We start from the raw sequence: 115,343 nt of genomic DNA on the forward strand, positions 1-115,343 counted from the left end.
GCACGGCCAGCCTGCGCTCTTCCTGCACTCGCCCGCCTCCTTGTCTCTGCGCGGTCTCCGCACGGTCCTGGCACTCGCTTGGTGGGAGTGCCAAGAGTACCCGGCGGGCTCAGGGCCACATCGTGGAAGGCCCGGTGCGTCGCACCCGGAATCGCAGTAGGTTAGGCTTACCTAAGTCCTCACCCGTCGCAGTGGATGGAGCCAGCGGTGACCACGACCGAGCACCACACCCCCGATGTCGACCCCCGCCTGGTGGCCGCGGACGCGCGCAGCATCCTCGCCTGCCCCGCGACCGTCAGCCTGGTGATCGAGGGCCACGAGCACGCCGTAGGCCCCGACGAGGACCTGGCCCTCACCGACCACCGGGGTACGCCGACCTTCCTCTGCCCCGAGAGCTCCCCCGTCGCCCGCGCCGCCGCCGAGCGCAGCAGCGCGCTGCTCACCGTCACCAGCGGCCTCGGCCCGCGTGGTGGCCCGGAGCGCGGCGACACCCTGACCCTGGCCGGCCGCCTCGAGCGCACCGGCTACGAGCACTGCGACTGCTGCAACGAGGTCCGCCACGTGGTGTCGCTCGACCTCAACTTCGTGCTGCTCGCGAGGCCCGCGACGGCGGCGCCCGGCGTGCCCGAGCGGCAGCACCGCGTGCGGCTCGAGGAGTTCCGCAGCCGGGCCCACCACCTCAACCGCGGCCACCTGCAGCGGTCCGTCGAGCACGCCAACGACTGCCACCAGGAGGAGCTGCGCCAGGCGATCGGCCTCGGGACCGGCACCCGCCAGGGCGACGTCGTCGGCGTGCGGATCGCGCGGCTCACGCCCGCCGACGTCAAGATCCAGTGGGTCGACCACACCGGCGCCCACGAGCAGGTGATCGCGTTCGCCCGCCCGGCGCGCGACCTGACGGAGCTCGGCGACATGCTGCGCCGGGGGCTGCACGCAGGTCTGTGCTGACCCGGGGGCTGAGCCCCCTACGCTGACCGGGTGGCCTTCACCGAGATCGCCGACCGGGTCTGGGTCGCACGCTACGAGTGGTTCGACGTCAACGTGACGCTCGTGGGCGGCGACCGCGGCCTGCTGGTCGTGGACACGCACGCCTCCGACCTGGCCGCCCGCGCGGTCGTCGACGACGTACGCCGCCTGGGTGCGGGCGAGGTCGTCGGGGTCGTCAACACCCACGAGCACTTCGACCACACGTTCGGCAACGGCGCCTTCCGCGCGGCGTACGGCGAGCTCCCGATCCACGCCCACGAGGTGGCCGCCGAGCGCACCGTCCCCGCGGGCGAGCGGATCAAGGGCCTCTACGACGCCGACCCGGACGACCCGCACGGCGACGAGGTCCGGGCGACGGTGATCGTGCCCGCGGACCGCACCTTCTCGTCCGCGGTCTCGCTCGACCTCGGCGACCGCGCCGTCGAGCTGGTCCACCCGGGTCGCGGGCACACCGGCGGCGACCTGGTCCTGCGGGTGCCCGACGTGGACGTGCTGCTCGCCGGCGACCTGGTCGAGGAGTCGATGGCGCGCAACGGCGTGCCCGGCTTCGGCGACGACTGCTACCCGCTCGAGTGGCCGCACTCCCTCGACATCGTGCTGAGCCTCAGCACGTCGGCGACCGTGGTGGTGCCGGGGCACGGCGCCCCCGTGGACCGGGAGTTCGTCGAGGAGCAGCGCAACGCGATCGGCATCGTCGCCCAGACGATCCGGGACCTGGCCGCCCGCGGCGTCCGCGCGGAGGACGCCCTCGAGGCGGTCGGGTGGCCCTACCCGCGCGAGGAGCTCGCGGCCGCCGTACGCCGTGGGTATGCGCAGCTCTCCCGCAGCGAGAAGCGGTTGCCGCTGGCCTGAGCGGGTACGTGCTCCCCATGAGCGACGAGCACCCCACCCAGGCCATCGAGGACGAGGACCTCCCCGAGGACCTCCAGCCCACCGACGACAACCCGCTCGCCAAGCCGTTGACCGACGAGGACGACGCCCCGTCGCCCGAGGAGCTCGACGTGCTCGGCGGCAAGACGGCCGACGAGACGACGACGGACGGCGAAGCCGACTCCGACGACTGACGGCGCGCCCCCACCGGCTTGTCGGTGGTGCCGCCTAGCGTTGCCGAGGTGAGCTCCCACGACCGTTACGGCACCGATGTCCTGGCCACCGACTGGCGCGCCCCCAAGCGCGGCCGGGCCGTCGAGGCTCCTGCCGAGATCGGTGCCGTCGTCGAGGAGGTCACCACCGACTGGGTCGGTGAGATCGTCGCCGTCGACCGCGACCTCCACACGCTGACGCTCGAGGACCGGCGCGGCAAGCGGCGTACGTTCCCCCTCGGTCCGGGCTTCCTGCTCGAGGGCAGGCCCGTCATCCTCGCGGCGCCCGTGCGCGGCTCGGCCCCGGCGAAGCCGACCCGGACGGCCTCCGGCTCGGTCGCCGTCCACGACGCGAAGGCGCGGGTGGCCCGCGCGAGCCGGATCTTCGTCGAGGGCCGGCACGACGCCGAGCTCGTCGAGAAGGTGTGGGGCGACGACCTGCGCATCGAGGGCGTGGTCGTGGAGTTCCTCGGCGGTGTCGACGACCTGGCCGACCACCTGCGCGACTTCAAGCCGGGGCCGGACCGCAAGGTCGGGGTGCTGGTCGACCACCTGGTGCCGGGCTCGAAGGAGAGCCGCATCGCCCAGGGGATCGCGACGTCGCCCGTCGGCAAGCACGTGCTGATCGTCGGCCACCCCTTCATCGACATCTGGGCGGCGGTCAAGCCCGAGCGGCTCGGGATCAGGAAGTGGCCCGACGTGCCGCGCACCATCGAGTGGAAGAAGGGCGTCTGCCAGCAGCTCGGCTGGCCGCACCGCGACCAGGCCGACACCGCCCGCGCCTGGCAGCACATCCTGAGCCGGGTCTCGTCCTACCAGGACCTCGACCCGGCCCTGCTGGGCCGGGTCGAGGAGCTGATCGACTTCGTCGCGGGCTGAGTGTCCAGGCCCCTCCACAGCCGGACGTCGTCGACCAGATCAGGGGCCGGTCAGCGGCCCGAGTCGACGCCGCGGGGCTGCACGCGGTCGGCACCTACGCCGGTGCGGCTGGTGTGGACGGCGGCGGTGGGGTTCGAGACGATCATGGCGGGCTCCTCCGGTGGTGTGCTGACACCTGAACTCTCGCCCAGCTCGGCGGCATCTTCCGTCGGCTTCCTGACACAACGTGCGTCGTCCTGCCGACACGCCCCGCAGGTCGCTGGTTGACTGGCCCCATGGACTGGCCGCTGCTCGCCTCGCTGGACGAGGACGAACGCGGTCGGGTGCTGTCCGCGGCGCGGCGACGTGCCTACGCCCGCGGCGACGTGCTCGTCCGCGAGGGTGAACCGTCCGACAGCCTGCACCTGGTCGCGTCCGGGCGGCTCGCCGTACGGGTCACGACCCGGGACGGCGACAACGCGACGATCAACCTGCTCGGTCCGGGCGACTACTTCGGGGAGCTGTCGCTGCTCGAGGGCCAGCCCTCGGCGCGCTCGGCCACCATCGTGGCGCTCGAACCCGCCCAGACGCTGTCGCTCTCGGCGGCGGAGTTCCGCGACCTGCGCACGCGGCACCGCGCCGCCGACCACCTGCTGCTGACCTTGATGGCACGCCGCGTCGAGGAGCTGTCGGGGCGACTGCTCGAGGCGATGTACGACGGGCTCGACCAGCGTGTGCACCGACGCCTGGGCGAGCTGGCGGAGCTGTACGCCGATGGCCGCGGGCCCACGACGATCCCGCTGACGCAGGAGCACCTCGCCGAGCTGGTGGGGGGCACCCGGCCGAGCGTCAACCAGATCCTGCGCAGGCTCGAGGACCAGGGGGTGGTCGCGCTCGGTCGGGGGAAGGTCACCGTCCTCGACCGGGCCCGGCTCGACGCCGAGGCGGGCTGAGCTCACACAGCGGCGCCCGCGAGGGCGGCGTCGAGCTCGTCTCTCCAACGGGTCGCGCCCAGCCCGTCGAACATCGACCGCGCCTGCGCCGCCAGCTCGGCCGCCTCGTCGGTCCGGCCGGCATGCTGCAGCAGGACGGCGAGGTCGGCCCGGAACTGCGCCAACGTGGGCTCGGAGCTCCACTGGGTCGCCCACTGCATCCCCTCGCGCAGCCGGGCCTCAGCGGTGCCGAGGTCGCCGGCAGCCGCTGCCTGCAGCCCGGAGATGCGGCAGTGGACGGCTCGGACGCCGGCCGGGAGGCTGCCGTCCCCGTGACCGTCGACGATGGCGAGCAGGCCCGCCAGCGCGTCGTGGTCCTGGTCCGCCCAGGCCGCATCGGTCGCCACCTGCCAGATGACGGTGAAGTCGTCGTACAGCTCCGTGACGGCGTACGACGTCTCGGCGGCGCGCAGCGCCCAGGCGCCCGCCGGTGCGTCCGTGGCCAGTGCGTCGAGCGCCCGCAGCACCTCGACGAAGCAGCGGAGGGACAGATCCTCGCCGGCGTACTCGTCGTCCTCCATCTCGGGCTGCAACCGCCATGCGGTCCCCCGCGCCGAGGCGATGCGCGCCCGGACGAGGTCGGCGACCGGCTCGTCGGAGCTGGCGTCCGCCGACTCCAGTGCTCCGCCCCAGTCGCCCACGACCAGCTGGGCCAGGGCGAGGTTGGAGGCGGCGCCGGACAGCGCGGTGAACGACCCGGACTGGCGGCCCATGGCCACGGCCTCGATGCCGAACTCACGCGCCCGGGCCGCGTCGTCGGGCACCCAGGAGACGTTGAGGTTGACCAGCACCCGGGTCAGGGTGGGCAGCAGGTGGTGCCGACGGGCCAGCTCGGCGGCCGCCTCGAAGATCACCCGGCCGAGCCCGCGCGACCCGGTGACCATGTAGTGCAGGGCGAGGGCGACGTACGCGTCGGCCAGGAGTCGCTCGTCGCCCAGCCGCTCCGCCAGCCGCACCTGGTCACCGGCCACATCGCCGAACCCGCTGCTGGTGCGGAGCTTGATCTGCACGATCGCCTGCGCCAGCGCGATCCGCACGCCCACGGCGTCCTCTCGGTCGCGCAGCCGGGCGTAGCGCTCCTGCGCCATCGCCAGTGGCACCTCGATGTCCATCCGGCCGATCGACATCGCGTGCGCGAGCACGCTGACCGCGTCGGCGGCCCGGAGCTCGTCGCCGGCGGCGTCGAAGGCGTCCCGGGCCGACTCGGCCGGTGCGATCGCAGCGCCCGGGTCCTCGGTCTCCCTGAGCGCCCGGGCGAGCTCGAGCTCGAGGGCGGCCCGCTGGAGCGGGTCGGTCGCCCGACCGAGAGCCGCGCCGAGATGGCCGGCCGCCTCCCCCGGCGCGCCGAGCGCCCGTGCCCGCACCGCCGACAGGCGCAGCAGCTCGATCGCGCGCTCGGTCAGCGCCGGGACGTCGGCGTCCTCCGGGACCGCGTCGATGGCCTCGAGATGGTGCTGGGCAGCGATGGCGACCGCTTCGTCGGCGGTGTCGCCCGCCTCGGCGAGCTGCGCCACCACCGCCAGGTGGCCCGCCTTCCGGTCGCGCCGGGACAGGGTGCCGTAGGCCACCTGTCGGACCACGACCTGCACGAACTCGTAGAGACCGACCTCGCTGCTCAACCGTCCGGTCTCCTGCCGCAGCAGCTGGAGCCGCACCAGCGAGGCGAGGACCTGGTCGAGGTCGACGACGTCGGGGCAGAGCGCCGCGACCAGGTCGCGCGAGAACGGCCGGCCGACGATGCTGGCCCGGTCGACGACGCGGCGTTGGTGCGGCGAGAGCTGGTCGAGCCGGGCGGCGACCAGGGCCTGCAGCGATGCCGGCGCGCCCAACCGGTCGAGGTCGAGCGGGCCGTCGCCGGCCAGCACGTACTGCCCGCCCCGAGGGACGACGAGGTCACGGTCGATGAGGGAGCGGACGGTCTCGACCGCGAAGAGCGGGACTCCTTCGGACCGCTCGACCAGGGCGTCGCGGACGTCGTGGTCGAGGCCCGCGACCAGGCCGTCGAGGAGCTGCCCCATCTCCCGGTCACCGAGGGTGTCGACGTGCACGACGGTCGAGCGCCGGTTGGTGGCGAGTCCGGGGTTGGCGTCCAGGAGCTCCGGGCGGGTCAGCAGCATCACGAAGCACGGGAAGGTCGCGACGGCGAGCAGGTGCTCCACGAAGCTGATCAGGCCGTCGTCGGCGTGCTGGGCGTCGTCGATCAGCAGTGCGACGGGCACCCCGTCGCTGACCCGCTCGAGGAAGGTCGACCACGCGGAGAAGAGGTCCTCGCGCTGGAACGACCCGACGGTGCCGATCCCGAGCAGCGCGGCGAGTCGTGGCTCGAGCCAAGCGCGCTCGTCCGCATCGTCGACCAGGAGCGCGAGGCCACCTGCGAGGAGCTGCGACGGGTCGTCGTCGCCGGCACCGTCCGCGACGACCTGGAGACGGGCCCGGATCGCCTCGGCGAGCGCGTAGAACGCCACCCCCTCGCCGTACGACAGGCACCGCCCGGTGTGCCAGCGGACCTCGCCGCTGAGTCCGTCGACGTACTTCTCGAACTCCCACGCCAGCCGTGACTTGCCGACGCCGGCCTCGCCGTCGACGACGAGCAGGGCGGGCCGTTCGGTCTCCTCGACGCGGTGGAAGAGCTCCTTGACGAGCCGGATCTCGCGATCGCGTCCGACCAGCGGCCCCTCGAGTCCGTCGGCACGCTGGGCGCCGCCGACGGCCGCGACGACCGCTCGCACCGCCCACAGCGGCACCGGCTCGGCCTTGCCCTTCATCGCGTGGCTGCCGACGTCGACGTAGGTGATCGCGGACGACGTCAGGAGGCGCGTGGTCTCGTCGACCCACACCTGCCCGGGCGTCGCGGCGGACTGGACCCGCGACGCCGTGTTGACCGCGTCGCCGGCGACCATGCCCTGCTGCTCGGCGCCGACCGTCACCGCGACCTCTCCGGTGACGATGCCGACCCGCATGGCGAGGTCGGGCACGTCGACGTCGGAGCCCATCGCGGCAATCGTGTTGACCAGCTCGAGGCCGGCGCGGACCGCTCGCTCGGCGTCGTCCTCGTGGGCCGTCGGGACACCCCAGACGGCCATCACGGCGTCGCCGATGAACTTCTCGACGGTGCCGCCGTAGCGGGCGACGATCGCGCGGCACTCGTCGAAGTAGCGCGACAGCAGCTCTCGCACCTGCTCCTGGTCACGGGTCTCCGACAGGGCGGTGAAGCCGACGAGGTCGCCGAACAGGACGCTGGTGATCCGCCGCGACGCCACCGGTTGGACGACGCTCGAGGAGGAGGCGGCCTGGTCCGCGCCGCAGGAGCTGCAGAAGCGGGCACCGGGGACCACCTCGGCCCGGCAGCTGCGACAGGACAGGGCCGCGAGGGCGGCACCGCAGGAGAAGCAGAAGCGCGCGCCGTCCGGCTGCCCGCCGCTGCCGCAGCTCGCGCAGGTCGACATCACGCACTCCCGATCGCCGTCGTTGTCCCCGGAGAAGGATGACGCATCCGGGCGCCCGGGCGGGCTCGATCCACGCATCTGCTCCCCCGACGTCAGACGGCGAGACGCCGGGCGACGACGTCCTCGGCGATCCGAGCCGAGTCGTGGACACCGCTCACTGCGGCCAGGAAGTCCGCGCGGCTCAGGGCCAGCACGACCGTGTCGGCCGTCGCGGTCACCGACGCGGTGCGGGGTACGTCGCGCAGCAGGCCGATCTCGCCGAAGTAGTCGCCGGTGCGCTCGGTGCGCAGGACCCGCCCCGCCTGCGTCACCTCGACCATGCCGAGGGCGATGACGTAGAAGCGGTCGGCACCCTCGCCCTCCCGGAGGATGACGTCCCCGGCGGCGTACCGGACCGGCACCAGTCCGTGGGCCAGGGCCTCGACGGTCGGGGCCGCGAGCGGCGCGAAGAGGTCGAGCGAGCGCAGCAGGTCCACGTGCTCGGGCTCGGTCAGCCGCTCGTCGAGGCGACGCACCCGGGCGAGCAGGGCCAGCACCAGGAGGGTCACGGATCCGCCGACCACCGCCATCGCGGGTCGGGCACCGACGAGGTGGATCAGCAGCGGTGCCAGCAGCGAGCCGACCGCCATCGAGGCGATCAGCGAGCTCTCCACCGCCGAGAACACGCGGGAGAGGATGCGCTCGGGCGCGAGCCGCTGCGGGATGGTGTCGAGGCCCAGGTTGACCCACGGGTCGGCCAGCCCGATCACCGAGAGCGCGGCCAGGGCCGTCACCGGTGAGGGGAAGAGCGCCATCGCGATCAGCGGGAGCGACCAGCCCAGCACGCCGTACGCCATGTCCTGGGCGAGCCGCCCTCGTCCGACCCGTGACAGGACGACCAGGCCGCCGACGACCGTGCCGATGCCCATCACCGAGTTGAGGTAGCCCACGCCGGCGGCCCCGCTGTGGAGCTGGTCGACGGCGACGATCACCAGGAACACCGTCAGGGCTCCCCACACCAGGCCCTGGGCGGACGCGAGCGTGGCGACCGCACCGAGGTCGCGGTCGCGCCGGAGCTCGACGAACCCGGCCGTGACGTCGCGGGCGAAGCCGGTGCGCTCGGCCTCGTCCTCCGGCGCGGGCTCGGTCGTGGCGGCGGGCGGGACCCTGACGGCGGCGACCAGCGCGAGGGACCAGACGAACGTGGCGGCGTTGAGCCAGAGCACGAGCTCGACGTCGACGGCTCCCACGAGGAGCGCTCCGAGCGCCGGTCCCGCGAACATCGCGACGGTCTCGAGGTTGGAGGACACGGCGTTCGCCGCGGTCAGCTCCGCGGGCTCGGAGACGAGGCGCGGCATCAAACCCGCCTGGGCGGACCGGAACGACGCCCCGACGCCGACGGCGGTCAACGTCAGCGCGTAGACCACCAGGTCCGGTCCACCGACCCCGATGGTCAGGGCGGCCGCCCCGACGAGCACGGCGCGGGCCGCGTCGTTGGCCATCATGAAGCGCTTCCGGCCGACGCGGTCGGCGAGGGTCGCGCCGACCGGTCCGGCGACGGCACCCACGACGAACCGCAGCGCCAGGTAGACGCCGACCGCCGTCGCGCCGCCGGCGGAGTAGGCCCAGACGATCAGGGCCGTCGAGTACGCCCAGTCCCCCAGGGTCGAGCCGAAGAAGGCGAGCTGGACCCGCCGCAACGCCGGGTTCGCGAGGACGCGGGCGAGGGACTGCGACATGAGACGACCTCCATGGCTCCGGTGCGCACCCGCTGCGGGTGCGCGCTCATCGTGGAGCCGATGGAGGTCGTCGTTCTGTCTGCGTGCTGACAGAAGAACCGATCAGATGGATCAGCTGTTGCGCAACGGCAGGCCGTTGATGTCCTTGCTGTCCGTCGCCAGGATCATGATCCCGTCGATCAGGCCCCAGATGGACCCGATGCCGCACGTCAGCACGGTCACGACGATCTGCCAGACGGCCGTCTTGTTGTCGCCGAGGTAGAACCGGCCGACGCCGAAGCCGCCCAGGAAGATCTGCAGCAGGCCCGCGACCAGCTTGGACTTGTCCGAGAACGGCATGCCGGTCTTGGGGTCCACGCCGTACGGCGCCTGCGCGCTCGCGCCGTACGCCGCGGCCGGGTAGCCGGGCTGCGCGTAGCCGGGCTGGGGCTGCGGGTAGCCGGGCTGCGGCGGCGCATAGCCGGGCTGGGGCGGCGGTGCCTGGCCGTACGGCGGCGGGGTCGGTGCCGGCTGCTCGGCCGGGGGCGGCGGCGGGGGCGGGGTCTCGCCGGACGGCGGGGTGGGCTCGCCGTACGGCGGGGGGACGTGGGGGTCCTCGGGGCCTTGAGTCATGCCGCCACCCTAGGGCGTGGCGGCCTACGGCAGTAGGTCCCGCACCAGGGCGTCGGCGAGCAGTCGACCGCGCTGGGTGGGGATCAGCCGCTCGGCGCGGCGCGTGAGGAGCCCGTCGAAGATGAGGTCGTTGACCGCGGCCCGTCCGGTCGCGTCGAGCACGCTGACGGGAAGCCCGTCGCGCAGCCGCAGCTCGAGCAGGACCCGTTCGACGCGGCGGCTCTCGTCGTCGAGCACCTCCCGGGCGTGCGCGGGCGTGACGCCGCGGGCGATCCGCTCGGCGTACGCCGCAGGGTGCTTGACGTTCCACCACCGCACGCCGCCGACGTGGGAGTGCGCGCCGGGGCCGACGCCCCACCAGTCGCCACCCTTCCAATAGAGCATGTTGTGCCGGCAGCGGCTGGCCGTGTCCTCCGGCCCGCCCCTGGCCCAGTTGGAGACCTCGTACCACTCCAGCCCGGCGGCGGTCAGCCGCTCGTCGACCAGGAGGTACTTGTCGGCGAGGTCGTCGTCGTCCGGCATCGCGACCTCGCCGCGCCGGATCTGGCGGGCCAGGGCGGTGCCGTCCTCGACGATGAGGGAGTACGCCGACACGTGGTCGGGCGCGCAGGCGAGCGCCGCCTCGACGCTGGTCCCCCAGTCGGCGAGCGACTCCCCCGGGGTGCCGTAGATGAGGTCGAGGCTGACCTGCTCGAAGCCGGCCTGGCGCGCCCAGTCGACGACGGCCGGGACCCGCAGCGGGTCGTGGGTGCGGTCCAGGACCTTGAGCACGTGGTCGACGGCCGACTGCATGCCGAAGGACATCCGGTTGAAGCCGGCGCCCCGCAGCTCCTCGAGGTCCCACAGCGCCACGCTGTCGGGGTTGGACTCCGTGGTGATCTCCGCGTCCGGGGCCAGCCCGAACTCCGCGGCGATCGACGCGACGATCGAGCCCAGGTCGCCCGGGCTCAGCAGCGTCGGCGTACCCCCGCCGAAGAAGATCGTGCTCACCGGGAGGTCGACGTCGCCGAGCGCGACCCGGGCCCGGCGTACCTCGGCGATCGCGGCCTCGGCGTACGTCGCCCGGCTGGCGCCGGGTGCGCCACCGGCCGGGCCGAGCTCGTCGGCGGTGTAGGTGTTGAAGTCGCAGTAGCCGCAGCGCACCGTGCAGAAGGGCACGTGCACGTAGAAGCCGAACGGCCGGCTCCCCAGCCCCGCGAGCGCGCTCGCCGGCAGTGCCCCGTCCTCGGGGACCGGATCACCCACGGGCAGCACGGACGGCATGCGGCCATCCTCGCACCCGGGGTTGAGTCGGGAGTTCTGACGGTCGAGTCAGGAGTTCTGACGGACGAGTCGGAAGTTCTGGCAGGCACTGTCGCCGAAACTCCCGAATCGACGATCACAAGTCCCCACTCAACCGGCGAGGGTCCCGCTGTGGGTCGCCGGTGAGCCGTCACTGGAAGTCGCGGGACCGGTGCCGCGCGCGGAGCGCCGCGCCCGCCTCGGGATGCACCTCCTCGATCGGGCCGAGCCGGTCGGCGACCAGGTTGGTGACGCCGTCCTGCCGCTCGAGCATCCCGCGGATCACCATCCCCGCCGAGCCGGTCGCCACCGACCGGTGGCGCCGCCAGACGCCGACCGTGCAGATCACGTTGAGCATCCCGGTCTCGTCCTCGAGGTTGAGGAACGTGACGCCCCCCGCCGTTCCCGGTCGCTGCCGGTGGGTCACCAGGCCCGCCACGTGCACCCGCCGTCCGGCCTCGGCGGTCGCGGTGTCGGCGACCGACTTGATCCCGGCCGCCCGCAGCCGGTCGCGCAGCAGGGCGACCGGATGGATGTCCGGGGTGATCCCGGTCGCCCACAGGTCGGCCATCGTGGTCTCGACGAGGTCCATGTCGGGCAGCATCGGCGCCGCCTCGCTCACCCGGATCCCCTCGAGGTGCTCCTCGCTCTCGGTCCAGCCAGCGTTCCAGAGCGCCTGCCGCCGCGACAGCCCGGTCCCGTCGAAGACCCCCGCCGTCGCCAGCGCCTCGAGCTGCCTGGCGTCGAGCCCGGCCCGCCGCGACAGGTCCACCTGGTCGGCGAACGGCCGCTCCGCCCGGGCCGCCACGATCCGCTCGGCCACCGCCTTGCCGATCCCCCGGACCGAGTCCAGGCCGAGGCGTACGGCGTACCCGGTGTCGCGCCGGTGCTCCGGCGTGGGATCGGGCGTGCCCGGCACCCAGTCGGTGCGTACGCCGTCGTGCCGGCACGCGTCGAGTCCCGTCGGCCGCCCACTGCCCTCGAGGTCGGCCACCGCACCCGAGAGCGACAGGTCGGGACGCAGCACCTCGACGCCGTGGCGGCGGGCGTCGTGCACCAGCGACTGCGGTGAGTAGAACCCCATCGGCTGGTTGCGCAGCAGCGCGGCCAGGAACGCCGCCGGGTAGTGCAGCTTGCACCATGAGCTCGCGTAGACGAGCTTGGCGAAGGAGAGGGAGTGGCTCTCGGCGAAGCCGAAGTTGGCGAAGGACAGGATCTTCAGGTAGATCGCGTCGGCCTCCGCACCGACCAGTCCCTTCCTCGCCATCCCCGAGTAGAGCTTCTCCTTGATCGACTCGATCCGCTCGACCCCGCGCTTGGAGCCCATCGCCCGGCGCAGCAGGTCGGCCTCGTCGCGGGTGCAGTCGCCGAGGGTGCGCGCCATGTCCATCAGCTGCTCCTGGAAGAGGGGTACGCCGAGGGTGCGCGCCAGCACCGGCTCGAGCGACGGGTGGGCGTAGGTGACCTCCTCGCGGCCGGTGGCCCGGCGTACGTAGGGATGCACCGCGCCACCCTGGATCGGGCCGGGACGGATCAGCGCGATCTCGATCGCCAGGTCGTAGAAGGCGCGCGGCTGCAGCCGCGGCAGGGTGCCGATCTGGGCCCGGCTCTCCACCTGGAAGACGCCGATCGAGTCGGCCCGGCAGAGCATGTCGTAGACGGCCGGCTCCTCCTTGGGGATCGTCTCCAGCTCCCAGCGCTCCCCCAGGTGCTCCTCGACGATGCGCATCATGTGGTCGAGCGCGCCGAGCATCCCGAGCCCGAGCAGGTCGAACTTCACCAGCCCCATGAACTCGCACGCGTCCTTGTCCCACTGCAGCACCGTGCGCTTCTCCATCCGCGCCCGCTCGATCGGCACCACCTCGCCGATCGGCCGCTCGGTGAGCACCATCCCGCCGGAGTGGATGCCGAGGTGGCGCGGTGCCCCGAGGAACTGGTTGGCGAGCTCCACCACCGCAGCGGGTACGCCGTGCTCCCCCTCTCCCTGGCCGTCGACAGCGACCTGGGTCCAGCTGGTGATCTGCTTGGACCAGGCGTCCTGCTGCCCCGGGGAGTGACCCAGCGCCTTGGCCGCGTCGCGGACCGCCATCTTGGGCCGGTAGCCGACGACGTTGGCGACCTGCGCGGCGTTGTGCCGGCCGTACTTGTCGTAGACCCACTGGATCACCTCCTCGCGCCGGTCGGAGTCGAAGTCGACGTCGATGTCGGGCTCCTCGTCGCGGTGCTGGGAGATGAACCGCTCGAAGGGCAGCTGGTAGAAGACCGGGTCGATCGCGGTGATGCCGAGGGCGTAGCAGACCGCCGAGCTGGCGGCGGACCCCCGGCCCTGGTAGAGGATCCGCTTGCTGCGGGCGAAGGCGACGATGTCGTGGACGATCACGAAGTAGCCGGCGAAGTCCTTCTCCTCGATCACCCGCAGCTCGTGGTCGACCTTCTCCCGGGCGTCCTCCTCGAGGTCGGTGCCGGCGTAGCGCTGGGCGAAGCCGCGCTCCGTCAGCTCCCGCAGCCAGCTCATCTGGGTGTGCCCCTCCGGCACGGACTTCGGCAGCCGCGGGGTGGCCTTCTGCAGGTCGAAGGCGATCTCGTCGGCGATCGTCACCGTGCGGGCGACCGCCCCGTCATAACGGGCGAAGCGACGCGCCATCTCCTCCCCGGAGCGCAGGCAGGCGGCGCCCGCCGCGGGCAGCCAGCCGTCCATCTCGGCGAGGCTGCGCCGGGCGCGGACCGCCGCCATCGCCCCGGCCAGCCGGTGCCCGTCGGGCCGCGCGTGGTGGACGTTGTTGGTGGCGACGACCGGCATACCGCGCTCGGCGGCGATCGCGGCCAGCAGGTCGTTGTCGTGGCTGTCGGTCGGGTGGCCCCGGTCGGTCAGCTCGACCACGACGTGCTCACGCCCGAAGAGCGCGGTCAGCCGGTCCAGCTCTGCGACGGCGTACGACGGGCCCCGGGTCAGCGCCTGACGGACCGCGCCCTTGCGGCAGCCGGTGAGGACCAGCCAGTGCCCCTCGGACCGCTCCCCCAGCTCGGCGAGGTCGTAGACGGGACGACCCTTCTCGTCACCGCGCAGCTGCGCGTCGGTGATCGCGCCGGCCAGCCGGTGGTAGCCCTCGACGCCACGGGCCAGCACGAGCAGGTGGCTGCCCTCGGGGTCGGCGACGCCGTTCTGCGCGCCGGTGAGCCCGAGGGAGAGCTCGGACCCGTAGATCGTCCGGAGGCCACCGTGGAGCTGAGCAGTCTCGGCGAAGAGAGGCGCGCCGTAGAACCCGTCGTGGTCGGTGATCGCCAGCGCGTGCAGGCCGAGCCGGAGTGCCTCCAGCACCAGCTTGTCGGGGCCGCTCGCGCCGTCGAGGAAGCTGAAGTTGGAGTGGCAGTGCAGCTCAGCGTACGGCGTGACCGGGCCGGTCGGTCGCTCGATCTCGACCTTCTCGCGCTTGCGCTTGCGCTGCGAGATCGGCGCCTCGGGGTCCTGCGGAGTGACGACCCGGCCGGAGAGCCGCTTCTCCAGCTCGCCCCAGGACATGTTCGCGGGGTTGTTCCAGCCCATCAGTCGTACGCAGCTTCGGTCCACCAGGACCCGGGGGCCTCCCAGGTCATCAGCCAGGCCCGCCCGTCGACGCCGACGACCTGGAAGCGGGCGACCCGCCTCGCGCCCGGCTCCCACCAGAGCTCCTCGACCGCCCACGGCCCGGCCCAGGACGCGACGGGGTGCCACCCGCCGCGGGGTTCGGGCCGGAACCGGGCCGGCTCGCCGAGCACCGCGCCACGCGCGTCGACCGCGACCGGTCGTCCGCTGCCGGCGACGACCTCCGCGGGCCAGGGGCTGGAGAAGACCCGGGCGGGCGCCGGCGGCGGGATGCTGCCCGGCCACGGGTGCGCGGCCGGCCGCAGCCCGGTCGGCCGCTCGCCCCACGGCACCAGCGTCTGGCGGTCGGCCGGGGCCCGGCCGCCCTGGAGCACGGGGACGACGACCGCCTCGTGGCCGAGCATGCCCTGGACCCGGGCGATGCCGCGCTGCACGCGTTCGTCGGTGCCACCCCAGAGCCCGTCGGCGTGCACCGCGTCGGGCACGACGGTCACCGGCGTGAACAGCACCCGGTTGATCGGCGCCCGGATGTCGCCACCTCTGAACCCACCCTGCAGCTGCCAGTGCAGCCGGTCGACCAGGTCGGCGGCGGTGAACCACCGCGGGTGCAGCCACTCGCGCGCCGACGAGGGGTCGTCGTACGACGTGCCCTCGCAGAACGCCTCGATCCGCACCTCGGTGCAGACCAGCTGCTGGGCGGCCAGCCCGGCGACCACCCGGTCGGCGGTCTGCCGGACGCTGAAGCTGATCGTCTCGGCGTTGTCGAGCGGGGGCTCGAAGTCGACGTGCCGGGCCAGCTCGGGCGGCGGGGTGCGGGTGGTGAGGGGCGTGGCGCCCGCACCGCCCACCACCCGGTGCACCCACGCGACCTTGCTGCCGAACCGGTCGCGCACGGCGGCGGCCGGCAGGTCGGCGAGGTCGCCGAGGCTGCGCAGGCCGAGGCGCTTGAGCAGGCTGATCGCCTCCCTGCCCTCTACGGAGTCCTCGATCACGTCGACCGGCAGCTCGCGCAGGAACGCCACCGACTCCCCCGGTGCGATGACGTGGCAGTCCTGCGCGCTGGCGCGCCGGGCCGCCTGCTCGGCGGTGAACAGCTCGTCGGCGACCCCCACCCGGGAGTCCCAGACCCCGAGCCCGACCAGGCGCTCGGCGAGCACGGCTGCCGCGGCCGGCTCACCGCCGCGGACCCGCGCAGGGGCGCGCAGCGCGGCCATCCCCGGGCGCAACGGGGCCACCCCGGGGTGCTGCTCCTCGACCGCGGCCAGCACCGTCTCGAACGTCCGGGCGTCCCGCTCGGGCGTCGCCGCGTAGACCTTCAGCTCGGGGCACCGGGACTGCGCGTCCCGACGCCGCATCCCCCGGCGTACGCCGAGGGCGCGGGAGGCGGCGTTGCTCGCCTGCACGAGGTTGGCGTGGAAGACCGCAGCCGGCAGGTGGGTGGGCAGGCCCTCGTCGGCCAGCGCGGCGACCACCGGCCAGTCCGGGCACCAGACGACCATGACGCGCACTAGGCCACCCCCGACTCCACGACGGGTACGGCGGCGGGCTCGACCGGTCGGTAGGTCTGGTCCTCGGCCGGGAGCCAGAGCGCACCGCGCCGCGGCGGCGCCGTACCCCTGCGTGCCTCGACGACCAGCCGCCGGGAGCGGAGGTGGCCGTGGCCCCGGCCGAGACCGGTCCAGGCGGGCTCGGTCGCGGTCAGCCGCACCTCGCAGCGCGGCCACTCGCCCGGCGTGCTCTCCAGGGCGACGAGCGCCGCGCCGCGCTTGCGGAGCCGCGCGGCGAGCTTGTCGGCGGCCGACGGGGTGACCCGGCCCTGGGGGCGGACCAGCACGATGGTCGCGACGTCGACCAGGGCGGCGGCCACCTCGAGCCACTGCTCGCCGGGGTCGGGCACCAGCACGGTCCGGTCGAGGTCGATGCCGAGCGCGACGGCCGCCTCGGCCCCGAAGTCGGAGACGCCCACGGCCGCGCACCAGCCGCCCGCCTGCGACGGACCGGCCAGCAGTGCCATCGCCAGGGTCGCGCTGTCGACGGAGTAGCTGGCTCCCGCCCGCAGCTGCACCAGACCGGCCAGCGCCGGGTGCGTGGCCAGCGGCATCGACGACGGCGGGCCGTCCTGCATCCGCGCCATCCGGGTGCGCAGCTGCTCCACCGTCTGGACGGCTGCTCCGGGGGTATCGACACGAACGACCACACCTCATGATCGAACACATGTTCGAACGAGTCAACGCCGGGGTGGCCAAACGCCGAGTCGGGTCAACTGGCGCCGACTCGGCGATCAGATCAGCTGTAGAACGAGTCGATCAGGTCCTTGTTGTTGTCCTCGACGACGTTGCGCTTGACCTTCATCGAGGGGGTGAGCTCACCGGACTCGATCGTCAGGTCGTGGTCGAGGATCTCCCACTTCTTGATGGTCTCCCAGCGGTTGAGCTTGCCGTTGAGCTCCTCGACGTAGTCGCCGACCATCTTGTGGACCGCGTCGGACTTCACAACCTCGGTGTAGTCCTTGCCGCCCTGGCCGTTCTCGTCCGCCCAGCCCGCCATCGCGTCCGGGTCGAGGGTGATCAGCGCGCTCACGAAGTTGCGCTCGCTGCCGAAGACCAGGAACTGGCTGACGTAGGGACAGATCGCCTTGAACTTCGACTCGATCGCCGGCGGCGCGACGTACTTGCCGCCGGAGGTCTTGAAGAGCTCCTTGATCCGGCCGGTGATGGTGAGGAAGCCGTCGGCGTCGAGGCTGCCCTTGTCGCCGGTGTGCAGCCACCCGTCGGACGTCAGCGTCTTCGCGGTCTCCTCGGGGAGGTTGTGGTAGCCCGCCATGATGTGCGGCCCGCGCAGCATGACCTCGTCGTTCTCGCCGATCTTGACCTCGGCGCCCGGCAGCGCGGGGCCGACGGTGCCCATCTTGTAGTCGTCGGGGTGGTTGACCGTGGCGCCGGCGGCGTTCTCGGTCATGCCGTAGCCCTCGAGGATGAGGATGCCCGCGGCGTGGAACCACGCCGCGATCTCGGCGTTGAGCGCGGCGGAGCCGGAGATGAAGAACCGCACCCGTCCCCCGAAGCGCTCGCGCACCTTGCTGAAGACCAGCTTGTCGAAGAGGTCCTTCTGCAGCGCCAGCAGCAGCGGGACCTTCTTGCCGTCGCGCTTGAGCCCGTCGACCTTGATGCCGACCTGGAAGGCCTTGAGGAAGAGCTTCTCCTTCACCCCGCCCTCGGCGGCCTGCATCGTCACGATCCGGGCGTACGCCTTCTCGAAGATGCGCGGGGCGGCACCCATGAACGTCGGCTTCACGATGCCGAGGTTCTCCACGATCTTGTCGACGCGGCCGTCGATCGCCGTCGCGAAGCCGCAGGCGAGCTGCGCGGACAGCAGCACCTTGCCGAACGAGTGGGCCATCGGCAGCCACAGGAACTGCAGGTCGCTCTCGTCGAGGATGTTCTGGACCTGGATCGCGGTGCCCTCGTAGACCCACGCGCGGTGCAGCAGCCGCACGCCCTTGGGCCGGCCGGTAGTGCCGGAGGTGTAGATCAGCGTCGCGAGCGCGTCGGGCGAGATCGCCTTCGCGGTCTCCTCGACGACGCCGGGGTGCTCGGCGAGGTAGGCGTCGCCCAGCTCGGCCAGGTCGTCGAGGCCGATGACCCAGTCGCCGTCGGTCGCGCCGTCGAAGGTCACCACCTTGACGACGTGCGGCAGCTCGGCCTTGTTGGCGGTGAGCTTGGCGACCTGCTCGTCGTCCTCGGCGAACACGACGCGGCACTCCGCGTCGGAGAGGATGTACGTCGTGTCCTCGGCGTTGGTCGTCGGGTAGACGGTGGTGGTCGCACCGCCGGCGCACATCACGGCGAGGTCGGCGAGGATCCACTCGTAGCGGGTCGCCGCCGCGATGCCGACGCGCTGCTCGGACTCGATCCCGAGCGAGAGCAGGCCGGCGGCGAGGCGCTCGACGGTGTCGCCCGCCTGGCGCCAGGTGACCGACTCCCAGGTCTCACCGCGGGGGAAGCGGTAGGCCTCGTGGTCGGCGGATGCGGCGACGCGGTCGAGGAACTGCACCGCGACGTTCGGGGTCAGGTGATCGACGAAGCTGGCGTCGATCGATGGACTGGGACTGGCCTGGGCGGTCATTCTCACTCCTGCTGGGCGGCCGAGATGAACTAGGTTGACGAGTAACCTAGATCACTCACGCAACTCACGGGTAGCAAGGGTGAAGTTCATCTCGGCCGACCCGCTCCGGCGGCGGCGACGTACTGTTCGGCCCTCGCCCGCGCCTTCGGCAGCAGATCCGGTACGTCGAGCAGCCGCGGCAGCAGCGCCGGCTCCGTGCTGATCGCCCGGTACATCATCGACACGGTCACGCCGTGCCCGGGCTCGTAGATGACCGACAGCTCGTCGCCGGCCCGGATCGCCCCCTCCCCCAGCACCTTCAGGTACGGGCCGGGGCGGCCGACCTGGGCGAACCGCCTGACCCACGCGGCGTTGTCGTAGCCGCTGAGACCCATCCAGTTCTTGAAGTCGTTGCACGGCGTGCGGACGGAGCGCACCTCGAGGAGCGCCTCGCCGACCTGCCAGCGCTCACCGATCTCGGCCTCGTTGACGTCGATCCCCAGCGTGGTGAGGTTCTCGCCGAACTGCCCGTCCGGGATCTCCTGCCCGAGCTCTCCGGCCCACCAGTCCAGGTCCTCGCGGGCGAAGGCGTACACCGCCTGGTCGATCCCACCGTGGTGCCGGCGGTCCGAGACCTGGTCGCCGTCGATGCCGAGCAGCCCCACGTGGACGGCGCCCGTCACGGCGTGCTTCGCGATCGACGTCCGACCGATCTCGGCCCACTCCGCCGCGCGAGGGGTGCCGACGTTGACGGAGACGATCGAGGGCATGCCCCGATTCTCGCTGCCACCGAGACGTGGCGCACGTCAATAGAGCGTTTCAGTCCGCCTCGTCAGGGAAGCCTGACCGTGGGCAGCAACGCCTCTCGGGCATCACATCAAGCACCACCTGGGGGACGACCGCGTGCGCGCAGGACTGATCGACGTACTTCCGTGGCTCAGGAGCATCCGCCCGGCACTCACCCTGATCGACCCGATCGCGGTCGTGATCGCGGGCCTGCTGGTCCACGAGTCGGCCGATCCCCTGGCCCTCGCCGGCGCAGCGCTGGCCGCCGCCCTCGTCTGCCGCGGGTCCGACCTGCACCGCTCGCGCCTCGTGCTCTCCGTGGTCGAGGACCTGCCCCGGCTCGCCCTCGCAGCGGGCGGCGCGGCGCTCATGCTGGCCGCACTGACCTCGGCCGTCGCGATCACCACGATCGCCGTCTTCGGCGCCGCCACCCTGGTGCTGATGGTCCTGCTCCGCTCGAGCGTCTACGCCCTCGCCCACCACCAGCGGCGCAGCGGACGCAGCGCGCACCCGGTGATCATCGTCGGCGCGGGTGCCGTGGGGCAGCGGCTGGCCGGCACGTTCCTGCACCGCGAGGAGCTCGGCCTGCGACCCGTCGGGATCATCGACACCTCGGCCGACCTCACCTCCCGCGACCTGCCGGTCCCGCTGCTCGGCGAGACCGACGCGCTGGAGCAGGCGATGGCCGCCCTCGGCGTCGACGACGTCATCTTCGCCTTCCCCGAGCCGCCCGACGACAAGATGATCGAGCTCGTCCGCCGCTGCGTGCAGGCCGACCACCAGGTCTTCGTGGTCCCGCGCTTCTTCGAGATGATGGGTCTCGACCACCACCGGCGCACCGAGGTCATCGGCGACGTCGCCGTGATGCGCCTGCGTCGCTGGGGCCTGCGGCCGCACTCGATGCTCGCCAAGCGTGCCGTCGACGTCGTCCTGTCCGGCATCGCCCTGCTGCTGCTCTCGCCGGTGCTGCTGGCCTGCGCGGTCGCCGTACGCCTCGAGACCGGACCGGGCGTCATCTTCAAGCAGACCCGGGTCGGACGCGCCGGCCGGCCGTTCACGCTCTTCAAGTTCCGCTCGCTCAAGCCGCTCAACACCGCGGAGAGCGCCACCCAGTGGTCGATCGACCACGACGACCGGCTCGGCCCGGTCGGCCGCCTCCTGCGGCGCACCAGCCTCGACGAGCTGCCCCAGCTGATCAACGTGCTGCGCGGCGACATGAGCCTGGTCGGACCGCGCCCGGAGCGCCCGTTCTTCGTGCGGGAGTTCTCCAAGGCCACCGTGCGGTACGACGAGCGGCACCGCGTCCAGACCGGCCTGACCGGCTGGGCGCAGGTGCACGACCTGCGCGGCGACACCTCGATCGACGCCCGGGTGCGGTTCGACAACTACTACATCGAGAACTGGTCGCTCTGGACCGACCTCAAGATCATGTGCCGCACCGTCCTCGCGATCATCCGGCACTCCCCCGACACCCGCGCGCCGATGCTGCACCTGCCGGCGGCGCCCGCCGCTCCCGAGCTGCCGGCACCGTCCGGCGCCGTGGAGCCGGTGACCCCGCACGTGCTGCACGTGTCCATGCCGACCACCGAGGGCGTCGCCAACGTGCTCATGGGCTACGTCCGCGACCAGGTCGCCCGGGGGTGGCGGGTCACCGTCGCGTGCCCCAGCTCGGGCTGGCTCGCCGAGGCCGCGCGATCCTGCGGGGCGGACGTCGTGCGGTGGGAGGCCACCCGCAACCCGGGCCCGAGCGTCGTGCGCGAGATCCGCCGGCTGCGTCGGATCGTCAACAACACCCGTCCCGACGTCGTCCACCTGCACAGCGCGAAGGCCGGGATGGTCGGGCGGCTGCTGCTGCGCGGCGTCGTGCCGACGATCTACCAGCCGCACGCCTGGTCGTTCCAGGCCGTCCGGGGCCCGATGCGACGGGCCACGACCTCCTGGGAGCGGTTCGCGCAGCGCTGGACCACCGAGCTGGTCTGCGTGAGCCGCAGCGAGCGTGCCGTCGCCGAGCTGGTCGGCATCTCCACCGCCACCACCATCTCGCCCAACGGCGTCGACCTCGAGCGGTTCCGCCCCGCGGCCCGGCTCGAGCGCACCCAGGCACGGCGCCGGCTCGGCCTCGCCGACGTCCCGACGGTCGTCTGCGTCGGCCGGCTCGCGGAGCAGAAGGGTCAGCACGACCTGCTCGACGCCTGGGCCGGCGTCCGTGAACGCGTCCCGGACGCCCACCTCGTGCTCGTCGGCGACGGGCCGGACCGGGCCGTCCTCGAGGCGCGTACGGCGGGCCGCCGCGACGTCGACCTGGTCGGGGTCCGCTCCGACGTCGACACCTGGTTCGCCGCCGCCGACGTGATCGCCGCCCCGTCCCACTGGGAGGGGATGGCCGTCGCGCCGCTCGAGGCGATGGCGTCGGGCCGCAGCGTCGTCGCGACCGCCGTCGAGGGGATGGCCGAGTCGATGCCCCGCGGCGGTGGGCTGATCGTCGAGATCGGCGACGTCGACGCCCTGGCCGACGGCATCGCGGACCGGCTCCTGGACCCCGACCTCGCCGACCGCGAGGGTGCCGTCGCGCAGGAGCACGTCGCGGCCCACCACGACGTCAACTCGTCCGCCCGCGACGTGGCCCGCCTGACGATGCGTCAGTACCACCGGGGCCGCGGCACCGGCGATGTGCTGATGGGTCTGGAGCCGATGGCGCTCACCTCGCCGCGGGCCGGGGCTCGCCGGTGACCGTCCTGGTGACGGGTGGTGCCGGCTACATCGGCTCCCACGTCGTGCGCGAGCTCGAGCAGCGCACCGAGGTGGTCGTCGTCGACGACCTCTCCTCCGGCAGCGCCGACCGGGTCCGTGGTCACGAGGTGGTCGTCCTGGACCTGGCGGACCAGTCCGCTCCTGGGCGGCTGCAGGAGGTCATGAGCACCCGCGGCGTCGACGCGGTGGTCCACCTGGCCGCGCGCAAGCAGGTGGGAGAGTCCGTGCAGCGGCCGGCCTGGTACTACCAGCAGAACGTCGGCGGCCTCGCCAACGTCTTGCTGGCGATGGAGCGCGCCGAGGTCCGGGAGCTCGTCTTCTCGTCCTCGGCGGCCGTGTACGGCGACGTCGCCACCGGCGGCCGTCCGGTCCGCGAGGACGACCCGTGCCAGCCGGTCAGCCCCTACGGCCAGACGAAGCTGGTCGGCGAGTGGATGTGCCGGGCGGCGGGCGAGGCCTGGGACCTGCGGTGGACGGCGCTGCGCTACTTCAACGTCGCCGGCGCTGCCACGCCCGAGCTCGGCGACCCGGCCGCCACCAACCTGATCCCCCTGGTCCTGCGGGCGGTCGTCGCCGGTCAGCGGCCGCAGATCTTCGGCGCCGACTACGACACCCCCGACGGGACCTGCCTGCGTGACTACGTGCACGTCCAGGACCTGGCCCGGGCGCACATCGCCGCCCTGGAGCACGTCGGCTCAGCCGGCTACGGCACGACGTCGCACCGCGAGTTCAACGTCGGCACCGGTCACGGCTCCTCGGTCTCGGAGGTCGTCTCGGAGATCCGGCGGGCGACCGGCCGGACCACGGACGCCGAGGTCGTGAGCCGCAGGCCGGGCGACCCGGCGTCCGTGGTCGCCGACCCCGGCCGGATCCGTGCCGACCTCGACTGGAGTGCCGAGCACGGCCTCGACGAGATGGTCGCGTCGGCCTGGCGTGCGTGGCCGCACGGCCACGCACGCGTGTCCTGAGGCGTGTCTCGCTAGGCGGACCTCAGCTGCGGAGCAGCCGGTCGGCCCGCTTGCCGATCACGGTCACGCCGAGCAGCCGTACCCCGACGGCCCGGATGTCCTCGACGTGGCGCCGCAGCGCCGACCGGGTCACGCCGCGCTCCGGGATCGCCAGCACCAGGGAGCCACCGGCCGCCATGATGCGGGCGTCCTCGCAGGCGCTGAGCGACGGGGCGAGCACCACGACGATGTCGAAGCGCTCGGTCGCCTGGATCATCACCTTGGCGAACCGCGTCTCGAGCAGCGACTCGGCGGACTCACCGCCCCAGTCCCCTGCGGGGAGGACGGTCAGGTTGTCGACCGGTCCGGGGCTGAGGGCGTCACCGAGGTCGGCGCCGGTGAGCACGTCGTACAGACCGAGGGTGCCGGGTGCGGCGATCGGGCTGCTCTCCTGGCCGCCCACCCGTCCGTCGACGAGCAGGACCCGTCGGTGGACGTTGGCGAGGGAGACCGCGAGGTTGGCGCCGAGCCAGACGCTGACCTCGCCACCGACGACGCCGGCCACGACCAGCAGGCTCACCGGGTCGGCGCTCGCCTCCGCTTCGAGCCGGATCCGCAGGTGCCGGAACACGTCGGCGGCCGCGGTGCCCGGGTAGAGCGCCGGCAGCGTCGTCGGGTCCTTCGGCGACGCGAGGGTCCCGAGCACGGGGGCGTCGACCAGGTGCTCGACGTCGGCGGCGTCACCCAGGCCGACCGTGCGGCGCTCGCGGAGCAACGCCCCGCAGACCGAGAGCAGCAGCGCGAGCGCGACCGAGACCCCGGCGGCGAGCAGCAGGCTGGGGCTGGAGAAGGTCGTGGGGGTCTGTGCCGGGTTGCTCGTCGTGAAGACGAGGCCGCCCTCGCTGAGGTCGTAGAGCGGCAGCACCTCGGCCACCGTGTTGGCGATCTTGGCGGCCATCTTCGCGTCGGAGTCCGAGACCGAGATCTCCACGAGGACCGTGCCCTGCACCCACTTGCCGCTGATCGAGTCGCGGAGCTCCCCGGGGCTGCGCGCCCCGTCCAGCCGCTCCGAGACCTGGGCGACGACGTCCTGGGAGTTGGCGAGCTCGCCGACGCTGCTGCGCAGCGCGTCGAGGTCCTCGATCTGAGCCGTGGATCCCGGTGCCGCTGCGACCGAGAGCGTGGCCGCGGAGTTGTAGGTCTTGGGCGCCAGCCAGAGACCCACCCCCGCGGCGCCCAGGGTGACGATGATGATCGCCGCCACCAACGTCTTGTGGCGCAACACTGCCTGTACGACGTACTTCGCTTCCATGCTCCCCCGCTATGCACTGCCATCGCCGGCGAGAAGTTTTCCCACCGGGTCGTGGCCTCCCGAGCCCGACCGTCACAGGGCTGCAGCGATCGGCTGCCCACCCTGAGTACAAACGTTTCAACTGCCTGATCACGATTCAGTTACGGTCGTCGTGCGCCCCCTATTGATTGCGTCCTGGTAGAGATCGGCGTACTCGGCCTGCATCCGCGCCGACGAGAACCTGCGGCCCACGAGGGTGCGCCCGGCCGCGGCCTGCGCGGCCCGGCGAGCCGGGTCGTCCAGCAGCCGGCGTACGCCGACCGCCAGGGCGTCCGCGCGCCGGGGCGCGACCAGCTCGACGACGTCGGCCCCGAGCTGCGGGATCCCGCCGACGGCGCTCGCGACCACGGGCACCCCGGCGGCCAGCGCCTCGAGCACCGCCATCGGCAGTCCCTCGCGGTCGCTGGGCAGCACGAGCAGGTCGGCGGCCGGCAGCAGCCGGGCCACGTCGTGCCGCTCGCCGAGGAACCGCACCCGCTGCCCGAGCGGTGCCGCCCGGCGGACGAGCGCCTCGCGGTCCGCGCCGTCGCCGACGACGAGCAGGACGGCGTCCGGCACGTCGGCCCACGCCTCGAGGAGCAGGTCGACCCGCTTCGGGGTGGCCAGGCGGGCCACGCACAGCGCGACCGACGACGACGGGTCGAGGCCGAGCTCCCGGCGTACCTCGTCGCGCGCGCCGGCCCTCGACGGTGCGGGCGGCACGGCGTTCTCCACGACCCTCAGCCGTGCCTCGTCCAGCCCTCCCGCGACCAGGCGCTCGGCGACGTCGTCGGAGACGGCGACGACCAGGTCGCTGACCGCGAGCACCTTGACCGCCCGGGCGTAGTCGCCGTCCGCGAGCCCGTGAACGGTGGTGACCAGCGGCGGCCGCGACCGCCGGGCGGCGCGGGTGCCGAGGTGCGCGGCGACGCTGGCCCGGACGTTGTGGGCGTGCACGACGTCGACCGGACGCGCCGCGGTCTCGCGCCGGATCCGGGCGACGGCGCAGCCGAGGCGGGCCGGGCCACTGGCCCGGAGAGGTACGGCGAGGGTCGCGACTCCGTCGGCGGCGAGCGCATCGGCGCGCCAGCCGCCGTTGCTGGCGACGCAGGCCTCGTGGCCGGTGGCGACCAGGTGGCCGGCGAGGTCGGCGACGACGCTCTCGGCCCCGCCGGTGCCCATCTCCGCGATCACGGTCAGCGCGCGCATCAGGCACCGCCCCGGCTCGCGGCATAGGTGGCGAGCAGTCCGTCGACGCAGTGGTCGAGGGTGTAGCCGTCGAGGATCCGCTCGCGGGCGGCCGCGCCGAACATCGTCCGGAGGTACGGCTCGGCGGTCAGGCGCCCCAGCGCGCCGGCGACGGCCCCGACGTCGCCGGCCGGGCAGAGGAGCCCATCCACGCCGTCGCGGACGACCTCAGGCACCCCGCCGACGGTGGTCGCGACGACGGGCAGCCCGGTGGCCATGGCCTCGAGCAGGGACAGCGGGCAGTTCTCGGCGTCGGAGGTGAGGGCGTAGAGGTCCGCGGACGCGAGCGACGCGGCCGGGTCGTCGACCCAACCGGCCAGCTCCACGCGCCCGGCCAGGTCCGATGCCTCGCACCGTCGCTCGACCTCGCCGCGCAAGGGCCCGTCGCCCACGACGAGCAGGCGCAGGCGCGGCACCGCGGCGACGGCGTCGAGCAAGAGGTCCACCCGCTTCACCGGGGCCAGGACGCCGACCCAGACGGCGACCGGGTCCCCGGTCGTCGATCGATGACCCCCGAACCGGCGCGGGTCGACGCCGTTGGGCACGACGTCGACGATCCCGGGGGGCAGCCCGACGTGCTCGACGGCGTACGCCGCGACGGCGGCACTCGGCACGACCACGCGGCCACGGCCCCAGCGGGTGATCGCGCGCTCGCCGGTGAGGTAGTACCAACCGTCCCGGCGGCGCCGCTCCGCGGCCCGGGCGTTGCCGGCGACGAGGTCGGACAGGCCGTCGGCGACGCCGTGCAGGGTGTAGACGACGCCGGTCCGACCCTGGCGGGCCCGCAGCGTCGGGGCGAGGGCACGCCCGAGCCAGCCCGCACGCCGGTCCTGGAGGTGGACGACGTCGGGACGCAGCGCGCGCAGCCGGCGGGCGCTCGCGACACCGCCGCGGAGGTCGCGCTTCGAGACGACGGGCACGTCGTGCCAGGTGACGCCGGCGGCGGTCGCCGCGTCGGACCGCGGGGTCCGCGGACCGACGACGTGGCTGTCGTGGCCGCGTGCGGCCAGCCCGACCGCGACGTCGACGGCGTGCTCGGCCGGCCCGCCGGACGTCTGGGTGGTGACCTGCACGATCCGCGTCACGTGGCGGCCCTCCGGGCGGTCACGCCGACGGCGAGCGCGCACAGCAGCCACATCGGCAGGTAGTACTGCTCCGTCACGAAGGTCGCCGCGGCGGCCGTGCCGACCAGTCCCATGCAGACGGCGGCGGCCACGGGGTCGCGGTGGCGCCGCCAGACCGACCACGCCTGCGCGAAGGCGACGGCGAGCAGCCCGACGAAGGCGAGGAGGCCGAGCAGCCCGAGCTCGCTCGAGAGCTCGAGCCAGGTGTTGTGCGCGACGTCGAGCGGATGGTTGACGTCGTCGGGCAGGGAGGTCATGTACTCGCCGTGGACGAGCGCGAACGCGCCCGGCCCCATCCCGAGGACCGGGTGATGGGCGGTCATGTCCGCGGCGGCCGTCCAGAGCTGGAGCCGCTCGGAGATGTTCTGCTGGGCGACGAAGTCCTTCTGGTGCAGGCTCACCGACACCAGGGCGGGGAACGCCAGGGCGACCAGCCCCGCGGCCGCAGCGACCGCCGCGGCGAGGGCGACGGCACCGCGCAGCCGGATCACGCCGGCAACCACCGCGACGACCGCCATCGCGGACAGGCCGACGAGCGCTCCGCGCGACAGGGTGCCGAGGACGGCGACCAGCACCACCACGGTCGCGACGTCCCAGGGCCAGCGGCGCCGCGTCGTACCGCGCACCGCGAGGCCGAGCGCGATGGCCGGGAGCAGGAAGAACGCGAAGTCGTTGGGGTCCCCGATGGGGCCACCGACCCGCCGGTCCGCGCCGACCGCGAAGGTCAGCAGCCCGCAGACCGCCGCGGCCGCGGAGGCCAGCACGTAGACCTGGGCGACCCGCTCGGGCCGCAGTCCCCCGCGCATCGCCTCGGCCAGGACCAGCAGCACCGCGATGAAGCCGGCGTAGCGCAGCACGATGGCGACTCCGTGCGCACCGTTGTTGTGCAGGGCCGTCGCGAGCAGGAGCACGACGACGAACGCCATCGCGGCGACCAGCACCGGGCTCCGGGGCTCGTCGTGGAGGCGGCCGTGGCACCGCCGCACCACCCAGGCCAGGACCAGCAGGATCGCAAGCCCCTTGGACACGCCCGGTCCGACGTGGGCCGCGTAGTCCTCGAAGAGCGACACCGCCACCAGCGTGAGCGCCAGCCACTCCAGCCGGAAGATGACGGCCGCGGCCACCACCAGGGCGGCGAGGCCGGCCAGCACCGGCACCGGTGCGAGCCCGGCGAGCACGCCGAACCCGGCGGCCGCCAGGAGCGGCACGGCGACCGTCCAGGTAGCCGTCGACCGGCCCGCCGGTGCGAGCGACGTCGCCGTCACCATGACGGCCCCTCACGCCGGCGCCAGCTGTCGAGCGGGCGCAGCATCGTGTAGCCACCGTCGAGGATGAGCCGCAGGTCCTCCGGCTCGGGCGGGACGAAGGCCCGGCGCAGCGAGAGGTGCGGCGTACGACGGGTGTTGAGGCCGCGGTCGACGGTGATCGCGATCCGGTAGCCGGCGTCGGCGGAGGCGGCACGGACCGTGCGGTTCCACCCACCGGTCGGGTAGGCCAGGGAGGTCACCGTCCGGCCGAGCAGCTCCTCGAGGGCGACCCGCGAGTCGACGAGCTCGCGCTTCAGCTCGTCGGCGTCCAGGCGCGGCAGCCACGGGTGGCTCACGGTGTGGGAGCCGATGTCGAGGCCCGTGGAGGCCGCGTCGAGCAGCTCGTCCGCGCGGGCGAGGCGGAGCCGGGCCTGCTCGGGCTCGTGCACGTCCCAGGCGAAGGGCAGGTCGTCGGTCAGGCACCGGGACACCGCGAAGAGCGTGGCCGGCAGGCCGCGGTCGAGCAGGATCGGCCAGGCCGTCTCGAGCACGCTCGCGTAGCCGTCGTCGAAGGTCAGCGCCACGGCCCGGTCCGGCAGCGTCCCGGCCTCGAGCCCGGCCACGGCCTCGTCCAGCGGCAGCACGGTGGCGCCCCACTCGTCGAGCACGTCGAGGTGACGCCGGAAGTCGTCGACCCCGGTCGAGAGACCGTCGCTGTCGCCGTCGACTCGGTGCCAGCCGATGATCGTGAGCCCGTTGGTGGCCGACAGCCGCCGCAGGCCCGTCGCGATCGGTCGGGCAGCGGTGCCGAGCATCCGCACAGCGCCCCTCACGACGTCCTCCTCATCAGCCTGCCGGCTTCGCGGAGGTGGTCGCGGTCGAGGACCCAGACCGTCGCGGCGTACGCCGCCACCCCGATGGCGCCCACGACCAGGAGGCCGGTCAGCGACGGGTCCTCGAGGCCGAGCAGCCGGCGGAGCACCAGGACCACGACGGCCATCGCGGCGGCGCCGGCGAGTGCCGGACGGAGCGAGAGGACTAGGCGGCGCAAGGAGAAGCCGGTGACGTGGAGCCGCGCGAGCGCCAGCGCGACGACGGCGATCACGGCCGCCACGACGACCTGACCGACCGCCACCGCCGTGATCCCGTGCCGCGCGAGGAGCAGCAGCGCGCCGCCGAGCAGCACGAGGTGGCACAGCCGCAGCGCCATGGAGACGCTCGGACGGCCGGCCGCGTTCAGCGTCGTCTGCACGAGCTGGCCGACGCTCAGCAGGGCGGCGTAGAGCGCGAGCCACGCGACGACCGGCACGCCGGGCTCCCACTTGTGGCCGAGCAGGACGAGGTCGTCGGCGAAGAGCGCGAGACCCAGGCAGACCGGCGCGACGAGCGTCAGCGCCGCGGTCATCACGGTGACCGCCGCCCGGCCGAGGTCGGCGCCGCGCTGGCGGCAGAGGTACGGGAAGGCGGCGCCGGCCATGACCACCACGACCATCAGGTAGGGCATGAACGCGAGCCGGAAGGCCAACGAGTACTGGCCGAGCGCCTCGCCGCCCAGCACCCGCGAGACGATCAGGTAGTCGATGTTGAGCTGCACGAGCTCGAGCAGGTTGGCGCCGGCGTAGGGGCCGCCGTACGAGAGCAGGCCGCGGGCGTCCTCGACGTTCCAGCCCGGGAGCACCGGCGGGTGGACCACCCACCCGAGCACCATCGTCAGGCTGGCCTGGACGATCTGGCCGACCACCAGGGCCATCACGCCGTGACCCTCGGCCACCAGCACGATCGCCACCACCGCGCCGACGACCGACGAGGTCGTGTCGGGGATGATCCGGCGCACGAACGCGAGCCGGCGCCGCAGCAGCTCGTTGGTCACCGCGGCGACGGCCAGGAACGGCAGCGTGACGGTGAGCCCGCGGATCACCGCGGCACCCCCGTCGGCCGCGTGGAAAGCCGAGGCCACCGAGGGTGCGGCCACCCAGAGCACCGCGGCGATGCCGACGCCCATCGCCACGCCGACGGTGACGGCGGTGCGGGCGGCGCGGAGCACGTCGCCGCGCCAGTAGACGAGGGCGCTGGCGGTGCCGAGGCTGGTCAGGACCGCCGAGACGTTGGCGACGAGGGTGCCCAGCGCGATCACGCCGAGCGCCGACGGGGCGAGCATCGCGGCCAGCGCGAGGAGCACCACGGTCTGCGAGGTCTTGACGACGACGCCGTTGGTGGCCAGCCACAGCGCGCCCCGCGCCGTACGCGCGGCCTCGGAGCTGGGAGGCGCGGGCTGCGGCGCGGGGACGCTCGCGTCCTCGGCCGCGGCGAGGTGCCGGTCGAGCTGCTCCTGACCGAGGTCGTGCAGGGAGCGGTTGCGCAGGTAGAGGACGACCGCCGCGAGCGCGAGGGCACGGCGCATCGGACGGTCCCACGAGGTCCAGGGCCGGCCGGCGACCGTCACGGCCGCGAGCGGCAGCGGGGCGTCGACCAGACGCAGGAGCGACTCGGTGACGAGGTCGGCGGTGCCGGCGGTCTCACGGAGACCGTGCACCAGCAGGGCGTCGAGACCGAGGGGGGCGTCGTCGCTGGCGTTGTCCCAGTCGATGACCACGCTGTCGTCACCGTCGATGAGCACGTTGCCCGGCCAGAGGTCGCCGTGGCACCACCCGGTGGGGACGCCACGGTCGAGGACGCCCATCTCGGCCGCCCAGCGCTCGCGGACCTCGCTCGGTACGACGTGGGCGTGGGAGCACCAGCGGTCCGCCCAGCCGGCGTCGGTCCGGCCGGTCGCCTCGGCGGCGAGGACGCCGGAGAGGTCGTCGGCCACGGCCCACTGGTCGGAGGAGCGGGGCCACGGCCAGGTCAGCGGTCCGCGCCGACGCGGTGTCCACTCGGTCGCCACCCACGGGCGGCCGAACGTGCGGCCGGCCGCGACGACGCGAGACAGGAAGCGCTCGGAGCCGGGCACGTCGCGCAGCACCCGGGCGGCGACGTCGAGGTCGCGCTCCGGGTCCGTCAACGACAGCCGGACGGCGACGTCGCCGTCGCCGGTCCGCACCCGCAGCACGACGCAGCCGGCGGTGATCAGCCCGACCAGCTCCCCGGCGCTGCCGCTCGCGGTCTCCAGGTCGGAGAGCACCGCGTCGACCAGCGTCGGTCGGTCGCCGCTGACCAGGACACGGGGCACCGTGGCGCCGCGACCGACGGTGAGGCCCAGCCAGCGCCGCACCCACGGCACCGGGCCGCTGGGCATGTGGACCGGCCAGGAGCGCCGCCAGACCAGCTCCGGCTCCTCCGCGTTGGGGTAGAGCAGCCACGGGCCGGCCTCGCCCAGGACCGCGACGACACCGCCCTCGGCGGCGAGCGCCGCGACCGCGGCCACGTCGTACCGCCGGCCGTCGACGACGACGAGGTCGGCCGACCCGGCCGCGACCGGGGGGTGCGCGCCGTCCCAGCGGACGACGCGGGAGGGGTCGGGCCAGCCCGGGTCACCGGTCCCGTCGGTCAGCACGACCGCATCGGGATAGACGGCCTGGAGGTGCGGGGCCAGGTCGTCCGGCAGCGCCAGCACCACGGGGCCGTCCACCCGGGCGGGCAGCAGGACGGCGAACGCGGCCAGCCGGTCGCCCACGGTCCAGTGCGGCGCGGCGACGAGCGCGTCCGTCACGGCGTGGGAGGTCATCGCCCGGCGCAGTTCAGCGCCGTACCGTCCGGGTCGTCGGTGACCGGGTGGACGAGGACCTTGTCGACCGTCGTGCCGGCCGGCACCGGGTGCTGGAGCTGCATCCGGATCTCGTGCCGACCCTTCGAGAAGCAGAACCACCGTCCGGCGACGACCGCGAGGAACTGGCCGTCGGCGTCCGTCAGGAAGGCCTGCACGCTGGCCTGGGGCACCATCCGGACGGAGGACGTGACCTCGGCGATCGCAATCGCGCCCTGGCCGTTGCCGTCCAGTCGGACCGGCTTCGCCTCGAGCGGGCTCGGCGAGCTGTTCGCTGCGGTCGCCCACCGGACGTCGCGGTAGGCGACGTCGACCCGGCTGATGTCGGCCGCCGTGTCCCCGACGTCGACGTAGAAGCCGAACTCCTGGCCGGGCGGCAGCTCTGTCACCGCACAGCACCCGTTGGGGTCCTCGAGCGACGACGAGACGAGCACGTCGTTGCGGTCGCGGGCGGTGATGACCGCCGTCGCGCTGCGGAGGGTGCGGTCGCTGGTGTTGCGCACGACCACGGAGAGCATGCCGTCGACGACGCCCCAGTCCCGGGTCACCAGGATCGGTCGGGCGGCTGCCGCGGCGGGTGCTGCGCCGTCGTCGGGCGTCGAGCGCTGGGAACAACCCGCACTGAGCCCCACGAGGACGAGCACGAGGACCGCGGCGCCGATGCGCCTGGCCATCAGGCGCTCACGCCTGGGAGGCGCGGAAGAGCCACCCGAGCGGGCGAGCCTCGGGGTCGTCGTGCCGGGACGGCGGCGCCCCCTCGGCCACCATCGCCTCGGCGTCGAGGGTGGTCTCCGACTCCTCGGGCTCGGGGACCGACCTCGTTGCGGAGGTCCGTGACGGCGTCCGTGACGGGGTCCGGGCGAGCGTCTTCGCGACCGGCTTCCCTGCCGGCCTCTCGACGAGGTCGGCGGGTCCGTCGCGAAGCTCCTCCAGCGAGGACAGCACCTCGGAGACGGCCGTGACGGCGCTCTCCAGGCTCGGGCCGATCCGGCGGAGGCCGCCCTCGGCGGTCTCGAGCAGGTGCTCGGAGCGGGTGCGGATCTCCTCGATCTCGGCGCGGGTCGAGGAGATCACTTCCTCGCGGATGCGAGCGCGCTCCTCCTCGGTGTGCCGCTGCAGGTCCTCGGCCTCGTAGTAGGCGCGCGCCAGGATGCCGTCGGCGCGCTCCTGGGCCTCGGTGGCGAGCTTGGCCGCGGCCTCCATGGCGTCGGCGGTCACCTGGTCGGCGGCGGCGCGGGCTTCAGCGAGCAGCTGGTCCGCCAGCGCCTCGGCCTCGGCGACGATGACATCGGCGTCCTCTGCCGCGGTTCCACGCAGCTTGCTGGCTTCGACGAGGAGCTCCTCGGCGTCGCGTTGGGCACCGAGTCGAGCGCGCATCGCCTGCGCGCGGTCGGTGGCAGTCTCGACCGACGCGTCGCCCGATCGGGGCTTCGCAGTGGTTGTTGACGGGTCCTTGGGCATGCCTGACGTCCCCCTGTGGATGTGCGGGTTGGTTGGCCGACCTGCCCGCGTGGGACCCGAGAAGAGGTCAACGCGTTTCCTAACGGACAACACCTGCCCGGTGTTACGGCCTTCAAACGCTGCGTTTGGCTGAGAGCCGCCGACGCCGTCCCGTGGACCGGGACACTAGTCTAGGAATTGACATGGGTCAGACGAGAGCGAACGCCCCCCGACCCCTCACCGTCGTGATTCAGCCACAGATCGGTCACCACAGGGGCGCGTGGGACTCGATCGGGGCCAACCAGGAGATCTCCTCTGTTTTCCAGAGGTCGTGGTGGCTCGAGCGTGTGAGCAAGAGCACTACCTACCTCCTCGTGCTGGACGGCGATCGGCTGGTCGGCGGCCTCGCCGTGAGTGTCCGACGTCGCTTCGGCGTACGCCGCCTGACGGCGCCCGGGCCGACCGTCCTGTGCCCGGACCACCTGGACCTGATCGCGGAGCCCGGCGCCGAGGCCGAGGTGGCGGCGGCGGTCGGGGCCTGGTTCCGCGGCCCCGGACAGCGGGTCCTCGACCTGCGCGGGGTCGACGACGACTCGCTGATCGCCAGGGCCGTCGGCGTCGCGGCCGCACCGATGGACGTCGCGCCGTACCAGTCCCTGCCCGCTGCCCCGGACACCTACCTGGCCGGGCGCTCGTCCAACTTCCGCCGGAGCGTGCGTCGCGCGACCAGGAGCCTGGCCGCCCTGGGGATCGAGCACCGCCGGGTCGAGGCCGCCGACCTGCCGGGCGCCTTCGACGCCTTCCGCTCGCTGCACGCCGGGCGCGAGGGCCGCGGTCCGCTCGTCGCCGAGCTGCCCACCCTCGAGCGGGCCCTGGTCGCGGGCGTCGCGGCTGGGGAGGCGCGCGTCGACGTGCTGGCGTCCAACGACCAGGTCGTCGCGGTGTGCTTCGCCTTCGTCCTCGGAGGGCGGCTCAGCCTCTACCAGGTCGCCCGATCGCTGGAGCGCGAGCACGACGGCGCCGGCAACGTGCTGCTGGTCGCCGTCATCGAGGACGCCGTGGCCGCGGGGTGTCACGAGGTGGACCTGCTGCGCGGGGGCGAGGGCTACAAGTCCTCGTTCGCCGACGCGACCCGTCCGATCGGGCGGCTCCGCGCCGCACACGGCGGCGTGGCGCGGGTCCTGCTCGCCGGCGAGGACGCCGCCCGCCGGCTCAATGCGAGGCTGAGGTCTCGGGTCCCTTGATCCGGCGCTTGGCGGCGCCGTAGGCGCGCATGAAGACCAGCTTCGCGCGGTCGCGGCCGGGAGCGTCGCCGTACACCTTCGGGGTGATGCCGAGCTTGCGGACCTTCTCGTTGAACGCCTGGACCATCGACTCGTCCGCGTTGTTGCGGTTGAAGAAGGTGATCGTCAACGACAGCGACGTGCTGTCGCCGTTGTTGAGCCAGTGCGGCGTGTACGGCGGGATGTAGGCACCGCGGCCCGGTGCGAGCTCGAACTCGGCGATCTCCTCCGGGAGGGTGTCGAGCCGCCCGAACGACCCGTTCCAGTAGCGGTGGATCTCCCGCTCGCGCTGCTCACGGTCAGCGAACTTCCCGAAGCCCAGGGTGCGGTGCCCCTCGAGCTGGAGCAGGAAGCTGTGCTCGATGTCGAAGTGGGCCGACGTGACGGAGCCGGGCGAGCTCGCGAAGACGAAGCCCATCCGGCGCTTCATGGTGGCCGGGTCGATGCCGGCGTCCGCCGCCATCCCCTCGAGCAGCTGGTCGACGAGCAACCGGTAGGGCTCGGACTGCTCGATGTTGAGCAGGGTGAACCACGAGTCGTTGGCGGCCAGCGACCTGATCTGGTCGGAGACGGAGGCGACGGCGAGCGCGTTGGCGGCGCCCGCGTCGGCGGAGACCAGCGGCTTGGACGCCTTCTCGGCCGAGATCGACGCCGCCCCCAGCTCGTCGCCGAGAAGGGCGATCGACTCCAGCGAGAAGCGAGGGTCGCCGGTCAGCCCGTGAGAGAACGCCGTGGGCGTACGACTCTCCAGAGCGGCGAGAAAGGTGTGATCGACCGTCGGCCACGGCGTGTTGTTCATGAATCCCCCGGTGTCATTGGCGCGTGCCGAGCCACGCCGTACTTAAGTGACACTTCCGTCCGAATCGGTGGTTCAAACCCCGGGGCGCACGGGTCTCAGTCCTGGACGGCTTTGGCGACGGCGATGCACCGGGTCAGGTAGTCGTCGGTGGGCAGCTGCCGCCGGGTGCCGGGCGGGTCCTGGAGCCGCCAGAGGGCGTTGACCATCGTCCGCACCACGACCCAGTCACGGGCGCGCCGCTCGTCGAAGCCGGCGACGTCGACGAGGGTGTGGAAGCGGAGCCGGATCCCGTCGCGGACGCTGCGCGGCGCGTCGGCGAGCTCGTCCCAGCGGTTCCAGAGCATCGGGGCGATCTCGTAGTGCGGGTCGCCGTGGAGCGGCTTCGGGTCGATGGCCAGCCACGGCTCCCGGTCCCCGGCCAGCACGTTGGCGTAGTGCAGGTCGGTGTGGATCATCCGGCCCGGAGCCGACTCGTCGCGGCTCAGCTCGCGGCCGAGCGTGGCTGCCTGCTCGACCAGCCGCCGCGGCAGGGGCGCGTCCCGCGGGAGGGCGTCGAGCTCCGCGGCCCAGCGCTCGGCGTACGACGAGAGCGTGCGGAGCTGCGGCGGTGCCGGCACGTGCAGGCGCCCGTAGAGCCCCCCGACGACCTCGCACGCCTCGACGTCCCACAGGTCGCCGAGGTCCTCGCGGTGCAGCCGCTCGAGCAGCAGCGCGTAGCGGCGCGGGTCGGCCCGGAGCAGCTCCACGGCGCCGCGGCCGTGCCAGTGCTGGAGCGCGAGGTGCTCGTGCTCGGCCTCCTCGTGCGGCCAGCCCACCTTGAGCACCGCCGGTCGTCCCGCGGAAGTGCGGACCGGGACCACGAGGGCGGCGTACCCGTGGGTGGGCTCGCCGTCGACGGTGAGCTGCCACTCCCCCAACAGGTCGCGCACGAGCGCGGGCAGCCGGTCGAGGAACCCCTGCCACTCCGGCCCGCGGGCGGCGTACGCGAGGAAGCCGGGGGGAAGTGCGACCACTACTTCTTGGTCTTCTCCGACGGCTGCGTGGTCGAGAGCGCGGCGATGAAGGCCTCGGGCGGGACCTCGACGGTGCCGATGTTCTTCATCCGCTTCTTGCCGGCCTTCTGCTTCTCGAGCAGCTTGCGCTTGCGAGTGATGTCACCGCCGTAGCACTTGGCGAGCACGTCCTTGCGGATGGCGCGGATGTTCTCGCGGGCGATCACCCGGGCGCCGATCGCGGCCTGGATCGGCACCTCGAACTGCTGGCGCGGGATCAGGTCCTTCAGCTTGCTGGCCATCATCACGCCGTAGGAGTACGCCGCGTCCTTGTGCACGATCGCCGAGAACGCGTCGACGGGCTCGCCCTGGAGCAGGATGTCGACCTTGACCAGGTCGGCGGCCTGCTCGCCGGAGCGTTCGTAGTCGAGCGAGGCGTAGCCCTTGGTGCGCGACTTCAGCTGGTCGAAGAAGTCGAAGACGATCTCGCCCATCGGCAGGACGTAGCGCATCTCCACGCGGTCCTCGGACAGGTAGTCCATGCCCTGGAGGTTGCCCCGCTTGGTCTGGCAGAGCTCCATGATCGTGCCGATGTAGTCGCTCGGCGACAGAATCGTCGCCTTCACGACCGGCTCGCGGACCTCGGCGATCTTGCCCTCGGGGTACTCGCTCGGGTTGGTCACCACCAGCTCAGAGCCGTCGTCCATCAGGACCTCGTAGACCACGTTGGGAGCCGTCGAGATCAGGTCGAGGTTGAACTCGCGCTCGAGCCGGTCGCGGGTGATCTCCATGTGCAGCAGGCCGAGGAAGCCGATCCGGAAGCCGAAGCCGAGCGCGCCGGAGGTCTCGGGCTCGAAGGTCAGCGCGGCGTCGTTGAGCTGCAGCCGCTCGAGGGCGTCGCGCAGCGTCGGGTAGTCGTCGCCGTCGATCGGGTAGAGCCCGGAGTAGACCATCGGGTTGGGGTGCTTGTAGCCGCCCAGGGCGTCGGTGGCGCCGTTGTGCTGGCTGGTCACGGTGTCGCCGACGCGGGACTGGCGGACGTCCTTCACGCCGGTGATCAGGTAGCCGACCTCGCCGACGCCCAGGTCGCCGGCCTTGACCGGCTCGGGGCTGATCACGCCCACCTCGAGCATCTCGTGCACGGCGCCGGTCGACATCATCTTGATCCGGTCGCGGTGGCTGAGCTTGCCGTCGATGACCCGGACGTAGGTGACCACGCCGCGGTAGGTGTCGTAGACCGAGTCGAAGATCAGGGCGCGGGGCGGAGCGTCGGCGTCGCCGACGGGTGCTGGGGTCTGCTTCACGATCTCGTTGAGCAGGCCTTCGACGCCCTCACCGGTCTTGGCGCTGACGCGGAGGACGTCGGCCGGGTCGCAGCCGACCAGGCCGGCGAGCTCCGCGGCGTACTTCTCCGGGTTGGCGCCGGGCAGGTCGATCTTGTTGAGCACCGGGATGATGTGGAGGTCGGCGCCCATCGCGAGGTAGAGGTTGGCCAGCGTCTGGGCCTCGATGCCCTGGGCGGCGTCGACCAGGAGGATGGCGGCCTCGCATGCCTCGAGGGAGCGGGACACCTCGTACGTGAAGTCGACGTGGCCGGGGGTGTCGATCATGTTGAGCACGTAGGTGCCCGGCTCGGCGATCTCGGCGTTGTCGGCCGGGACCGTCCAGGGCATCCGCACGGCCTGGCTCTTGATCGTGATGCCGCGTTCGCGCTCGATGTCCATGCGGTCGAGGTACTGCGCCCGGGCCGCCCGCGCGTCGACGACGCCGGTCAGCCGGAGCATCTGGTCGGCGAGCGTGGACTTGCCGTGGTCGATGTGCGCGATGATGCAGAAGTTGCGGAGGATCGCGGGGTCGGTCTGACCGGGCAGGGGCGCAGCAGCGTTGGGCACAGACGTCTCTCGGGTCACGTTCGGGGGGCGGCCTCATTCTCCCACACGAGTACGGCGCGGGCCGCGTCCGCGCAGGCGCCGCCACCCGTCCGCGACCCGGCCCGCGGCGAGCAGCAGCAGCAAGGGCAGGTAGCTGGTGGCGGGCACGGCGATCGAGATGCCCAGGGCGGCGAGCAGGAGCAGGACGTTGGTGACCCCGTCGACGGGGTCGGCGTCGTCGTGCCCGTCAGTGAGCTCCGGGTGCCGCACCAGGAGGGCCTCCAGCAGCGTGAGCACGGCGGTCGAGACCACCATCGAGCCGATGTAGAGGAGCTTGGTGACCGCGCTGCTGCCCTCCGCCGCGACCAGTGCCGTCGGGAACGGCAGGAAGACGATCGTCAGGACCCAGAGCATCAGCAGCTGGGCGATCCTGCCGTGGTAGCGGAGCACGTGGCGCACCGACCGGTGCTGCACGAACCAGAGCCGGGCGATGACCACGAAGCTGAGCAGGAACGCCCAGATCTGGGTCTGGTGCTCGTCGAGCAGGTCGCCGACGGTGTCGAACTCGCCGAGGTCGGCGGTCAGCTCCACCAGCGGCAGGACCAGCAGCGTGATCGCGATGGCGACGATCGCGTCGATGAAGGTGAGAAAGCGGTCGAGGTCGCGCTCACGATCGTTGTCCGGCACGGTCGAAGCCTAGTGAGGGTCGTGGTGAAGGATTGGCGCATGCCTGACGCACGTCTCCCCACGACCATCCCGCACGGCCGGACCGCACGTCGGCTCGAGTGGCCACACCTGCCGCCGCAGATCCGGGCGCTGATCGACCGGCGCTGCGGCTCACCGGTCGTGGACGCCACCTCGCAGGGGGCGGGCTTCACGCCCGGCTTCGCGTCGGTGCTCACCTGCGCGGACGGATCCAGGCACTTCGTCAAGGCGGCATCGGTGCGGGCCCAGCGGACGTTCGCCGAGGCCTACCGCGAGGAGGCGCGCAAGCTGGCGGCGCTGCCGGCCACCGCGCCCGCGCCGCAGCTGCTGTGGCACATCGCCGACGAGGACTGGGTGGTGCTCGGGATCGAGTACGTCGAGTCGCGCGCGCCGCGTCGGCCGTGGCGGATGACCGACCTGGAGGCGTGCGTGGCGATGACCGAGCGGATGGCCGCCGTGCTCACGCCCGCACCCGCGGGGCTGGCGTCCGACACGTTCGTCGCCGACTACGCCGACCTGCCGGCGTACTGGGAGAAGGTGCGTGCGGACCTGCCCGACCTGCCCGGGATCGCCGAGCACCTCGACGAGGCCGCCGCGCTGGCCGCCCGGTACGCCGAGGTGGTGGTCGGCGACACGCTCGTGCACACCGACGTCCGCGACGACAACCTGATGCTGACGCCGGACGGCCGGGTGCTGCTGTGCGACTGGAACTGGCCGGCGGTCGGGGCCGCCTGGCTGGACACGGTCTTCCTGATGATCGGCCCGCGCGGCGACGGACTGGACGTCGAGGCCGTCCTCGCCGCCTCGCCGATCACCCGCGACGTGCCCGCCGAGTCGATCGACATCGCGATCGCGCTGGTGACCGGGCACTTCCTGATGTCCGCCGCGCAGCCGGTGCCCCCGACGTCGCCGTACATCCGCGACGTGCAGCGGTGGCAGGGCGAGGTCTGCTGGCGGTGGCTGGCCGAGCGCCGGGGTTGGTCCTGAATTGGTGGCAGCCGAGCCCCGCTGCTAGCCTTGTCCGTCGCGTCACGAGTGCCATCACCATGCTCACAGCACCGTGCGCGCAACCCGACGTTAAGACGACCGACCCAACACCGACGCGAAGGCACACCAGTGGCGAACATCAAGTCCCAGATCAAGCGCAACAAGCAGGCCGAGAAGGCGCACGAGCGCAACAAGGCGGTGAAGACGGGCCTCAAGTCCGCCGTCCGCAAGTTCCGCGAGGCCGCCGAGGCCGGCGACAAGGACGTGGCCGTCAAGGCCGGCCAGGACGCCGCCCGCAAGCTCGACAAGGCCGCCTCCAAGGGCGTCATCCACAAGAACCAGGCCGCGAACCGCAAGTCCGCGATCGCCAAGAAGGCCGCTTCGCTCTGATCCACCCCGCCGCCTGATGTCAGGCGGCACGTCGGTCGTTCGCTGACCCGTCAGATCCTCGATCTGGCGGGTCAGTGCCGTTTGCGCGCCGTCTCAGCGCGGGTCGCGGAGCGCGGTGACGCTGAGCACCAGGCGCTCGAGGGTGTAGGACGCGTCGCTCGCGGCCCCCTTGATGTCGGCGTCGGCGCGGGCGATGGCCTGGATGGCGCGGGCGATCCCGCCGTCGGACCAGCCGCGGGACTGGTCACGGATGGTGCGCAGCTTCCAGGGCGGCACGCCGACCTCGCGGGCCAGGTCCGCGTCGCGCATGCCGCGGGGCGCCGACTTGTAGCGCGCCACCCCGCGGGCGCCGCCCGCGAACGCGGAGGTGACCAGCACCGCCGCCGTACCCCCGTCGAGCGCCCAGCGGAGCTCCTCGAGCGCCTCCGTGCGACGCCCCCAGAAGGCCGCGTCGGCGACGGCGAAGGACTTGGCCTCGGCCCGCCCACCGAAGTACTGCTTGACCTTGTCGGACGTGATCGGCTGGCCCGCGAAGTCGCTGGTCAGCTGGTCGGCCGCGGCCGCGAGGGAGCGCAGGTCCTGGCCGACGGCCTGGACGAGGAAGTCGGCGGCGTCGGGGTCGATCGTGGCGCCGTGGCCGCGGACCTCGGCCGACACGAAGCTCGGGTACTCCGATGCTCGCAGCTCGCCCGACTTGGACTCGGTGACGGTGGCCAGCTTGCGCAGCTTGGTGAGGGTGCCGCTCCCCTTCGGTCCGCCACCGTGGACCAGCACGAGGGCGACCTCGTCGGCCGGAGCCGCCGCGTAGGCGAGCAGGCCGTCGACCGACTCCTCCGGGAGGTTCTCCAGGCCCCGGACCACGACACAGCGGATGCTCGAGAAGAGGGACGGAGCGGCCAGCTCGCCGAGGGTGGCCAGCGACAGGTCGGATCCCACGGTCTCGGCGAACTCCGACTCGGCGTCGTAGTGCCGGATGCTGTCGCGGACGGCCACGACCGTGCGCTCGTTGAGGAACTCCTCCTTGCCGGTCACCAGGGTGACCCGACCGAGGACGTCTGCAGCGCGGGGCGAGGAACTGGACATTGCACGTAGCGTCCCACAGCCCACGGACGTCGCAGCGTCGGGCGTCAGCGCGTCACCGTCGCCAGTTCCCCGTCGTCGGAGACGACCGCGAGGTCGCCCTCCAGGTCGGTGCGCAGCACTCGGGTGCCGGCGTCCTCGAGCGGCTCCAGGGTCGCGTCGGCGGGGTGCCCGTAGTCGTTGTCGGCACCCACGCTGACCAGCGCGACGCGGGCGCCGAGGGAGAGCAGCCACGGCTCGTCCTGGTAGCGGCTGCCGTGGTGCGGCACCTTGAGGACGTCGACCTGCAGACCCGGCAGCGACCGGGCCAGCGCCTCCTGGCCCTCGGGCTCGATGTCGCCGGTGAGCAGGATCCGGATCCCGCCCACCTCGGCGAGCAGCACCACGCTGGCCTCGTTGGCGGTGCTGCCGTCGCCCGGGCCGGTCGTCGGCGCACCCGGAGGCGGCCACAGCGCCTGGAGGGTCACGGCGCCCACGCGGCGGGTCGCGCCGTACGGCGTCGGGGCCGGTGTCAGGCCGGCCGACCCGGCGACGGACTCGACCTCGCGCACGCCTCCCGGCGGGTCGCGCAGGGTGGTGGTCTCCACCGCGCCGACCGTCCGGCCGTCGACCACCCCGGACAAGCCATCGACGTGGTCGGCGTGGAAGTGGGTCAGCACCACCAGCGGCACCGTGTCGACGCCCAGGCGGTCGAGGCACCGATCGGCGGCGGCCGGCTCCGGGCCGCTGTCGACCACGACGGCCGCACCCGGCCCGGCGTTGAGGACCAGGGCATCCCCCTGCCCGACGTCACAGGCGACCAGCACCCAGCCGGGCGGCGGCCAGCCCGGGCTCGGCGGCCGGACGACCACCACGAGCGCGAGCAGCAGGCAGCACCCGACTCCCGTCACCGGGTGCCGCAGCACGAACGGTCCCGCCAGCGCGATCACCACGACCAGGACGCTGAGCACGCCCAGCGCGAGCGCGCCGCTCCCCCAGTCCAGCGCCGCCGTCGGCAGCGCGGCGCCACGGGTGGCGACCGCGATGATCCACGCCACGCACCACGCGGCGAGCGTCCCGAGCAGGCGGCCCGCCACCGGCACCACCAGCCCGACCAGGCCGGCGCCGAGTCCCAGCACGGTGGCCGGACCGACCGCGAGCGCCGCGGCGAGGTTGGCCGCCACCGCGACCAGGCTCACCTGGCCCGACAGCCCGGCGACGACCGGCGTACAGGCAAGCTGGGCCGCCGACGGGACGGCGATCGCCTCGGCCACCCACCGGGGCAGCCACCGCATCATCGCGTCGCGCCAGCCCGGGGCGAGCAACACGATCCCCGCCGTCGCCAAGACCGAGAGCGCGAAGCCCGGCTGCACGGCCAGCCCGGGCTGCACCAGCAGCAGGACCACGACGGCCACGCCGAGCGCTCGCGCGCCGCGGCGACGCCCGTCGGCACCCATCGCCAGCAGCGCCACCGTCCCCATCACCGCCGCCCGCAGCACGCTCGGCTCGGTGCGCGCGAGCAGGACGAACCCGACGATGCCCAGCGCGCCCACGACCAGCAGCGCCCGGCCGCGCAGGCCCGCCCAGCGGGCCAGCACGAGCAGGAACCCCACCACCAGCGTGAGGTTGGTGCCCGACACCGCCAGCAGGTGCGTCAGCCCCGTGATCCGGAAGTCATCGGCCAGTCCGTCGTCCAGGCCCGCGTCGTCCCCGTCGACGAGCGCCGGCACCAGCGCGCGCTGGTCCGCCGGGCGGTGCGCCACGGCGTCCCGTATCGATCCGCGCACGGCGGCGGCTCCGCGCCACCAGAGGTCGGGCTCGGCGACGACCTCGGGCGGACCGCGCGCGGACAGGACTCCGGCGAGGTCGTCGTCGTCGGCTCGGCCGAGACGACCGGCGGCCTCCACCCGCGAGCCCAGCGGCACGTCGAGCCAGTCGGCGTCGCCGATCACGAGCACCGGCGCCGCGGTGGCGTACGACGCGCCGCGGCCGGTCACCGCGCGCAGCTCGAGGCGGGTCACGACCAGGTCGCCGTAGCGGCCGGACACCTCCCGCGGATCGGACCGGACCGTGCCGACCACCCGCACGGCGGCGCCGTCAGCGGCCAGCGCGGCGACCGGGCCGTGTCCCACCTGGTCGACGCGGAGCACGGTGACGGTGCCGACCGCGGCGACGACGAGAAGCGCCCCGAACGCAGTGCGGGCCGCCGTGCTGCCCATCCGCCGCCGCAGCGCCCACAGGCCGACGACGGCGACACCCACGGCGAGGACCACCCACCAGCCGAGCCAGCGACCCAGCCCGGCACCGGCCCACGCCGCCCCCGCGAGGGCGAGCATCCGGAGGTCGATCACCTCAGATCGTCACGTGCGGAGCGATCTGGGCGAGCGTGGCGTCGCCGATGCCGTCGACCTCCACCAGCTCGTCGACCGAGGTGAAGCCGCCGTGCTCGGTGCGCCACGCGACGATCGACTGCGCGGTCACCGGCCCGACCTCGGGCAACGACTCGAGCTCGGACTCGGTCGCGGTGTTGAGGTTGACCAGTGGGCCGCCCGGCGCCCCGGCCCCGGCCGCAGCGGCAGCGCTCCCGGTCGGTGCCGGAGGTCCACCCACCACGATCTGCTCGCCGTCCACCAGCACCCGGGCCAGATTGAGCGACCCGAGGTCGACCCCGCGTCGCGCCCCACCGGCGGACCTCACGGCGTCGACCACCCGCGCCCCGGTGTCGAGCACGACGATGCCGGGACGGCGCACCTTCCCGGTCACGTCGACCGTCACCGTGCCCGCGGCGACCGCGCTCGGGGCGCCGGTGCTCGCGGCGGCCGGCGTGGCCTCGGCGAGCGGCGTCGCCGCGCCCGACGGGCTCGTCGCGGGGGGCGCCTCGATCTGCTCCGGGTCACCCCGGACCAGCCACCACCCGGTCACGGCGAGCCCGACCGCCACCAGGACCGCGACCACGACCAGCTGGGTCGGGCCGAGCGCCACCCGCCCCCGCAGCGCCTCCGGCACCAGGCCCGTCGGAGTGCGGGCGCGACGGGCCGCGTGCCGCCCCGGCACCGGCAGCACCGGCGGGGCCGGGCCGGGCGGCAGGTGGGAGCCGAGATCGGGAGAGGGATCGGGCACCGCGCGCAGCGGCCGCACCCGAGTGTGCCCCGCCAGCCACGGCTCGTCGGCGGCGGCCGGCTCCGGTGGCTCGTCCGGACGGGTCGACGCGAGCTCGGCGGTCAGCAGGTCCAACCGCCGGGCAACTGCTTCCTGGTGGCCGGCACGAGGTCGGAGAGAGGTCATGCCGCGACGCTAGGCAGCGTCACCGACCGTCGGCGTCCGCAGGAGGAGTGCCTGTGCACAACGGCTCCAGGGACGACGCTGTGGACAGATAGCGGGCTGGGTCAGAGCCGCGGGGCGACGCAGACCGCGATCATGCCGGGCCCGACGTGCGCACCCAGGACGGCGCCCAGCTCGCCGCACCAGACCTCGCGCCCCTCGAGGTTGGCCTCGAGGCGGGCCGCGAGCCTGTCGGTGAGCTGGCCGGCCCGGTCGGGGCTGGCGAGGTGCGCCACGCAGACGTCGACCGCGTCCTCCCCGGCCCGCTGCACGGCGAGCTCCTCCAGCCGCGCCAGCGCCCGTGCCGAGGTGCGCACGCGCTCGAGCGACGCGACCTTGCCGTCCTCGATCTGGAGCAGCGGCTTCACGGCGAGCGCGCCGCCGAGCAGGGCTGCGGCGGCGCCGATCCGGCCACCGCGGCGGAGGTACTCCAACGTGTCCACGTAGAACAGCGACGACGACGCCTCCGCCCGAGCACGCGCCGCCTTGGCTGCGTCCTCCGCGGAGCCGCCGGCGTCGGCGACGTCCGCCGCCGCGAGCGCGGCGTACCCCGTCGCGACGCCCACCTGCCGGGTGTCGACGGGGACCACCGGCACCGAGGAGTCCCGCGCGGCGAGCTGCGCCGACTCGAAGGTGCCGCTCATGTCACCGGACAGGTGCACCGACACGATCTCGGTGGCACCGTCGCGCGCGGCCTGCTCGTAGACCTCCAGCAGCGCCGCCGGCCCCGGGCGCGACGTGCTGACCGGTCGCCACTCCTTGAGAGCGGCGGCCACGAGGTCGGGCGTCGCGCCGTCCGCACCCTCGTCGTACACGGTCGCCCCGATCACGACCTGCAGCGGGACGACCAGGATGCCGCGCTCGGCCGCCAGCTCCGGAGGGAGGCTGGCGGTCGAGTCGGTGACGATCACGACCGGCATGCGGGAAGGCTAGACGAACGACCTAGCCGACGAGCTAGACGACCACGTTGACGAGCTTGGGCGCGCGCACGATCACCTTGCGCACCTCACGTCCGTCGATCGCGCGTACGACGTCGGCGTGGGCCAGCGCCAGCTTCTCCAGGTCGGCCTCGGAGATGTCCGGCGCCACGTCCAGGCGCGCCCGGACCTTGCCCTGGATCTGGACGACGGCGACGACCGACTCCTCGACCAGCAGCGCCGGGTCGACCACGGGCCAGCCGGCGCGGGCGACGGTGGGCTCGTGGCCCAGCCGCTCCCACATCTCCTCGGCCGTGTACGGCGCCACCAGCGACAGCAGGATCGCCACCGCCTCGGTGGCCTCGCGCACGGCCGGGTCCTCGGGACCGCACCCGGAGTCGATGGCCTTGCGGGTCGCGTTGACCAGCTCCATGACCTTGGCGATCATCACGTTGAAGCGGTACGCCTCGACCAGCTCGGCCGCGTCGTGCACCGTGCGAGCGGTGATCCGCCGCAGCGCGACGTCGCCGCCCTCCGGCGACGCGCCGACGGGCGACGTGACGTCGCCCGACAGCCGCCAGGCGCGCTGGATGAACCGCAGCGAGCCGGCCGGCGACATGTCGGCCCAGTCGATGTCGTCCTCCGGCGGACCGGCGAAGACCAGGGTCAGGCGGACGGCGTCCACTCCGAACTCCGCAAGTTGGTCCCCCAGACTGACGCCATTGCCCAGCGACTTGCTCATCTTCTTGCCGCGGTTGATGACGAAGCCCTGGTTGAGCTGGGCGGCGAACGGCTCGCCCACCTCCAGCATCCCCATGTCGCGCAGCACCTTGGTGAAGAAGCGCGCGTACAGCAGGTGCAGCACCGCGTGCTCGACGCCGCCGACGTAGATGTCGGCGGCCATCCACGCGTTGGCCTTGGCCACGTCGAAGGGGCCCTCGGTGTAGCCGGGCGAGCAGTAGCGCAGGAAGTACCACGACGAGTCGACGAAGGTGTCCATCGTGTCGCTGTCGCGCTTGGCCGGGCCGCCGCACGTGGGGCACTCGACGTCGACCCAGTTGGAGGCGGCCGCCAGCGGCGAGACGCCCTTCGGCTTCAGGTCGGCGCCGCGCAGCTCGGGCAGCTCCAGCGGCAGCTGGTCGTACGGCACGGCGACCTCGCCGTCCGTCTCGCAGTGGATGATCGGGATCGGCACGCCCCAGTAGCGCTGCCGGCTCAGCAGCCAGTCGCGCAGCCGGAAGTTGACCGCGCCCTTGCCGGTGCCCTGCTGCTCCAGGAAGTCGATCGTCGCCCGCTTGGCCTCCGCGACGGACAGCCCGTTGATGTCCAGGGGTGCGTCGACGCCGTCGGCCGGCGAGTTGATCGCAGGGCCCTCCCCGTGGAAGGCCTCGCCGTCGAAGCCCTCGGGGGTCTGGGTGGTCCGGATGATCTCCAGGCCCATGACCGTGGCGAACTCCCAGTCGCGCTGGTCGCCGCCGGGCACGCCCATGACGGCGCCGGTGCCGTAGTCGGCCAGCACGTAGTCGGTCGCCCAGACCGGGATCTGCGCGCCGGTCACCGGGTTGGTCGCGGTGACGCCCAGGTCGACGCCGGTCTTGGGGCGGTCGGCCGACAGCCGCTCGATCTCCGTCTCCTTGCGGATCTCCTCGCGGTAGGCCTCGAAGGCCTCGCGCTGCCCCTCGGTCACCAGCTCGGCGGCCAGCGGCGAGTCGACCGCGACGACCAGGAACGTGGTGCCGAAGATCGTGTCCGGCCGCGTCGTGTAGACGGTGACCGGCTCGTCGCGACCCTCGATGGCGAACGACACGTGTGCACCCTCGGAGCGCCCGATCCAGTTGCGCTGCGCGGCGACGACCCGGGCCGGCCAGGTGGCCTCCAGGTTGTCCAACTCGTCCAGCAGCTCCTGGGCGTACTCGGTGATCTTGAAGTACCACTGGGTCAGCTCGCGCTTCGTGACCTCGTGGCCGCAGCGCTCGCACCTGCCGTCGACGACCTGCTCGTTGGCCAGCACGGTCTGGTCGTTGGGGCACCAGTTGACCGGGCTGTTCTTGCGGTAGGCCAGCCCGCGCTCGCGGAACTTCAGGAACAGCCACTGCGTCCAGCGGTAGTACTCCGGGTCGGAGGTGTGCAGCCGGCGCGACCAGTCGAACGAGATGCCGTAGCGCCTGAACGACTCGTACTGCGTCTCGATGTTGGCGTAGGTGTAGGTCGCCGGGTGCTCGTTGTTGCGGATCGCGGCGTTCTCCGCGGGCAGGCCGAAGGAGTCCCAGCCCATCGGGTTCAGGACCTCGTAGCCCCGCTGCCACCAGTAGCGCGCGATCACGTCGTGCAGGGCGGTCACCTCGGCGTGACCCATGTGCAGGTCGCCGCTCGGGTAGGGGAACATCGTCAGCGCGTACTTCTTCTCGCGCGGTGAGTCGTCGTCGGCGCGGAAGGGCTCCATCCGGTCCCAGACCGGCAGCCACTTGTCCTGGGTGGCGCGTACGTCGTACGTCGCGGCCTCGTCGTGCTCGCTCATCTCGTCTCTCTCCACGTTCGTCGGGATCCTGCCAGCCGGCCCGGGGCACAAAAAAACCCCTCGGGCGTGAGGGGTGGCCGCACTGAGAAGGTGATCAGTGCGGCTGGCTAAGGAGCAGGGTCCTGCGCATGCACCCAGGGTACCCGAATGTCAGGCGGCGGCGGGCGTCACCATGAGCGGCATCAGCTCGTGGACCTGGGCGGCCATCGCGTCGACCGCGGCCGCGTCGCCGGTCAGGTGGCCGAGCAGCGCCTGCTGGAAGAGCCCGTCGAGGACGCCGTACGCCGCGTGCGGGGTCATCGCCGGCGGCCGGCCGCAGAGGTCGGCGTACTTGCTGACCACCCGCCAGATCATGTCCTCGAGCGTCTGGTCGATCATCAGCACGGCCTCGCGGAGCTTGACCTCGAACATGCTCTGCGTCCGCAGGTCGTACCAGAGGCGGTGCATCGGCGCCTCCTCGCGGAGGGTCTCGACCAGCTTGGCGGCGAACGCGTCGAGCAGCTCCTCGGGCGTGGTCGAGTCGTCGACCACGGCGTCGTAGCGGGTCACGCAGCGGGCCTTGTAGTAGCGCACGCAGTAGACGATCAGCTCGAGCTTGTCGGCGAAGTAGTAGTGCACGACGCCGTGGGTGAACTCGGAGTTGTTGGCGATCTCCCGCAGGCTCGTGCGGGCGTAGCCGAGCTCGCCGAGGGTCTGCAGGGCCGACTCCGCGAGCTGGTTGCGGCGCTCGTCGTACTTGTCCGCCGGGGCGCGCCGCGCCTGCTTGGTGCCTGCCATCGGTCGCCTCCTCGGCGGTCACTGTAGCGGGATCGAATTCTCTTGACGAATGTCCAGCAAAGTCTTGACAGTCGTCAAGGGTTGCCGCCTACGTTGTGACGACCACCACTTCGTCGCGAGGAGACCTCCATGTCCCAGCTCGATCTCACCGGCCGCACGGCCCTCGTCACCGGGGGCGCCCAGGGCCTCGGCGAAGGCATGGCGCGCGCCCTGGCCGCGGCCGGCGCGCGCGTCGTCGTCGCCGACCTGCAGGACGACCTCGGCGAGAAGGTCGCCGACTCGCTCGAGGGCGACGGTCACGGGTTCGTGCACCTCGACGTCACCGACGAGGGCAGCTGGGAGAACGCCGTGACGGCGACCGCCTCCGGCTTCGGCGGCCTCGACGTCCTGGTCAACAACGCCGGCGTCGAGATCAGCAGCCTGATCGTGGACGTGGACCCGAAGGACATCCGCACGATGCTCGAGGTCAACGTCCTCGGCACCGCGCTCGGCCTCAAGTGGGGCCTGCGCGCGATGCGGCCCGACGGCGTCGCCGGCAAGGGCGGCAGCATCATCAACATCTCGTCGGTCGCCGCGACGATCGCCTTCCCGGGCATCCCGATCTACTCGGCCACCAAGTCGGCCGTCGACCGGATGACCCGCGTCGCGGCGATGGAGGCCGGCAAGCTCGGGTACGGCGTCCGCGTCAACTGCATCTACCCCGGCCTGGTCCCCACCGCGATGGGCCAGGGCCTCGCGGTCGACATGGCCGAGCTGGGGCTCTTCGGCTCACCCGAGGAGGCCGTCGGCGCGGTCATCGAGCTGACCCCGTCCGGACGCCTCGGCGAGGTCGCCGACATGGCGGACGCCGTGGTCTTCCTGGCCTCCGACAACGCCCGCTTCGTCAACGGCGTCGGCCTCCCGGTCGACGGCGGGATGGGGATGTGACATGACCAGCGACAAGCCCGTCGTCGTCTACGGCGCCTCCGGCTACACCGGCCGGCTGATCTGCGAGTACCTCCGCGAGTACCACGTCCCCTTCGTCGCCGCCGGTCGTGACGGCGGGCGGCTGAAGAGCTCGATGGAGTCCAACGTCGCCGGCATCGAGACCGCCGACTACGAGGTCGTCGAGTGCGACGGCAGCCCCGAGTCCCTGGCCGGCCTGCTCGACGGCGCGTCCGTCGTCCTCAACACCGTCGGACCGTTCAGCCAGCTCGGCCCGGCTGTCGTCGAGGCCGCCCTCGCCGCCGGCGTCCACTACACCGACACCACCGGCGAGCAGGACTGGCTGATCACCTGCGACGAGCAGTACGGCGCCGACTTCGCCGCCGCCGGCCTGCTGCTGGCGCCCGGCATCGCCCAGATGTACACGACCGGTGAGATCGCGGCCGAGGTCGCGCTCGAGAAGCCCGGCCTCGACACCCTGGACATCGCCGTCTTCTGGGGCGGCAGCCCGACCGTCGCCTCGACGCTGACCATCCTGGTCAACGCCGCACTGGCCGGCGCGTACTACCTCGAGCAGAACCAGTACGCCCCCTGGGACCCCGAGGCCGGCCTCTACCAGCTCGCCATCCCGGGCCAGCACGAGCTCGCGCTCGCCCTGCCGTGGGGCGGCACGTCCCACCCGGTCTGGTACCGACGCGACCCCCGGGTCGCCACCTGCAAGGTGCTCGGCGGCGTCTTCAACAAGGCGCTGATGACCGGCGTCCCGCAGATCGTCGCCGCGGCCGTCGAGGCGACCAAGGACATGGCGCCCGACGAGAAGTACGCCGCCCTCACGGCCACCGCCTCGCAGGTGATGAGCCAGATGCCGCCGCGGGAGAACCCGCGCGTCAACAAGTCGCTCGACTCCGTGCACGCCTCCGGACCGCTGGGCCGCGCGCACGTGGTCATCCACGGCAACCAGAACTACAAGCAGACCGGCGCGCTGCAGGCCTACGCGGCGTACTCGCTGCTCCAGCAGCCGCCCAAGCGGGTCGGGTTCGCCTCGGGGTGCCAGGCCTTCGGCCACCGCGAGCTGCTCGGCGTTTTGCGCAGCTTCGGGCTGGTCTCCGAGCCGGTGCTGACGGTCGAGGGCTGAGGGTGCGACTCGCCGACTACCTCGACAAGGGCGCGTCCCTCGGACCGGACGCGCCCTGCCTGACGACCGATGGGGAGACGCGGACGTACGCCGAGGTGCAGCACCTCAGCGGGCAGATCGCCGCGGCGCTCGTCGGGCACGGCGTACGACCCGGCGACAAGGTCGCGATCCTGTCGGCCAACGACCCGCTGGCGTTCACCTGCGTCTTCGGCATCAGCCGAGCGGGCGCGGTGTGGTGCCCGATCAACCCGCGCAACGAGGCCGGCGAGAACCAGGAGCTCCTGGAGCTCTTCGAGTGCGTCACGTTGTTCTTCCAGGAGCGGTTCGCCCCGCTCGTCCAGCAGATCCGCGGTGACCTTCCCCAGCTCACCACGCTGGTCTGCCTCGACGGTGTCGTGCCCGACGCGCTGTCGTGGGAGGACTTCGTGACCGGCCATGTCGTCGTCGACGTTCCCCCCATCGACACTCCCCCCATGCACGACCTGGCCATGATCGTCGGCACCGGGGGCACGACCGGCCGGCCCAAGGGGGTGATGCTGACCGGCACCAACCTGGAGACGATGACGGCCATCACCCTGATGAGCTACCCGTTCGAGGGTCGGCCGGTCTACCTCGCGCTCGCGCCGCTCACCCACGCGGCCGGCGTGCTGTGCTTCCCGGTGCTGGCGCTCGGCGGCGAGATCGTGGTGATGCGCTCACCCGACGTCGGGCACTTCCTCGAGCTGGTCGAGCGGCACCGCGTCACCCACACGTTCCTGCCGCCCACGCTCATCTACATGGTGCTCGCGCACGAGGCGCTCGACGCCGCGGACCTCTCGTCGCTGCAGTGCTTCTGGTACGGCGCCGCGCCGATGTCGGCGACCCGCCTCGCGGAGGCGCTGGAGCGGATCGGGCCCGTGATGGGCCAGCTCTTCGGGCAGACCGAGGCGCCGATGATGATCTCGACGCTGCCACCCCGCGACCACTTCCACGAGGACGGAAGCATCGCCCACGAGCGGCTGTCATCAGCGGGGCGACCAGCTCCGCTGGTGACGGTCTCCATCATGGGCGACGAGGGCGCCCTGCTCCCCCGGGGCGAGCGCGGGGAGATCGTCGTGCGCAGCTCGCTCGTCATGGCCGGCTACCACCGCAACCCCGAGGCCACCGCCGAGGCGTCGGCGTACGGCTGGCACCACACGGGCGACATCGGCTACCTCGACGAGGACAACTACCTGCACATCGTCGACCGGGCCAAGGACATGGTCATCACCGGCGGGTTCAACGTCTACTCGACCGAGGTCGAGCAGGCGCTGATGGCGCACCCCGACGTCCAGGACTGCGCGGTGATCGGACTGCCCGACGACAAGTGGGGCGAGCGGGTGACCGCAGTGCTGCAGCTGCGCCCCGGCGCGAGCATCGACCCGGTCGAGGTCACGAGCTTCGTGAAGGCCCGCATCGGCAGCGTCAAGGCGCCCAAGCAGATCGAGGTCTGGGCCGACCTCCCGCGCTCGAAGGTGGGGAAGGTGCTGAAGTCGGACATCCGGGCGTCGCTACATTCTCCCCATGACTGACACCCGCACCGTCCCGGACCTCTTCAGCCTCGACGGCAAGGTGGCCGTCGTGACCGGCGCCTCCAGCGGCCTCGGCGTCGCGTTCGCCCAGGGCCTGGCGGAGGCCGGCGCCGACCTGGTCCTCGGCGCCCGTCGCGTCGACCGTCTCGCCGACACCGCCGCGCTCGTCGAGGCGGCCGGACGCCGCGCCCTCACCGTCCAGACCGACGTCGCCGACCCCGACTCCTGCAGCAACCTGGTGGCGCTCGCGATGGAGGAGTTCGGCCGCGTCGACATCCTCGTCAACAACGCCGGCATCGGTACGGCGGCGCCGGCGACCCGCGAGGCGCCCGACGACTTCCGCCGGGTGATCGACGTCAACCTCAACGGCTGCTACTGGATGGCACAGGCCTGCGGCCGGGTGATGCAGCCGGGCTCGAGCATCATCAACATCAGCTCGGTGCTGGGCATCACGACCGCGGGGCTCCCCCAGGCGGCGTACGCCTCCTCCAAGGCCGGGCTGATCGGGATGACCCGTGACCTCGCCCAGCAGTGGACCGGACGCAAGGGCATCCGCGTCAACGCGCTCGCCCCGGGCTTCTTCGCCTCGGAGATGACCGACGAGCTGCCGCCCGGCTACCTCGAGACCCAGGCCCACCGGATCCCCGCCGGCCGTCAGGGCGACCCCGTCGAGCTGGCCGCCACGGCGGTCTTCCTCGCCTCGGACGCCGCCAGCTACATCACCGGTCAGACGCTGGCCGTCGACGGCGGCTTCACGATCACCTGACGACCCGCACATGACGCTGGCCCGCCCGATGATCTCGGGCGGGCCAGCATCACAGCGGTCGTGTCAGCGACGCTTCTTGGGCTTGACCACCTTGACGGTGTCCTTGGCGACCTTGCCGGACTGGGCACCGGTGACGGTGATCTTGTAGGTGCCCGGCTTCTTGGGCTTGATCGTCAGCGTCAGCAGGCCGCCCGAGAGCTCCCGGGTGGCCGTCGAGCGCGCCGGGCCGGTGATCTTCACCGTCGCCCGCCGGTCGCCGTAGAACTTGCTGGCGGTGATCGTGACCTTCTGCCCGGGCTTCACCTTCGCGGGCGTGGCCGAGACCTTCGCCTTGTCGCTGGCGTGCTCGGCGTCGTCCGCGAGGCCGAGCGCGTTGCGGATGGTGAAGTAGAGGTCGGTCTGGTCGGTCAGGCCGACGATGTTGGCCGCACCGGGGCCGTAGCCCGCGATCCGCAGCTGCGAGCCGGTGTGCTGCTGCGAGCCTCCCGACGGCGCCGTGCCGTAGTTGACCGCCATCGGCGCGTTGTCGGCCGTCGTCAGCGTGACGCTGAGTCCGGGGCTGGTGCTCCCGACCTCGATGATCTGGCTCGAGTGCGCGTGGTCGGCGGTCACGAACACCGAGGTGTTCCCGTGCGTTTTGGCGTAGGCCATCGCGGCCTGGACGGCTTCGTCGAGGTCGACGGTCTCGCCGATCTGACCGCAGGCGTTGGCGGCGTGGTCCTGCTTGTCGATGCTGGCGCCCTCGACCTGGAGGAAGAAGCCGTCGGGGTTGTCGAGGAGGTCGATCGCCTTCGTGGTCATGTCGGCGAGCGTCGGCAGGGTCGCGACGTGGTCGGGATTGTCCGTGCACTTCTCGGCCGGTAGCTTCGAACCACCCACCGTCGCTGCCGGACCGGCGTACCGCACCGGCATGTTGCCGGGCGCGAAGAGGCCCAGCAGCGGCTTGTCCTGGTCCGCCTTCGTCACGGCGGCCAACCCGGCCTTGTCGGTGACGGTGGCGTAGCCACGCGCCGTCGCCTGCTGGGACAGCGTCTGGCCGGCCCAGGTGCCCGCCGTCGCGGTCTCGGCGAAGGTCGTCGCGCCGCCGCCCAGAGTCACGTCGGGCCGGGTGTCCAGCAGCTGCTCGGTGATCGAGCCGAGGCCGCCGTTCTCCTTGGCCGCCTCCGGGCAGGTGGTGGTCGTCTTGACCGGGCCGTAGCAGGAGCGCTGCGAGATGTGCGAGACCAGGACGGCGGGGGTGGCGTCCTGGATCTCGGCCGTGGTCACGTCGCCGGTCTTGAGACCGTTCGCCTTCGCGAGCTCGAGCAGCGTCTGCTGCGGCTGACCGGCGAGGTTGACCGAGATCGCGTTGTCGTAGGTCTTCGTGCCGGTCGACCACGCGGACCCGGTCGCTGCCGAGTCGGGCACGTAGTCCGGCAGGCCGGTCGTCTTGTCGAGCGAGTACGTCGTGTACTGGCCCGTCAGCGGGAGCGCGTCGATCCCGGCGAACCGCCCGGCGGCGCCCTTGGCGTAGTCGCGGGCGACGGTGATCTCCGAGTCGCCCATGCCGTCGCCGATGAAGAGGATGACGTTGCGGGCGTGTCCGCCGACGACGGCCTTGCGCACGGCGTCGGTGCGGTCACCCGCGTTGCGGGTGGCTCCGCCGTGCTCGTTGAGGGCGCTGGTGGTTGCGGTGCCCGCGAAGGCGATGGTGCCGGTGACGGAGACCGAGAGTGCGGCGAGGCCGGCGATCGCGAGCCAGGGCCGGCGAGTGCGTGCATGCATGCGGCGGAATTCCTTCCGAGTCAGGATGTCGGCCCGATCCGACCAGCCCCCGGTGAACGAACGACCTCGCTCCGGTGGCAGCGAGGTGGCGCGTCAGCGACGTGCGCGCGCTCCCGGGGTCGCGCCCGTCCACCGCCGGTGCGCGGCGATGAAGCTGGACGCCTCGGCGTACCCGAGCCGCAGGCCGACCTCCTCCACCGAGAGCCGGCCGGTGCCCAGCAGCTCCTCGGCCATCGAGCCCCGCACCTCGTCGAGCAGCCGCTGGTAGCCGGTGCCGTCCGCGGACAGGCGACGCCGCAGGGTGCGTTCGCTGACGCCCAGCGCGGCCGCGACCGCCGCCAGTGGCGCTCCGCCGGGCAGCCGCTGGGTCACCAGCACCCGCACCTCACCGGCGAAGCCCGTGCGCTCGCGGCGGTGACCGACGACCTCGCGGCAGGCCGCCTCGAAGCCCACCAGCGTGGTCGGGTCCGAGTGCGACAGCGGACGTCCGAGCTCGGCGACGTCGAAGGTCAGGACGCGATCGTCGCCGGTCGTCGTCAACCGCACCGGCATCGCGGCGAGCTCGACGAGCACCGCCCGGATCGCGGCCGCGTCCCGCTCGACGAGGAACCGGCGTACGTCGTCGGGGAGCCCGTCGCCGGACACGACGACCCGCACCTGCTGCCCGTCGAGCTCGGCGCGCGGGATCGCGAACGCGTGGCTGAGGTCGAGGAAGCGCAGCGCGAGGTTCATCGCCTCGTGGACCGTGCGGCTCGCCAGCAGCGCGTAGCCGAGGACGCCGAAGGTCGCCGCCCGGTAGCGCCGCCCGACGTCGGGTCCGACCTCGCCGAGCCGGGCGCGCAGGTTGCGCACGACGCGGAGCTCCTGGGCGGCGGTGACCTCCGTGGCACCGACCGCGGTCAGATCGGTGCCGGCCAGCACGACGTCGTCCGGGACGCCGTGCTCGCGGGCGTGCTCGACCAGGAGCGCGACCCCCGCGGCGGCGCGCGGGAAGTCCCAGTCCCGGACCGCGGCCGCCTCGAAGCCCACCATGACCGGAATTATGGATCCTCGCGGCGCCTGGGGCCCTACGGTCGGACCCATGAGTCCTCGAGTGGTGGTCATCGGCGCCGGCTTCGGCGGTCTCGGCGCGGCCCACGCGCTGCGGGAGGCGGGCGTCACCGACGTCACGGTCCTCGAGCGCGCGGACGCCGTCGGCGGGGTCTGGCGCGACAACACCTACCCCGGCGCGGCCTGCGACGTCCCCTCCCCCCTCTACTCCTGGTCGTGGGCGACCAACCCTGACTGGTCGCGCCGCTACTCGCCCCAGCCGGAGATCCTCGACTACATCGAGCGCACGGCCGCGGCGGACGGCCTCCTCGACCGGGTGCGCACCGGCACCACCGTCACCGGCCTGACCTGGGACGGCGGCCGGTGGCAGGTCGCCACGACGAACGGCACGTACGACGCCGACGTGGTGGTCGCCGCCGTGGGCCAGCTCTCGGAGCCGGTGATCCCGGACCTCCCCGGCGCCGACACGTTCGCGGGACCGGTCTTCCACTCGGCCGCGTGGCGCCACGACGTCGACCTGGGCGGCAAGCGGGTCGCCGTCATCGGCACCGGCGCGAGCGCCGTCCAGCTCGTGCCGGGCATCGTCGACGAGGTCGGCGCGATGACCGTCTTCCAGCGGTCCGCGCCGTACGTCGTGCTGCGCCCGGACCGGCTCTACTCGCGCCTGCACCACCGCCTCTTCCGGCGGTTCCCGAAGGTGCTCGGCTTCGAGCGGCTGGCGACGTACGAGCTCACCGAGCTGTTCAACCGGGCGCTCGAGGGGACCTCGCTCGTCAAGCGTCCGCTGATGGCGGCGATCCGCGCGGTCTGGCGGCTGCACCTGCGCCGCGGCGTCCGCGACCCGGAGCTGCGTCGCCGGCTGGTGCCCGACTACCCCCTGGGGTGCAAGCGGCTGCTCTTCTCCAACGACTGGTACCCCGCGCTCGCCCGCGACCACGTCGAGGTCGTCACCGACCGCGTCACGGCCATCGAGCCCGCCGGCGTGCGCACGGCCGACGGCCACCTGCACGAGGCCGACGTCCTCGTCTGGGGCACCGGCTTCGCGGCCAAGGACTACCTCGGCACGATCGACGTGCGCGGTGTCGACGGCGTGGCCCTCCGCGACGTGTGGGCCGGCGGTGCGCGGGCCCACCTCGGACTGGCGGTGCCCGGCTTCCCCAACCTCTTCTGCGTCTACGGACCCAACACCAACCTCGGCGGCAGCTCGATCATCCAGATGCTCGAGGCGCAGGCCGGCTGGATCGCCCAGGTCGCCCGCGGGATCGCCGACGGTCGCGGCCCGGCCCTCGCCGTGCGCCCCGAGGTCTGGGCGGCGTACGACGAGGAGATGCAGTCCCGGCTCGGCTCGGGCATCTGGTCGCGCTGCGACAGCTGGTACCGCGACGGCGCCCGCATCACGACCAACTGGCCGGGCGAGGTGGCGGAGTACCAGCAGCGCCTCGCGACCGTCGACTGGGCGGACCTGGAGCAGGTCGAGGTCGGCTAGCGTCCCTCGCGCAGGGCCGTGACGACGTCGGCGAACATCGTGGCCTTGATCGTCGCCAGGGTGGTCCGGTCCTTGCCGGCCAGGTCACGGACCCGGCCGGCGGCGGCCTCGGCCAGCTCCTCGATCGGCGCGACGGCGTCGACGATCCCTGCAGCACAGGCGTCGTCTGCGCCGTACCGACGGCCGGTCGTCATCGACTCGACGGCCGCCTGCGGGGTCAGCTTGGCCAGGATCAGCGCGTTCATCCCGGGGGTGAACGGGATGTGGATGTCGACCTCCGGGAAGCAGAAGTAGCCGCGCTCGGTGCGCATCACGCGGTAGTCGTGCGCCATCGCCAGCATGGCGCCGGCGCCGAACGCGTGCCCGTTGAGGGCGGCGATCGTGGGCACGGGCAGGGTGAGGACCCGCTCGAAGAGCGCGTGCACCCGGGCGACGTACGACCCGAGCTCGTCGGGGTGGGCGCCGAGCCAGTCGAGGTCGAGGCCGTTCGTGTAGAACTTGCCCGTCGCGGACGTGACCAGCGCCGCCGGCTCCGTGCTGGCGGCGAGGTCGTCCAGGAACCCCTCGACCGTGCTCAGCCACTCGGGCGAGAAGCGGTTCTCGTCCGCCCCGAGGTCGATCGTCCACAGCGGTCCGTCATGGGTCAGCGTCGGCATGGGGAGTATCAGAGCATGCGGCGCCTCAGCCCTCGGCAGCACCCGAGATGTTGACCATCCAGTCGACGCCGTACTTGTCGGTGAACATGCCGAACGAGTCGCCCCAGGGCGCCTTCTCCAACGGCACCGTGATGCTGCCGCCCTCGCTCAGGCCGGTGAACCAGCCGCTCAGCGCGGTCTCGTCGTCACCGCTGAGCGAGATCGAGCCGTTCGAGGGGCCGCCCCCGGTGTCCATGTGGCTGGGCACGTCGGCGCCCATCAGCTGCACGGAGTCGGACACGGACAGGGCCGAGTGCATGACCAGGTCGGCCTCGCTGTCCGGGACGCCCATGCCGCCCTGGTCGGCGAAGGTCATCACGTCGAGCTTCCCGCCGAGGACGGACTGGTAGAAGGTCATCGCCTCCCGGGCCTGGGCGCGGAAGTTGAGGTAGGGGTTCAGGTAGGTAGCCATACGCCATCAGACCACCGCCGACCCCCGAAGTCATCGCCTCAGTTGGTGGCCTGCGTCTTCGCCCAGCGGTAGTCCGCCTTGCCGGACGGCGAGCGCTGCACCGTGGAGACCCGGATGATCGCCTTCGGCACCTTGTAGCGGGCGATGTGCTTCTCCGCCTCGGCGACGAGCTCCTCGTCGGTCGCCTCCGCACCCTCCTCGAGCTGGACGACCGCGACAGCCTCGCTGCCCCAGCGCTCGGAGGGGCGGCCGACCACGATCACGTCGCGTACGGCGGGGTGCGCGGCCAGCGCCCGCTCGACCTCCTCGACGAAGATCTTCTCGCCGCCCGAGTTGATGGTGACCCCGTCGCGACCCAGCAGCACGATCTGGCCCTCGGCGTTGACGATCGCCCGGTCGCCGGGGATCGAGAACCGCACCCCGTCGATGACCGGGAAGGTGCGCGCGGTCTTGGCGGCATCGCCCAGGTAGCCCAGCGGGACCCGACCACGCTGGGCCAGCCAGCCCTCGCCCTCACCGGGCTCGAGGGCCCGGGTGAAGAGGTCGTCGACCAGGGTCGTCGCCGCGACCGGGTTGAAGGTCGCCGTCCCGGCCTCCATGCCCTTGAGCGACAGCGAGCTCATCTGCAGCCCGGTCTCGGACGCACCGGCGGCGTCCATCACCAGGATGTGCGGCAGCGTCTCGAGGATCCGGTCGCGGACGCCGGGGGTCAGCGGGGCGCCGCCGTTGTTGAACGCCGCCAGCCCCGACAGGTCGTAGTCGCCGCGCTCGACCTCCTCGATGAGCGGCAGCGCGACGGCGTCGCCGACGACCGGGATGCTCACGACCTTCTCGCGGGCCGCGACGCTCATGGCGTCGATCGGCACCAGTCGGCGCACCTCGTCGGGCAGCACGACCGTCCCGCCGCTGGTGATCGTGTGGAACATCGACCACTGCGCCGCGCCGTGCATGAAGGGCGGGATCATCAGCAGCTTCATGGTGCCGCCCGCGTTGCGGGCGGCCTCCGCGATGGCGTCGTACGACGCGAACGGCTCGCTGGTGCCGAAGGGCGTGCCGCCCATCGAGGTGACGTAGATGTCGTCGTTGCGCCACAGCACGCCCTTGGGCATCCCGGTGGTTCCGCCCGTGTAGAGGATGTAGAGGTCGTCGCCGGTCGGCTCCGGCATCCCGGCCGCCGGCGCCGGGGTGGTGAGGGCCACCTCGTAGTCGATGGCGCCCGGCAGCAGGTCGTGGCCCGACTCGTCGGCCACCTGGACGAGCAGCTCCAGGTCGGGCAGCTGGTCGCGGATCGCGGCCAGCGTCGGGGCGAACTCCGCGTGGTAGACCAGCGCCTTCGTCCGGGCGTCGGTGAGGAGGTAGACCAGTTCCTCCTCGACGTAGCGGTAGTTGACGTTGAACGGCGCGACCCGGGCCCGGAACGCCCCGACCATCGACTCGATGTACTCGTTGCCGTTGTGCAGATAGATGCCGAGGTGGTCCTGCCCCGACTCGTGGCCCGCCAGGGCGTCGCGGTCCTCGTGGGCGCCGAGCCCGCGCTCCACCAGCAGGTGCGCGAGGCCGGACGCGCGGGCGTCCATCTCGGCGTACGTCAGCCTCCGGTCGCGCCAGACCAGCACCACCTGGTCGGGCACCGCGGCCGCCACGGTCGCGAAGACCGTGGACAGGTTGAAGCCGTGGACATCGGGACCGGACATCGTCGACCGCCTCGCGCTAGAACAGGTTCTCGTTCGCGCGATGCTAGCGGCTCGGTGTGACGGCGGCCACCGTGACGGCCGCCAACTTGATCAGGCAACATGATCAGGTAGCCTGATGATTGTGGCGACCTCTTCCGACCGCGTGGCCCGCGAGCTCCAGGCGAGCCTCGGCCTCCTCTTCCGGCGACTCCGGCAGGCGCGCGTCGTCGCCGAGCTGAGCCAGCCGGAGAGCACGGCACTGTCCAGCCTGGGCCGCAACGCACCCGCCACGTCCGCCGACCTCGCCCGGCTCGAGGGCATCAGCACCCAGTCCATGCACGCGACGGTCCGCAGCCTGGAGCGCCGCGGGCTGGTCGCCCGCTCCCCCGACCCCGACGACGGGCGCCGGATGCTGCTGGACCTGACCGAGCAGGGACGCCGAACGGCCGACGACAAGCGCGACGCCCGGGCCGACCAGCTCGCCGCCGCGCTCCGGACCCAGTTCACCGCCGGCGAGCGTGAGCAGCTCCTCGTCGCCGCCCCTCTCCTGGAGCGGCTGGCGAAGCTCCTGTGAGCGTCCGGGCGGCCTCGCGCACGTCGTTCGACCGACGCCTGATCGCGCCGATGGTCCTCGGGTCGACGCTCAACCCGGTCAACTCGTCGATCATCGCGGTGTCGCTGGTGCCGATCGGTCACGCCCTCGGCGCCTCTCCGTCGCGCACGGCATGGCTCGTCTCGTCGCTCTACCTCGCCACCGCCATCGGCCAGCCGGTCGTCGGCCGCCTGATCGACGTGCTCGGACCCCGACGGCTCTACCTCATCGGTACGGCGATGGTGGGCGTCGCCGGGCTGATCGGGCTGCTCGCCCAGGACCTGTGGGTGCTGGTCGCCGCGCGGGTGGTGCTCGGGTTCGGCACCTGTGCGGGCTACCCGGCAGCGATGTCCCTGATCCGCAGCGAGGCGCGGCGTACCGGCGAGGACAGCCCGGCCGGCATCCTCACGCTGCTCGCCATCGCCAACCAGACCGTGGCGGTCATCGGTCCGACGATCGGCGGGCTGCTGATCGCGGTCGGCGGCTGGCGCAGCACGTTCGCGGTGAACATCCCGCTGTCGCTCGTCTGCCTCTGGCTCGGCAGCCGGCGTCTGCCCCTCCGCACTCCGCCGGCGGACGACGCGGACCGGCCGCCGCGCGTCGACTACGCCGGCGTCGCGCTCTTCTCGTCCGCCCTCGTGTCGCTGCTGTTCTTCCTGATGGAGCCGCAGACCGGCCTGCTCCCCCTGCTGGTGGTCACCGCGGTGGCCGCCGCCGGCTTCGCTGCCGTCGAGTCGCGGGTGGCCGCGCCGTTCATCGACGTCCGCCTGCTGCGCGGCAACCTGCCGCTGGTCGCGACGTACGTGCGCGGCCTGCTCACGATGACGGTGAGCTACACCTTCATCTTCGGCGTCACCCAGTGGATGCAGGAGGGGCGCGGGCTCGACCCGTCGACCGTGGGACTGGTCATCATGCCGATGTTCGGCACGGCGATCGCGATCTCGGCGCTCACCGGACGCCGACCGGAGATCCGCGGCAAGCTGATCGTGGGCGCAGCCGTCCAGGTCGCCGCCTGCGCGGTCGTCCTGGCGCTCGACGACAGCATCCCGATCTGGGTGCTGCTCGCCTTGACGCTGCTGCTCGGCGTCCCCCAGGGACTCCTCGGCCTGGGCAACCAGAACGCCGTCTACCACCAGGCCGACCCCGCCCGGACGGCGTCGTCGGCCGGACTGCTGCGCACGTTCATGTACCTCGGCGCGATCGTCGCGTCGGCGGCCACCGGCGGCTTCCTCCACGACGGCGCGACCGAGACGGGCCTGCACCACCTCGGCCTCTTCATCCTCGGCGTCTCGACGCTGATGCTCCTGTGCACCGTCCTGGACCGCTCGCTCGCGCGGGTCGGCCGCCCCGCGACCACCGCGCTCAGCTGAGGCGCGCCTCCAGGATGGCCAGGTCGCGCTCGGCGAAGCGGCGGTGCTCCCACTCCTCGTTGATGATCGCGCCGATGCACCGGCGTACGGGATAGCTCTCCGGCTCCGGGTAGCCCGGCTCGAGCACCGGCTCGGTCATCGAGGCGAGCTGCTCGTCGGTCAGCCGGGCGATGAACTCCCCCACCGTCGCCATCCGGTCGGCGCGGGCCGACAGCACCTCGTCCAGGCCCGGCCGCGCGTCGAGGTCGTTGGGCAGGATCCCGTCCGGGTCGTCCATCTCGGAGTGTGGGAGGCCGAGGGGGTGGTACGGCGCCGGGTCGCCGAGCAGCGCGCGCAGCACCCAGGCATCGGTCGCCATCAGCAGGTGGCGCAGGGTCTGGATGAACGACCACTCCTCGTCGACCTGCTCGTCGAGCATCTCGGGCGGCAGCCGGCGCGCGCGCTCGACGGTCTCGGCCCACCGGCGCTCGATGATCGGCCACGCGACCCGGAAGCCGTCGGCGTCCTTCGGGCGCATCAGCGGCCGCTCCGGGTCGAGCCGGTCCATCTCGGCCCTCACGAACGGCATCACGTCGACGCCGTTGACGACCAGGTGGTCGAAGTCGCCGTCGAGCTCGAGGCGGTCGGCCCAGGCGCCGCGGAACAGCGCGCCGCTCAGGTTGAGGTCGCTGAACCGGCTCCCGCTCAGGTCGACGACCTTGAAGCGGGAACCGGTCAGGTCACGTTCGATGAACTCCACCATGGCGGCAGCCTGCCACCGGCCACCGACACGGGGAACGATCAGCGGTGGACGGGCCGCGGGAGGCTCGCGTTGGGCACCCGGTTCTCGGCGTCGATCATCCAGGCGAGCTGCTCGAGGCGCTCGATGATCGCGTGCAGGATGTCGGCGCTGGTCGGGTCCTCGGCGTCCACGTCGTCGTGGATCCGGCGGGCGGTGCCGGCCACGGCGTACAGGCTGGCCGCGATCAGGTCGACGGTGTCCGCGGTGCTGACCTCACCGGTCGGGAACTCCGGCAGGCTGGACCGCTCGGCGACGGTGGCGGCGCGGCCGTCGGGGGTGACGTAGACGGCCCGCATCCGCTCGGCGACCTGGTCGGAGAACTCACGAGCGGCGTCGACGACCTCGTCGAGCGCGAGGTGGAGGTCGCGGAAGTTGAGGCCGACCACGTTCCAGTGCGCCTGCTTGCCGACGAGGTGCAGGTCGATCAGGTCGACGGAGAGCTGCTGGAGGTGGGTCGCCAGCTGCTCGGAGGCGGTGAACGGCGGGCGGGCGGCGTGGGTGGTCTGGTCGCTGTGCAGCAGATCGGTCATGACACCTACTCAAGCACCTTTTCTGGATCGATTCCAGAAAGGTGAGGCTAGCCTCAGCGGGCGTACGGCGGGCCCGATACTGGTCCCGTGCGTGACACCCATCCCCTCTCCGACCCGCTCGGCTTCGCCCGCGGCGGCGAGGGTGCGATCACCGGCACGGTCGTCTGTGCGGCCGCGATCGCCGCCAGCGCCGGCGTCGTCCACACGACCGGCCAGCTCGTCCTGACCATCCTCGGCACGGTCCTCGTCTACTGGATCGCCCACGTCCACGCGATCACCATCGGCAGCGCGATGAACCGCAAGCACCACCCGCTGGCCGCGTTCCGGGCCGCGTTCGTGGAGGCGCTGCCGATCGTGGGCGCCTCCGTGGTCCCGCTCGTCGTGCTGCTGGTCATGCGGCTGTTCGGCGCCAGCCTCCGCACCGGTGGGTGGGCAGCGCTCTACGCGACGATCGTCCTGCTCGCGGTGTACAGCTACCAGGCGGGTGCCCGTGGCGGTCTCGCGACGCGTGGCCGGCTCGCCAGCGCCCTCGTCGGAGCGCTCGTCGGGGTCCTCGTCGTCGCGCTCAAGCTGCTGCTGCAGCACTGAGCGCAGGCCGGGTCGCCGGTCAGGTTGTCGGCAGGTCCGGCTCCCTACGGTCGCGACCATGTCCCCACGAGTGTTCCGCGCACCCAAGGTGCCCGAGGTCTTCCTGCTGTTCTGGATCGTCAAGCTGCTCACGACCGGGATCGGCGAGGCCGGCGCCGACTTCATGGGGTCGGTGAGCATCCCGCTGGCCGGCGTCGTCGGCGTCGGCGGCTTCTTCGTCGCACTGTGGTTCCAGCTGCGCGCTGACACCTACCACCCGGTCCGCTACTGGGTGACGGTGCTGATGGTCGCGCTCTTCGGCACGATGATCGCCGACGGACCGCACGTGGCGCTCGGTACGCCGTACTACGTCGACTCGGCGATCTACTTCCTGCTGCTGTGCGCGCTGCTCACGTGGTGGCAGCGCAGCGAGGGCACCTTGTCGGTGCACTCGATCACCACAGCCCGGCGCGAGAGGTTCTACTGGGGCACCGTGCTGCTGACCTTCGGCCTCGGGACCGCGGTCGGCGACACCACGGCGATCAACATGGGGCTCGGGTTCGGCTGGTCCATCGCGCTCTTCGGGGTGCTGATCCTGGTGCCGTTCGGCCTGTGGAGGCTCGGGCTGAGCGCGACCGCGGCGTTCTGGGCGTCGTACGTGCTCACCCGGCCGCTCGGCGCGTCCGTGGCCGACTGGCTCGGGAAGCCGCCGTCGCAGGGCGGCCTCGACTGGGGCGACGGCACCGTCACCGCGCTCGGCCTCGGGCTCTTCGCGGTGCTGGTCGCCTACCTGACGATCACGCACGGTGACGTCGAGGGCACCCACGCCCACCACGACGAGGACCCCCGGCCAGCGGAACCGCTGGCCGAGGGCCCTCACGTCACGACCTGAGGATCAGGCCAGGTCGAAGCGGTCGGCCTCCATGACCTTGACCCAGGCGGTCACGAAGTCGTGGACGAACTTCTGCTTCGCGTCGTCGCTCGCGTAGACCTCGGCCAGCGCCCGCAGCTGCGAGTTGGAGCCGAAGATCAGGTCGACCGCGGTGGCGGTCCACTTGAGGTCACCGCTCGCGGCGTCGCGGATCTCGTAGACGTTCTCCTCCGACTCCGACGCCTTCCACTGCGTGCCCGGGGCCAGCAGGTGGGCGAAGAAGTCGTTGGTGAGTACGCCCGGACGGTCGGTGAACACGCCGTGCTGGGCGCCACCGACGTTGGTGCCGATGGCCCGGAGGCCGCCCACGAGCACCGTCATCTCGGGGGCCGAGAGACCGAGCATGTACGCGCGGTCGACCAGCAGCGTCTCCGGCTGGAGCTTCACGCCGGGGCGCAGGTAGTTGCGGAACCCGTCGGCGCGCGGCTCGAGCACCTTGAAGGAGTCGACGTCGGTCTGCTCCTGCGTGGCGTCGGTGCGGCCAGCGTGGAACGGCACCGTCACCTCGACGCCGGCGTCCTGCGCCGCCTTCTCGACCGCGGCGGAGCCCGCCAGGACGATCAGGTCGGCCAGCGACACCTGGGCGCCGCCCGCGGCGTTGAACTCGGCCTGGATCGCCTCGAGCTTCTCGAGGACGCCGGCGAGCTGCTCGGGCTCGTTGACCGTCCAGCCACGCTGCGGCTCGAGACGGATCCGGGCGCCGTTGGCGCCACCGCGCTTGTCGGTGGTGCGGAAGCTGGCGGCCGAGGCCCACGCGGTGGAGACGAGCTCGGAGACCGACAGTCCCGACTCGAGCACGCGGGCCTTGAGCGTGGCGACGTCGGCGTCGCTGACGAGCTCGCCCTCGACGGCCGGCACCGGGTCCTGCCACAGCTGGGGCTCCGGCACCCAGGGACCGAGGAAGCGCTCGACCGGGCCCATGTCCCGGTGCAGCAGCTTGTACCAGGCCTTGGCGAAGGCCAGCGCGAACTCGTTGGGGTTCTCCAGGAAGCGGCGTGAGATCTTCTCGTACTCCGGGTCGTACCGCAGGGCGAGGTCGCTGGTCAGCATCGTGGGCTTGCGCTTCGGCGAGTCCGCCGCCGGGCCGGGGATGATGTCCTCGGCGTCCTTGGCGACCCACTGGTGGGCACCGGCCGGGCTCTTCGTGAGCTCCCACTCGTAGCCGAAGAGGATCTTGAAGAAGTCGTTGCTCCACCGGGTCGGCGTCGTGGTCCAGGTGACCTCGAGGCCCGAGGTGATCGCGTCGGCGCCCTTGCCGGAGCCGTAGGTGCTCTTCCAGCCGAGGCCCTGCTCCTCGAGCGGGGCACCCTCGGGCTCGGGGCCGACCAGGTCGGCGTCACCGGCACCGTGGGTCTTGCCGAAGGTGTGGCCGCCGGCGATGAGGGCGACGGTCTCCTCGTCGTTCATCGCCATCCGGGCGAACGTGTCGCGGATGTCGCGGGCCGAGGCCACGGGGTCCGGATTGCCGTTGGGGCCCTCGGGGTTGACGTAGATCAGACCCATCTGGACGGCGCCCAGGCTCTCGTCGAGCGTCCGCTCCTCGGCGTACCTCTCGTCGCCGAGCCAGGTGTCCTCGGGACCCCAGAAGATCTCCTCCGGCTCCCAGACGTCCTCGCGACCGAAGCCGAAGCCGAAGGTCGTGAAGCCCATGTCCTCGAGCGCGACGTTGCCGGCCAGCACGAGCAGGTCGGCCCACGAGATCTTCTGGCCGTACTTCTGCTTCACCGGCCACAGCAGACGGCGCGCCTTGTCGAGGTTGCCGTTGTCCGGCCAGCTGTTGAGCGGGGCGAACCGCTGCCCACCGTCGCCGGCGCCACCGCGGCCGTCGTAGATCCGGTAGGTGCCGGCAGCGTGCCAGCTGAGCCGGATCATCAGGCCGCCGTAGTGACCGAAGTCGGCCGGCCACCAGTCCTGCGACGTGTTGAGCACCTCGACCAGGTCGCGCCGGAGCTCGGCCACGTCGAGCTTCGCGAACTCGGCGGCGTAGCTGAAGTCCTCGCCGAGAGGGTTGCCCTTCGACGAGTGCGAGTGCAGCACCGACAGGTCGAGGCTGTTGGGCCACCAGTCCTGGATGGAGTGGGGCCGGCCGCCGGTCTTGGGGGTCGGCGAGTCCAGTGCGGGGTTCTCGCTCTCGCTGCCCTGGGCCGCGGCGGAGTCGTGCATCACCGGACATCCACCCTCGGCCTTGCGGTCGACGCCCTGCGGGCTCTCGGGGGTCTGGTCGTCGCTCATGTGTTTCCTTCCACGTGGATCACTGCGGGGTACGTGCGGTGGAGCAGGAGGGGCACAGGCCCCAGTAGACGACCTCGGCCTCGTCGATCGTGAAGCCGGAGTCGTCGGAGGCGGTCAGGCACGGCGTGTGCCCGACCGCGCAGTCGACGTCGGCGATGGCGCCGCAGGAGCGGCACACCGCGTGGTGGTGGTTGTCGCCGACCCGCGACTCGTAGCGCGCGACCGAGCCCGACGGCTGGATCCGCCGGACGAGACCAGCGGCGGTCAGCGTGTGCAGCGAGTCGTAGACGGCTTGGTGCGAGACGTCCGGCAGCTCCCGGCGTACGGCGCCGATGACCGTCTCGGTGTCCGCGTGGGCGTGGGCGTGCACGGCGCCCAGCACGGCGACCCGGGGGCGCGTCACGCGCAGTCCGACGTCGCGCAGCAGCTGCGTCAGGTCGGCGCTCGGGGTCATGCTCGGCAGTCTTGCGCGCTTTCTGGAACGAGTCAAGAAAGACTCGCGGTGGCCCTCCGGGTCGTGATGTCCGACAGCAGGTCGCCGACGACGAGGGCCACGACGGCGCCCAGGATGACCACCGGCATCTGGCTCGTGGCGGCGTCGCCGAGGAGCAGCACCACCAGGAGCACGCTGGTGATCGGCAGCCCGATCACCGCGACCCCGGCCGCCATCCCGATCGCCAGCGCAGGGACCAGGTCGATGCTCGGGAACAGCACGCTGGTCAGCACACCGAGCGCGGCACCCAGGAAGATCGCCGGGAAGGCCGGGCCGCCTCGGAAGGCACCGAGACAGACGGCGTACGCGATCCCCTTGAAGACGACCAGCGCCACGAGTGCACCGGTCGACCACGAGCCCGGGCTGCTCGTGAGGACGCCGAGGGACGCCTGACCGGACAGGGCGACCTCCGCCGGAGAGTGGTCCGTCAGGACGGCGTACGCCGCGGCGCTGCAGCCGGCGACCACGCCGGCGCCGATGGTGGCGGGCAGCACGTGCTCGGCCGCGATCGCCGCCACCCGGCGTCCGGCGCCGAAGATCAGCCACGTCACGACGGCCACGACCGCGGCCAGCGGGAGGACGACGACCACGTCGCCGACGGAGAGCGGGGTCGGCTGCAGGCCGGGGATCGAGAGCGAGCCGATACCGAAGCCGGTCCAGTCGCCGAGTCCGGTGAAGAGCAGGGCCCCGACCCCGCTGGCCACCAGGCAGGGCAGCAGGACGAGCGTCGCCTGGCGCCGGGCCAGCCCGACGATCTCGAGGAAGAGGATCGCGGCGATCAGCGGGTTGCCGAAGATCGCCGAGATGGCGGCCGCCGACCCCGCGCCGGACAGGATCGTGACGGCCTGCGGGTCCTCGGCGAACGGGGTCCACCTGATCGCGAGCAGGGCGAGCCCACCGCCGATCGCGATCAGCGGCGCCTCCGGCCCGATCACGGCACCCAGGGCGAGGCCGGCTCCCGCGGCGAGGACGACCCCGGGCACGGCGCCGGGCGAGCTCCCGCCGGCCGAGAACCCGTCCGCGGGCACGTGGCCGCCGTGACCCGGGAGGTACCTCACGGCCAGGCCGACAAGCACGCCCGCGAGCGCGAGGGCGGCGATCGCCCACCAGGCCGGCGGCTCGTCGTACCCCAGCTCGTGCGGCAGCGAGTGCCAGAGCAGGTGCTCGAGCTCGTGGACGGCGGCCAGGAAGAGGAACGCCACCAGGGACAGCGGGATCCCGAGCAGCGCCGCCCAGCCGAGCAGCCCCAGGTAGCGACGGTCGTGCAGGAGCGGACCGGCCTCAGCGTCGCGGGTCATACCCGGACGCTACTGCTCCGCGGGGGTCTCCTCCTTCGGGCCGGCCGTGATCGAGGCGATCAGGTTCTGGGCGATGCCGAGCCCGGCTCCCCCCATGGTCATCGCCTTCGCCAGCAGGTCCTCCATGCCGTCGCCGCCGTTGAGCACGACCAGGTTGTCGATGTTGCCCAGCGCACCGGCCCCGGCCGCCACGATCTCGGGGTAGCGCTCGGCGATGATCTGCGCGATGACCGCGTCCTGGTTCTCGGCCAGCGCGTCGGCGCGAGCCTTGATGCCGGCCGCCTCCGCCAGGCCCTTGGCCTGGATCACCGCGGCCTCGGCGTCACCGGTGGCCTTGGTCGCCTCGGCCTCCGCGTTGCCGGTCAGCGTGGTCTGCTGCGCCTCGGCCTGGGCGCGCGCGATCGCGGCATCGCGCTCGGCGTTGGCGATGGTGACCTGGCGGTAGGCCTCGGCGTCGGCAGGCTTGCGGACCTCCGTGTTGAGCACCTTCTCCTGACGCTGGGCGTCGAGCTCGGCGGCGGCGGTCTCGGCCCGGACGACCTCCTGGCGCGCCTGGGCCTGCATCAGCGGGCCGGCCTGGGCGGACTCGGCCTTCGCCTTGTCGACGTCGGCCTGGTAGGCCGCCTGCTCGATCTGGGACTGGCGCACCGCCTCCGCCTTGCGGGCGTCGGCGACCTGCTCGGCCTGGGTGGCCTCCTGGTCACGCTGCGCCGCCGCGATGCGCGCGGCGGCCTCGATCGCGGCTGCCTGCGGCTTGCCGAGGTTGTTGATGTAGCCGACCTCGTCGTCGATCTCCTGGATCTGGAGCGAGTCGACGATCAGGCCGAGCTTGCCGAGGTCGTCGGCCAGCGACGAGCGGATCGCGCTGGTCAGGGACTCGCGGTTGTGCAGCATGTCCTCGACCGAGAGCCCACCGACGATCGCCCGCAGGTGGCCGGCGAACAGCTCGTGGATGGTCCCGACCAGGACGTCCTCGGTCTGCTCGAGGAAGCGACGTGCGGCGTTCGCGATGCTGGACTTGTCGTCCGCGACCTTGAAGACGACGACGCCCTTCACGGTCAGCGGGATCGACTGGTTCGACGGCGCCTTCACCGTGAGGGTCGTCGTCCGCAGGCCGAGGTAGAAGCGGCGGACGGTCTGGAAACCGGGGATCACGGCGGTGCCGCCTCCGACGACGATCTTGAAGCCGCGCCCGGTGTCACCCGGCATGTCCGCGGAGCTGTCGCCGTGCGCGCCGAGGCCGGAGATGATCAACGCCTCGTTGGGCTCGGCGACGCGCCAGACGAGCTTGAAGGCGAGGATCAGGAAGACCAGCGCGACGACTGCGGCGCCGACGATCGTCAGGATGGAGGTCACAAGGGGCTCTTCTCAGAGTCGTCGGGGTGGGTCACATCGCCGCCGAGACGAAGACGATGCGGGGCTGCGTGTAGGACATGACGCGGACCAGCGTGCCGATCGGGATCGTGTCGGTGCCGACGTACGGGTAGGCGTTGAAGGCCTCGCTGCCGCCGCGGACGGGGAGGATGACCTCCCCCACCAGGCCGGGACCGACGGTGCCGGTGACCCGACCCTCCTGCCCGACCACGCCGCCGTCCTCGCGGTCCACACTGGAACGCCGTGACATGGTGCCTCCGAGTCTGCAGCGGACGAGGTCCGGTTGCTCGAACACATCCGGTGACGGGGATTCAACCAGTGGAACCGGTGCCGTGCATCCCGATCCGTCCAACGACCGGGCGGGCCGGTAAGTTCGCGGGGTGTCCGACAACCGCCCACGCCGTACCTTCGCGGTGATCAGCCACCCCGACGCCGGCAAGTCCACGCTCACCGAGGCGCTCGCGCTGCACGCGCGGGTGATCACGGAGGCGGGCGCCGTGCACGGCAAGGGCGGTCGGCGCGCCACCGTCTCCGACTGGATGGACATGGAGAAGGCCCGCGGCATCTCGATCACGTCGGCCGCGCTGCAGTTCGCCTACCGCGACCACGTCGTCAACCTGGTCGACACCCCTGGCCACAGCGACTTCTCCGAGGACACCTACCGCGTGCTGTCCGCCGTCGACTCGGCCGTGATGCTGGTCGACGCCGGCAAGGGGCTCGAGCCGCAGACGCTCAAGCTCTTCAAGGTCTGTGCGATGCGGGGCATCCCGGTCATCACGGTGATCAACAAGTGGGACCGCCCCGGCCTGGCCGCGCTCGAGCTGATGGACCTGATCGAGCAGCAGATCAAGCTGCGCCCGACGCCGCTCACCTGGCCGGTCGGCGAGGCCGGCGACTTCCGCGGCGTGCTCGACCGTCGGACGGGCGAGTTCGTGAAGTACACCCGCACGGCCGGCGGTGCGACCCGCGCGCCCGAGGTGCGGATGCCCGCGTCCGAGGTGGGCGAGGCCGACCTCGCCGTGTGGCAGGACGCGGTCGAGGAGCACGAGCTGCTCTCGGCCGACGATGCCGACCACGACCAGGAGCGCTTCCTGGCCGGGCGGACGACGCCGGTCATGTTCGCCTCCGCGCTGCAGAACTTCGGCGTCGCCCAGCTCCTCGACCTGCTCCTCGACCTGGCGCCCGCGCCGCACGCGACGCCCGGCGTCGACGGGTCGGTGCGCGAGGTCGAGGACGAGTTCAGCGCGTTCGTCTTCAAGGTGCAGTCGGGCATGAACGCCGCCCACCGCGACCGGGTCGCCTACGCGCGCGTCGTGTCGGGCGAGTTCGACCGCGGCATGATCGTGACCCACGCGGCGACGGGCCGCCCCTTCGCGACGAAGTACGCCCAGGCCGTCTTCGGCCGGGAGCTGTCCTCGATCGAGCACGCCTACCCCGGCGACATCATCGGGCTCGTCAACGCCCAGGCGCTCCGCGTCGGCGACACGATGTACGTCGGCGAGCGGATCGAGTTCCCGCCGGTGCCGTCGTTCGCGCCCGAGCACTTCATGACCGCCACCGCGGCCGACATCGGCCGCTACAAGCAGTTCCGGCGCGGCATCGACCAGCTCGACCAGGAGGGCGTCGTCCAGGTGCTGCGCTCGGACCTCCGCGGCGACCAGAGCCCGGTGCTCGCCGCGGTCGGCCCGATGCAGTTCGAGGTCGTCCAGGAGCGGATGACCCACGAGTTCAACTCCCCCATCCGCCTCTCCCGGCTCGACTACCAGGTGGCCCGCCGTACCGACGCAGCCGGCGCAGCGGCGCTGTCCGGCGCCCGGGGCGTCGAGGTCCTCCAGCGCTCGGACGGCACCTACCTGGCCCTGATCGTCGACAAGTGGCGGGCGAACACCACCGCCCGCGACAACCCCGACGTGCTCCTCGAGGAGCTCCCGGCGGGCGGCGCGTGAGGCTCGCTGATCTGCGATGCTCTCCCGCGTGCTGACCCTGAGGAGCGCTCGGATCGTGGCGGTCGCAGCCGTGCTGCTCGTGGCCGGTTGCCATGCCCAGCCTGCGACCTCGCCCCCTCCCGTGGAGTCGTCGGCCACGCCGTCGGACAGCGCCTCGTCGGCGACGGAGCCCACGAAGGCAGCTGCCAGCTCCTGGCTCCCACCCGACGGCGGATGGGGAACGTCGAGCCGCTACGTCCACGCAGGATGTGGACTGCTGCCGGTGGTCGAGAGGTCAGACCTGAGCGCCAAGCTCCGCAAGCCGGGCACGCCCCCGGATCCCGCGGTCATCAGGCTCACCGGTCTCGCCGGTCTCTTCGGGGCAGCTGCCGCCGACCCGTCGCTGGCTCGGACGAGGACCACTGCCCAAGCGCTCTATGACGTGCTGGCCCACCCCCAGACCCTCGACAGTGCCTTGCTCAGCGCGAACGTCCTCTGCCGAGGTGCGAACGAGCCGCGGCCCTCCGACGACGACGTCCTCCGGTTTGCCTGTCACACCACATTGGAGCTCTCGAACGGCCACCTGCAGGTGGACTCCAAGCAGCTGGACTTCCTCGAACCCCTCTGGTGGAAGACCCTGGTGCTGCTGGGGCTAGGCCCGCTCGCGGCCGACGCCACCGGCGTGGACGCCCTCGGCTTGAACGCCTCCGAGATCAGTCTGGCCAACCACGACGACGACCAGCAGAGGTACGACGACGCGCTGGCCGGGATGCTGGACGCGTGTGCCCGTCTGCTGACGGGCGCATGAGGTTCTCCCAGCCGGCGACGCGCGATCGGCCCGAACCACTTATGCCGAGTCATCCGGACCAGTAGCGTGGGTCCAGACGAACTCGGGAGACACCATGGATCGTGCCGTCGCTCATCGTGGACCGAAGCCTGGATCCGAAGCGCCCGCCGCTGACGACGTCGAAGCGGCCCCGGCGCGGCCCGTGCCGCTGCGCGCGGCGGTCCGCCGCCATCTCGAGGTGGGTGCCTGCGACGACCCGCACGAGCGCCAGGCCGACGACGTCGCGGCACGGGTGGTCGCCGCGCTGGGTCGGCAGCCCGACCCGATCGACCCGGCCGACCTGGTCGGAGCCCCGGCCGCCCTGAGGCGGCTGCCGGGCACGGCCACCGTGGGCGCAGCAGGGGGTGCCGCGACACCCCTGGTGGAGCGCCTCGTCGCGGACGCCGGCGCCAGCGGCAGAGAGCTGCCCCCGGCCGTACGTCAGCCGTTCGAGGACGCGATGGGAGCCGACCTCAGCCACGTCCGGATGCACACCGGCCCGGACGTCGACGCCGGCAGCCGCAGCATCGGCGCCCGGGCGTTCACGGTCGGCCACGACGTCTTCTTCGGCGGGGGCCTGCCCGACACGCTGCGACCCGACGGCCAGCGCGTGGTCGCCCATGAGCTGGCGCACACGCTGCAAGGAGGTACGTCGGTCCAGCCGATCCGCAGGTTGAAGGACGACGACGACGTCGAGGTGACGGCCGATCGCATCGCCGCCGAGACCGACCCGGCGGTGCTCGGGAAGTGGAAGCAGAACGCGGCCTGGGACAGCGACGAGGACGACAAGTTGGTCGAGGCCATCGAGGCCCGCCTGGTCGCGCTCGAGTCGGCCAAGTCGGAGGCCGCGTCCAAGGCCGCCGAGGACAAGGCGGCGCGCATCAAGAAGGCCGCCGAGGAGGCCGCCCAGGCGCGCCGCGAGGCCGTGCAGAAGACGGTCGGGCACGAGCTCGACAACTACGACGCGAGCGTCGACGCCGACCTCAAGGGCCTCCTGGTCGGCGCGACGATGAAGGACCCCGAGCGCAGCGGGAGGTTCTTCGACGCCGTCAAGGCCGCGGCGCCGGGGCAGGACCCGCGTGCGGTGCTGGACACCCTGAAGGGCGACGAGGTCGCCCTCGAGTCGTTCATCTACGGCAACGGTGCCCTGGGACCGGCCGGCGCGGCCAAGACCACGGTCGCCGAGGCCCAGGCGTTCTCCGCGATGTGGGCCGATCTCGGCTCGGTCGACCCCGCCATCGCGGCCATCTCGAAGATCTGCGTCCACATCAAGGCGGGCCGGCTGATCGCGGCGTACGAGCTGTACCGCGCGGCGACGCTCACGTCGACCAGCGGCTCCAAGTACTACTTCAAGCGGCCAGAGACGGCGCGGGGCGCGGCCAAGGTCGAGTTCCACCTGCACCTCGGCAAGCCCAAGGACCAGAACAACGCCGGGTTCAAGGTGGGGAGCAAGGGCGAGCGCACGACGCTCACGGCGGGTGACTACAAGTCCCTCAAGGACACGATCACGGCGCGGCACGGGGGCTGGCCGAAGGACTGAGCCCCCTGGCTCAGACCCCGGCGAGCGGCGGGATCGTCACCACCTGCGAGGCATAGCTGAGCCCGGCCCCGAACGCGATCAGCAGCGCCGTGTCGCCGACCGACGCCTCGCCCTTTCGGAGCATCGCCTCGATCGCCAGCGGCACCGACGCGGCGGAGGTGTTGCCCGAGTCCTGGACGTCGCGGGCGATCGCGATCCCCTCGGGGAGCTTGAGGTTGCGGGCCAGGGTCTCGGTGATCCGCAGGTTGGCCTGGTGCGGGACGAAGGCGTCCAGGTCGGTCATCTCGATGCCGGCCGACGCGACCGCGTCACGAGCGACGTCGGCCATCGCGAACGGCGCCCAGCGGAAGACCGCCGTACCCTCCATCCGCACGACCATCGGGTGCTCGGCGTCGGAGGCCTGGCAGCCCGGCTCCTGGGTGATCACGTGCGACTGCGAGCCGTCGGAGCCCCAGGCCACGGGACCGATCCCGGCCTCCTCGGACGGTCCCACGACGACCGCGCCCGCTCCGTCGGCGAAGATGAACGCCGTCCCGCGGTCGGTCGGGTCGAGGAAGAGGCTGAGCTTCTCCACCCCGATCACCAGGACGTACGTCGCGTTGCCGCCGCGGACCAGGTCGGACGCGACCGACAGCCCGTGGCAGAAGCCGGCACAGCCGGCGGCCACGTCGAACGCCGCCGCCTTCGAGCCCAGGCGGTCGGCGACGATCGGCGCCGCGGCGGGCGTGTGCTGGGCGTGGGTCGAGGTCGCCAGGATCACGGTGCCGATCTGGTCGGCGCCCACGCCTGCGGACTCGAGGGCCGCCTGCGCCGCCAGCGTCGCCATGTCGATCAGCGTCTCGTCCTCGCCAGCGTACCGTCGGGTCCGGATGCCCGACCGGGTCTGGATCCACTCGTCGCTGGAGTCGAGGACCTCGCAGACCTCGTCGTTGGTCACCACCCGCTTCGGTCGGTAGACCCCGAGCCCGAGCATCGCCGTCGCTGCCGCGCCCGACCGCTGACTGATCTTCGCCATCGTGGTTCCTGTCCTTCTGTGCGGGTGGTCACAGCGAAGGCTACGACCACCGGGCGCGGGGTCGACCAGGGACCCGCCACTCCGCTGGATGACAGAAGGGCCGTCATCACGTGGTGATGACGGCCCTTCCTCCGGTGGAGCTGAGGGGATTCGAACCCCTGACCCCCTGCATGCCATGCAGGTGCGCTACCAGCTGCGCCACAGCCCCATTGCTTGCCCGAACGAGCGGGTTAACAACTCGCGGAATACTAGCCAACCGTCCTGCCCGAAGCGAAATCGGGGTCCGTCAGCCGACGGTCACCCGGTTGTAGGCCCTCATCCGCAGCGGGCCGTCCGGCCGCGCCTGGTCCAGCTCGACCCATCCACAGTTGTCGAGGCCGTGGAGGACCGCCCGCTGGGTGACGGGCCAGCCGAGCAGGACGGGCACGGCGTCGCGGATCGCGGCGCCGTGGGAGACGGCGACGGCGAGCTCGCCGGGGGCGATCGAGGCGAGCAGGTCGCCGAGCGCGGCGACCATGCGTCCCGACACCTGCTCGGCGGTCTCGCCACCGGGCACCACGTCGAAGTCACCCAGGCGGAACGCGCCGAACTCCTCGGGTGCGAGCGCCGCGTACTCCTCGTGGGTGACGCCCTGGCGCTCGGCGAGGAAGTACTCACGCAGGCGAGCGTCGTACGTCGGGTCGAGGCCGGTCTCCTTGGCGACGTAGGCCGCGGTCTCGCGGGCGCGGACGCTGTCGGACGACCAGAGAGCCGCCGGCGACAGGGCGGCGACCGCCACGGCGGCGGCCGCGGCCTGCCGGTGGCCGGTGTCATCGAGCTCGGCGTCGAGCTGGCCCTGGACGCGGCGCGCGGCGTTCCAGGCGGTCCGGCCGTGCCGGAGGAGAAGAAGTCGCTTAGCGCTCATGCGAGACGACGTCGGCGGGCAGCTCGATCGACGGGCAGTCGCGCCACAGCCGCTCGAGGGCGTAGAACTCGCGCTCCTCCTCGTGCTGCACGTGCACGATGACCTCGCCGTAGTCGATCAGCACCCAGCGGCCGTCGCGCTCGCCCTCGCGGCGCAGCGGCTTGGCGCCGATCTCGCGGAGCTTGTCCTCGATCTCGTCGACGATCGACTTGACCTGGCGGTCGTTGCTCGCCGAGGCGATCACGAACGCGTCGCTGATGGCCAGCTGCTCGCTGACGTCGAAGGCGATGATGTTGGAGGCGAGCTTGTCCGACGCGGCGCGGGCCGCGGCCTGGACGAGCTCGATGGCGTGTTCGGTTGCAGTCACTACTGGTCCTCTGTCGAAGCCTGTGGGTACAGGTGGTGCTTGGCGATGTACTGGACGACGCCGTCGGGCACGAGGTACCAGACCGGCTCGCCGCGGCGGGTGCGCTCGCGACAGTTGGTCGACGAGATCGCCAGCGCGGGGATCTCGACGATGGTCACACGGTCCGACGGAATCCCTGCAAGCGTCGAGTCGTCCATGGCGTAGCCGGGACGGGTGCAGCCGACGAACTGGGCGAGCGCGAAGAGCTCCTCCGCGTTGCGCCAGGTGAAGATGTCGGCGAGCGCGTCGGCTCCGGTGATGAAGTACAGCTCGGCGTCGGGGAACCGCGCCTTGAGGTCCTTCAGCGTGTCGATCGTGTACGTCGGGCCGGTGCGGTCGATGTCGACCCGGGAGACGTTGAAGCGGGGGTTGGCGGCCGTCGCGATGACGGTCATCAGGTAGCGGTCCTCGGCCGGCGAGACGTCGCGGTCCGACTTCTGCCACGGGTCGCCGGTGGGCACGAAGACGACCTCGTCGAGGTCGAACCACGACTGGACCTCCGACGCGGCCACGAGGTGACCGTGATGGATCGGGTCGAAGGTGCCGCCCATGACCCCGACCCGGCGGGCGCCCGGCACGAGCCCGGTGGTCAGCTGTGCTCGCGTCCCGCGCCGAAGGCGAGCAGGGCCAGCAGCAGGGCCAGCAGGATCGCCAGGGTGATGCCGCCGATGAGCCAGTGGTTCGGCACGTTGGGGTTCTCCGTGTGGAGCACGGTGAGCAGCGCGTTCATGGTCGACACCCTACCGGTGTCAGCGCACGTGGCCGTCGCCGGTGACGACGTACTTGGTCGACGTCATCTCGGGCAGCCCCATCGGGCCGCGGGCGTGCAGCTTCTGGGTGCTGATCCCGATCTCGGCGCCGAAGCCGAACTCGCCGCCGTCGGTGAACCGGGTCGAGGCGTTGACGAGCACGGCCGCCGAGTCGACCTCGGCCGTGAACCGCCGTGCCGCAGCCAGGTCCTGGGTCAGGATCGCCTCGGTGTGCTGGCTCGAGTAGCGCCGGATGTGCGCGATCGCCGCGTCCAGGTCGGGTACGACGGCCGCGGAGATGTCGAGCGAGAGGTACTCGCAGCCGTGGTCGTCCTCCGTCGCCTCGACCACGCCGTCGTACGCCGCGAAGGCGGGGTCGCCGTGGATCGTCACGCCGGCGTCCTGCAGGGCCGTGACCACCCGCGGCAGGAACTCGTCGGCCACGTCGGCGTGCACCAGCAGCGACTCGGCGGCGTTGCAGACGCTGGTGCGGTGGGTCTTGGAGTTGAGCACGATGGCGAGCGCCTGGTCGAGGTCGGCCGCGCGGTCGACGTAGACGTGGCAGTTGCCGACGCCGGTCTCGATGACGGGCACCGTCGACTCCTCGACGACGGAGCGGATCAGCCCCGCTCCCCCGCGCGGGATCAGCACGTCGACGTGCCCGCGGGCACGCATCAGCGCCTTGACGCTCTCGTGGGTGTCACCCGGGACCAGCTGCACGACGTCCGGCTCCAGGCCGGCGGACTCGACGGCCGACCGGAGGGCGGCGACGATCGCGGCGTTGCTGGAGCGGGCGCTCGAGCTGCCCCGGAGGAGCACGGCGTTGCCGGACTTCAGGCAGATGCCGGCCGCGTCCGCCGTGACGTTGGGGCGCGCCTCGTAGATCATCCCGACCACGCCGAACGGCACGCGGACCTGGCGCAGCTCGAGTCCGTTGGCCAGGGTGCTGCCGCGCACGACCTCGCCGACCGGGTCGGGCAGGCCGGCGACCTCGCGGAGGCCGTCGGCCATCCCGGCCAGCCGCTCCGGGGTGAGCCGGAGCCGGTCGACGATGTTGGGCGGGGTGCCGGCGGACTCGGCGCGGGCGACGTCCTCCGCGTTGGCGGCCAGGATGGCGTCCTCGTGCTGCGCCAGGGCGTCGGCCATCGCGTGCAGGGCGGCGTCCTTGCGGGCGCGAGTCGCCAGGGCGAGGCCGTGGCTGGCCGCCCGGGCGCGCTCGGCGACGGCGATCACATCGTGCTGCGAGGTCATGGGTCGAGGGTAGTTCCGCACGTCGACACGCACCCGTCGTGCCCGTCAGGCAACCGATCGGGCCGAGCCTGCGTCGTACTCTCGACAGCCCCCAGGGAAGGGAAACACCGTGCTCCGCTCCAGGCTCCGCTCGCTCGCTCTGGCCTCGGTCGCCGCTCTCGCGGCCTCGACCATCGTCGCCGTCTCGACCGACACCTCGTCCGGCGAGGACGCGCATCAGAAGGCCGCTGCGGCGGACGCGCCGTTCTCGCTGTGGGCACCGAGGACGGTCACGGCGTACACCTACCGCAACCGGACCTGGACCGACCTCGGGCTGCGGGTGATCGCCCGCGACCAGCCGTTCGAGCTGTGGTCGACGCGGGCGTCGTACGACCAGAAGATCCGGACCGTCTGGCGCTCGCCGGGCGGCGACGTGGCGCTGCCGGCCGGGGCGATGAAGGACTTCTCCGGCATTGGCAAGTTCCTCAAGCTGACGATCACGCCCAAGCACGGCAAGGCCACCGTGATGACCAACAAGGTCTGCTTCAACGGCTGGTCCGAGCGGGTCAAGCCGACCGCGGCGGCGACCTCGCCCTACCCAGCGGGGTGCTGGAACAACCCGTTCAGCCTCGGCTCGGTCCAGGGCGTCGAGGCCGGGTGGGCGACCACGCTGCTCACCAGCGATCGCCCGCTGCACATCGGCGCCGGCACCTACCGGGTGCGCGCCGAGGTCGCGCCGAAGTACGCCGCGCTCTTCGGCCTCTCGGCGGCCCAGGCGAGCCGCACGATCAAGCTCGTCGTGAAGGCGGAGGAGGACGAGGGGCCGACCGAGCCGGGGCCCGTCGACCGCATCGCCCGGCCGGCCGCGCACGCGCCGACGGGACCCGAGGGGCGCGCCGCCGGGCCGACCCCCGACCTGCGCTCCCTGCCCGCCTGGGGGATCTCGCTGTCGAAGAACAGCAAGTACCTGCGCTTCTCGGCCACCGTCTGGAACGCCGGCGACAGCCCGCTGGTCGTCGACGGCTTCCGCCAGAACGGCAAGGACCTGATGGACGCCTACCAGTACTTCTTCGACGCCGACGGCAACCAGACCGGCTACCAGAGCGTCGGCCACCTGCACTGGGACCCGAAGCCCTCGCACCAGCACTGGCACTTCGAGGACTTCGCCCGCTACTCGCTGCTGCGCAAGGACAAGACCGAGGCGGCCGTCTCCAAGAAGGAGGCCTTCTGCCTCGCCAACACCGACGCCGTCGACCTGACCGTCCCCAGCGCTGCGTGGAAGCCGGAGAACACCAACCTCGCCACCTCCTGCGGCGACTACTCGTCGCTGAGCATCCGGGAGGTGCTGGCCGCCGGCTGGGGCGACACGTACACGCAGTACCGCGCCGGGCAGTCCTTCCCGATCGCCAAGCTCCCCAACGGCGTCTACTACATCGCCGTGGCCGCCAACCCCGACGGCCACCTCGTCGAGACCTCGACCACCAACAACGTGGCGTTGCGCAAGATCCGCCTCGGCGGCAAGCCCGGCGAGCGCACGGTGAAGGTGTCCCAGGTCGGCATCATCAAGGACGAGGGGTACGGCGGCACCGGCTGACAGGTCGAGTCGGGACTTATGACGGTCGAGTCGGGAGATCCGGCTGCCCAAAGTCCCGACTCAAGCGTCAAAGGTCCCGACTCAACCGTCGGTCGCGTGCAGGTCGCCGGTGCTGACGATGGCCTCGAGGTGGAGGGCGGCGCGGTCGGCGACCGGGTTCTGGCCGGCCCGGGACGCGAGCTCGGAGAGCGCGTAGAGGTCGGCGGCCCGCGCCAGGTCCAGGGCCCGCTCGGGCGGGGTGCCGCGGAGCCCGGCGTACGTCGTGAGGACGCCCTCGACGTACGCCGGCTCGCGGTCGAAGCGGAGCACGTTGCCGAGGTCGGTGAAGGGGTGGCCGGCGTGCGCGAACTCCCAGTCCAGGACGCCGGTGACGGCGAGGGTGTCGGGGTCCAGGAGCAGGTTCTTGGGGTTGAGGTCGCTGTGCACCAGGCAGGTGCGGGTCTCCTCGTCCAGGAGCGCCTCGGCGGCGGCACCGACCTCACCGAGCGACGCCGGCAGCTCCAGCTCGAACCGCTCGACGGTCAGGTCGCCGTCGACGAAGACGCCGCGGTCCAGCATCGGCATGCCGCCGAGGGTGGCGACGACCCGGCCCACCGACTCCCCCGCCGTCCGCAGGCCGGTGTCGTCGAGGGTGGGCAGCAGCAGGTCGGCGCGGACGCCCGGCAGGAACGACGTGACCAGCAGCGCCGGCAGCTCCCCCGAGGCGCGGCGTACCTCCAGGACCTCGGGCACGGGCAGCAGGCCGCGCACCAGCCGGAGGACCGCCGCGTCGATCTCGTGCGCGGCCGGCCCGCGCGAGCCGCCGTAGATGCGCACGACGGTGCGCTCGCCGCCCGCCTCGGCGACGAAGGTCTCGCCCGACCAGCCGCCCTCGAGCGGCTCCAGCGACGCGAACTCCACCCGGCGAGCCTAGGACCAGTGCCGGCGGACGACGGTGGTCGCGTCGAAGGGGTCGCTGCCCTGCTGCGCGGCCAGCACGCCGGCGCCCTCGGGTGAGCCGGTGTAGAGCAGCTGGGTGGGTCCGACCCAGCGGTCCCAGGCCTCGGCGAAGGCGCCGGCCCGGGCGGCGTTGACGCCGAGCGCGGTCGGGACCGGGTGCCAGACGACCCCTGAGGGTCGGGCCTGGGCGATCGCGCGGCGTACGGCGGACCGACCGCCGAGCGTGGCCCACACGCCGACGTCCGGCACGTCGTCGGCGCCGAGCACGTAGCGGGCGACGACGTAGCGCGGTGTGGCGAGCGGCGCCAGCAGCTGCTCCAGCGAGTCGGCGAACAGCCAGGACGACGGCTCGTCGGCTCCGTCGAGGCGGCAGCGGTACTCGCCGCTGGGATGCGGCTCCACGACGACCGCTGCCCCGCCCGGGCCACCGAGACCCGCCGCGGCCAGGGCGTCGGCGACGGCGCGGCCGAGCTGGTCGAGCGAGGGCGGAGCGAGGAGCGGCGCGAGGACGAGGTCCCGCCACCCGGTCAGCCGCTCATGGCGGTGGCGCACCGCGAAGGCGCCGGGTCCCTCGGGCACCGCACCGCGGAAGAGCACGCCGTCGGCGGCCGCGACGACCGCCGGAGGCTCCGGCCGCACGTCGGGGGCGACCGGTGCGAGCCGGCCGCGGACCCGCAGGGTGGGTCGCACCTGGTCGACGTACGGCTCCCCGACGCGCCACCACGCGCGCACGGCCTGCCGGTCGCGGGCGCGCTCGGCCATCCGGTGGTTGATCGCGTCGATGTCGGCGATCGCCGGCGGCAGGTACGGCGAGAACGACGCGTCGAGGTGACCGACGCCGTCGACCACGTCCCCCTCGGCGTCGACGCCCTGGAAGCCCACGTGCTTGCGGACCAGTCGGTCCCAGTCCTGGCCGCCGCGCGGGTGCGCCTCGGTGAGGCAGACGACCGACCAGGTCATCGCGACCTTGTCGGGCCAGGTCGCGTCGATGCGCAGCGCCCGGCCGCGGGTCTGGACGACCGCGGTGCTGGTGGTGGCCGTGGTCAGGTCCACGAGCGTGCTGATGCGGGGGGCGTCCCAGCCCTCGCCGAGCAGGCCGCGGGTGCCGACCAGCACCCGGGTGCCGCCGCTCTCGAAGAGCCGGGTCACGTGCGGCACCCAGCGCCGGCTGGTCCACGGTCCGGTGAGCTGCGCCACGGCTGCGTCGCCCGGCTCGACGACCAGGGCGTCGGCGAGGCGTGCGTCGGTGAGCCGCACCTGCTCCACCAGGTCCCGCAGCGTGCTCTCGGCCGCGGCCACCGTCGAGCCGGTCACCAGCAGCGGGGCGAGACCGGCGGTGGCGGGGTCGCCCACGAGGGCGGCGATGACCGAGCGTGCCGAGCCCTCCTGCTGGTCGAGCACGCCGTCGAGCTCGCGCGGCACGATCGCGCTCGCCCGCTCGTGGTCGCAGAGCACCAGCACCCGGGTGTGGTCGCCGAGGCTGTCCCACTCCCCCGCGACGAGGTCGACGGTCGCGGTCGTCTTCGCCATCGTCCGCGCCAGCACCCGGTCGACGGTCGAGCGGCCCGCGCGGATGCCGCGCCGGGTCCAGACGTAGCCGACGGCAGGCAGCGCACGGCGTACGACGCGCAGCACGTCGTGGTCGCGCGGGTCCTCGCTGGCGACGACACAGCGGCGCAGCCAGTCGTCGATGAGCAGCACCCAGTCCTGGGGCGTGGGCGGTCGCCGGTGGCGTTCGGACAGCACCGCGCCCGGAGGCAGCGCCAGCATCCCCACGAAGTGCAGCCGGAGGGCGGCGTCGAGCTGCTCCGGCGCCACCTCCGCGCGGGGCACCGCGGTGACGTACCGCTCGTCGAGCCACTGCAGGAACGGCCGCGAGCCGAAGGTCGGGTCCATCAGCCGGGTGGTGAGCTCGCCGAACCGGGTCGCCTCCTCGGCCAGCCACTCCTGCTCGTGCACGGTGGGGGTGACGAGGTGGGCGACCTCGAGGTACGGCGCGAGGTCGCCCTCGCGCACCAGCGCCGGCACGCCGGCCTGGAAGACGATGCCGCCGAAGAGCTCGTCGACCAGCCGCGCCTGGTCGGCGTCGAGGGTGGCGGGCGGGGTCGCCGTCAGCCCGAGCACGTGCGCGCTCGGCAGCTCCGCGAGCACCTCGGCCAGCAGCTCGCCCCAGACCTCGAGGAGGTGGTGGCACTCGTCGAGGACCAGCAGCAGGCCGGGGGTCTTGCGCAGGCGCTCGACCAGGTCCCGGCCGTTGGGGTGCAGGCGGGCCAGCTGGGAGGTGCCGGCATCTGGGTCGTCGGCCACCTCGTCGTCCGCGTCGAAGACCGCCACCGCCTGGTAGGTCAGCGAGACCAGCTCGGCGTCCGACCCGCGGTCGTCGGAGGCCGTCAGGCCGAAGGCGGTGGCCGCGTCGACCCACTGCCCCTGGATCGCGGTGTTGGGGCTGAGCACGACGGCGCGGGTGACCGTGCCGTCGGCGAGGTGCCGGGCCGCGGTCTCGAGGCCGACCCGGGTCTTGCCGCCACCCGGCGGCAGCACGATCCAGGCCCGGGTCCGGCCCGCGGCGTACGCCGCCTCCAGCGCGTCGAGTGCCCCGCGCTGGTGGACCCGCAACGGCAACGGGTCGTCCGCCTCTCCGCTACCCATCGGCGCTCGTGAGGCGGACGACCCGTCCATGCAGGGGGGCTCTCAGCCCTTGCGCTTGTTGATCTCCTCGGTGGCGGCGGGGAGGACCGTGTGCAGGTCTCCCACCACTCCGAAGTCGACGAGCTCGAACATCGGGGCCTCTTCGTCCTTGTTGACGGCCACGATGGTCTTGGAGGTCTGCATGCCGGCGCGGTGCTGGATCGCGCCGGAGATGCCGTTGGCGACGTAGAGCTGCGGCGAGACCGTCTTGCCGGTCTGACCGACCTGGAAGCTGTGCGGCATCCAGCCCGAGTCGACGGCGGCACGCGAGGCGCCCACGGCCGCGCCGAGCGCGTCCGCGAGGGCCTCGATCGGCTCGAAGTTGCCGCCGGTGCCGCGACCACCCGAGACCACGATCGCGGCCTCGGTGAGCTCGGGGCGACCGGTCGCCTGACGCGGCTGCGAGGCCACGATCTGGGCGGTCTTCGCGGCGTCGGAGACCGTCACGGCGAACTCCTCGACGGCGCCGGCGCCCTCGGACTCCTCCGGAGCGGCCGAGTTGGGCTTGACCGTGATGATCGGGGTGCCCTGGGTGACCTTCGCCTGCACGGTGTAGTTGCCGGCGAACACGCTCTGCGTGGTGACCGGGCCCTCCTGCACGTCGACCGCGTCGGTGATCAGGCCGGACTTCAGCTTGATCGACAGCCGGGCGCCGATCTCCTTGCCCTCCGCGGAGGACGGGATCAGGATCGCGGCGGGCGAGGCCTTCTCGGCGAGCTGCTGCAGCGCCTCCGCCTTCGGGGCCACCAGGTAGCCCTTGATCTCGGCGTCGTCGATGACGTAGACCTTCTCGGCGCCGTACTTCTTGACCTTGTCGGTCACGTCGCCGGCCTTGTCGGCAGGGCCGATGAAGACGGCCGAGGGCTCACCGAGGCGCTTGGCGATGGTGAGGAGCTCGTACGTCGGCTTCTTGACCGCGCCGTCGACGTGGTCGATGAGTACCAGAACTTCAGACATCAGTCGCTCCTCAGATGAACTTCTTGGAAGCGAGGAACTCGGTCAGCGCCGTGGCGCCTGAACCGTCCTCGTCCTTGACGATCTCGCCGGCGGTGCGCGGCGGGCGGGCCGTGGTCTCCTCGACCGCGGTCCACGCGGCGTCGAGGCCGACCTCGGCCGCGTCGACCCCGAGGTCGCTGAGCGACCAGGTCTCGAGCGGCTTCTTCTTGGCGGCCATGATGCCCTTGAACGACGGGTAGCGGGCCTCGCCGGACTGGTCGGTGACCGAGAGGACGATCGGCAGCGTGCCACCGATGACCTCGGTGGCGGTGTCGCCGTCACGCTTGATCCGGACCTGGCCGGACTGGGTCTCGACGACCGAGGCCAGCGTGATCTGCGGGAGGCCGAGGCGCTCCGCGAGCATGGCGGGCACGACACCGGCGGACGCGTCCGTCGAGGCCATGCCGCACATCACGACGTCGGGGCTGCCGAGCTTCTCGATGGCCTTCGCCAGCACCAGCGAGGTGGCGGCGTAGTCGGAGCCGGCGATCGCCTCGTCGGTGACGTGGACACCCTTGTCGGCACCCATCTGCAGTGCCTTGCGCACGGCGTCGAGGGCCTTCTCCGGCCCGATGCACAGCGCGGTGACCTCGGTGTCGTCGCCGGCCTTCTCCTTGAGCTGGAGAGCCTGCTCCACGGCGTACTCGTCGAGCTCCGAGAGCAACCCGTCGACGCCGACGCGGTCAACGGTGTTGTCCGACTCGAACTGCCGGTCGGCAGTGGCGTCGGGAACGTACTTCACACAGACGACAATGTTCATGGTGGTGTGGCCGAGACGGCCCCTCCTGTGGACTCGATGTGGTCGTGAGGCTACCGCCGCGTACGACGTGCCGAAACTCGGTCCGGGGTCGGGTATGTCACAGCGCCGCTGTCACGGTCCCCCGGCGGGGCGGCTCAGGGGCGGACCAGCCGCTCCAGGATCCGGCCGACGACGAGGTAGGCGACCGCGCCGAGGCCCCAGTTGGCCAGCGCGCTCTTCGTGGCGGCGTCGGCGCCGTCGAAGGTGAAGATGCCGTTGTCGCGCGAGAAGACGTCGAGGTCGACGACGTCCGCGACGTCGAGGACGAAGCCGACCAGCACGTTCTTGTCGTTGGCGTCCAGCGCGATCAGCAGGGCGCCGACCGCGAGGAACAGCGCACACACCACGGCCGCGAGCCAGATCAGCTGCGCGAGGCGGATCCGCGCCTGGGCGGTCGCGCTCGACTTCTTCCGCTCGGCCACGTCAGCTCCCGACTTCGTCACGGGCGGAATCGTCCCCCAGGCAGGTCCGCGCCAAACGGTCGCTCATCGGCCGACGAACTCGGCCTTGCCCGGCCCGTTCTCCACGAACGACGCCATCCCGATGGTCCGGTCCTGCGTGGCGAAGAGCGCGGCGAACTGCTGGCGCTCGATCTCCAGCCCGGTCTCGAGGTCGACCTCGGAGCCGCGGTCGATGCTCTCCTTCGCCGCGCGCAGGGCGTACGCCGCGGCGGCGCTGAACTGCCGCGCCCAGGCCAGCGCCTCGTCGTACACGCTCTCGGCGGGCACCACCTTGTCGACCAGGCCGATCGCCAGGGCCTCGTCGGCCTTCACGAACCGGCCGGTGAAGATCAGGTCCTTGGCCTTGCTCGGGCCGACCAGACGGGTCAGCCGCTGGGTGCCGCCCGCGCCGGGGATGATGCCGAGCAGGATCTCGGGCTGGCCGAGCGTGGCGTTGTCGGCGGCGATCCGGATGTCGGCGCACAGCGCGAGCTCGCAGCCCCCGCCGAGCGCGTAGCCGGTGATCGCGGCGACCACGGGCTTCGGGATGCGCGCGACCGCGCCCAGCGCGGACTGCAGCGGGCCGGAGCGCTTGACCATGTCGGTGTAGGACATGTCCGCCATCTCCTTGATGTCGGCGCCGGCGGCGAAGACCCGCTCGCCGCCGTAGATGACGACGGCCCGGACGTCGTCGCGCTCGGTGGCCTCGAGGGCGGCGGCGCGGATCTCCTCCTGCACCTGCACGTTGAGCGCGTTCATCTTCGGTCGGTCCAGCCGGATGGTCCCGACGCCGTCGGCCACCTCCAGTCGCACGAACTCGCCCATCGCTGCCACCTCTCTTGTAGGACCCGTCCCCGGCATGCTGCCAGCATCGGCAAGAATGCAGCCCGTGACCCCTGGCATCTGGACCCACCTCGGACAGCGGGCGCGGGTGTGGCCGGGTCGCAACTGGCCGCTCGGCGCGACCTGGTCACCCGAGTCGACCAACTTCGCGGTCTACTCCCCCAACGCGACCGAGTGCTGGGTCTGCCTCTTCGACGACGACGGCGTCGAGACCCGGCACCAGCTCACCGAGCGGTCGCTGGGCATCTGGCACGGCGCGCTCCCCGACGTACGCCCCGGGACGCGGTACGGCTACCGCGTCGACGGGCCGTGGGACCCCGCCGACGGGCTGCGCTTCAACCCGCACAAGCTGCTGCTCGACCCGTACGCGCTGGCCACCGCCGGCACGGTGACGCCGAAGCCGGCGCTGTTCGGCTACGACATGGCCGACCCCACGCTCCGCGACGAGCAGGACTCCGCGCCGTACACCGCGCGCAGCGTCGTCGTCGACCCGTCCTTCGACTGGGAGGGCGAGGTCCCGATGCGGCGGCGGTGGCGGGACACCGTGATCTACGAGCTGCACGTCAAGGGCTTCACCCAGCTGCACGACCGGGTCCCCGAGGAGCAGCGCGGGACGTACGCCGGGCTCGGGAGCCCCGCGGTCGTGGAGTACCTGCGTGACCTCGGCGTCACGGCGGTCGAGCTGCTGCCCGTGCACCAGTTCTTCTCGGAGCCCGCGCTGCTCGCGCGCGGGACGGTCAACTACTGGGGCTACAACACGATCAGCTACTTCTCCCCCGACGCCGGCTACAGCTCGGCCGGCGACCAGGGCGGGCAGGTCAACGAGTTCAAGCAGATGGTGAAGTCGCTGCACGCCGCCGGGATCGAGGTGATCCTCGACGTCGTCTACAACCACACCGCCGAGGGCGGCTCGCTCGGGCCCACGATCTCCTTCCGCGGCCTCGACGACCGCGGCTTCTACAAGCGGGTCAAGCCGACCGTCGACCCGGAGACCGGCGCCGAGACCTTCGACGACACCTACTGGGACGTCACCGGCTGCGGCAACACCGTCGACTCCAACGACCCGCTGGCGCTGCGGCTGATCCTCGACTCGCTGCGCTACTGGGTGACCGAGATGCACGTCGACGGGTTCCGCTTCGACCTGATGTCGGCGCTCACCCGGACCGGCTACGACATCGACATGAGCTGCCGGCTGCTGGTCGCGATCGGCCAGGACCCCGTGCTGCGGCACGTGAAGCTCATCGCCGAGCCGTGGGACGCCTCGATGGACGGCTACCTGGTCGGCCGGATGCCACCGCCGTGGGTGGAGTGGAACGACCAGTACCGCGACGAGATCCGGGACTTCTGGCGCAACCACTCGTCGGGCAACAGCACCGTCGCCACCCGGCTCGCCGGTTCGTCGGACCTGTACGCCGACGACGGGCGCTCGGCGTACAACTCGATCAACTTCGTGACGGCGCACGACGGCTTCACCGTGCGCGACCTGGTGACCTACGAGGCCAAGCACAACGAGGCCAACGGGGAGGACAACCGGGACGGCACCGACAACAACCGCTCCTGGAACCTCGGTCACGAGGGCGAGTCCGACGACGACGCGCTGGTCGCCGTACGACGTCGGCAGGCGGCCAACATCATGGCCACCCTGTGCCTCTCCAACGGGGTGCCGATGATCACCGCCGGCGACGAGCGCGGCCGCACGCAGCGTGGCAACAACAACGCGTACTGCCAGGACAACGAGATCTCGTGGGTCGACTGGAGCCCGGACGACGCCTGGCTCGACGTCTACCAGATCACGAAGACCGCCCTGCAGCTGCGCCGCGAGCACCCGGCGCTGCGGCAGCGGCACTGGTTCGAGGGGCGGCCGACGATCCGCGGCGGTCCGAAGGACCTCGCCTGGCTGCATCCGTCGGGGCGCGAGATGACCGCCGACGACTGGCACGACCCGGACCTGCGCACGATCGGGATGTTCGTGTCCGGCGCCCCGTTGCGGGCGCCGGGGCGACACGGCGAGCAGCAGGTCGACAAGTCGTTCGTGCTCTGGTTCAACGCCAACTGGCTGCCGACCACGATCTCGCTGCCCGAGAACGACTGGGTGCAGACCGGCGAGGTCGTGCTGTCCACCGACTTCCGGCTCCCGGTGGGCACGCAGGTCAAGGCCGGGGACCGGGTCGCCCTCGGTCGCCGTACCGTCGTCGTGATCCGCGAAGTTTGAGTCGGGACTTCTGACGGTTGAGTCGGGAGTTCTGCCGCTTCACTCCGGAGAAAAGTCCGGAATGAAGCGTCAGAAGTCCCGACTCGACGGACTAGGGGAGGGCGACGACGCCGAGCTCGGCGGGTGAGGCGAGCAGGTCGTTGCGCGGGATGATCCGGACCGTGTAGCCGAAGGCACCCGAGTGGTCGAGGAGCAGGTCGCCGTCGAAGCGGTGCCGGCCGGCCTCGTAGGACTCGGCCAGGTGCAGCTGCTCGACGACGGTGTCGGTGAGCTCGTCCTCGGCGTTGATCTTGCCGTGGAGCAGCTCGACCGCGACGTCGTCGGGGCTGAGGTCGCCGAGGCCGACGAAGGCGCGGACGCTCATCGCGTCGCCGACCTCCGGGGCCTCGCTGACGCCGCTGCTCTCGACGTGCTCGACGCGTACGCCGGGCCAGCCGGCCTTCACCTTCTTCTTCCACGCGGCCAGGACGACGGCGCCGGCGTAGTCGGAGTTGAGCCGGCGGGCGGTGGTCGCGGCCGGCGTGTAGAGCTGGCGCACGTAGTCGCTGACCATCCGGGTGGCGAGCACCTTCGGGCCCAGCGACTTCAGCGTGTGCCGGGTCATCTCGAGCCAGCGGGTCGGCACGCCCTCTGCGTCGACGTCGTAGAAGCGCGGGGCGACCTCGTTCTCGATGAGGTCGTAGAGGGCGCTCGCCTCGAGGTCGTCACGGTGGTCGGGGTCGACGACGCCGTCGGCGGACGGGATCGCCCAGCCGTTCTCGCCGTCGTACCACTCGTCCCACCAGCCGTCGAGGATCGACAGGTTGAGACCGCCGTTGAGCGCGGCCTTCATGCCCGACGTGCCGCAGGCCTCGTAGGGGCGCAGCGGGTTGTTGAGCCAGACGTCGCAGCCCGGGTAGAGCGGCTGCGCCATCGCGATGTCGTAGTTGGGCAGGTAGGCGATCCGGTGCCGGACCTCCGGGTCGTCGGCGAGCTGGACGATCGCCTGGATCAGCTTCTTGCCGCCGTCGTCGGCCGGGTGCGCCTTGCCCGCCATCACCAGCTGGATCGGGCGCTCGGGGTGCAGCAGCAGGCGCTTGAGCCGCTCCGGGTCGCGCAGCATCAGCGTGAGTCGCTTGTACGACGCAGCGCGCCGCGCGAAGCCGATCGTCAGCACGTCGGGGTCGAGGGCGTTGTCGATCCAGCCGAGCTCGGCCTTGGCGGCGCCACGCTTCTCGCAGGAGCGGGCCAGCCGCTTGCGCGCGTCGACGACCAGCCGCTCGCGCAGGGCGCGCTTGGTCGCCCAGATGTCGACGCCCGAGACCTTGTCGACGGCGGACCAGAAGGACTCGGCGTCGTCGGACTCCGCGTCGGCACCCTGGCTGGTCGCCAGCTCGATGACCTCGCGCGCGACCCAGGTCGGGGCGTGCACGCCGTTGGTGATCGAGCCGATCGGGACCTCGGCCTCGTCGAAGGCCGGCCACAGGCCCTGGAACATCTCGCGGCTCACGTGGCCGTGCAGCTGCGAGACGCCGTTGGCGCGCTGGGCGAGCCGGAAGCCCATCACGGCCATGTTGAAGACCGTCGGGTCGCCGCCCTCGTAGTCCTCGCTGCCGAGCGGCAGGATCCGGTCGACCGGTACGCCGGGGGTCGCACCGCCGTCGCTGAAGTACTGCTCGACGAGCGTGCGCGGGAAGCGGTCGATGCCGGCCGGGACCGGCGTGTGCGTCGTGAACACGGTCGACGCCCGGCCGACCTCGAGCGCGGTGTCGAAGTCGAGCTTCGGGCCGCCCTCGGCGACGGTGAGCTCACGGATCCGCTCCAGGCCGAGGAAGCCGGCGTGGCCCTCGTTGGTGTGGAACACCTCGGGCGCCTGGTGGCCGGTGAGACGGGAGAAGACGCGCAGCGCCCGGACACCGCCGACGCCGAGGAGCAGCTCCTGGCGGAGCCGGTGCTCGCTGTTGCCGCCGTACAGCCGGTCGGTCACGTCGCGGTAGTGGTCGGGGTTGCCCTCGACGTCGGTGTCGAGCATCAGCAGCGGCACGCGGCCGACGCTCGCCACCCAGATCCGGGCGAGCAGCTCGGGCCCGTCGGGCATCGCGATGCTGATCATCGCGCGCTCGCCGTTGTCGTCGCGCAGCGGCGAGATCGGCAGCCCGTCGGGATCGAGCACCGGGTAGGTCTCCTGCTGCCAGCCCTCACGCGAGAACGCCTGCTTGAAGTAGCCGTGCTTGTAGAGCAGGCCGACGCCGATGATCGGCACGCCGAGGTCGCTCGCGGCCTTCAGGTGGTCGCCGGCCAGGATGCCGAGGCCGCCGGAGTACTGCGGCAGCACCGCGGCGATGCCGAACTCCGGCGAGAAGTAGCCGATCGCGGCGGGACCGTCGACGCCCGCGGCCAGGCGGCGCTGGTACCAGCGGTCACCGGTGAGGTAGCGCTCGAGGTCGTCGTGGGCGGCCGCGAGGCGGGCCAGGAAGTCGGCATCCTGGGCCAGCTCGTCGAGCCGCGCCCGCCCGACCGCGCCCAGCAGGCGGACCGGGTCGCGCCCGGTCGACTCCCACAGGTCGGGGTCGACGGCGGCGAAGACGTCCTGCGTCTCGGGGCTCCACGACCAGCGCAGGTTGCCGGCGAGGGCGCTCAGCGCGGCGAGGGCCGGGGGCAGCACGGGGCGGACGGTGAATCGTCGGATAGCACGCACATGCGGACGTTACCGCGAGACTCTTGGAACGATCAAAGGAATGGCGCGATCGCTGCTGGACCAGACCGCCGACCCCGGGGTGGACGAGGTTCACATAACGAACGGGCGCGTCCGACGTTGTCGCTGGCATGACCGCACGCGCGCTCCTCCCGCTGCTCCTCGCCGGCACCCTCGTCACCGGGCTGACCCAGCTGCCCGCCACCGCGAGCAGTGCACCCTCCTCCCCCGGGCCGACGCCCGCGGTCAGCCGCACCATCGGCGACCCGGTCCACGGCCTCAGCGAGATCGACGTCCGCGGTGCCGTCGCACCGACCGCGGCCCAGCGCGGCGCGGTCGCCGCCCTCGGCCCCGTGCAGCTGCGCTGGAACGAGTTCGGTACGCCGGCCTCGATCCTGCCCAAGGACGGCACCCTCGGCCCCGCGGCCGGCTCCCCGGTCGATGCTGCCCGCTCCTGGGTCACCGGCCACGCCGCGCTGCTCGGCCTCGGCGCCGAGCAGGTCGCCGGCCTCGAGCTGGTCAAGGACCAGCGGCTGGTCGACTCCGGCGCCCACGCGGTGCTCTTCCGGCAGACCTTCGGCGGCCTCGAGCCTGCCTCGGGCAGCCTCGTCACCGTCGGCGTCGCCGACGGCCAGATCACCTACGTCTCGTCCTCGCTGACCCGCACCACCCAGACCCCGCCGGCCAGCACGGTCACCCCGCTGCAGGGGTGGCTGGCAGCTGCCGACAACGTCGGCCTCGGCGTCGATGCCGGCCAGGTCGGCGACATCGTGTCCGCCGTCTCCGCCGGGTGGACCCGCCTCACGGTCCCCGGGTTCCCGCAGGAGCAGACGGTCCGGCTCCGTGCCCTCGCGATGGCCGACGGCTCGGTCCGCCCGGTGCTCGAGGCCAACGTCGTCAAGGTCGTCGGCGGCGCGTCCACGGCGTACCGCGTGCTCGTCGACGGACTCGACAAGGACGTGCTCGTCCGGCACAACGCCGTCGACAACGCGATGTACAACAACGTCTTCCAGGGCACGGTCAGCAACACGACCTGCGGCCCGGAGCACCCGTTCGAGCTCGACGACGACCTGACGAAGTCGATCACCGCGACGGCCCTCGCCGTACCTCTCGACGACGTCACGGTCACGCTCGAGGGCCCCGGTGGGCTCCACGAGACCCAGGACCTGCTGACCAGCCCGGAGGTCGCGACGTTCACCTCCGACGGCTTCCCGTCCGGGGTCTACACGGTGCAGATCTGCCCGTTCGACGACGCGTCCATCACGGTCGGCCAGTACGCCGTCCTCGTCGCCGCCAGCGACTCCGGCGCCCCGTCGACCGGCGACGCGAGCATCGACCCGCGCTGGCGCTACTTCACCGCCAACCCCGACCTCGCGTCGACCGCGGTCGGCACCGTCCCCGGCAACTCGGTCGTCGGCTGCTGGACCGGAACCGGCCCGGACTGCACCACCCCCAACGGCCCGCTGGCCAACAGCGCCGCCAACGACGGCCCCTGGGACAACGCCGCCGGCGTCCCGACCTCGACGACGGTCGGCAACAACGCCAACACCCACGAGGCCTGGGCCGACCCCGACGCCCCGGGCGGCCTGCTGCAGGCACCGGTGTCGCCGACCCGCGACTACACCACCGACTTCACGGACGCGTGGAACGAGTCCGGCTGCGACCCGAGCCAGCTGGTGCCGACCGGCAACGACATCGACGCGTCCGTCACCAACCTCTTCGCGTCGCACAACCGGATGCACGACTACAGCTACTACCTCGGCTTCACCGAGGACAACTACAACCTCCAGCTGAGCAACCGCGGCCACGGCGGCGTGGCCGGTGACGCCGAGGTCGGCAACGCCCAGGCCGGCGCGATCAGCGGGGGCAGCCCGACGTACCTGGGGCGCGACAACGCCAACCAGATCACCCTCAACGACGGCGTGCCCGGCATCACCAACCAGTACCTCTTCCAGCCGATCGCCGGGTCGTTCTACTCCCCCTGCACCGACGGCGCGCTCGACATGAGCATCGTCGGCCACGAGTACACCCACGCGATCTCCAACCGGATGATCGGCGGCCCCGACGACGGCATCACGTCCGAGCAGGGCGGTGCCATGGGTGAGTCGTGGGGCGACCTGAACGCCGCCGAGTACATGTTCGGCAACGGCTACTCCAACGGCGCCAGCCCGTGGGTCGTCGGCCCGTACGCCACCGGCAACGCCACGGCCGGCATCCGCGACTACCCCATCGACAAGAACCCGCTCAACTACTCGGACTACGGCTTCGACACCACCGGCCCGGAGGTGCACGCCGACGGCGAGATCTGGAACGGCACCCAGTGGGAGGTGCGCCAGGCGCTGGTGGCCAAGTGGAACAGCCAGTTCCCGTACGCCGACAAGCAGCTGCAGAAGGACTGCACGATCGCGTCCGGTGCCCAGAGCCCGCTCCCGGCCTCGCACTGCCCGGGCAATCGCCGCTGGATCCAGCTCGTCTTCGACGCCTTCCTGCTCCAGCAGGGCGCGACGTCGATGCTCGACGCCCGCGACGCCATGATCGCGGCCGACCAGATGCGCTTCGGTGGCGCCGACGTCGACACGCTGTGGGCGGCCTTCGCCCGTCGCGGCATGGGCGGCGCGGCCTCGACGCCGGACGCCGACTCCTCCGACCCGACGCCGAGCTTCGCCTCGCCGAAGGGGCCCAACGCCACGGTGACCTTCCGGTCGGCCGGCAAGGGCTCGGTCTACGTCGGTGACTTCGAGGCGCGGGTCACCCCGGTCGCGGACACCGACCCCGCGAGCACCCTGGGCGCGGCCGCCGACTTCACGCCGGGCACCTACCGGATGCTCTACGTCTCGCCCGACCACGGCTTCCAGCGGTTCACGCTCACCGTCGGCTCCGGCGCGGCCGACCAGACGGTGCGGATCGCCGACACCGACGTCAACCTCGCGAGCGCCGCCGCCGGCGGCGCCGTGATCGGGTCGACCGCCGGGTCGCTCAACCCGGAGTCGCTGATCGACGGCACCGAGGCCACCAACTGGGGCGGCGTCACCGCCGAGAACGTGGACGTCTCGAAGCCGTCCGTCGCCGTCGACCTCGCCGGCGGCGTGCACACGGTCCGCCGGGTGCAGGTGAGCGCCTACCTGACGCCGGCTCCCGCCGACCCCAACGAGCTGCCGCTGGCGGCCGACCCCGACTCGGGCTCGCGCTTCACGGCGCTGCGCAAGTTCGCACTCCAGGCGTGCGTCGCCGACTGCGCGTCGGACGGCGCCACCTGGAAGACGTTCTACACGTCGGCCGACGACGCGTTCCCCGGCACCGTGCCGCGGCCGGTCGCGCCCGACCAGACGCTGCGCACGTTCGCCGTACCCGCCACCCAGGCGGCCGCGGTCCGCCTGGTGGCGCTCGAGAACCAGTGCACCGGCAACGCCGAGTACGCCGGCGAGCAGGACAACGACCCCAACAACGCCACCGACTGCGCCACGGCGTCCGACCGGGGCACGATCGTGCACGCCTCGGAGCTGCAGGTCTTCGAGAACGCCGCGGCCCCTGGCGGCGTCGTCAAGGCGCCCACCAAGCCGGCGACGACCAGGACGAAGCTGTCGATCCCCGACCGCTCGGTCGTGCGCGGCCAGACCCTCAAGGGGTACGCCGTCGTCGTGCACGCCGGCAAGGCCATCGGTCGGGCCGGCAAGGTCGTCCTCTTCCGCGACGGCAAGCGCGTCGGCGCGGTCACCCTCGGCCGCGGCCGGACGGCGTTCAAGCTCAAGGGGCTCGCGGTCGGCACGCACCGGATCCGGGTGAAGTTCGTGCCCAAGGACCGCCACGCGTTCGGTGCCTCGACGTCGCGGGTCGTGAAGATCAGGGTCGTTCGCCGCCACTGAGTGAGACGGTCACCCACGGGCGCATCCGACCGGGCGAGGACGGGTAGTAGACCAGCGCAGTTGCAGGTCTTCTCCGCATTCTCGCTAGGTTGGAGCGCATGGTCGGACGCATCCCCGTCATGAACGTCACGCCGCTTGTCGACCTCGGTCGCCAGCCGGCGAAGGCGACGGTCGGCGAACCGTTTCCTGTCACTGCGAGCGTGTTCCGGGAAGGGCACGACCAGCTGGGCGCCGAGGTCGTGCTCACCGGACCCGACGGCGTACGCCGCGCTCCGGTGCGGATGACCAAGCACGCAGAGGTCCCCGACCTCTATGAGGCCTGGGTCACCCCGGACCTCCCCGGCGCCTGGACGTTCGAGGTCCAGGCCTGGTCGAGCCCGCTCGGCACCTGGTTCCACGACGGACCGATCAAGATCCGCGCCGACGTGGACACCGAGCTGATGTTCACCGAGGGCCGGCTGCTGTTCGAGCGGGTGCGCGCGTCACTCGACGCGAGCGAGACCGAGCAGGCGCGGACCATCGACGGCGCGATCCAGGCCGCCTCGGACACCGACCGGCCCGTCGCTGCCCGGCTGGCCGCGATCGAGGACCCGGCCGTGATCTCCGCCCTCGAGAGCCACCCGATCCGCGAGCTGCTCACCGTCGAGGGCCCCTACCCGGCGTACGCCGACCGGACCAAGGCGCTCTTCAGCAGCTGGTACGAGTTCTTCCCGCGCTCCGAGGGCGCGAAGAAGAACGCGAAGACCGGCAAGGTCACCAGCGGCACCTTCAAGACCGCGGCCAAGCGGCTCGACGCCGTCGCGGCGATGGGCTTCGACGTGATCTACCTGCCGCCGATCCACCCGATCGGCGAGGTCAACCGCAAGGGCCCCAACAACACCCTCGACCCGGGTCCGGGCGACCCGGGCTCCCCGTGGGCGATCGGCTCCAAGGACGGCGGGCACGACGCGATCCACCCCGACCTCGGGACGTTCGCCGACTTCGACGCCTTCGTGGCGCGGGCCAACAAGCTCGGCCTCGAGGTCGCGCTCGACCTCGCGCTGCAGGCCGCACCCGACCACCCGTGGGTCACCAGCCACCCGGAGTGGTTCACCCCGCGCGCCGACGGCACGATCGCGTACGCCGAGAACCCGCCGAAGAAGTACCAGGACATCTACCCGGTCAACTTCGACAACGACCCGACCGGCATCTGCCGCGAGGTGCTCCGGATCGTCCGGCTCTGGATCTCGCACGGCGTCCGGATCTTCCGGGTCGACAACCCCCACACCAAGCCGCTGGCGTTCTGGGAGTGGCTGCTCACGGAGGTACGCCGCACCGACCCCGACGTGCTCTTCCTCGCCGAGGCGTTCACCCGCCCCGCGATGATGCGCGGCCTCGGGGCGATCGGCTTCCAGCAGTCCTACACGTACTTCACGTGGCGCACCGCGAAGTGGGAGATCGAGGAGTACCTGCTCGAGCTGTCCCACGAGACCGACCACCTGATGCGGCCCAACTTCTTCGTCAACACCCCCGACATCCTGCACGCCTACCTCCAGTACGGCGGGCCGGCAGCGTTCAAGATCCGCGCCGTCATCGCGGCGACCGGCTCGCCCAGCTGGGGCGTGTACGCCGGCTACGAGCTCTTCGAGCACGTGGCGGTCAAGCCCGGCAGCGAGGAGTACCTCGACTCGGAGAAGTACCAGATCCGCATCCGCGACTGGGCGGGCGCCGAGGCCGAGGGGCGCACGCTCGCGCCGTACCTCACCCGGCTCAACGAGATCCGCCGCGCGCACCCGGCGCTGCAGCTGCTCCGCAACGTGACCATCCACTGGAGCGACGACGAGAACATCCTGGTCTTCTCGAAGACGCACGAGGACGACACCGTCATCGTCGTCGTCAACGTGGACCCGCACGCCACCCGCGAGACCACGGTGCACCTCGACCTGGCCGCGCTGGGCCTGACCGAGACCGACTCGTTCGTGGTCCACGACGAGATCACCGGCGAGGACTGGGGCTGGGGCCAGCACAACTACGTCCGGCTCGACCCCCACCACGAGCCTGCCCACATCCTCACCGTGAGGAGGACCCGTTGACCCCCGAGATCACCGAAGAGAGCACGACCCGCACCCCCGAGTGGTTCAAGACCGCCGTCTTCTACGAGGTCCTGGTCCGCGCGTTCCGCGACTCCAACGCCGACGGCACCGGCGACTTCCGCGGCCTGGTCGAGAAGCTCGACTACCTGCAGTGGCTGGGCGTGGACTGCCTCTGGATCCCGCCGTTCTTCCCGAGCCCGCTGCGCGACGACGGGTACGACGTCGCCGACTACACCGGCGTGCACCCGGAGATCGGCACCATCGACGACTTCCGGTACTTCCTCGACGAGGCGCACAAGCGCGGCCTGCGCGTGATCATCGACTTCGTCATGAACCACACGAGCGACCAGCACGCGTGGTTCCAGGCGTCGCGCAACGACCCCGAGGGCCCGTACGGCGACTTCTACGTCTGGTCGGACACCGACGAGCTCTACGAGGAGGCACGGGTCATCTTCGTCGACACCGAGCCGTCCAACTGGACCTGGGACCCGGTGCGCCAGCAGTACTTCTGGCACCGCTTCTTCTCCCACCAGCCCGACCTCAACTTCGACAACCCGGCCGTCCACGACGCGATCATCGACGCGATCCGCTTCTGGATGGACATGGGCATGGACGGCTTCCGCCTCGACGCGGTGCCGTACCTCTACGAGCGCCCGGGCACCAACGGCGAGAACCTCCCCGAGACCCACGACTTCCTCAAGAAGGTGCGCAAGGTCGTCGACGACGAGTACCCCGGCCGGGTGCTGCTCTGCGAGGCCAACCAGTGGCCCGAGGACGTCGTCGACTACTTCGGCGACCCGGAGGTCGGCGGCGACGAGTGCCACATGGCCTTCCACTTCCCGGTGATGCCGCGCATCTTCATGGCGGTACGTCGCGAGTCGCGCTTCCCGATCTCGGAGATCCTCGAGCAGACGCCGGCGATCCCCGACAAGTGCCAGTGGGGCATCTTCCTGCGCAACCACGACGAGCTGACGCTCGAGATGGTGACCGACGACGACCGCGACTACATGTGGGGCGAGTACGCCAAGGACCCCCGGATGAAGGCCAACATCGGCATCCGCCGGCGCCTGGCTCCCCTGCTCGACAACGACACCAACCAGATCGAGCTCTTCAACGCGCTGCTGCTGTCGCTGCCCGGGTCGCCGTGCCTCTACTACGGCGACGAGATCGGGATGGGCGACAACATCTGGCTCGGTGACCGCGACGGCGTCCGCACGCCGATGCAGTGGACCGCCGACCGCAACGCCGGCTTCTCCTCGGCCACGCCGGGCAAGCTGGACCGCCCGGTGATCCAGGACCCGGTGTTCGGCTACCAGTCGGTCAACGTCGAGGCCCAGCTCGAGAACTCCTCGTCGCTGCTGCACTGGACCCGCCGGATGATCCACGCCCGGCGCAACCACCCGGCGTTCGGCCTCGGGGACTTCCACGACCTCGGCGGCTCCAACCCGTCGGTGCTGTCGTACGTCCGCGAGCACACCACCGAGGACGGTCACGAGGACCTGATCCTCTGCGTCAACAACCTGTCCCGCTTCCCGCAGCCGATCGAGCTGGACCTGCGGCGCTACCAGGGCCGGCAGCCGGTCGAGCTCCTCGGTGGCGTCCCCTTCCCCGAGATCGGCGAGCTCCCCTACCTGCTCACGCTGGCGGGTTACGGCTTCTACTGGTTCCGGCTCACCGCCGAGCAACCCACCGAGGAGGGTCAGCTGCTGTGACCGCCCAGACCCCAGAGCTCCAGCCCGATGTATTCGTCAGGTACCTAGAACGCACCCGCTGGTTCGGCGGCAAGGGCCGGCCGTTCACCGTCACGGGAGTACGCCGCATCGGTGAGCTCCCGGGCAGCGGCGACGGCCTGTGGGTGGTGATCGACCTGGTCGAGGTCACCTACGGCGACGGCCCGGGTGGCACCGAGATCTACCAGGTGCCCCTGGCCCTCTACACGGACCCCGAGACGCGGCTCGACCACGCCTTCCTCGGATGGTGGGAGGAGCCCGAGTTCGGCTGGGTCCACGCCTACGACGCGCTGCACGACCGCGAGGCGATGGGCCTGTGGCTCCGCGCGTTCGCCGGTGCAGCCGACGAGGCCGGGGGCAACCGGACCGACCTCTCCAGCGGACTCGCCTTCCACCGGCTCGAGGGCCACGACCTCGACCTCGACACCCACTCGACCCTCTTCTCGGGTGAGCAGTCGAACTCGTCGGTCGCCTTCGGCGAGGACGCGCTGATGAAGGTCTTCCGCAAGATCACGCCCGGGGTCAACCCCGACATCCAGGTGCACGACGTGCTCACCCGCGCCGGCTCCGACCACATCGCCGCGCTCTACGGCTGGCTCGACTGGGTGGACGGTGCGCCCTCGAGCGACACCGACGACGGCCGGGGCACGACCATGCAGCTCGCGATGCTGCAGCAGTTCCTGCGGACCGCCAGCGACGGCTGGGACCTCGCGGTCTCCAGCGCCCGCAACCTCTTCGCCGAGGCCGACCTGCACGCCCACGAGGCCGGCGGCGACTTCGCCGGCGAGGCCGCCCGCCTCGGCGAGGCGCTGCGGGAGGTGCACGTCGTGCTCGCCGAGCACTTCCCGACCGAGCGCCGGGGCGCCGACGCGGCCGTCGAGCTCGCCGACGCCATGACGACGCGTCTCGACGACGCCCTCGCCGTGGTGCCCGAGCTCGCGCCGCACGCCGAGGAGCTGCGCGCGACGTACGACCGGGTGCGCGCGCTGCCCGGGCTCGACGTGCAACGCGTCCACGGCGACCTGCACCTCGGCCAGACCCTCCGCACCAGCCTCGGCTGGAAGATCGTCGACTTCGAGGGCGAGCCGGCCAAGCCGCTCGCCGACCGGCTGCTGCCGGACTCGCCGTGGCGCGACGTCGCCGGGATGCTGCGCTCCTTCGACTACGCCCCGCGCGTCGTCGAGCGCTCGTTCGCCCAGGACGACGCGGAGGGTGCGCCGCAGCGCGCCTACCGCGCCGACGAGTGGGCGCACCGCAACAGCAACTACTTCCTGACGGCGTACGCCGGCGGCCAGATCAGCGCCGAGGACCGCGTCCTGCTGGACGCGTACGTCGCCGACAAGGTCGTCTACGAGACCGTCTACGAGACCCGCAACCGACCGGCCTGGGTGGACATCCCGCTCGCGGCCGTCGCGAGGATGGAACAGGCATGAGCACCCCGAAGGTCCAGCCCGTCTCCGAGACCGAGCTGAGCCAGGTCGTCCACGGTCAGCACGGCGACCCGCACGGCGTGCTCGGCCCGCACCCGTACGACGGCGCGGTGACGGTGCGCGTCCTCAAGCCGCTCGCGACGACCGTCGAGGTCCGCTGGGACGGAGGCTCCGTCGGGCTGGCCCACGAGCACGAGGGCATCTGGGTCGGCGTCATCCCGCTCCCCGACGTCCCCGACTACCGGGTCGCGGCGTCGTACGGCGCGGAGCCGATCGTGCTCGACGACCCCTACCGGTTCCTGCCGACGCTCGGCGAGATGGACCTGCACCTGATCAACGAGGGCCGCCACGAGCAGCTCTGGGAGGTGCTCGGGGCCAAGGTCCGGCACTACCCCGGCGCGCTGGAGCCGGTCACCGGCACGTCCTTCGCCGTGTGGGCGCCGTCGGCGCGCGCGGTCCGGATCAAGGCCGACTTCAACAGCTGGGACGGCCGCGAGCACCCGATGCGGCAGCTCGGCACCTCCGGCGTCTGGGAGCTCTTCGTCCCGGGCGTCCGCGGCGGCACGGCGTACAAGTTCGTGATCCTCGGCCCCGACGGCGAGTGGCGCGAGAAGGCCGACCCGATGGCGGTCTGGGCCGAGAAGCCCGCCGACACGGCCTCGAAGATCTTCGAGTCGAGCTACGAGTGGAACGACGACGCGTGGCTCGCCGCGCGCGCCGAGAGCTCCCCGGTCAACGGCCCGATGAGCATCTACGAGATGCACCTCGCGTCCTGGAAGAAGCACCACGACGGCCGCTTCTGGTCGTGGGCCGAGCTGGCCGAGGAGCTGCCGGCGTACGTCGCCGGCCTGGGCTTCACCCACGTCGAGCTGATGCCGGTGATGCAGCACCCGTTCGGCGGCTCGTGGGGCTACCACGTGACGTCGTACTTCGCCCCGGACTCGCGCTTCGGCGACCCCGACGGCTTCCGGCTGCTCGTCGACAAGCTCCACCAGGCCGGCGTGGGCGTCATCCTCGACTGGGTGCCCGGGCACTTCGCCACCGACGAGTGGGCGCTCGCCCGCTTCGACGGCACGCCGCTCTACGAGGACCCCAACCCGCAGCGCGGGTGGCACAAGGAGTGGGGCTCCCACATCTTCAACTTCGGTCGTCGGGAGGTGCGCAACTTCCTCTACGCCAACGCGGTCTACTGGCTGGAGGAGTTCCACGCCGACGGGCTGCGCGTCGACGGCGTCGCGTCGATGCTCTACCTCGACTACGCCCGCGAGGACGGCGAGTGGTCGCCCAACATCCACGGCGGGCACGAGAACCTCGAGGCCGTGCAGTTCCTGCAGGAGATGAACGCGACCGTCTACAAGCGGATCCCCGGCATCGCCACCATCGCCGAGGAGTCGACGTCGTGGCCGGGTGTCACGAAGCCGACATCGCAGGACGGGCTCGGCTTCGGCTTCAAGTGGAACATGGGCTGGATGCACGACTCGCTGGACTACCTCGCCCACGAGCCGGTCTACCGCGCCTACCACCACGGGGAGATGACCTTCTCGCTCGTCTACGCCTTCTCCGAGAACTTCGTGCTGCCGCTCTCGCACGACGAGGTCGTGCACGGCAAGGGCTCACTGCTGCGCAAGATGCCGGGCGACCGCTGGCAGCAGCTCGCCAACCTGCGCGCCTACTACGGCTTCATGTGGGCGCACCCGGGCAAGCAGCTGATCTTCATGGGCTGCGAGCTCGGCCAGGAGTCCGAGTGGGCGGAGTCGCGCGAGCTCGACTGGTGGCTCCTCGAGCACCCCGAGCACCGCGGCGTGTCCGACCTGGTCCGCGACCTCAACGCGGCGTACGTCGGCTCCCCGGCCGTGTGGTCGCAGGACAACGATCCGAGCGGCTTCCAGTGGATCGACGCCAACGACGCCGGCCGCAACGTCTTCTCGTTCCTGCGCCGCGGCACGGACGGCACGCCCGACGTCGTCTGCGTCTCGAACTTCGCCTCGGTGCCCCACGACGACTACCGGGTCGGACTGCCCGCCGCCGGCGAGTGGGACGAGATCCTCAACACCGACGCCGAGATCTACGCCGGGTCCGGCGTGGGCAACTTCGGCGCGGTGACGGCCGTCGAGGGCGAGTGGTCCGGGCAGCCGGCGTACGCCACCATCGTCGTCCCACCCCTGGCGACGGTGTGGTTCCGGCGTCGCGCCTGATCAGTAGTCTGGCCCCGTGACCGAGCCAGCGACCATCGTGACGACCGTCGCGGAGGGCACCGCACGCATCACCTGGACGACCGACACCCCCATCGACGTCATCCGCCACCAGGTGGTCGCCGCGCTCGCCGACCATGCCCGGGTCGAGGCGCTGGTCGACCCCGACGACGAGGGCGGCCAGCGCGCCGCGACGTGGTCGGGGCTTCGTCGCGAGGGCGTCATGCGCGGCGTGACCGTCGACGGCACGCCGGTCGACCGGGTCGTCTACGCGCGGCTGGCGACCGACACCCCGCTGCACGAGCCCGAGGGGTTCCGGGCGCTGCTCAACTCCTTCCTGCCCCGCAAGCGCGCGATCGGGCAGATGCTCATCCGCGACCAGGACGGGCGGGTGCTGCTCTGCCAGCTGACCTACAAGCCCGACTGGGACCTGCCGGGCGGCGTCGTGGAGGTCAACGAGTCCCCGCGGGAGGCGGTCACCCGCGAGATCGAGGAGGAGCTCAGCCTCGACCTCCCCGCGGGCGCGCTGGTGCTCACCGACTGGCTGCCGCCGTGGAGCGGCTGGGACGACGCCCTGTGCCTGGTCTTCGACGGCGGCGTCCACGACGCCTCCCTCACCGACGCGATCGTGCGCGAGGCCCGCGAGATCCGGTCGGCCGAGTTCTGCACGCCCGAGCAGGTCGCCGAGCGCTGCGCCGACTTCACCGCCCGCCGGATCGCGTCCGCGCTGGCCAACGTCGGCCCCGACGGACCCGGCGGACCGGCGTACACGGAGTCGGGCCGGTAACGCCGAGTCGGCGCCAGATTGCAGCCGAGTCGGCGCCAGATTGCGGTGTGCCTGCAATCTGGCGCCGACTCGGCATTTGGGGAGCCGTGGCACGATGATTACATGATTACAAACGAGACCCAGGAGCGCGTGACGGGCTGGTTCGCCGGCCGGCTCCCGGCGGAGTGGCAGCAGTCCCCCGCCGACGTCACCGTGGACCGCGAGGAGATCACGGTCGTCCTGACGATCGCGGACGTCGAGCTGGCGGGCGCGTCCGAGGCCGCGCTGGCCGAGGCCCGGGCGGGCCGAGCGTCGGCGTTCCGCGAGGAGACCCGCGACCAGCGGATGGAGATCGCCCAGGAGGCGCAGCACCGGTTCGAGCGGAAGGTGTCGTGGGGCGTCGCCATCGGCGACCGCAGCGAGCTCTGGACCCACGTGGCCGCGCCGACCATGACACGGCTCCGTCAGCCGCAGCGACTCGTGCTCGACACGCTCGTCGACGCCGGGGTCGCCCGGTCCCGCGCGGACGCCCTGGCGTGGTGCGTGCGCTTGGTCGGCCAGCACGAGGGCGACTGGATCGCCGAGCTCCGCGAGGCGATGAACGCCGTCGACGACGTACGCGCGAAGGGCCCTTCGGCCTAGCAGCGGTGAGCAGGCAACCGTCTCAGACGGCGGTGGGAAGCGAGACGGTTGCCTGCTCACCGCCGGCCGGGGCCGCGGGGCGCGCCGGACGCATCGCGACCAGCACGCCGGCGATCAGCAGCAGCCCGCCGAGCAGCTCGGCGCCGTTGGGCCGCTGGTCGAGCAGCAGCCAGGCCGAGGCCATCGCGACCACCGGGGCGAGCAGCACCCACGGCACCACCGAGGACGACTGGTTGCGCGAGAGCAGCGTGTTGAAGACGCCGTACCCGACCAGCGAGGCCAGTCCCGCGGTGTAGAGCGTCGAGAGCGCGGCCTCCCACGAGAACGACGTGAGCGCGTCGCCCACCACGGTCGGGCCGTCGACCAGCAGGGAGAGCGCGAACAGCGGCACGGGTACGACGAGCGCCGACCAGATCGTCAGCGACAGCCCGCCCTTCACCCCGGACGCGCGCGAGACCACGTTGCCGACCCCCCACGACAGCGCGCCGAGCAGGCACAGCACGAGGGCGACCGTGGTCACCTGGCCACCGCGCCCGACAGCGACGATCGCGAGGCCGGCGGAGCCCAGGACCACACCGGCGACCTGGGCCGTGGTCGGGATCTCGCGCAGGACGCCCGCGGCGATCAGGACCGTGAAGATGACCTGCGCCTGGAGGACCAGCGCGGCGAGCCCCGGCGGCATCCCGGCGTCCATCGAGACGTAGAGGAAGCCGAACTGGCCCAGCGACATGAAGACCCCGACGGCGGCGACCACCCGCCAGGGCGCGTCGGGACGGCCGACGAAGAGGATCGCCGGGAAGACCACGAACACGAACCGGACCGCCACGAAGAGCAGCGGCGGGATGCCGTCCATGCCCCAGTCGATCACCACGAAGTTGAAGCCCCAGATCGTGGCGACGAAGGCAGCGAGCAGGGAGTCACGGCGGTTCACCCGCTCAGCCAACCCTACGACGACCATGTAGCACCAGCGAATGATGATGCATGAATCCAGGTAGCATCGCTACATGATCGACCTGGCCGCCCTCACCAGTCTCCGCGCCGTCGACACCCACGGCTCCGTCGTGGGCGCGGCCGACGCGCTCGGCTTCACCCCCAGCGCGGTCTCCCAGCAGGTCAAGCGGCTGGAGAGGCAGACCGGCGTCCCGCTGCTCGAGCGGGTCGGCCGCGGCGTCATCCTCACCGACCACGGGCGGCACCTGGTCGACGCCGGCGTACGCCTGCTCGCCGAGCTCGAGGAGGTCGAGTCCGGGCTGCACGAGCGCGCCGGGACGGTCTCCGGGCACCTGCGCCTGACCGCCTTCTCGACCGCGATGCGCGGGCTGGTCGCCCCCGTCGTTCGCGACCTGCGCACGGCCCACCCCGACCTGGCGCTCACCCTCACCGAGCGCGAGCCCTGGGACACCGTCGACCTGGTCGCGACCGGGCAGAGCGACCTCGGGGTGGTGCACCGCTGGGGCGACGTGCCGATCACCATCCCCGACCACCTGGAGGCCACCCAGGTCGCGCGCGACGTCGCGGACGTGATCGTGCCGGTCGGCCACCCGCTCGCGACCCGCTCCCGGGTCAGCCCGCGCGACCTCGTCGACGAGGGCTGGATCGCCACTCCCGACGGCACCATCTGTCGCGAGTGGCTCACCCGGATGTACGCCGGGACGGGGCGGCTGCCGCGGATCGCGCACACCGCGATGGAGTTCGACTCCCACCTGGCGCTGGTCCGCGCCGGGCTCGGCATCGCGCTGGTCCCCCGGCTGGGTCGTCAGCCGCTCGGCGACCAGCTGGTCGGCGTGCCCGCGCACGATCCCGAGCCGACCCGCGACATCATCGCGGTGCACCGGCGCAGCATGACCGGGTCGCCGGCCGTCCGCGCGGTGCTGGCTGCCTTGACCGGGTCGGCTAGAAGAGCGCGGACGCCAGGCTCTGGCGGCCCTTGAGCACCCGCGGGTCGTCGTTGCCGACCGCACCGAAGAGGCCGAGGAGGTGCTCGCGTGCCTTGTTGCGGTCGTCGCCGGAGCTACGCCGCACCAGCTCGATCAGCCGGATGAACGCGTCCTCCACGTGCCCGCCGAGCATGTCGAGGTCGGCGACCATGGTCTGGGCGTCGACGTCGTCGGGGTTGGCGGCGCCGGCGGCACGGGCGGCGTTGAGGTCGACGCCCTGGGTGCGCTGCAGCACCTTCGCCATCGCGAGTCCGGCGGCGGCCTCGACGTCGGCCGGGTTGGCGGTGACGAGCTTCTGGTACTCCGCGACCGCACGGTCGATGTCACCGTCGCCGAGCGCGTCCTGGGCGGCCGCGTAGCGCGGGTCGTAGTCCGGCTCCCCGTCGCCGTCGGTGTCGACGGCAGCGGACCGCGGCTGGTGGCGGCCGGTCATCCCCTGCGCGGTCAGCTGCTGCATGACGGTGGTCAGCGCCGAGCGCAGCTCGTCGATCGGCAGCACGTCCTGGATCAGCGGCGCCGGCCGGCCGTCGAGGACCGCGACCACGAGCGGGATCGACGGGATCTGCATCGCCTGCGCGATGCCGGGCGCCTCGTCGATGTTCACGAGGCCGACCAGGAACCGGCCCTCGAACTCGGTCGACAGCGTCACGAAGTCGTCGGCGAGCTGCTGGCTGTCGGGCATCCGCGTGGGTGAGTAGAAGACGAGCAGGACCGGCGCCGTCATGGACGTCTCGATGACGGACTGGAAGGCCTCCTCGGTCACCTGGACGGCGTACGACGAGCCGCCGGCGGCCGCGGCACCGGCCGAGCCGGAGCTCGACGGGGTCGCGGGAGCCTTGAGTCCGGACAGGTCAATCGCTCCGGGGCGCGAGAACGGCTGCTGCGTCATGGAACCAATCCTAGGGAAGGCCCCTCAGCCGAGGCCAAGCGCCACCGCCTCCTCGCGCAGCTCGGCGCGCATGCTCGGGTGCGCGGCGTGCTCGATCAGCTGGCGGGCCTGCTCCCGCTGGTCGTGCCCGGCGATCTCGGCGACCCCCTGCTCGGTGACGACCGCCGTCATCTGGAAGGACGTCACCGGCTCGTCGACCAGCGGCACGATCGTCGAGCAGTCGGCCTTCGGGTGCCACGACCGGAGCGCGATGAACGCCTGGCCGCCGGCGGCGTGCATCGCCCCCACGATGAAGTCGGTCTGCCCGCCGAAGCCGGAGTGGATCCGGGCGTTGATCCGCGAGGCGTTGGCCTGCGCGAAGAGGTCGACCTGGAGCGCGGTGTTGACGCTGACCATGGCCGGGTTGCGAGAGATCAGCGCGGGGCTGTTGGTGACCTCGGTGCGCGCCATTTGGATCCGCTCGTTGCCGTCCGCCCACGCCAGCAGCTCGGGCGAGCCGAAGAGGAAGGACGCGGTGATCGGCACGTTGCGATCCAGCGCGCCGATCTTCTCCAGCCCGAGGATGCTGTCCGAGAACATCTCGGTCCAGACCCGCAGCCCGGAGCGGTCCCGCAGGCCCTGCAGGGTCGCGTCCGGTACGGCGCCGATGCCGGCCTGCAGGGTCGACCCGTCGGCCACCCGCTCGGCGACCAGCTCGCCGATCCGGGCCGAGGCGTCGTCGATCGTCGTGACCGGCGCCGTCGGCAGGGCGGCATCGGCCTCGACCAGGACGTCGACCAGGTCGAGGTCGACCAGCGCGTCGCCGTACGTCCACGGCATCCGGTCGTTGACCTGCGCGATCACGATCCCGCCGCGTCGCTTCGCGGCCTCGAGCGCGGCCGGCAGCACGTTGACCTCGACCCCGAGCGAGACCCGTCCGTGCCGGGGCCGGGTGGTGTGCAGGACCACCGCGTCGGGCGGCAGCTGTCGCCCGAACAGCGTCGGCACCATCGACAGCCGCGACGGCACGTAGCTCAGCCGCGGGCTGCGCCGCACCCCCGGACCGACGAACGACGTCTCGAGGGTCACGCCCTCGCGGTCGGGCAGACCCGGCTGGCCGTTGAGCACCCACAGGCGGTAGCGGTCGAGGCCGGCGTCCAGCAGGCCGAGGGTGTGCCACGGGATCGCGTGGTTGCCGGACACCACCACGCGCGGGTCGTCGGGAAGGGCGGCCAGGGCGCGCGCGAGATCCACCCCCTGATTCCACCAGACCCCACCAGCGCGACCAGGGCCGGAAGTCCCGATCAACCCCTTGCTACCCGGACGGGGTTCGGGGTAGGACGGACGTCGGCGCCAACCCGCCACGAGCGGGGAGCACTCGGCTGGCGCCTGTCTCGGGAGGTCTCATGAAGACGTCGTTCCTGCCCGCAGGAGTCGCCCTCGCCACGTGCGCGGCCGGTCTCCTCATCCCCTTCGGAGCCGCCACCGCGGCACCGAGGACCGCTACCGCGGCCCCACCTCGTACGCCGACGCCCAGCGACGTGCGCGAGGTGTCGCCGGACAAGAAGTACTCCACCAAGCTGCTCGGCAGCCAGTCCCGGCTCAGGGCCCTGGCCGCTGCCCCCACTCCCCCGGTCGGCACCCAGCGGCTCTGGCTCGGGCTCGACGACTACAACGGCACGCTGTACCGGAAGTCGTACACGCTGAAGGCCGTCGGCGACAAGATCGAGGTCTGGGTCGCGGACGACACGTCCTTCCCGGCCGGTGACTGCCGCGGCGCCGCCAGCACGGTGGTCACGCAGGCCCAGGTCGACCGGCTGGTGAGCGAGTTCGACGGCAACATGTTCCCGAAGGAGACGACCGCGTTCAGCACGCCGCCGGACCGCGACGGCACCGGCGGCTCCGTGCCGGGCGTCGACTCCACCGGCGACGGGGACAACACCGTCGCCCTCATCGACAACGTCCGCGACGACAACTACTACGACTTCCCCGCGGCGTCGACGTACATCGCGGGCTTCTTCTCGTCGCAGTTCAACGAGCTGCTCGACCGCAACGTGATGACGATCGACGCCTACGACTGGGCACACCGCACCGGCGACAACCCGCCGGACGCGTCGACGGCCGACCCGTGCACGAGCCGACCGGCCCGACCCAACCTCTACGAGGGCACGTTCGCCCACGAGTGGCAGCACCTGCTCCAGTACTACACGGACCCGTTCGAGGTGAACTGGATCAACGAGGGCCTCTCGGACTTCGCGCAGACGCTGGTCGGGTACGTCGACGCCACCAAGACCGTCGACCAGCCCGGTGCCGACAGCCACCTCTACTGCTTCCAGGGCTTCGGCACCGTGCAGACGCCGTACAACCCCAACCCGCGCGACTGCGGCGGCGCCCAGAACTCCCTGACGCTGTGGGGTGAGGACCCCAACCCGGCCGCGGTCCTGGCGGACTACGGCAACGCCTACTCGATGATGCTCTACCTCTACGACCGCTTCGGCACCGACTTCATGTCGGCGCTGCACCGCGACGGGGAGTTCCAGGGTGTCGCGAGCCTCGCGAACGAGCTCAAGGGCGAGGGCATCAACGACCCGTACAAGGTGATCCACCAGTTCCAGTCGATGGTGCTGCTCGACAAGATCGTCGGCGACGCCAAGCACTCGATCGTGCTGGGAGCGGACAAGCGGGTGGTCACGACGCCGAGCCTGCGCTCGACGGTCAACCTCGACAACCCGGAGTCCTACGACACCCCCGGCGCCGCACCCAACGGTGCCGACTACGTCGCGCTCCGCGGGAGCGACGGCAAGGCGCTCAAGGGCAGCAAGGTCAGGTCGCTGTCCTTCGACGGCGTCGCGACCCTGCCGACGCAGCCGCTGACCTGGACCGTCGTCTCCGACGACCCCGACCGCGCCGGCAACCCGGTGCTGTGGTCCGGCAACGCGACCAACCTCGACAGCGCCGCCGTCACCTCGGTGACGGTCCCGGCCGCCGACCCGACGCTGACCTTCCTCGCCAAGTACGGCGCCGAGCTCGGCTACGACTACGGCTACGTGCAGGTCTCGACCGACGGCGGCAAGACCTACACGTCGATCGCCGGCAACCACACCGTCGAGGGGCCGCTCGGCGCCGCGCTCAACGGCACCACCTCGGGGTTCGAGTCGGAGTCGTACGACCTCTCGGCGTACGCCGGGCAGAGCATCCTGCTCGCCTTCCGCTACGTCAGTGACGGCGGGGTCAACGAGGGCGGCCTGAAGGTCGACGACGTCAAGGTCGGCGGCACCACCGTCAGCGACGGGTCGAGCCTGGCGCCGTTCAAGTCGCCGACGCAGATCCACCCGCAGGAGGTCCACAACTGGGACGTCAAGCTGGTCGGCATCCGCGCCGGCAAGGTCCCGGCGGTGCTCCAGGTCGAGTGGAACGGCCGGCGGCACCTGACCCTCGACCGGCGCGACCTGGTCGCGGCAGCGCCGTTCGACAAGGTCGTCGCGATCATCGCGACCGACGACCCGACGGAGCTGGTGCAGCAGTTCGCGCCGTACACGCTGAAGGTCAACGGGGTCACCCAGCCGGGCGGCTCCTGACCTAGCGGATCCACCGATAGAGCTGCCCGTCGCGGACCTCCACCGCGGCGGGCGGCTTCGGTGTGGGGTGGCTGCGCAGGTGCTGCAGCACGGCGGTGCGCCCCCGCAGCGCCGTCTCGCCGTCGACGAAGTGCAGGTGGGGGTGCAGCAGCAGCCGCGCCCGGTCCCACTCGCCGGCGTCGACGGCCGCCCAGGCCGCCGCCGCCGGCGGGTCGAGCTCGGGCAGGTCGTGCAGCATCTTCGGCGTGCACATCCGCCACGCGTCGGTGACCAGCTCACGCATCTCGACCGGTTCCAGGCGGTCCAGGTGGGCGCACACCCACTGGTAGCGGAGGTCGCTGGTCGGTGGCAGGAAGAAGGTCTCGGGGTCGGACTCGACCAGCCCGTCGCGGGCGTCCTTCGGGTAGCCGAAGCCCATGTCGGACTCGTCCTTCGAGAACGCGGCATAGACGATCTGCCGGACCTTGAGCTTGGCGCGCCCGCCCGTGTGGAACTCGTAGGTCCGGGGCAGGGCCAGGCCGACGCGGCGGACGTCGTCGGCGGTGACCATCGCGCTGGCCTAGAAGTCCCCGGCGGCCTTGCGGACCGGGGTGAGCACGGCCGAGATGGTCGCCAGGTCCGCCTCGGAGAGCGCGCTCAGCGCGAAGTCGGCGTCGACCAGGTCCGCGGTCGCCACCTCCACCAGCGCCCGGCCCTGGTCGGTGATCTCGGCGAGCACCGCCCGGCCGTCGTCCGGGTGGGCCTTGCGCTCCACCAGCCCGGCGGCCTCGAGGCCGCGCACGATCGAGGTGACCGACGTGGGGTGCACCTGCAGCCGCTCCCCCATCTTGCCCAGCGGCAGCGAACCACGGGACGAGAAGGTGAGCAGCACCAGTGCCTCGTAGCGGGCGAAGCTCAGCCCGTGCGGCTTGAGGATCGCGTCCAGCCGACCGATGACGAGCTGCTGGACGCGCATCAGCGAGGTGACCGCGTGCATGGCGGGTACGCCGTCCCAGCGCTTGCCCCACTGCCGGGCGGCCTCGTCGATGGGGTCGAACGGAAGGGCCACGCAGCGAGGTTAGGCCATCCCATCCCGGGCCGAGGTGTCGTCCACCTAGACGAGATCGGTGGTGGTCTCCCACAACAGCGCCGCCGCGGCGGCGTCGTGCGCATCGCCCGAGGGCTCGGCCGCCGCCGAGCGCCGGTGGTAGCCGCCCGGCACGGCCTCGGCCGACGTGGCGCAGAAGACGCTCGTGCGGGCCCCGTCCTCGGGACTGGCGAGCGAGCGGCGCTCGAGCGGCGCGGCCAGCTTGCGCAGCCGGGCCAGCACCGGTGCGGTCCCCAAGCCCCGGTCGGCGATCCGGGTGTAGACCGAGCCTGGGTGCAGGGAGTAGCCGTGCAGCCCGCGATCGCCGTACCGCCGCTCGATCTCGGCCGCCTCGTGCACGAGCGCGAGCTTGGAGGTGCCGTAGGCCGCCCAGGAGTCGTACGGCGTGACGCCGTCCGCCAGCCACGCGTTGCGCCCCCGGTCGTGCAGCTTGGAGACCACGTTGACGACCCGGGCCTCGCCGTGGGCGTCGGCCGTCGCCAGCAGGAGCGGGAGCAGCAACCGCGTCAGCTGGGCGGTGCCGAGGTAGTTGGTGCGCCAGTGGATCTCGTGGCCGTCGACGAGCTGCGGCTCGGACCACTTCGAGCGCAGGTCGAGGTGGATGCCGGCGTTGTTGACGAGCACGTCCAGCCGATCGGTGGTCGACGCGACCCACGCCGTGAGCTCGGCGACCGACTCGCGCGACGACAGCTCCAGCGGGTGGGTGTCGGCCGAGACGGCGGAGGTCCGGGTTGTCGTCAGCACCCGGAAACCCTGTGTCCGCAGGGCCGTCGCGGTCGCCGCACCGATGGAGCCGGGTCCGGTCCCGGTGACCAGGGCGACTCTCATGCGTTCTTCACCGCGTCGTAGAGCTCCCGCATCTGCGGGCCGATCCGCGCGAGCTCCACGTACGGCGCTCCGCCGGCAGAACCATCGACGTAGGCGAACTCGATCTCGCCGTCCATCATCGAGCCGCGCATCAGCACTGGCACCCCGGCGGCCTCTGCGGAGGCGCACGCCGTGTCGACGTCGTCGACCTCGAAGCAGACGTGGTGCAGGCCAGGCCCGTGCGCGTCCAGGAACTCCCGGTGGATCGACGGACCGGCGACCGGCTGGATCAGCTCGAGCTGCAGGTCCCCGGCATACCCGAGCGAGACGTGCAGCGTGCAGTCCACCGGCGCGCCGCGCAGCGTGGTGGTGTCCGGCCCGAACCGCACGTCCGGGATCCGGGTCCACGTCGCGACCCCGAACTGCTCGGAGAGCAGCCGCTCGGTCGCCTCGATGTCGTCGGTGACCCAGCAGATCTGGACGACCGGTCCACTCGCAATGCCCACAGGATGCTCACAGTCCCTCGAGGAGCTCGTCCGCCGCAGCGTAGGGGTCCGACTCCCCCGCGGCCACCGCAGCGGCGAGCCCGTCGAGCTCCGACCGTCCGTGCACGTCGCCCCAGCGCTTGCGCAGTGAGGTCACGGCGATCGCCTCGATCTCGTCGCGGGCCCGGCGGGTCCGCCGCACCTCGAGCTCGCCGCTCGCCCTCAGCCACGCGCGGTGCCGCTCGATCTCCGCGGCCACCTCGTCGATGCCGAGGCCGCTCTGCGCGACGGTCTTGAGGATCGGCGGCGTCCAGGCGCTGTCGGGGCGCTCCGCCAGCGCGAGCATCGTGCGCAGGTCCCGGCGGACCTGGTCGGCGCCGTCCCGGTCGGCCTTGTTGACCACGTAGAGGTCACCGATCTCGAGGATGCCGGCCTTGGCGGCCTGGATGCCGTCGCCCATCCCGGGCGCGAGCAGCACGATCGTGGTGTCGGCGAGCCCGGCGACCTCGATCTCGCTCTGGCCGACCCCGACGGTCTCGACCAGGATCACGTCGCAGCCGGCGACGTCGAGCACCCGCAGGGCCTGCGGCGTGGTCCACGCGAGGCCACCGAGGTGCCCGCGCGAGGCCATCGACCGGATGTAGACGTCGGCGTCGAGGGCGTGGTCCTGCATCCGCACCCGGTCGCCGAGCAGCGCCCCACCGGAGAACGGCGACGACGGGTCGACCGCGAGCACGCCCACCCGCTTGCCCTGCGTGCGGAGCTCGCCGACCAGCGCGCTGGTCGACGTCGACTTGCCGACGCCCGGCGACCCGGTGATCCCGACGACCTGGGCGTTCCCGGCGTACGGCGCGAGGGCAGCCATCACCTCGCGGAGCAGCGGCGACTCGTCCTCGACCAGCGAGATCAGGCGGGCGACCGCCCGGGCCTCGCCGGCGCGGGAGCGCCCGACGAGGTCCGGTACGTCGACATCACGCCTTCGGGACACGCACGATCAGGGCGTCGCCCTGCCCGCCACCGCCGCAGAGCGCGGCGGCACCGACACCGCCGCCGCGGCGCTGGAGCTCGAGCGCGAGGTGCAGCACGACGCGGGTCCCGGACATGCCGACCGGGTGGCCCAGAGCGATCGCGCCGCCGTTGACGTTGACGATCTCCGGGTCCAGGCCCAGCGCGCGGGCGGACTCGATGCCGACCGCGGCGAACGCCTCGTTGAACTCGACCAGGTCGAGGTCGGCGGGGCTGATCCCCTCCTTGTCGCACGCCTTCTGGGTGGCGTTGGCCGGCTGCAGCTGCAGGCTCGAGTCGGGGCCGGCGACCATGCCGTGCGCTCCGATCTCGGCCAGCCACTCCAGGCCGAGCTCCTCGGCCTTGGCCTTGCTCATCACCACGACCGCCGCGGCGCCGTCGGAGATCTGCGAGGCGGAGCCGGCGGTGATCGTGCCGTCCTTGCTGAAGGCCGGGCGCAGCTTGCCGAGCGACTCGACGGTGGTGTCGCCGCGCACGCCCTCGTCGGCGCTGACCACGACCGGGTCGCCCTTGCGCTGCGGGATCGAGACCGGGACGACCTCGTCGTCGAAGACCCCGTTCTTCCAGGCCGCTGCGGCCTTCTGGTGCGAGGCGGCCGC

95 protein-coding genes and 1 tRNA gene (2 of these 96 running past the window's edge) are annotated in these 115,343 nt (G+C 72.2%); 33 read left to right on the forward strand and 63 right to left on the reverse strand.

Annotated elements, in window-relative coordinates:
- Nucleotides 1–28 carry the 5' portion of a heat-inducible transcriptional repressor HrcA gene (gene hrcA, locus ABEA34_RS03295; protein WP_345519247.1) on the reverse strand. It extends 995 nt beyond the left edge of the window, so the window shows 28 of its 1,023 coding nt (coding positions 1–28); the start codon lies at nucleotides 26–28; its stop codon lies off the left edge, out of view.
- 179 nt (nucleotides 29–207) lie between these two features.
- On the opposite strand from hrcA, the gene ABEA34_RS03300 reads away from it, so the two are divergent.
- The 5 genes from ABEA34_RS03300 (at nucleotide 208) to ABEA34_RS03320 (ending at nucleotide 3,880) form a co-directional block, all read left to right on the forward strand.
- A complete protein-coding gene (locus ABEA34_RS03300; protein ID WP_345519249.1) occupies nucleotides 208–948 on the forward strand; it encodes a hypothetical protein in 741 nt (246 codons plus the stop codon).
- A 30-nt stretch (nucleotides 949–978) separates the two neighbouring features.
- Nucleotides 979–1,839, forward strand: coding sequence for an MBL fold metallo-hydrolase (locus tag ABEA34_RS03305; protein WP_345519251.1), 861 nt, complete (start codon nucleotides 979–981; stop codon nucleotides 1,837–1,839).
- 17 nt (nucleotides 1,840–1,856) lie between these two features.
- Nucleotides 1,857–2,051, forward strand: a complete 195-nt coding sequence (locus ABEA34_RS03310; protein ID WP_345519253.1) for a hypothetical protein — start codon at nucleotides 1,857–1,859, stop codon at nucleotides 2,049–2,051.
- Between the two features lie 48 nt (nucleotides 2,052–2,099).
- Nucleotides 2,100–2,948, forward strand: coding sequence for a DUF3097 domain-containing protein (locus tag ABEA34_RS03315; RefSeq protein WP_345519255.1), 849 nt, complete (start codon nucleotides 2,100–2,102; stop codon nucleotides 2,946–2,948).
- A 275-nt stretch (nucleotides 2,949–3,223) separates the two neighbouring features.
- On the forward strand, nucleotides 3,224–3,880 hold the full coding sequence (locus tag ABEA34_RS03320) for a Crp/Fnr family transcriptional regulator (RefSeq protein ID WP_345519257.1): 657 nt from the start codon (nucleotides 3,224–3,226) through the stop codon (nucleotides 3,878–3,880).
- Between the two features lie 2 nt (nucleotides 3,881–3,882).
- On the opposite strand, the gene ABEA34_RS03325 is transcribed toward ABEA34_RS03320, so the two are convergent.
- From ABEA34_RS03325 to ABEA34_RS03365, 9 genes are all read right to left on the reverse strand, one after another.
- Nucleotides 3,883–7,365, reverse strand: coding sequence for an adenylate/guanylate cyclase domain-containing protein (locus ABEA34_RS03325; RefSeq protein WP_345519259.1), 3,483 nt, complete (start codon nucleotides 7,363–7,365; stop codon nucleotides 3,883–3,885).
- 92 nt (nucleotides 7,366–7,457) lie between these two features.
- A complete protein-coding gene (locus ABEA34_RS03330; protein ID WP_345519261.1) occupies nucleotides 7,458–9,083 on the reverse strand; it encodes an MFS transporter in 1,626 nt (541 codons plus the stop codon).
- Nucleotides 9,084–9,194: 111 nt separating this feature from the next.
- Complete coding sequence (locus ABEA34_RS03335) at nucleotides 9,195–9,695, reverse strand: TM2 domain-containing protein (RefSeq protein ID WP_345519263.1); 501 nt, start codon at nucleotides 9,693–9,695, stop codon at nucleotides 9,195–9,197.
- Nucleotides 9,696–9,719: 24 nt separating this feature from the next.
- Entirely contained in the window at nucleotides 9,720–10,958 is a 1,239-nt protein-coding gene (gene hemW / locus ABEA34_RS03340; RefSeq protein WP_345519265.1) for a radical SAM family heme chaperone HemW, read from the reverse strand.
- Between the two features lie 169 nt (nucleotides 10,959–11,127).
- Nucleotides 11,128–14,520: an error-prone DNA polymerase gene (locus tag ABEA34_RS03345; protein WP_345522753.1), complete on the reverse strand. Its 3,393-nt coding sequence runs from the start codon at nucleotides 14,518–14,520 to the stop codon at nucleotides 11,128–11,130.
- Nucleotides 14,520–16,058 carry a DNA polymerase Y family protein gene (locus ABEA34_RS03350; protein ID WP_345522754.1) on the reverse strand — a complete coding sequence of 513 codons (1,539 nt, stop codon included), beginning with the start codon at nucleotides 16,056–16,058 and terminating at the stop codon, nucleotides 14,520–14,522. Before ABEA34_RS03350 ends, ABEA34_RS03345 begins: the two co-directional genes overlap by 1 nt.
- An 8-nt stretch (nucleotides 16,059–16,066) precedes the next feature.
- Nucleotides 16,067–16,714, reverse strand: coding sequence for a P-loop NTPase family protein (locus ABEA34_RS03355; RefSeq protein WP_345519267.1), 648 nt, complete (start codon nucleotides 16,712–16,714; stop codon nucleotides 16,067–16,069).
- Between the two features lie 131 nt (nucleotides 16,715–16,845).
- A complete protein-coding gene (locus ABEA34_RS03360; protein ID WP_345519269.1) occupies nucleotides 16,846–18,684 on the reverse strand; it encodes an AMP-dependent synthetase/ligase in 1,839 nt (612 codons plus the stop codon).
- Between the two features lie 86 nt (nucleotides 18,685–18,770).
- Complete coding sequence (locus tag ABEA34_RS03365) at nucleotides 18,771–19,433, reverse strand: MOSC domain-containing protein (protein WP_345519271.1); 663 nt, start codon at nucleotides 19,431–19,433, stop codon at nucleotides 18,771–18,773.
- 133 nt (nucleotides 19,434–19,566) lie between these two features.
- On the opposite strand from ABEA34_RS03365, the gene ABEA34_RS03370 reads away from it, so the two are divergent.
- The gene (locus ABEA34_RS03370) at nucleotides 19,567–22,179 is read left to right on the forward strand and encodes an exopolysaccharide biosynthesis polyprenyl glycosylphosphotransferase (RefSeq protein ID WP_345519273.1); all 2,613 of its coding nucleotides are present in this window, start codon (nucleotides 19,567–19,569) and stop codon (nucleotides 22,177–22,179) included.
- Nucleotides 22,176–23,168 (forward strand): UDP-glucose 4-epimerase GalE, encoded by a 993-nt coding sequence (gene galE / locus ABEA34_RS03375; protein WP_345519275.1) that lies wholly within the window; start codon nucleotides 22,176–22,178, stop codon nucleotides 23,166–23,168. Before ABEA34_RS03370 ends, galE begins: the two co-directional genes overlap by 4 nt.
- A gap of 22 nt (nucleotides 23,169–23,190) precedes the next feature.
- Here galE and ABEA34_RS03380 read toward each other — a convergent pair whose 3' ends face one another.
- The 8 genes from ABEA34_RS03380 to ABEA34_RS03415 form a co-directional block, all read right to left on the reverse strand.
- Nucleotides 23,191–24,459: a hypothetical protein gene (locus ABEA34_RS03380; protein ID WP_345519277.1), complete on the reverse strand. Its 1,269-nt coding sequence runs from the start codon at nucleotides 24,457–24,459 to the stop codon at nucleotides 23,191–23,193.
- 129 nt (nucleotides 24,460–24,588) lie between these two features.
- A complete protein-coding gene (locus ABEA34_RS03385; RefSeq protein WP_345519279.1) occupies nucleotides 24,589–25,686 on the reverse strand; it encodes a glycosyltransferase family 4 protein in 1,098 nt (365 codons plus the stop codon).
- Nucleotides 25,686–26,810, reverse strand: coding sequence for a glycosyltransferase family 4 protein (locus tag ABEA34_RS03390; RefSeq protein WP_345519281.1), 1,125 nt, complete (start codon nucleotides 26,808–26,810; stop codon nucleotides 25,686–25,688). Before ABEA34_RS03390 ends, ABEA34_RS03385 begins: the two co-directional genes overlap by 1 nt.
- Complete coding sequence (locus tag ABEA34_RS03395) at nucleotides 26,807–28,117, reverse strand: O-antigen ligase family protein (protein WP_345519283.1); 1,311 nt, start codon at nucleotides 28,115–28,117, stop codon at nucleotides 26,807–26,809. Before ABEA34_RS03395 ends, ABEA34_RS03390 begins: the two co-directional genes overlap by 4 nt.
- A complete protein-coding gene (locus ABEA34_RS03400; protein ID WP_345519285.1) occupies nucleotides 28,111–28,929 on the reverse strand; it encodes a polysaccharide deacetylase family protein in 819 nt (272 codons plus the stop codon). The genes ABEA34_RS03395 and ABEA34_RS03400 overlap by 7 nt, the downstream gene beginning before the upstream one ends.
- Complete coding sequence (locus ABEA34_RS03405) at nucleotides 28,926–31,760, reverse strand: oligosaccharide flippase family protein (RefSeq protein WP_345519287.1); 2,835 nt, start codon at nucleotides 31,758–31,760, stop codon at nucleotides 28,926–28,928. Before ABEA34_RS03405 ends, ABEA34_RS03400 begins: the two co-directional genes overlap by 4 nt.
- Nucleotides 31,757–32,473, reverse strand: coding sequence for a hypothetical protein (locus ABEA34_RS03410; protein WP_345519289.1), 717 nt, complete (start codon nucleotides 32,471–32,473; stop codon nucleotides 31,757–31,759). Before ABEA34_RS03410 ends, ABEA34_RS03405 begins: the two co-directional genes overlap by 4 nt.
- A 7-nt stretch (nucleotides 32,474–32,480) precedes the next feature.
- Complete coding sequence (locus ABEA34_RS03415) at nucleotides 32,481–33,176, reverse strand: SPFH domain-containing protein (RefSeq protein WP_345519291.1); 696 nt, start codon at nucleotides 33,174–33,176, stop codon at nucleotides 32,481–32,483.
- 410 nt (nucleotides 33,177–33,586) lie between these two features.
- Here ABEA34_RS03415 and ABEA34_RS03420 point away from each other — a divergent pair, with 410 nt between their 5' ends.
- The gene (locus tag ABEA34_RS03420; protein ID WP_345519293.1) at nucleotides 33,587–34,483 is read left to right on the forward strand and encodes a GNAT family N-acetyltransferase; all 897 of its coding nucleotides are present in this window, start codon (nucleotides 33,587–33,589) and stop codon (nucleotides 34,481–34,483) included.
- On the opposite strand, the gene ABEA34_RS03425 is transcribed toward ABEA34_RS03420, so the two are convergent.
- From ABEA34_RS03425 to ABEA34_RS03440, 4 genes are all read right to left on the reverse strand, one after another.
- Nucleotides 34,452–35,321 (reverse strand): JmjC domain-containing protein, encoded by an 870-nt coding sequence (locus tag ABEA34_RS03425; protein ID WP_345519295.1) that lies wholly within the window; start codon nucleotides 35,319–35,321, stop codon nucleotides 34,452–34,454. The two genes, ABEA34_RS03420 and ABEA34_RS03425, sit on opposite strands and share 32 nt — an antisense overlap.
- Before the next feature lie 95 nt (nucleotides 35,322–35,416).
- Nucleotides 35,417–36,334, reverse strand: a complete 918-nt coding sequence (locus tag ABEA34_RS03430; RefSeq protein WP_345519297.1) for an aminoglycoside phosphotransferase family protein — start codon at nucleotides 36,332–36,334, stop codon at nucleotides 35,417–35,419.
- Nucleotides 36,334–38,205 carry a translation elongation factor 4 gene (gene lepA, locus ABEA34_RS03435; protein WP_345519299.1) on the reverse strand — a complete coding sequence of 624 codons (1,872 nt, stop codon included), beginning with the start codon at nucleotides 38,203–38,205 and terminating at the stop codon, nucleotides 36,334–36,336. Before lepA ends, ABEA34_RS03430 begins: the two co-directional genes overlap by 1 nt.
- Nucleotides 38,206–38,238: 33 nt before the next feature.
- Nucleotides 38,239–38,871 (reverse strand): TMEM175 family protein, encoded by a 633-nt coding sequence (locus ABEA34_RS03440; RefSeq protein WP_345519301.1) that lies wholly within the window; start codon nucleotides 38,869–38,871, stop codon nucleotides 38,239–38,241.
- A 39-nt stretch (nucleotides 38,872–38,910) separates the two neighbouring features.
- Here ABEA34_RS03440 and ABEA34_RS03445 point away from each other — a divergent pair, with 39 nt between their 5' ends.
- Nucleotides 38,911–39,876 (forward strand): phosphotransferase, encoded by a 966-nt coding sequence (locus ABEA34_RS03445; protein WP_345519303.1) that lies wholly within the window; start codon nucleotides 38,911–38,913, stop codon nucleotides 39,874–39,876.
- Between the two features lie 129 nt (nucleotides 39,877–40,005).
- Nucleotides 40,006–40,266, forward strand: a complete 261-nt coding sequence (gene rpsT, locus ABEA34_RS03450; protein ID WP_345519307.1) for a 30S ribosomal protein S20 — start codon at nucleotides 40,006–40,008, stop codon at nucleotides 40,264–40,266.
- Nucleotides 40,267–40,359: 93 nt separating this feature from the next.
- Here rpsT and holA read toward each other — a convergent pair whose 3' ends face one another.
- From holA to ABEA34_RS03480, 6 genes are all read right to left on the reverse strand, one after another.
- The gene (gene holA, locus ABEA34_RS03455) at nucleotides 40,360–41,349 is read right to left on the reverse strand and encodes a DNA polymerase III subunit delta (protein WP_345519309.1); all 990 of its coding nucleotides are present in this window, start codon (nucleotides 41,347–41,349) and stop codon (nucleotides 40,360–40,362) included.
- Between the two features lie 44 nt (nucleotides 41,350–41,393).
- A complete protein-coding gene (locus ABEA34_RS03460) occupies nucleotides 41,394–43,676 on the reverse strand; it encodes a ComEC/Rec2 family competence protein (protein WP_345519311.1) in 2,283 nt (760 codons plus the stop codon).
- 1 nt (nucleotide 43,677) lies between these two features.
- The gene (locus tag ABEA34_RS03465) at nucleotides 43,678–44,610 is read right to left on the reverse strand and encodes a ComEA family DNA-binding protein (protein WP_345519313.1); all 933 of its coding nucleotides are present in this window, start codon (nucleotides 44,608–44,610) and stop codon (nucleotides 43,678–43,680) included.
- Nucleotides 44,611–44,711: 101 nt separating this feature from the next.
- Nucleotides 44,712–45,566, reverse strand: coding sequence for a DegV family protein (locus ABEA34_RS03470; protein ID WP_345519315.1), 855 nt, complete (start codon nucleotides 45,564–45,566; stop codon nucleotides 44,712–44,714).
- Between the two features lie 34 nt (nucleotides 45,567–45,600).
- Complete coding sequence (leuS, locus tag ABEA34_RS03475) at nucleotides 45,601–48,081, reverse strand: leucine--tRNA ligase (RefSeq protein WP_345519317.1); 2,481 nt, start codon at nucleotides 48,079–48,081, stop codon at nucleotides 45,601–45,603.
- Between the two features lie 150 nt (nucleotides 48,082–48,231).
- Complete coding sequence (locus ABEA34_RS03480; protein ID WP_345519319.1) at nucleotides 48,232–48,858, reverse strand: TetR/AcrR family transcriptional regulator; 627 nt, start codon at nucleotides 48,856–48,858, stop codon at nucleotides 48,232–48,234.
- Between the two features lie 129 nt (nucleotides 48,859–48,987).
- On the opposite strand from ABEA34_RS03480, the gene ABEA34_RS03485 reads away from it, so the two are divergent.
- From ABEA34_RS03485 to ABEA34_RS03500, 4 genes are read left to right on the forward strand one after another with little or no spacing between them, the layout of a single operon-like run.
- Nucleotides 48,988–49,785, forward strand: a complete 798-nt coding sequence (locus ABEA34_RS03485; RefSeq protein ID WP_345519321.1) for an SDR family NAD(P)-dependent oxidoreductase — start codon at nucleotides 48,988–48,990, stop codon at nucleotides 49,783–49,785.
- 1 nt (nucleotide 49,786) lies between these two features.
- A complete protein-coding gene (locus ABEA34_RS03490; RefSeq protein WP_345519322.1) occupies nucleotides 49,787–50,917 on the forward strand; it encodes a DUF5938 domain-containing protein in 1,131 nt (376 codons plus the stop codon).
- Between the two features lie 2 nt (nucleotides 50,918–50,919).
- Nucleotides 50,920–52,467, forward strand: a complete 1,548-nt coding sequence (locus ABEA34_RS03495; RefSeq protein ID WP_345519324.1) for an acyl-CoA synthetase — start codon at nucleotides 50,920–50,922, stop codon at nucleotides 52,465–52,467.
- Nucleotides 52,460–53,233, forward strand: a complete 774-nt coding sequence (locus ABEA34_RS03500) for an SDR family NAD(P)-dependent oxidoreductase (RefSeq protein WP_345519326.1) — start codon at nucleotides 52,460–52,462, stop codon at nucleotides 53,231–53,233. Before ABEA34_RS03495 ends, ABEA34_RS03500 begins: the two co-directional genes overlap by 8 nt.
- Nucleotides 53,234–53,296: 63 nt before the next feature.
- On the opposite strand, the gene phoA is transcribed toward ABEA34_RS03500, so the two are convergent.
- Together phoA and ABEA34_RS03510 are read right to left on the reverse strand one after the other, a co-directional pair.
- On the reverse strand, nucleotides 53,297–54,997 hold the full coding sequence (gene phoA, locus ABEA34_RS03505; RefSeq protein WP_345519328.1) for an alkaline phosphatase: 1,701 nt from the start codon (nucleotides 54,995–54,997) through the stop codon (nucleotides 53,297–53,299).
- A gap of 93 nt (nucleotides 54,998–55,090) precedes the next feature.
- Complete coding sequence (locus tag ABEA34_RS03510; RefSeq protein ID WP_345519330.1) at nucleotides 55,091–56,029, reverse strand: AraC family transcriptional regulator ligand-binding domain-containing protein; 939 nt, start codon at nucleotides 56,027–56,029, stop codon at nucleotides 55,091–55,093.
- Between the two features lie 49 nt (nucleotides 56,030–56,078).
- Here ABEA34_RS03510 and ABEA34_RS03515 point away from each other — a divergent pair, with 49 nt between their 5' ends.
- Nucleotides 56,079–57,533 carry a flavin-containing monooxygenase gene (locus tag ABEA34_RS03515; RefSeq protein ID WP_345519332.1) on the forward strand — a complete coding sequence of 485 codons (1,455 nt, stop codon included), beginning with the start codon at nucleotides 56,079–56,081 and terminating at the stop codon, nucleotides 57,531–57,533.
- Here the strand turns inward: ABEA34_RS03515 and ABEA34_RS03520 are convergent.
- From ABEA34_RS03520 to ABEA34_RS03530, 3 genes are read right to left on the reverse strand one after another with little or no spacing between them, the layout of a single operon-like run.
- Entirely contained in the window at nucleotides 57,530–58,189 is a 660-nt protein-coding gene (locus ABEA34_RS03520) for an enoyl-CoA hydratase-related protein (protein WP_345519334.1), read from the reverse strand. The genes ABEA34_RS03515 and ABEA34_RS03520 overlap by 4 nt on opposite strands.
- A 25-nt stretch (nucleotides 58,190–58,214) precedes the next feature.
- Nucleotides 58,215–58,640, reverse strand: a complete 426-nt coding sequence (locus tag ABEA34_RS03525) for a VOC family protein (RefSeq protein ID WP_345519336.1) — start codon at nucleotides 58,638–58,640, stop codon at nucleotides 58,215–58,217.
- 38 nt (nucleotides 58,641–58,678) lie between these two features.
- The gene (locus tag ABEA34_RS03530) at nucleotides 58,679–60,334 is read right to left on the reverse strand and encodes an acyl-CoA synthetase (RefSeq protein WP_345519337.1); all 1,656 of its coding nucleotides are present in this window, start codon (nucleotides 60,332–60,334) and stop codon (nucleotides 58,679–58,681) included.
- A gap of 121 nt (nucleotides 60,335–60,455) precedes the next feature.
- On the opposite strand from ABEA34_RS03530, the gene ABEA34_RS03535 reads away from it, so the two are divergent.
- Together ABEA34_RS03535 and ABEA34_RS03540 are read left to right on the forward strand one after the other, a co-directional pair.
- Nucleotides 60,456–60,887: a MarR family winged helix-turn-helix transcriptional regulator gene (locus ABEA34_RS03535; protein ID WP_345519338.1), complete on the forward strand. Its 432-nt coding sequence runs from the start codon at nucleotides 60,456–60,458 to the stop codon at nucleotides 60,885–60,887.
- Nucleotides 60,884–62,275 carry an MFS transporter gene (locus ABEA34_RS03540; protein ID WP_345519340.1) on the forward strand — a complete coding sequence of 464 codons (1,392 nt, stop codon included), beginning with the start codon at nucleotides 60,884–60,886 and terminating at the stop codon, nucleotides 62,273–62,275. Before ABEA34_RS03535 ends, ABEA34_RS03540 begins: the two co-directional genes overlap by 4 nt.
- Here the strand turns inward: ABEA34_RS03540 and ABEA34_RS03545 are convergent.
- Complete coding sequence (locus tag ABEA34_RS03545; protein ID WP_345519342.1) at nucleotides 62,268–63,017, reverse strand: DinB family protein; 750 nt, start codon at nucleotides 63,015–63,017, stop codon at nucleotides 62,268–62,270. The genes ABEA34_RS03540 and ABEA34_RS03545 overlap by 8 nt on opposite strands.
- A 38-nt stretch (nucleotides 63,018–63,055) precedes the next feature.
- Entirely contained in the window at nucleotides 63,056–63,586 is a 531-nt protein-coding gene (locus tag ABEA34_RS03550; protein WP_345519344.1) for a Dps family protein, read from the reverse strand.
- A gap of 87 nt (nucleotides 63,587–63,673) precedes the next feature.
- Here ABEA34_RS03550 and ABEA34_RS03555 point away from each other — a divergent pair, with 87 nt between their 5' ends.
- Together ABEA34_RS03555 and ABEA34_RS03560 are read left to right on the forward strand one after the other, a co-directional pair.
- The gene (locus ABEA34_RS03555) at nucleotides 63,674–64,174 is read left to right on the forward strand and encodes a hypothetical protein (protein ID WP_345519346.1); all 501 of its coding nucleotides are present in this window, start codon (nucleotides 63,674–63,676) and stop codon (nucleotides 64,172–64,174) included.
- 58 nt (nucleotides 64,175–64,232) lie between these two features.
- Nucleotides 64,233–65,045 carry a COG4705 family protein gene (locus tag ABEA34_RS03560; protein ID WP_345519348.1) on the forward strand — a complete coding sequence of 271 codons (813 nt, stop codon included), beginning with the start codon at nucleotides 64,233–64,235 and terminating at the stop codon, nucleotides 65,043–65,045.
- A 3-nt stretch (nucleotides 65,046–65,048) separates the two neighbouring features.
- Here ABEA34_RS03560 and katG read toward each other — a convergent pair whose 3' ends face one another.
- Genes katG through ABEA34_RS03585 form a run of 5 tightly spaced genes read right to left on the reverse strand, consistent with a single transcriptional unit; the run spans nucleotide 65,049 to nucleotide 70,731 of the window.
- Nucleotides 65,049–67,316, reverse strand: a complete 2,268-nt coding sequence (katG, locus tag ABEA34_RS03565; protein ID WP_345519350.1) for a catalase/peroxidase HPI — start codon at nucleotides 67,314–67,316, stop codon at nucleotides 65,049–65,051.
- A 19-nt stretch (nucleotides 67,317–67,335) separates the two neighbouring features.
- Nucleotides 67,336–67,770 (reverse strand): Fur family transcriptional regulator, encoded by a 435-nt coding sequence (locus tag ABEA34_RS03570; RefSeq protein WP_345519352.1) that lies wholly within the window; start codon nucleotides 67,768–67,770, stop codon nucleotides 67,336–67,338.
- 32 nt (nucleotides 67,771–67,802) lie between these two features.
- Nucleotides 67,803–69,107: a chloride channel protein gene (locus ABEA34_RS03575; protein WP_345519354.1), complete on the reverse strand. Its 1,305-nt coding sequence runs from the start codon at nucleotides 69,105–69,107 to the stop codon at nucleotides 67,803–67,805.
- Between the two features lie 9 nt (nucleotides 69,108–69,116).
- Entirely contained in the window at nucleotides 69,117–70,463 is a 1,347-nt protein-coding gene (locus tag ABEA34_RS03580; protein ID WP_345519356.1) for a flotillin family protein, read from the reverse strand.
- Nucleotides 70,464–70,494: 31 nt separating this feature from the next.
- Nucleotides 70,495–70,731, reverse strand: a complete 237-nt coding sequence (locus ABEA34_RS03585; RefSeq protein ID WP_345519358.1) for a hypothetical protein — start codon at nucleotides 70,729–70,731, stop codon at nucleotides 70,495–70,497.
- 130 nt (nucleotides 70,732–70,861) lie between these two features.
- Between ABEA34_RS03585 and ABEA34_RS03590 the strand changes: the two genes are divergently transcribed.
- The 3 genes from ABEA34_RS03590 (at nucleotide 70,862) to ABEA34_RS03600 (ending at nucleotide 74,772) form a co-directional block, all read left to right on the forward strand.
- Entirely contained in the window at nucleotides 70,862–72,427 is a 1,566-nt protein-coding gene (locus tag ABEA34_RS03590; RefSeq protein ID WP_345519360.1) for a peptide chain release factor 3, read from the forward strand.
- Between the two features lie 262 nt (nucleotides 72,428–72,689).
- The gene (locus ABEA34_RS03595) at nucleotides 72,690–73,214 is read left to right on the forward strand and encodes a hypothetical protein (protein WP_345519361.1); all 525 of its coding nucleotides are present in this window, start codon (nucleotides 72,690–72,692) and stop codon (nucleotides 73,212–73,214) included.
- 181 nt (nucleotides 73,215–73,395) lie between these two features.
- A complete protein-coding gene (locus tag ABEA34_RS03600; RefSeq protein ID WP_345519363.1) occupies nucleotides 73,396–74,772 on the forward strand; it encodes an eCIS core domain-containing protein in 1,377 nt (458 codons plus the stop codon).
- A 10-nt stretch (nucleotides 74,773–74,782) separates the two neighbouring features.
- Here the strand turns inward: ABEA34_RS03600 and ABEA34_RS03605 are convergent, their stop codons facing one another.
- From ABEA34_RS03605 to ABEA34_RS03635, 7 genes are all read right to left on the reverse strand, one after another.
- On the reverse strand, nucleotides 74,783–75,787 hold the full coding sequence (locus tag ABEA34_RS03605; RefSeq protein ID WP_345519365.1) for a beta-ketoacyl-ACP synthase III: 1,005 nt from the start codon (nucleotides 75,785–75,787) through the stop codon (nucleotides 74,783–74,785).
- A gap of 135 nt (nucleotides 75,788–75,922) precedes the next feature.
- A tRNA-Ala gene (locus tag ABEA34_RS03610) sits at nucleotides 75,923–75,995 on the reverse strand.
- A 78-nt stretch (nucleotides 75,996–76,073) separates the two neighbouring features.
- Nucleotides 76,074–76,691 carry a histidine phosphatase family protein gene (locus ABEA34_RS03615; protein ID WP_345519367.1) on the reverse strand — a complete coding sequence of 206 codons (618 nt, stop codon included), beginning with the start codon at nucleotides 76,689–76,691 and terminating at the stop codon, nucleotides 76,074–76,076.
- Nucleotides 76,681–77,058: a ribosome silencing factor gene (rsfS, locus tag ABEA34_RS03620; protein ID WP_345519369.1), complete on the reverse strand. Its 378-nt coding sequence runs from the start codon at nucleotides 77,056–77,058 to the stop codon at nucleotides 76,681–76,683. The genes ABEA34_RS03615 and rsfS overlap by 11 nt, the downstream gene beginning before the upstream one ends.
- The gene (nadD, locus tag ABEA34_RS03625) at nucleotides 77,058–77,675 is read right to left on the reverse strand and encodes a nicotinate-nucleotide adenylyltransferase (protein WP_345519371.1); all 618 of its coding nucleotides are present in this window, start codon (nucleotides 77,673–77,675) and stop codon (nucleotides 77,058–77,060) included. Before nadD ends, rsfS begins: the two co-directional genes overlap by 1 nt.
- Nucleotides 77,676–77,686: 11 nt before the next feature.
- A complete protein-coding gene (locus ABEA34_RS03630) occupies nucleotides 77,687–77,827 on the reverse strand; it encodes a hypothetical protein (RefSeq protein ID WP_345519373.1) in 141 nt (46 codons plus the stop codon).
- 19 nt (nucleotides 77,828–77,846) lie between these two features.
- A complete protein-coding gene (locus ABEA34_RS03635; protein ID WP_345519375.1) occupies nucleotides 77,847–79,097 on the reverse strand; it encodes a glutamate-5-semialdehyde dehydrogenase in 1,251 nt (416 codons plus the stop codon).
- 109 nt (nucleotides 79,098–79,206) lie between these two features.
- Here ABEA34_RS03635 and ABEA34_RS03640 point away from each other — a divergent pair, with 109 nt between their 5' ends.
- Nucleotides 79,207–80,670, forward strand: coding sequence for a lysyl oxidase family protein (locus tag ABEA34_RS03640; protein WP_345519377.1), 1,464 nt, complete (start codon nucleotides 79,207–79,209; stop codon nucleotides 80,668–80,670).
- 81 nt (nucleotides 80,671–80,751) lie between these two features.
- On the opposite strand, the gene ABEA34_RS03645 is transcribed toward ABEA34_RS03640, so the two are convergent.
- The 6 genes from ABEA34_RS03645 to ABEA34_RS03670 all read right to left on the reverse strand — a co-directional run bounded on the left by ABEA34_RS03645 (nucleotide 80,752) and on the right by ABEA34_RS03670 (nucleotide 87,357).
- Nucleotides 80,752–81,570 (reverse strand): phosphotransferase family protein, encoded by an 819-nt coding sequence (locus ABEA34_RS03645; protein WP_345519378.1) that lies wholly within the window; start codon nucleotides 81,568–81,570, stop codon nucleotides 80,752–80,754.
- Between the two features lie 9 nt (nucleotides 81,571–81,579).
- Complete coding sequence (locus tag ABEA34_RS03650; RefSeq protein ID WP_345519379.1) at nucleotides 81,580–84,258, reverse strand: DEAD/DEAH box helicase family protein; 2,679 nt, start codon at nucleotides 84,256–84,258, stop codon at nucleotides 81,580–81,582.
- A gap of 42 nt (nucleotides 84,259–84,300) precedes the next feature.
- Nucleotides 84,301–85,254, reverse strand: coding sequence for an electron transfer flavoprotein subunit alpha/FixB family protein (locus tag ABEA34_RS03655; RefSeq protein ID WP_345519380.1), 954 nt, complete (start codon nucleotides 85,252–85,254; stop codon nucleotides 84,301–84,303).
- 10 nt (nucleotides 85,255–85,264) lie between these two features.
- Nucleotides 85,265–86,035 carry an electron transfer flavoprotein subunit beta/FixA family protein gene (locus ABEA34_RS03660; protein WP_425576852.1) on the reverse strand — a complete coding sequence of 257 codons (771 nt, stop codon included), beginning with the start codon at nucleotides 86,033–86,035 and terminating at the stop codon, nucleotides 85,265–85,267.
- A gap of 152 nt (nucleotides 86,036–86,187) precedes the next feature.
- A complete protein-coding gene (locus ABEA34_RS03665) occupies nucleotides 86,188–86,535 on the reverse strand; it encodes a hypothetical protein (protein WP_345519384.1) in 348 nt (115 codons plus the stop codon).
- A gap of 42 nt (nucleotides 86,536–86,577) precedes the next feature.
- Entirely contained in the window at nucleotides 86,578–87,357 is a 780-nt protein-coding gene (locus ABEA34_RS03670) for an enoyl-CoA hydratase/isomerase family protein (protein WP_345519386.1), read from the reverse strand.
- A 55-nt stretch (nucleotides 87,358–87,412) separates the two neighbouring features.
- Between ABEA34_RS03670 and glgX the strand changes: the two genes are divergently transcribed.
- Complete coding sequence (gene glgX / locus ABEA34_RS03675; RefSeq protein WP_425576853.1) at nucleotides 87,413–89,587, forward strand: glycogen debranching protein GlgX; 2,175 nt, start codon at nucleotides 87,413–87,415, stop codon at nucleotides 89,585–89,587.
- Between the two features lie 91 nt (nucleotides 89,588–89,678).
- Here the strand turns inward: glgX and glgP are convergent, their stop codons facing one another.
- Entirely contained in the window at nucleotides 89,679–92,264 is a 2,586-nt protein-coding gene (glgP, locus tag ABEA34_RS03680; RefSeq protein ID WP_345519390.1) for an alpha-glucan family phosphorylase, read from the reverse strand.
- A gap of 128 nt (nucleotides 92,265–92,392) precedes the next feature.
- On the opposite strand from glgP, the gene ABEA34_RS03685 reads away from it, so the two are divergent.
- The 7 genes from ABEA34_RS03685 (at nucleotide 92,393) to ABEA34_RS03715 (ending at nucleotide 104,956) form a co-directional block, all read left to right on the forward strand.
- Nucleotides 92,393–96,124, forward strand: coding sequence for a M36 family metallopeptidase (locus ABEA34_RS03685; RefSeq protein WP_345519392.1), 3,732 nt, complete (start codon nucleotides 92,393–92,395; stop codon nucleotides 96,122–96,124).
- 98 nt (nucleotides 96,125–96,222) lie between these two features.
- On the forward strand, nucleotides 96,223–98,196 hold the full coding sequence (locus ABEA34_RS03690; protein WP_345519394.1) for an alpha-1,4-glucan--maltose-1-phosphate maltosyltransferase: 1,974 nt from the start codon (nucleotides 96,223–96,225) through the stop codon (nucleotides 98,194–98,196).
- Nucleotides 98,193–99,908 (forward strand): maltose alpha-D-glucosyltransferase, encoded by a 1,716-nt coding sequence (gene treS, locus ABEA34_RS03695; protein WP_345519396.1) that lies wholly within the window; start codon nucleotides 98,193–98,195, stop codon nucleotides 99,906–99,908. Before ABEA34_RS03690 ends, treS begins: the two co-directional genes overlap by 4 nt.
- Nucleotides 99,905–101,359, forward strand: coding sequence for a maltokinase N-terminal cap-like domain-containing protein (locus ABEA34_RS03700; protein ID WP_345519399.1), 1,455 nt, complete (start codon nucleotides 99,905–99,907; stop codon nucleotides 101,357–101,359). The genes treS and ABEA34_RS03700 overlap by 4 nt, the downstream gene beginning before the upstream one ends.
- Nucleotides 101,356–103,551, forward strand: coding sequence for a 1,4-alpha-glucan branching protein GlgB (gene glgB, locus ABEA34_RS03705; protein ID WP_345519401.1), 2,196 nt, complete (start codon nucleotides 101,356–101,358; stop codon nucleotides 103,549–103,551). Before ABEA34_RS03700 ends, glgB begins: the two co-directional genes overlap by 4 nt.
- A 16-nt stretch (nucleotides 103,552–103,567) precedes the next feature.
- Nucleotides 103,568–104,335, forward strand: a complete 768-nt coding sequence (locus tag ABEA34_RS03710; RefSeq protein ID WP_345519403.1) for an NUDIX hydrolase — start codon at nucleotides 103,568–103,570, stop codon at nucleotides 104,333–104,335.
- A gap of 102 nt (nucleotides 104,336–104,437) precedes the next feature.
- On the forward strand, nucleotides 104,438–104,956 hold the full coding sequence (locus ABEA34_RS03715; RefSeq protein ID WP_345519404.1) for a hypothetical protein: 519 nt from the start codon (nucleotides 104,438–104,440) through the stop codon (nucleotides 104,954–104,956).
- Between the two features lie 22 nt (nucleotides 104,957–104,978).
- Here ABEA34_RS03715 and ABEA34_RS03720 read toward each other — a convergent pair whose 3' ends face one another.
- Nucleotides 104,979–105,887, reverse strand: coding sequence for an EamA family transporter (locus tag ABEA34_RS03720; protein ID WP_345519405.1), 909 nt, complete (start codon nucleotides 105,885–105,887; stop codon nucleotides 104,979–104,981).
- A 73-nt stretch (nucleotides 105,888–105,960) separates the two neighbouring features.
- Here ABEA34_RS03720 and ABEA34_RS03725 point away from each other — a divergent pair, with 73 nt between their 5' ends.
- Nucleotides 105,961–106,887 (forward strand): LysR family transcriptional regulator, encoded by a 927-nt coding sequence (locus ABEA34_RS03725; RefSeq protein WP_345519407.1) that lies wholly within the window; start codon nucleotides 105,961–105,963, stop codon nucleotides 106,885–106,887.
- Here ABEA34_RS03725 and ABEA34_RS03730 read toward each other — a convergent pair.
- Both ABEA34_RS03730 and ABEA34_RS03735 read right to left on the reverse strand, forming a co-directional pair.
- On the reverse strand, nucleotides 106,850–107,782 hold the full coding sequence (locus ABEA34_RS03730) for a co-chaperone YbbN (protein ID WP_345519409.1): 933 nt from the start codon (nucleotides 107,780–107,782) through the stop codon (nucleotides 106,850–106,852). The two genes, ABEA34_RS03725 and ABEA34_RS03730, sit on opposite strands and share 38 nt — an antisense overlap.
- 24 nt (nucleotides 107,783–107,806) lie before the next feature.
- Nucleotides 107,807–109,015: an acetyl-CoA hydrolase/transferase family protein gene (locus ABEA34_RS03735; RefSeq protein WP_345519411.1), complete on the reverse strand. Its 1,209-nt coding sequence runs from the start codon at nucleotides 109,013–109,015 to the stop codon at nucleotides 107,807–107,809.
- A 152-nt stretch (nucleotides 109,016–109,167) separates the two neighbouring features.
- Between ABEA34_RS03735 and ABEA34_RS03740 the strand changes: the two genes are divergently transcribed.
- The gene (locus ABEA34_RS03740; protein WP_345519413.1) at nucleotides 109,168–111,339 is read left to right on the forward strand and encodes a choice-of-anchor J domain-containing protein; all 2,172 of its coding nucleotides are present in this window, start codon (nucleotides 109,168–109,170) and stop codon (nucleotides 111,337–111,339) included.
- 1 nt (nucleotide 111,340) lies between these two features.
- Here ABEA34_RS03740 and ABEA34_RS03745 read toward each other — a convergent pair whose 3' ends face one another.
- The 6 genes in view from ABEA34_RS03745 to ABEA34_RS03770 are tightly spaced (at most 45 nt apart) and all read right to left on the reverse strand, a layout consistent with a single transcriptional unit that may run on beyond the window.
- A complete protein-coding gene (locus ABEA34_RS03745; RefSeq protein ID WP_345519415.1) occupies nucleotides 111,341–111,889 on the reverse strand; it encodes an MmcQ/YjbR family DNA-binding protein in 549 nt (182 codons plus the stop codon).
- A 9-nt stretch (nucleotides 111,890–111,898) separates the two neighbouring features.
- A complete protein-coding gene (locus ABEA34_RS03750; protein ID WP_345519417.1) occupies nucleotides 111,899–112,387 on the reverse strand; it encodes a MarR family winged helix-turn-helix transcriptional regulator in 489 nt (162 codons plus the stop codon).
- A gap of 45 nt (nucleotides 112,388–112,432) precedes the next feature.
- Entirely contained in the window at nucleotides 112,433–113,254 is an 822-nt protein-coding gene (locus ABEA34_RS03755) for an SDR family NAD(P)-dependent oxidoreductase (protein WP_345519419.1), read from the reverse strand.
- The gene (locus ABEA34_RS03760) at nucleotides 113,251–113,739 is read right to left on the reverse strand and encodes a VOC family protein (protein ID WP_345519421.1); all 489 of its coding nucleotides are present in this window, start codon (nucleotides 113,737–113,739) and stop codon (nucleotides 113,251–113,253) included. Before ABEA34_RS03760 ends, ABEA34_RS03755 begins: the two co-directional genes overlap by 4 nt.
- 7 nt (nucleotides 113,740–113,746) lie before the next feature.
- A complete protein-coding gene (meaB, locus tag ABEA34_RS03765; RefSeq protein ID WP_345519423.1) occupies nucleotides 113,747–114,706 on the reverse strand; it encodes a methylmalonyl Co-A mutase-associated GTPase MeaB in 960 nt (319 codons plus the stop codon).
- Nucleotides 114,690–115,343 carry the 3' portion of an acetyl-CoA C-acetyltransferase gene (locus ABEA34_RS03770; protein WP_345519425.1) on the reverse strand. The gene runs 540 nt beyond the window's last position, so 654 of the gene's 1,194 nt are visible here — the last part of the coding sequence; its start codon lies off the right edge, out of view; the stop codon is at nucleotides 114,690–114,692. Before ABEA34_RS03770 ends, meaB begins: the two co-directional genes overlap by 17 nt.

The organism is Nocardioides conyzicola, assembly GCF_039543825.1.
GTDB classification, from domain to species: domain Bacteria; phylum Actinomycetota; class Actinomycetes; order Propionibacteriales; family Nocardioidaceae; genus Nocardioides; species Nocardioides conyzicola.

Coding starts and splice junctions, on each gene's coding strand:
- ABEA34_RS03520 (WP_345519334.1), bottom strand. CDS start 58,189: ATGCCGACGCTGACCCATGACGGACCGCTGTGGACGATCGACCTCGGG.
- ABEA34_RS03615 (WP_345519367.1), bottom strand. CDS start 76,691: ATGAGCGCTAAGCGACTTCTTCTCCTCCGGCACGGCCGGACCGCCTGG.
- ABEA34_RS03330 (WP_345519261.1), bottom strand. CDS start 9,083: ATGTCGCAGTCCCTCGCCCGCGTCCTCGCGAACCCGGCGTTGCGGCGG.
- ABEA34_RS03740 (WP_345519413.1), top strand. CDS start 109,168: ATGAAGACGTCGTTCCTGCCCGCAGGAGTCGCCCTCGCCACGTGCGCG.
- ABEA34_RS03515 (WP_345519332.1), top strand. CDS start 56,079: ATGAGTCCTCGAGTGGTGGTCATCGGCGCCGGCTTCGGCGGTCTCGGC.
- ABEA34_RS03380 (WP_345519277.1), bottom strand. CDS start 24,459: ATGGAAGCGAAGTACGTCGTACAGGCAGTGTTGCGCCACAAGACGTTG.
- ABEA34_RS03575 (WP_345519354.1), bottom strand. CDS start 69,107: ATGACCCGCGACGCTGAGGCCGGTCCGCTCCTGCACGACCGTCGCTAC.
- glgB (WP_345519401.1), top strand. CDS start 101,356: ATGAGCACCCCGAAGGTCCAGCCCGTCTCCGAGACCGAGCTGAGCCAG.
- leuS (WP_345519317.1), bottom strand. CDS start 48,081: ATGAGCGAGCACGACGAGGCCGCGACGTACGACGTACGCGCCACCCAG.
- ABEA34_RS03585 (WP_345519358.1), bottom strand. CDS start 70,731: ATGTCACGGCGTTCCAGTGTGGACCGCGAGGACGGCGGCGTGGTCGGG.
- ABEA34_RS03745 (WP_345519415.1), bottom strand. CDS start 111,889: ATGGTCACCGCCGACGACGTCCGCCGCGTCGGCCTGGCCCTGCCCCGG.
- ABEA34_RS03510 (WP_345519330.1), bottom strand. CDS start 56,029: ATGGTGGGCTTCGAGGCGGCCGCGGTCCGGGACTGGGACTTCCCGCGC.
- ABEA34_RS03605 (WP_345519365.1), bottom strand. CDS start 75,787: ATGGCGAAGATCAGTCAGCGGTCGGGCGCGGCAGCGACGGCGATGCTC.
- ABEA34_RS03500 (WP_345519326.1), top strand. CDS start 52,460: ATGACTGACACCCGCACCGTCCCGGACCTCTTCAGCCTCGACGGCAAG.
- ABEA34_RS03530 (WP_345519337.1), bottom strand. CDS start 60,334: ATGTCCGGTCCCGATGTCCACGGCTTCAACCTGTCCACGGTCTTCGCG.
- ABEA34_RS03570 (WP_345519352.1), bottom strand. CDS start 67,770: ATGACCCCGAGCGCCGACCTGACGCAGCTGCTGCGCGACGTCGGACTG.
- holA (WP_345519309.1), bottom strand. CDS start 41,349: ATGTCCAGTTCCTCGCCCCGCGCTGCAGACGTCCTCGGTCGGGTCACC.
- ABEA34_RS03310 (WP_345519253.1), top strand. CDS start 1,857: ATGAGCGACGAGCACCCCACCCAGGCCATCGAGGACGAGGACCTCCCC.
- ABEA34_RS03755 (WP_345519419.1), bottom strand. CDS start 113,254: ATGAGAGTCGCCCTGGTCACCGGGACCGGACCCGGCTCCATCGGTGCG.
- ABEA34_RS03385 (WP_345519279.1), bottom strand. CDS start 25,686: ATGCGCGCGCTGACCGTGATCGCGGAGATGGGCACCGGCGGGGCCGAG.
- ABEA34_RS03490 (WP_345519322.1), top strand. CDS start 49,787: ATGACCAGCGACAAGCCCGTCGTCGTCTACGGCGCCTCCGGCTACACC.
- ABEA34_RS03410 (WP_345519289.1), bottom strand. CDS start 32,473: ATGGCCAGGCGCATCGGCGCCGCGGTCCTCGTGCTCGTCCTCGTGGGG.
- ABEA34_RS03725 (WP_345519407.1), top strand. CDS start 105,961: ATGATCGACCTGGCCGCCCTCACCAGTCTCCGCGCCGTCGACACCCAC.
- ABEA34_RS03655 (WP_345519380.1), bottom strand. CDS start 85,254: ATGTCTGAAGTTCTGGTACTCATCGACCACGTCGACGGCGCGGTCAAG.
- ABEA34_RS03415 (WP_345519291.1), bottom strand. CDS start 33,176: ATGCGCGCTCGACTCGGTGCCCAACGCGACGCCGAGGAGCTCCTCGTC.
- ABEA34_RS03350 (WP_345522754.1), bottom strand. CDS start 16,058: ATGGTCGTCTGGTGCCCGGACTGGCCGGTGGTCGCCGCGCTGGCCGAC.
- ABEA34_RS03730 (WP_345519409.1), bottom strand. CDS start 107,782: ATGACGCAGCAGCCGTTCTCGCGCCCCGGAGCGATTGACCTGTCCGGA.
- ABEA34_RS03525 (WP_345519336.1), bottom strand. CDS start 58,640: ATGGCTACCTACCTGAACCCCTACCTCAACTTCCGCGCCCAGGCCCGG.
- ABEA34_RS03325 (WP_345519259.1), bottom strand. CDS start 7,365: ATGTCGACCTGCGCGAGCTGCGGCAGCGGCGGGCAGCCGGACGGCGCG.
- ABEA34_RS03650 (WP_345519379.1), bottom strand. CDS start 84,258: ATGGGTAGCGGAGAGGCGGACGACCCGTTGCCGTTGCGGGTCCACCAG.
- hemW (WP_345519265.1), bottom strand. CDS start 10,958: ATGCCGTCCGTGCTGCCCGTGGGTGATCCGGTCCCCGAGGACGGGGCA.
- katG (WP_345519350.1), bottom strand. CDS start 67,316: ATGAGCGACGACCAGACCCCCGAGAGCCCGCAGGGCGTCGACCGCAAG.
- ABEA34_RS03715 (WP_345519404.1), top strand. CDS start 104,438: ATGATTACAAACGAGACCCAGGAGCGCGTGACGGGCTGGTTCGCCGGC.
- ABEA34_RS03365 (WP_345519271.1), bottom strand. CDS start 19,433: ATGCCCTCGATCGTCTCCGTCAACGTCGGCACCCCTCGCGCGGCGGAG.
- ABEA34_RS03630 (WP_345519373.1), bottom strand. CDS start 77,827: ATGAACGCGCTGCTCACCGTGCTCCACACGGAGAACCCCAACGTGCCG.
- phoA (WP_345519328.1), bottom strand. CDS start 54,997: ATGCATGCACGCACTCGCCGGCCCTGGCTCGCGATCGCCGGCCTCGCC.
- ABEA34_RS03360 (WP_345519269.1), bottom strand. CDS start 18,684: ATGACCGCCCAGGCCAGTCCCAGTCCATCGATCGACGCCAGCTTCGTC.
- ABEA34_RS03690 (WP_345519394.1), top strand. CDS start 96,223: ATGGTCGGACGCATCCCCGTCATGAACGTCACGCCGCTTGTCGACCTC.
- ABEA34_RS03545 (WP_345519342.1), bottom strand. CDS start 63,017: ATGGTGGAGTTCATCGAACGTGACCTGACCGGTTCCCGCTTCAAGGTC.
- ABEA34_RS03635 (WP_345519375.1), bottom strand. CDS start 79,097: ATGACCTCGCAGCACGATGTGATCGCCGTCGCCGAGCGCGCCCGGGCG.
- ABEA34_RS03425 (WP_345519295.1), bottom strand. CDS start 35,321: ATGAACAACACGCCGTGGCCGACGGTCGATCACACCTTTCTCGCCGCT.
- ABEA34_RS03685 (WP_345519392.1), top strand. CDS start 92,393: ATGACCGCACGCGCGCTCCTCCCGCTGCTCCTCGCCGGCACCCTCGTC.
- ABEA34_RS03395 (WP_345519283.1), bottom strand. CDS start 28,117: ATGGTGACGGCGACGTCGCTCGCACCGGCGGGCCGGTCGACGGCTACC.
- ABEA34_RS03485 (WP_345519321.1), top strand. CDS start 48,988: ATGTCCCAGCTCGATCTCACCGGCCGCACGGCCCTCGTCACCGGGGGC.
- ABEA34_RS03480 (WP_345519319.1), bottom strand. CDS start 48,858: ATGGCAGGCACCAAGCAGGCGCGGCGCGCCCCGGCGGACAAGTACGAC.
- ABEA34_RS03345 (WP_345522753.1), bottom strand. CDS start 14,520: ATGGGCTGGAACAACCCCGCGAACATGTCCTGGGGCGAGCTGGAGAAG.
- ABEA34_RS03470 (WP_345519315.1), bottom strand. CDS start 45,566: ATGCCGGTCGTGATCGTCACCGACTCGACCGCCAGCCTCCCTCCGGAG.
- glgX (WP_425576853.1), top strand. CDS start 87,413: ATGCAGCCCGTGACCCCTGGCATCTGGACCCACCTCGGACAGCGGGCG.
- ABEA34_RS03335 (WP_345519263.1), bottom strand. CDS start 9,695: ATGACTCAAGGCCCCGAGGACCCCCACGTCCCCCCGCCGTACGGCGAG.
- ABEA34_RS03550 (WP_345519344.1), bottom strand. CDS start 63,586: ATGACCGATCTGCTGCACAGCGACCAGACCACCCACGCCGCCCGCCCG.
- ABEA34_RS03560 (WP_345519348.1), top strand. CDS start 64,233: ATGTCCCCACGAGTGTTCCGCGCACCCAAGGTGCCCGAGGTCTTCCTG.
- ABEA34_RS03465 (WP_345519313.1), bottom strand. CDS start 44,610: ATGACCTCTCTCCGACCTCGTGCCGGCCACCAGGAAGCAGTTGCCCGG.
- ABEA34_RS03445 (WP_345519303.1), top strand. CDS start 38,911: ATGCCTGACGCACGTCTCCCCACGACCATCCCGCACGGCCGGACCGCA.
- ABEA34_RS03670 (WP_345519386.1), bottom strand. CDS start 87,357: ATGGGCGAGTTCGTGCGACTGGAGGTGGCCGACGGCGTCGGGACCATC.
- ABEA34_RS03405 (WP_345519287.1), bottom strand. CDS start 31,760: ATGACCTCCCACGCCGTGACGGACGCGCTCGTCGCCGCGCCGCACTGG.
- ABEA34_RS03320 (WP_345519257.1), top strand. CDS start 3,224: ATGGACTGGCCGCTGCTCGCCTCGCTGGACGAGGACGAACGCGGTCGG.